94 protein-coding genes, 1 tRNA gene and 12 pseudogenes (2 of these 107 running past the window's edge) are annotated in these 115343 nt (G+C 66.9%); 49 read left to right on the forward strand and 58 right to left on the reverse strand.

What is annotated here, in order from left to right:
• Positions 1 to 1612: the 3' portion of a DEAD/DEAH box helicase gene (locus OL239_RS03235; RefSeq protein WP_268910715.1), read on the forward strand. 17 nt of this gene lie to the left of the window's left edge; 1612 of the gene's 1629 nt are visible here — the last part of the coding sequence; its start codon lies off the left edge, out of view; its stop codon occupies positions 1610 to 1612.
• Between the two features lie 99 nt (positions 1613 to 1711).
• Here OL239_RS03235 and OL239_RS03240 read toward each other — a convergent pair whose 3' ends face one another.
• From OL239_RS03240 to OL239_RS19290, 3 genes and pseudogenes are all read right to left on the reverse strand, one after another.
• Positions 1712 to 2182 (reverse strand): HutD/Ves family protein, encoded by a 471-nt coding sequence (locus OL239_RS03240; protein ID WP_268910716.1) that lies wholly within the window; start codon positions 2180 to 2182, stop codon positions 1712 to 1714.
• 127 nt (positions 2183 to 2309) lie between these two features.
• Positions 2310 to 2546, reverse strand: coding sequence for a hypothetical protein (locus tag OL239_RS19285; protein ID WP_329609429.1), 237 nt, complete (start codon positions 2544 to 2546; stop codon positions 2310 to 2312).
• Between the two features lie 49 nt (positions 2547 to 2595).
• Positions 2596 to 2796, reverse strand: a pseudogene (locus OL239_RS19290) (pyridoxamine 5'-phosphate oxidase family protein); the annotation flags it as partial.
• Positions 2797 to 2888: 92 nt separating this feature from the next.
• Between OL239_RS19290 and OL239_RS03250 the strand changes: the two are divergent.
• Complete coding sequence (locus OL239_RS03250) at positions 2889 to 3353, forward strand: YccF domain-containing protein (protein WP_268910717.1); 465 nt, start codon at positions 2889 to 2891, stop codon at positions 3351 to 3353.
• Positions 3354 to 3371: 18 nt separating this feature from the next.
• On the opposite strand, the gene OL239_RS03255 is transcribed toward OL239_RS03250, so the two are convergent.
• The 4 genes and pseudogenes from OL239_RS03255 to betT all read right to left on the reverse strand — a co-directional run bounded on the left by OL239_RS03255 (position 3372) and on the right by betT (position 10588).
• Positions 3372 to 5309, reverse strand: a complete 1938-nt coding sequence (locus OL239_RS03255; RefSeq protein WP_268910718.1) for a penicillin-binding transpeptidase domain-containing protein — start codon at positions 5307 to 5309, stop codon at positions 3372 to 3374.
• A 113-nt stretch (positions 5310 to 5422) separates the two neighbouring features.
• Positions 5423 to 6994 carry a GMC family oxidoreductase gene (locus tag OL239_RS03260; protein ID WP_268910719.1) on the reverse strand — a complete coding sequence of 524 codons (1572 nt, stop codon included), beginning with the start codon at positions 6992 to 6994 and terminating at the stop codon, positions 5423 to 5425.
• Positions 6995 to 7000: 6 nt separating this feature from the next.
• The gene (locus OL239_RS03265; RefSeq protein WP_268910720.1) at positions 7001 to 8485 is read right to left on the reverse strand and encodes an aldehyde dehydrogenase family protein; all 1485 of its coding nucleotides are present in this window, start codon (positions 8483 to 8485) and stop codon (positions 7001 to 7003) included.
• A pseudogene (gene betT, locus OL239_RS03270) lies at positions 8460 to 10588 on the reverse strand (choline BCCT transporter BetT). The gene OL239_RS03265 and the pseudogene betT overlap by 26 nt, the downstream one beginning before the upstream one ends.
• Before the next feature lie 416 nt (positions 10589 to 11004).
• Here betT and OL239_RS03275 point away from each other — a divergent pair.
• Complete coding sequence (locus tag OL239_RS03275; protein ID WP_268910721.1) at positions 11005 to 11613, forward strand: SRPBCC domain-containing protein; 609 nt, start codon at positions 11005 to 11007, stop codon at positions 11611 to 11613.
• A gap of 171 nt (positions 11614 to 11784) precedes the next feature.
• A pseudogene (gene clpB, locus OL239_RS03280) lies at positions 11785 to 14414 on the forward strand (ATP-dependent chaperone ClpB).
• Positions 14415 to 14450: 36 nt separating this feature from the next.
• Here clpB and OL239_RS03285 read toward each other — a convergent pair.
• Positions 14451 to 15941 (reverse strand): septum formation family protein, encoded by a 1491-nt coding sequence (locus OL239_RS03285; RefSeq protein ID WP_268910722.1) that lies wholly within the window; start codon positions 15939 to 15941, stop codon positions 14451 to 14453.
• 274 nt (positions 15942 to 16215) lie between these two features.
• On the opposite strand from OL239_RS03285, the gene OL239_RS03290 reads away from it, so the two are divergent.
• Entirely contained in the window at positions 16216 to 16452 is a 237-nt protein-coding gene (locus tag OL239_RS03290; protein WP_104102792.1) for a DUF3073 domain-containing protein, read from the forward strand.
• A 171-nt stretch (positions 16453 to 16623) separates the two neighbouring features.
• Here the strand turns inward: OL239_RS03290 and purM are convergent, their stop codons facing one another.
• From purM to OL239_RS03320, 6 genes are all read right to left on the reverse strand, one after another.
• Positions 16624 to 17739: a phosphoribosylformylglycinamidine cyclo-ligase gene (gene purM / locus OL239_RS03295; protein WP_268910723.1), complete on the reverse strand. Its 1116-nt coding sequence runs from the start codon at positions 17737 to 17739 to the stop codon at positions 16624 to 16626.
• Positions 17736 to 19304, reverse strand: a complete 1569-nt coding sequence (gene purF / locus OL239_RS03300) for an amidophosphoribosyltransferase (RefSeq protein WP_268910724.1) — start codon at positions 19302 to 19304, stop codon at positions 17736 to 17738. Before purF ends, purM begins: the two co-directional genes overlap by 4 nt.
• A gap of 72 nt (positions 19305 to 19376) precedes the next feature.
• The gene (locus tag OL239_RS03305; RefSeq protein ID WP_268910725.1) at positions 19377 to 19664 is read right to left on the reverse strand and encodes a hypothetical protein; all 288 of its coding nucleotides are present in this window, start codon (positions 19662 to 19664) and stop codon (positions 19377 to 19379) included.
• A gap of 25 nt (positions 19665 to 19689) precedes the next feature.
• Positions 19690 to 20070: a sterol carrier family protein gene (locus tag OL239_RS03310; RefSeq protein ID WP_268910726.1), complete on the reverse strand. Its 381-nt coding sequence runs from the start codon at positions 20068 to 20070 to the stop codon at positions 19690 to 19692.
• Positions 20071 to 20091: 21 nt separating this feature from the next.
• A complete protein-coding gene (locus OL239_RS03315) occupies positions 20092 to 21099 on the reverse strand; it encodes an asparaginase (protein ID WP_268910727.1) in 1008 nt (335 codons plus the stop codon).
• A 4-nt stretch (positions 21100 to 21103) separates the two neighbouring features.
• On the reverse strand, positions 21104 to 22738 hold the full coding sequence (locus OL239_RS03320; RefSeq protein WP_442864207.1) for a molybdopterin-dependent oxidoreductase: 1635 nt from the start codon (positions 22736 to 22738) through the stop codon (positions 21104 to 21106).
• A 98-nt stretch (positions 22739 to 22836) separates the two neighbouring features.
• Here OL239_RS03320 and purD point away from each other — a divergent pair.
• Both purD and OL239_RS03330 read left to right on the forward strand, forming a co-directional pair.
• Positions 22837 to 24116, forward strand: a pseudogene (purD, locus tag OL239_RS03325) (phosphoribosylamine--glycine ligase); the annotation flags it as partial.
• 58 nt (positions 24117 to 24174) lie between these two features.
• Entirely contained in the window at positions 24175 to 25068 is an 894-nt protein-coding gene (locus OL239_RS03330) for a phosphoribosylaminoimidazolesuccinocarboxamide synthase (protein ID WP_268910728.1), read from the forward strand.
• A gap of 69 nt (positions 25069 to 25137) precedes the next feature.
• On the opposite strand, the gene OL239_RS03335 is transcribed toward OL239_RS03330, so the two are convergent.
• The 7 genes and pseudogenes from OL239_RS03335 to OL239_RS03365 all read right to left on the reverse strand — a co-directional run.
• Positions 25138 to 25776: a dihydrofolate reductase family protein gene (locus OL239_RS03335; protein WP_268910729.1), complete on the reverse strand. Its 639-nt coding sequence runs from the start codon at positions 25774 to 25776 to the stop codon at positions 25138 to 25140.
• A gap of 60 nt (positions 25777 to 25836) precedes the next feature.
• Positions 25837 to 26343 carry a hypothetical protein gene (locus OL239_RS03340; protein WP_268910730.1) on the reverse strand — a complete coding sequence of 169 codons (507 nt, stop codon included), beginning with the start codon at positions 26341 to 26343 and terminating at the stop codon, positions 25837 to 25839.
• A gap of 130 nt (positions 26344 to 26473) precedes the next feature.
• A tRNA-Pro gene (locus OL239_RS03345) sits at positions 26474 to 26550 on the reverse strand.
• Between the two features lie 135 nt (positions 26551 to 26685).
• On the reverse strand, positions 26686 to 28587 hold the full coding sequence (locus OL239_RS03350) for an ABC transporter ATP-binding protein (RefSeq protein WP_268910731.1): 1902 nt from the start codon (positions 28585 to 28587) through the stop codon (positions 26686 to 26688).
• Positions 28584 to 30461, reverse strand: coding sequence for an ABC transporter ATP-binding protein (locus OL239_RS03355; RefSeq protein ID WP_268910732.1), 1878 nt, complete (start codon positions 30459 to 30461; stop codon positions 28584 to 28586). The genes OL239_RS03350 and OL239_RS03355 overlap by 4 nt, the downstream gene beginning before the upstream one ends.
• A gap of 323 nt (positions 30462 to 30784) precedes the next feature.
• Positions 30785 to 31720: a metallophosphoesterase gene (locus OL239_RS03360; RefSeq protein WP_442864209.1), complete on the reverse strand. Its 936-nt coding sequence runs from the start codon at positions 31718 to 31720 to the stop codon at positions 30785 to 30787.
• A 382-nt stretch (positions 31721 to 32102) separates the two neighbouring features.
• A pseudogene (locus OL239_RS03365) lies at positions 32103 to 33944 on the reverse strand (transglycosylase domain-containing protein); the annotation flags it as partial.
• A gap of 30 nt (positions 33945 to 33974) precedes the next feature.
• Here OL239_RS03365 and OL239_RS19995 point away from each other — a divergent pair.
• The 3 genes from OL239_RS19995 to OL239_RS03380 are packed head-to-tail and all read left to right on the forward strand — an operon-like array spanning position 33975 to position 35609.
• Positions 33975 to 34220 (forward strand): hypothetical protein, encoded by a 246-nt coding sequence (locus OL239_RS19995; RefSeq protein ID WP_442864210.1) that lies wholly within the window; start codon positions 33975 to 33977, stop codon positions 34218 to 34220.
• Positions 34217 to 34699: a RidA family protein gene (locus tag OL239_RS03375; RefSeq protein WP_442864211.1), complete on the forward strand. Its 483-nt coding sequence runs from the start codon at positions 34217 to 34219 to the stop codon at positions 34697 to 34699. Before OL239_RS19995 ends, OL239_RS03375 begins: the two co-directional genes overlap by 4 nt.
• Complete coding sequence (locus OL239_RS03380; RefSeq protein WP_268910733.1) at positions 34692 to 35609, forward strand: NUDIX hydrolase; 918 nt, start codon at positions 34692 to 34694, stop codon at positions 35607 to 35609. The genes OL239_RS03375 and OL239_RS03380 overlap by 8 nt, the downstream gene beginning before the upstream one ends.
• Before the next feature lie 96 nt (positions 35610 to 35705).
• Here OL239_RS03380 and OL239_RS03385 read toward each other — a convergent pair whose 3' ends face one another.
• Entirely contained in the window at positions 35706 to 36383 is a 678-nt protein-coding gene (locus OL239_RS03385) for a Crp/Fnr family transcriptional regulator (protein ID WP_104053107.1), read from the reverse strand.
• 228 nt (positions 36384 to 36611) lie between these two features.
• Here OL239_RS03385 and OL239_RS03390 point away from each other — a divergent pair, with 228 nt between their 5' ends.
• Entirely contained in the window at positions 36612 to 37796 is a 1185-nt protein-coding gene (locus OL239_RS03390) for a MarP family serine protease (protein ID WP_268910734.1), read from the forward strand.
• A gap of 22 nt (positions 37797 to 37818) precedes the next feature.
• On the opposite strand, the gene aroQ is transcribed toward OL239_RS03390, so the two are convergent.
• The 3 genes from aroQ to OL239_RS03405 form a co-directional block, all read right to left on the reverse strand.
• Positions 37819 to 38283: a type II 3-dehydroquinate dehydratase gene (gene aroQ / locus OL239_RS03395; RefSeq protein ID WP_268910735.1), complete on the reverse strand. Its 465-nt coding sequence runs from the start codon at positions 38281 to 38283 to the stop codon at positions 37819 to 37821.
• A 3-nt stretch (positions 38284 to 38286) separates the two neighbouring features.
• Positions 38287 to 39657 carry an MFS transporter gene (locus OL239_RS03400; protein WP_268910736.1) on the reverse strand — a complete coding sequence of 457 codons (1371 nt, stop codon included), beginning with the start codon at positions 39655 to 39657 and terminating at the stop codon, positions 38287 to 38289.
• 79 nt (positions 39658 to 39736) lie between these two features.
• Complete coding sequence (locus OL239_RS03405) at positions 39737 to 40294, reverse strand: TetR/AcrR family transcriptional regulator (protein ID WP_268910737.1); 558 nt, start codon at positions 40292 to 40294, stop codon at positions 39737 to 39739.
• Positions 40295 to 40393: 99 nt separating this feature from the next.
• Here OL239_RS03405 and OL239_RS03410 point away from each other — a divergent pair, with 99 nt between their 5' ends.
• The gene (locus OL239_RS03410) at positions 40394 to 40813 is read left to right on the forward strand and encodes an organic hydroperoxide resistance protein (RefSeq protein WP_268910738.1); all 420 of its coding nucleotides are present in this window, start codon (positions 40394 to 40396) and stop codon (positions 40811 to 40813) included.
• Positions 40814 to 40888: 75 nt separating this feature from the next.
• On the opposite strand, the gene acs is transcribed toward OL239_RS03410, so the two are convergent.
• On the reverse strand, positions 40889 to 42877 hold the full coding sequence (acs, locus tag OL239_RS03415) for an acetate--CoA ligase (protein WP_268910739.1): 1989 nt from the start codon (positions 42875 to 42877) through the stop codon (positions 40889 to 40891).
• 350 nt (positions 42878 to 43227) lie between these two features.
• Here acs and OL239_RS03420 point away from each other — a divergent pair, with 350 nt between their 5' ends.
• The 4 genes from OL239_RS03420 to OL239_RS03435 are packed head-to-tail and all read left to right on the forward strand — an operon-like array spanning position 43228 to position 45990.
• Positions 43228 to 44100, forward strand: coding sequence for a hypothetical protein (locus OL239_RS03420; protein ID WP_268910740.1), 873 nt, complete (start codon positions 43228 to 43230; stop codon positions 44098 to 44100).
• Between the two features lie 5 nt (positions 44101 to 44105).
• Positions 44106 to 44465: a hypothetical protein gene (locus OL239_RS03425; RefSeq protein WP_268910741.1), complete on the forward strand. Its 360-nt coding sequence runs from the start codon at positions 44106 to 44108 to the stop codon at positions 44463 to 44465.
• 47 nt (positions 44466 to 44512) lie between these two features.
• A complete protein-coding gene (gene nth, locus OL239_RS03430) occupies positions 44513 to 45310 on the forward strand; it encodes an endonuclease III (protein WP_268910742.1) in 798 nt (265 codons plus the stop codon).
• The gene (locus OL239_RS03435; RefSeq protein ID WP_268910743.1) at positions 45307 to 45990 is read left to right on the forward strand and encodes an NUDIX hydrolase; all 684 of its coding nucleotides are present in this window, start codon (positions 45307 to 45309) and stop codon (positions 45988 to 45990) included. The genes nth and OL239_RS03435 overlap by 4 nt, the downstream gene beginning before the upstream one ends.
• 36 nt (positions 45991 to 46026) lie before the next feature.
• Here OL239_RS03435 and OL239_RS03440 read toward each other — a convergent pair whose 3' ends face one another.
• From OL239_RS03440 to OL239_RS03460, 6 genes are all read right to left on the reverse strand, one after another.
• Positions 46027 to 46533 carry a hypothetical protein gene (locus OL239_RS03440; protein ID WP_268910744.1) on the reverse strand — a complete coding sequence of 169 codons (507 nt, stop codon included), beginning with the start codon at positions 46531 to 46533 and terminating at the stop codon, positions 46027 to 46029.
• 134 nt (positions 46534 to 46667) lie between these two features.
• On the reverse strand, positions 46668 to 48575 hold the full coding sequence (locus tag OL239_RS03445) for a hypothetical protein (RefSeq protein ID WP_268910745.1): 1908 nt from the start codon (positions 48573 to 48575) through the stop codon (positions 46668 to 46670).
• A 2-nt stretch (positions 48576 to 48577) separates the two neighbouring features.
• Positions 48578 to 48922, reverse strand: a complete 345-nt coding sequence (locus OL239_RS03450) for a hypothetical protein (protein ID WP_268910746.1) — start codon at positions 48920 to 48922, stop codon at positions 48578 to 48580.
• Between the two features lie 175 nt (positions 48923 to 49097).
• The gene (locus OL239_RS19295) at positions 49098 to 49280 is read right to left on the reverse strand and encodes a response regulator transcription factor (RefSeq protein WP_329609336.1); all 183 of its coding nucleotides are present in this window, start codon (positions 49278 to 49280) and stop codon (positions 49098 to 49100) included.
• Positions 49277 to 49804, reverse strand: a complete 528-nt coding sequence (locus OL239_RS03455; RefSeq protein WP_329609337.1) for a response regulator — start codon at positions 49802 to 49804, stop codon at positions 49277 to 49279. The genes OL239_RS19295 and OL239_RS03455 overlap by 4 nt, the downstream gene beginning before the upstream one ends.
• A 91-nt stretch (positions 49805 to 49895) precedes the next feature.
• Positions 49896 to 50978, reverse strand: coding sequence for a sensor histidine kinase (locus tag OL239_RS03460; protein ID WP_268910747.1), 1083 nt, complete (start codon positions 50976 to 50978; stop codon positions 49896 to 49898).
• 131 nt (positions 50979 to 51109) lie between these two features.
• On the opposite strand from OL239_RS03460, the gene OL239_RS03465 reads away from it, so the two are divergent.
• Positions 51110 to 52099, forward strand: a complete 990-nt coding sequence (locus tag OL239_RS03465) for a CPBP family intramembrane glutamic endopeptidase (RefSeq protein WP_268910748.1) — start codon at positions 51110 to 51112, stop codon at positions 52097 to 52099.
• On the opposite strand, the gene OL239_RS03470 is transcribed toward OL239_RS03465, so the two are convergent.
• Complete coding sequence (locus OL239_RS03470; RefSeq protein ID WP_268910749.1) at positions 52081 to 53787, reverse strand: bifunctional 3'-5' exonuclease/DNA polymerase; 1707 nt, start codon at positions 53785 to 53787, stop codon at positions 52081 to 52083. The genes OL239_RS03465 and OL239_RS03470 overlap by 19 nt on opposite strands.
• A gap of 486 nt (positions 53788 to 54273) precedes the next feature.
• Here OL239_RS03470 and ssd point away from each other — a divergent pair, with 486 nt between their 5' ends.
• The 7 genes from ssd (at position 54274) to OL239_RS03505 (ending at position 59808) form a co-directional block, all read left to right on the forward strand.
• Entirely contained in the window at positions 54274 to 55395 is a 1122-nt protein-coding gene (gene ssd / locus OL239_RS03475; protein WP_268910750.1) for a septum site-determining protein Ssd, read from the forward strand.
• 190 nt (positions 55396 to 55585) lie between these two features.
• Positions 55586 to 56644 carry a TadA family conjugal transfer-associated ATPase gene (locus OL239_RS03480; RefSeq protein ID WP_442864212.1) on the forward strand — a complete coding sequence of 353 codons (1059 nt, stop codon included), beginning with the start codon at positions 55586 to 55588 and terminating at the stop codon, positions 56642 to 56644.
• Positions 56641 to 57471, forward strand: coding sequence for a hypothetical protein (locus tag OL239_RS03485; protein ID WP_268910751.1), 831 nt, complete (start codon positions 56641 to 56643; stop codon positions 57469 to 57471). The genes OL239_RS03480 and OL239_RS03485 overlap by 4 nt, the downstream gene beginning before the upstream one ends.
• Positions 57432 to 58199 carry a type II secretion system F family protein gene (locus tag OL239_RS03490; protein ID WP_268910752.1) on the forward strand — a complete coding sequence of 256 codons (768 nt, stop codon included), beginning with the start codon at positions 57432 to 57434 and terminating at the stop codon, positions 58197 to 58199. The genes OL239_RS03485 and OL239_RS03490 overlap by 40 nt, the downstream gene beginning before the upstream one ends.
• Positions 58200 to 58691: 492 nt before the next feature.
• The gene (locus OL239_RS03495) at positions 58692 to 59027 is read left to right on the forward strand and encodes a DUF4244 domain-containing protein (protein ID WP_268910753.1); all 336 of its coding nucleotides are present in this window, start codon (positions 58692 to 58694) and stop codon (positions 59025 to 59027) included.
• 62 nt (positions 59028 to 59089) lie between these two features.
• Positions 59090 to 59392 carry a TadE family type IV pilus minor pilin gene (locus OL239_RS03500; RefSeq protein ID WP_268910754.1) on the forward strand — a complete coding sequence of 101 codons (303 nt, stop codon included), beginning with the start codon at positions 59090 to 59092 and terminating at the stop codon, positions 59390 to 59392.
• Positions 59393 to 59469: 77 nt separating this feature from the next.
• On the forward strand, positions 59470 to 59808 hold the full coding sequence (locus tag OL239_RS03505) for an Rv3654c family TadE-like protein (protein ID WP_268910755.1): 339 nt from the start codon (positions 59470 to 59472) through the stop codon (positions 59806 to 59808).
• A gap of 87 nt (positions 59809 to 59895) precedes the next feature.
• Here OL239_RS03505 and OL239_RS03510 read toward each other — a convergent pair whose 3' ends face one another.
• From OL239_RS03510 to OL239_RS03520, 3 genes and pseudogenes are all read right to left on the reverse strand, one after another.
• Positions 59896 to 62274, reverse strand: a complete 2379-nt coding sequence (locus OL239_RS03510; RefSeq protein WP_268910756.1) for a DEAD/DEAH box helicase — start codon at positions 62272 to 62274, stop codon at positions 59896 to 59898.
• Between the two features lie 91 nt (positions 62275 to 62365).
• A pseudogene (locus OL239_RS03515) lies at positions 62366 to 62593 on the reverse strand (GNAT family N-acetyltransferase); the annotation flags it as partial.
• Complete coding sequence (locus tag OL239_RS03520; RefSeq protein ID WP_268910758.1) at positions 62494 to 63015, reverse strand: hypothetical protein; 522 nt, start codon at positions 63013 to 63015, stop codon at positions 62494 to 62496. The gene OL239_RS03520 and the pseudogene OL239_RS03515, both read right to left, overlap by 100 nt.
• Before the next feature lie 81 nt (positions 63016 to 63096).
• On the opposite strand from OL239_RS03520, the pseudogene trhO reads away from it, so the two are divergent.
• A pseudogene (gene trhO / locus OL239_RS03525) lies at positions 63097 to 63989 on the forward strand (oxygen-dependent tRNA uridine(34) hydroxylase TrhO).
• 122 nt (positions 63990 to 64111) lie between these two features.
• Here the strand turns inward: trhO and OL239_RS19300 are convergent.
• From OL239_RS19300 to OL239_RS03580, 11 genes and pseudogenes are all read right to left on the reverse strand, one after another.
• A pseudogene (locus tag OL239_RS19300) lies at positions 64112 to 64909 on the reverse strand (MaoC/PaaZ C-terminal domain-containing protein); the annotation flags it as partial.
• Entirely contained in the window at positions 64822 to 66495 is a 1674-nt protein-coding gene (locus tag OL239_RS03535; protein WP_268910759.1) for an MFS transporter, read from the reverse strand. The pseudogene OL239_RS19300 and the gene OL239_RS03535, both read right to left, overlap by 88 nt.
• A gap of 102 nt (positions 66496 to 66597) precedes the next feature.
• Positions 66598 to 68082, reverse strand: a complete 1485-nt coding sequence (locus OL239_RS03540; protein ID WP_268910760.1) for an MFS transporter — start codon at positions 68080 to 68082, stop codon at positions 66598 to 66600.
• Between the two features lie 154 nt (positions 68083 to 68236).
• A complete protein-coding gene (locus tag OL239_RS03545) occupies positions 68237 to 69703 on the reverse strand; it encodes an aldehyde dehydrogenase family protein (protein WP_268910761.1) in 1467 nt (488 codons plus the stop codon).
• Between the two features lies 1 nt (position 69704).
• Positions 69705 to 70097 (reverse strand): Zn-ribbon domain-containing OB-fold protein, encoded by a 393-nt coding sequence (locus tag OL239_RS03550; protein ID WP_268910762.1) that lies wholly within the window; start codon positions 70095 to 70097, stop codon positions 69705 to 69707.
• Between the two features lie 49 nt (positions 70098 to 70146).
• Positions 70147 to 71352: a thiolase family protein gene (locus tag OL239_RS03555; RefSeq protein WP_268910763.1), complete on the reverse strand. Its 1206-nt coding sequence runs from the start codon at positions 71350 to 71352 to the stop codon at positions 70147 to 70149.
• 294 nt (positions 71353 to 71646) lie between these two features.
• Entirely contained in the window at positions 71647 to 72285 is a 639-nt protein-coding gene (locus tag OL239_RS03560; RefSeq protein WP_268910764.1) for a VOC family protein, read from the reverse strand.
• Positions 72286 to 72310: 25 nt separating this feature from the next.
• Positions 72311 to 72925: a TetR/AcrR family transcriptional regulator gene (locus tag OL239_RS03565; protein WP_268910765.1), complete on the reverse strand. Its 615-nt coding sequence runs from the start codon at positions 72923 to 72925 to the stop codon at positions 72311 to 72313.
• 80 nt (positions 72926 to 73005) lie between these two features.
• Positions 73006 to 75159, reverse strand: a complete 2154-nt coding sequence (locus OL239_RS03570; protein WP_268910766.1) for an acetate--CoA ligase family protein — start codon at positions 75157 to 75159, stop codon at positions 73006 to 73008.
• Between the two features lie 141 nt (positions 75160 to 75300).
• Positions 75301 to 76149, reverse strand: a complete 849-nt coding sequence (locus tag OL239_RS03575; protein ID WP_268910767.1) for an acyl-CoA dehydrogenase family protein — start codon at positions 76147 to 76149, stop codon at positions 75301 to 75303.
• Entirely contained in the window at positions 76113 to 77438 is a 1326-nt protein-coding gene (locus OL239_RS03580) for an acyl-CoA dehydrogenase family protein (RefSeq protein WP_268910768.1), read from the reverse strand. Before OL239_RS03580 ends, OL239_RS03575 begins: the two co-directional genes overlap by 37 nt.
• Positions 77439 to 77734: 296 nt before the next feature.
• Here OL239_RS03580 and OL239_RS03585 point away from each other — a divergent pair, with 296 nt between their 5' ends.
• The 6 genes from OL239_RS03585 to proC all read left to right on the forward strand — a co-directional run bounded on the left by OL239_RS03585 (position 77735) and on the right by proC (position 87136).
• Positions 77735 to 79552, forward strand: coding sequence for an FAD-binding protein (locus OL239_RS03585; RefSeq protein WP_268910769.1), 1818 nt, complete (start codon positions 77735 to 77737; stop codon positions 79550 to 79552).
• Between the two features lie 9 nt (positions 79553 to 79561).
• Positions 79562 to 81364 carry a DUF7059 domain-containing protein gene (locus OL239_RS03590; RefSeq protein ID WP_268910770.1) on the forward strand — a complete coding sequence of 601 codons (1803 nt, stop codon included), beginning with the start codon at positions 79562 to 79564 and terminating at the stop codon, positions 81362 to 81364.
• Between the two features lie 159 nt (positions 81365 to 81523).
• Positions 81524 to 84253 carry a type I DNA topoisomerase gene (topA, locus tag OL239_RS03595; protein ID WP_268910771.1) on the forward strand — a complete coding sequence of 910 codons (2730 nt, stop codon included), beginning with the start codon at positions 81524 to 81526 and terminating at the stop codon, positions 84251 to 84253.
• An 88-nt stretch (positions 84254 to 84341) separates the two neighbouring features.
• A complete protein-coding gene (locus OL239_RS03600) occupies positions 84342 to 85370 on the forward strand; it encodes a Ppx/GppA phosphatase family protein (protein ID WP_268910772.1) in 1029 nt (342 codons plus the stop codon).
• Positions 85367 to 86197, forward strand: a complete 831-nt coding sequence (locus tag OL239_RS03605; RefSeq protein WP_268910773.1) for a sugar phosphate isomerase/epimerase family protein — start codon at positions 85367 to 85369, stop codon at positions 86195 to 86197. Before OL239_RS03600 ends, OL239_RS03605 begins: the two co-directional genes overlap by 4 nt.
• Before the next feature lie 87 nt (positions 86198 to 86284).
• Complete coding sequence (gene proC, locus OL239_RS03610; RefSeq protein ID WP_268910774.1) at positions 86285 to 87136, forward strand: pyrroline-5-carboxylate reductase; 852 nt, start codon at positions 86285 to 86287, stop codon at positions 87134 to 87136.
• Between the two features lie 30 nt (positions 87137 to 87166).
• On the opposite strand, the gene OL239_RS03615 is transcribed toward proC, so the two are convergent.
• Together OL239_RS03615 and OL239_RS03620 are read right to left on the reverse strand one after the other, a co-directional pair.
• Complete coding sequence (locus OL239_RS03615; protein WP_268910775.1) at positions 87167 to 87835, reverse strand: potassium channel family protein; 669 nt, start codon at positions 87833 to 87835, stop codon at positions 87167 to 87169.
• Positions 87828 to 89235: pseudogene (locus OL239_RS03620) on the reverse strand (TrkH family potassium uptake protein). Before OL239_RS03620 ends, OL239_RS03615 begins: the two are co-directional and overlap by 8 nt.
• Positions 89236 to 89434: 199 nt before the next feature.
• Between OL239_RS03620 and OL239_RS03625 the strand changes: the two are divergent.
• The 6 genes and pseudogenes from OL239_RS03625 to OL239_RS03650 all read left to right on the forward strand — a co-directional run bounded on the left by OL239_RS03625 (position 89435) and on the right by OL239_RS03650 (position 94725).
• Positions 89435 to 90582 (forward strand): annotated as a pseudogene (locus OL239_RS03625) (acetoin utilization protein AcuC).
• Positions 90583 to 90691: 109 nt separating this feature from the next.
• Entirely contained in the window at positions 90692 to 91273 is a 582-nt protein-coding gene (locus OL239_RS03630; protein ID WP_268910776.1) for an ArsR/SmtB family transcription factor, read from the forward strand.
• An 86-nt stretch (positions 91274 to 91359) separates the two neighbouring features.
• Positions 91360 to 92700 carry an NADP-specific glutamate dehydrogenase gene (gene gdhA / locus OL239_RS03635; RefSeq protein WP_268910777.1) on the forward strand — a complete coding sequence of 447 codons (1341 nt, stop codon included), beginning with the start codon at positions 91360 to 91362 and terminating at the stop codon, positions 92698 to 92700.
• A gap of 267 nt (positions 92701 to 92967) precedes the next feature.
• Positions 92968 to 94118, forward strand: a pseudogene (locus OL239_RS03640) (3-deoxy-7-phosphoheptulonate synthase).
• Between the two features lie 148 nt (positions 94119 to 94266).
• Positions 94267 to 94479: a helix-turn-helix domain-containing protein gene (locus tag OL239_RS03645; protein ID WP_268910778.1), complete on the forward strand. Its 213-nt coding sequence runs from the start codon at positions 94267 to 94269 to the stop codon at positions 94477 to 94479.
• Between the two features lie 147 nt (positions 94480 to 94626).
• Positions 94627 to 94725, forward strand: a complete 99-nt coding sequence (locus OL239_RS03650) for a 30S ribosomal protein bS22 (RefSeq protein WP_003792170.1) — start codon at positions 94627 to 94629, stop codon at positions 94723 to 94725.
• A 69-nt stretch (positions 94726 to 94794) separates the two neighbouring features.
• Here the strand turns inward: OL239_RS03650 and OL239_RS03655 are convergent, their stop codons facing one another.
• Positions 94795 to 95607 (reverse strand): HAD family hydrolase, encoded by an 813-nt coding sequence (locus OL239_RS03655; protein ID WP_268910779.1) that lies wholly within the window; start codon positions 95605 to 95607, stop codon positions 94795 to 94797.
• 88 nt (positions 95608 to 95695) lie between these two features.
• On the opposite strand from OL239_RS03655, the gene OL239_RS03660 reads away from it, so the two are divergent.
• Together OL239_RS03660 and OL239_RS03665 are read left to right on the forward strand one after the other, a co-directional pair.
• Positions 95696 to 95950: a glutaredoxin family protein gene (locus OL239_RS03660; RefSeq protein WP_268910780.1), complete on the forward strand. Its 255-nt coding sequence runs from the start codon at positions 95696 to 95698 to the stop codon at positions 95948 to 95950.
• Positions 95951 to 96027: 77 nt separating this feature from the next.
• Positions 96028 to 96735, forward strand: a complete 708-nt coding sequence (locus tag OL239_RS03665) for a redox-sensing transcriptional repressor Rex (protein ID WP_268910781.1) — start codon at positions 96028 to 96030, stop codon at positions 96733 to 96735.
• A 37-nt stretch (positions 96736 to 96772) separates the two neighbouring features.
• On the opposite strand, the gene OL239_RS03670 is transcribed toward OL239_RS03665, so the two are convergent.
• The 4 genes from OL239_RS03670 to OL239_RS03685 form a co-directional block, all read right to left on the reverse strand.
• Positions 96773 to 97063 carry a hypothetical protein gene (locus tag OL239_RS03670; RefSeq protein ID WP_268910782.1) on the reverse strand — a complete coding sequence of 97 codons (291 nt, stop codon included), beginning with the start codon at positions 97061 to 97063 and terminating at the stop codon, positions 96773 to 96775.
• On the reverse strand, positions 97060 to 97275 hold the full coding sequence (locus tag OL239_RS03675) for a hypothetical protein (protein ID WP_268910783.1): 216 nt from the start codon (positions 97273 to 97275) through the stop codon (positions 97060 to 97062). The genes OL239_RS03670 and OL239_RS03675 overlap by 4 nt, the downstream gene beginning before the upstream one ends.
• A gap of 488 nt (positions 97276 to 97763) precedes the next feature.
• The gene (locus OL239_RS03680) at positions 97764 to 98615 is read right to left on the reverse strand and encodes a hypothetical protein (protein ID WP_268910784.1); all 852 of its coding nucleotides are present in this window, start codon (positions 98613 to 98615) and stop codon (positions 97764 to 97766) included.
• A 294-nt stretch (positions 98616 to 98909) separates the two neighbouring features.
• Positions 98910 to 99449: a YceI family protein gene (locus OL239_RS03685; protein WP_268910785.1), complete on the reverse strand. Its 540-nt coding sequence runs from the start codon at positions 99447 to 99449 to the stop codon at positions 98910 to 98912.
• A 143-nt stretch (positions 99450 to 99592) separates the two neighbouring features.
• Between OL239_RS03685 and OL239_RS03690 the strand changes: the two genes are divergently transcribed.
• The 5 genes from OL239_RS03690 (at position 99593) to ccsB (ending at position 104718) form a co-directional block, all read left to right on the forward strand.
• Complete coding sequence (locus OL239_RS03690) at positions 99593 to 100255, forward strand: histidine phosphatase family protein (RefSeq protein ID WP_268910786.1); 663 nt, start codon at positions 99593 to 99595, stop codon at positions 100253 to 100255.
• Positions 100256 to 100349: 94 nt separating this feature from the next.
• Positions 100350 to 100949 (forward strand): TlpA family protein disulfide reductase, encoded by a 600-nt coding sequence (locus OL239_RS03695; RefSeq protein WP_442864277.1) that lies wholly within the window; start codon positions 100350 to 100352, stop codon positions 100947 to 100949.
• A gap of 5 nt (positions 100950 to 100954) precedes the next feature.
• Positions 100955 to 101743 carry a cytochrome c biogenesis CcdA family protein gene (locus OL239_RS03700; protein WP_268910788.1) on the forward strand — a complete coding sequence of 263 codons (789 nt, stop codon included), beginning with the start codon at positions 100955 to 100957 and terminating at the stop codon, positions 101741 to 101743.
• 126 nt (positions 101744 to 101869) lie between these two features.
• The gene (resB, locus tag OL239_RS03705; RefSeq protein WP_268911651.1) at positions 101870 to 103627 is read left to right on the forward strand and encodes a cytochrome c biogenesis protein ResB; all 1758 of its coding nucleotides are present in this window, start codon (positions 101870 to 101872) and stop codon (positions 103625 to 103627) included.
• Positions 103627 to 104718 (forward strand): c-type cytochrome biogenesis protein CcsB, encoded by a 1092-nt coding sequence (gene ccsB, locus OL239_RS03710; RefSeq protein WP_268910789.1) that lies wholly within the window; start codon positions 103627 to 103629, stop codon positions 104716 to 104718. Before resB ends, ccsB begins: the two co-directional genes overlap by 1 nt.
• Before the next feature lie 334 nt (positions 104719 to 105052).
• Here the strand turns inward: ccsB and OL239_RS03715 are convergent, their stop codons facing one another.
• Positions 105053 to 105433, reverse strand: coding sequence for a PLD nuclease N-terminal domain-containing protein (locus OL239_RS03715; protein WP_268910790.1), 381 nt, complete (start codon positions 105431 to 105433; stop codon positions 105053 to 105055).
• A gap of 120 nt (positions 105434 to 105553) precedes the next feature.
• Between OL239_RS03715 and OL239_RS03720 the strand changes: the two genes are divergently transcribed.
• Positions 105554 to 105862 (forward strand): DUF4229 domain-containing protein, encoded by a 309-nt coding sequence (locus OL239_RS03720; RefSeq protein WP_268910791.1) that lies wholly within the window; start codon positions 105554 to 105556, stop codon positions 105860 to 105862.
• 89 nt (positions 105863 to 105951) lie between these two features.
• On the opposite strand, the gene OL239_RS03725 is transcribed toward OL239_RS03720, so the two are convergent.
• The 3 genes from OL239_RS03725 to OL239_RS03735 all read right to left on the reverse strand — a co-directional run bounded on the left by OL239_RS03725 (position 105952) and on the right by OL239_RS03735 (position 109030).
• Positions 105952 to 106836 carry a 1,4-dihydroxy-2-naphthoate polyprenyltransferase gene (locus OL239_RS03725; protein WP_268910792.1) on the reverse strand — a complete coding sequence of 295 codons (885 nt, stop codon included), beginning with the start codon at positions 106834 to 106836 and terminating at the stop codon, positions 105952 to 105954.
• Positions 106837 to 106924: 88 nt separating this feature from the next.
• Entirely contained in the window at positions 106925 to 108067 is a 1143-nt protein-coding gene (locus OL239_RS03730; RefSeq protein WP_268910793.1) for an AMP-binding protein, read from the reverse strand.
• 9 nt (positions 108068 to 108076) lie between these two features.
• Entirely contained in the window at positions 108077 to 109030 is a 954-nt protein-coding gene (locus OL239_RS03735; RefSeq protein WP_268910794.1) for a 1,4-dihydroxy-2-naphthoyl-CoA synthase, read from the reverse strand.
• A 98-nt stretch (positions 109031 to 109128) separates the two neighbouring features.
• On the opposite strand from OL239_RS03735, the gene OL239_RS03740 reads away from it, so the two are divergent.
• The 4 genes and pseudogenes from OL239_RS03740 to narI all read left to right on the forward strand — a co-directional run.
• Positions 109129 to 112848 (forward strand): nitrate reductase subunit alpha, encoded by a 3720-nt coding sequence (locus OL239_RS03740; protein WP_268910795.1) that lies wholly within the window; start codon positions 109129 to 109131, stop codon positions 112846 to 112848.
• A pseudogene (narH, locus tag OL239_RS03745) lies at positions 112848 to 114625 on the forward strand (nitrate reductase subunit beta). Before OL239_RS03740 ends, narH begins: the two are co-directional and overlap by 1 nt.
• Positions 114622 to 115320, forward strand: a complete 699-nt coding sequence (gene narJ / locus OL239_RS03750) for a nitrate reductase molybdenum cofactor assembly chaperone (RefSeq protein ID WP_268910797.1) — start codon at positions 114622 to 114624, stop codon at positions 115318 to 115320. Before narH ends, narJ begins: the two are co-directional and overlap by 4 nt.
• Positions 115317 to 115343 carry the 5' portion of a respiratory nitrate reductase subunit gamma gene (gene narI, locus OL239_RS03755; RefSeq protein WP_268910798.1) on the forward strand. 783 nt of this gene lie beyond the right edge of the window, so only the first 27 of its 810 coding nucleotides appear in the window; the start codon lies at positions 115317 to 115319; its stop codon lies off the right edge, out of view. The genes narJ and narI overlap by 4 nt, the downstream gene beginning before the upstream one ends.

Consider the following 115343-nt stretch of genomic DNA (forward strand, 5'->3'; position numbering starts at 1 on the left):
CCTTGGCGTACCCAAGGTCCTCGTTTCCTCCCTCTCCGCTTCCGGAATTGACGAAGCATTCCCGATTCAGGTTGAAACACTCCCCGATACCCTCAAGGGCCGCGATGTGCTCGGCCGTGGCCGCACCGGCTCCGGCAAGACCCTTGCTTTCTCGATTCCCCTGGTTGCCCGGCTGGCCGAGGCCGAAGCGGCTTACCGCCGCAGGCCCAACCGTCCGCTGGGCCTGGTCCTGGCACCCACCCGCGAACTGGCCACCCAGATCAACAATGTGATCGAGCCGCTCGCCAAGGAACTGGGCCTGACCACCACCGTTATTTACGGCGGCGTGTCCCAGCAGCGCCAGGAAAAGGCACTCAAGGCCGGCGTCGATATTGTCATTGCCTGCCCCGGCCGGCTTGAAGACCTCATGAAGCAGAAGGTCATCAGCCTGGAATCCATTGAAATCACTGTGCTCGATGAAGCCGACCACATGGCGGATCTTGGATTCCTGCCGGTGGTCCAGCGGCTGCTGGACCGCACCCCCGAAAAGGGACAGCGCATGCTGTTCTCGGCAACGCTGGACAACGGCGTGGACAAGCTCGTCCGCCGCTACCTGTCCAACCCGCTGACGCACTCCGTTGATGAGCCGCAGGCAGCGGTGTCCACCATGGACCACCACGTCCTGCTGGTCCAGGACCAGACGGCGAAGAAGCTGCTCGTCAAGGAACTGGCCTCCGGCTCCGGCCGCCGCATCATGTTCATGCGCACCAAGCACCACGCCCGCAAGATGGCTAAGTTCCTCACGGACAGCGGCATCCCCACCGTTGACCTGCACGGCAACCTGTCGCAGAACGCCCGCGACCGCAACCTGGCGGAGTTCTCCTCCGGTGACGTGCGCGTGCTCGTGGCCACCGACGTCGCAGCCCGCGGCGTGCACGTGGACGACGTCGAGCTGGTGGTCCACATCGACCCGCCCACGGAACACAAGGCGTACCTGCACCGCTCGGGCCGCACCGCGCGCGCCGGTTCCAGCGGAACCGTCGTCACGCTGACCCTGCCGGAGCAGAAGAGCGAAGTGTCCAAGCTGATGAAGGCCGCCGGCGTGGACGTGTCGATCGAGAAGGTTTCGCACAATTCTCCGTCCATCGCCAAGCTGATCGGCGACCGCGCCGCTGCTGTGGAGCCGCATGTGCGCGCCGCCCAGCTTGCCGCGAAGTCGCCCCAGCAGGGCGGCGGCCGCTCCACCGGCGCCAACGCCCAGCGCAAGCGCGCCGCCCGTTCCACCACCGCGCCCCGTGCCGGCGGCCGGGGCGGATCCGGTGGCCGCGGACGGGTCTCGGCTGAGCGCACGGAACGCAGCGACCGCAGTGACCGCAACGATTTCATGCCTGATGCTCCCCGTGGCCAGCGGTCGCAGGACGGGCGCCGCGGCGCAGCTGCTGCGTCCACCGCTGCGGGCCGCAACCGCCGTCCGGCCACCGGGCAGCGGGCCGGGGATGTCGCTCCCGCGGGCGGCGGCCGTCCGGCTGCCGGATCGCGTTCACAGGCGCCTTCGGGTGCCGGCCGTCCGGCACGCGGCGCCGGTCCCCGCCGGGCTACGGCTCCGGCTTCGAACGAGCGCCGTTCCCGCTAGCATTCAGCTCTGAAACGCCGGAAAGGCGCCTGCTTCCCCTGGAAGGCAGGCGCCTTTCCGGCATTTCGCTGTTGTGTTCCGGTGGTGGTATGGTCCGGGCTAGTCCAAATCGTAGAAGGACACGACGGCGGCGAAGCCGCGTCCCAGCACCGCCGGACGTTCCTCGCCGCCGGCTACGGTGTCGAGCAGGCCGAGTGCTGTCGCGGAACCGCCGGCAGCAGTGACCGTGGCGCTGCCGTGCAGCAGCACCAGGAACTGGCCGGGCCCGAGGGCCTGCGGATTCTTCTTGGACAGTTCGGCCACTATCACGGCAGCGCCGGTGGTGTTGCGGTCCGCGAACGTGTTCAGCACGGTTACCGGCCCGGTGGGCAGAGCGGCTTCGGCAGGAACATCCCCCGAATAGCGGAAGGGGCGGAACCTTTCCATGCCGTGTTCGGCGCCGTCCACCGTCAGGACCAGCAGCTCCCCTTCCACCGGAACCGTAATTCGGTCCATGCCCGGATGCCGGGTGAAAGCGCCGGGCTTGTCGATCGAAGCAATGCTGAGGCGCCATCCCGTTCCCGACGCCATCTCCTTGACCCGGCCACTGGCCTTTCCCCAGGGAACGGAGGGCAGGTCCGGGAACCGGATGATGGGGAAGCGGCATTCGCTGTGCTGGCCACGGTGTCCTTACTCTGTGAACACGATAAATGTTCTCTTACTCGACGGAAGGCTGCGGCTTGGTGCCGCGCAGGTAGTGGCGGCGTGCAGCGCCGTTGATCCGGAAACTGCGTCCGCTCGTCTCTGCCGGCTCAATCCGCATAAAGTGGTTCTTTTCGCCGCTCTGCCACGGGAAGAGGGGAAGATCCTCCGAGGCCAGGACCTCTTCGATGGAGTCGAGCCGGACAGCCGAGCCCTTCAGGACAACGCTCCAGGCCATCCTGGAGGTGGTCATCGTAGCCGTCCACTTCGAAAGCCACGGGCCCGCCGTCGACGGCTGCCCGGAGCTTGGTGCCTTCGGCGGTCCGGAAGACCACCGACCCCCGGTCCACGACAAAGTTAATCGGGAAAATCTCCGGATGCCGGCCGGCCACCACGGCCAGGCGGCCGACCGCCGCTTTGCGGATGTAGTCCCAGCATTGGTTGATCGTCAGCTCGGCGGGTTTTTCGGCAGGTGTTCCGGCATCATCATTGATAGGCGACATGCCCCCAGTCTAGTTGCAGCTGCGTCCTTCGCCGGAAATGCGCGGTGCCCCCGGTTATGGTGCCGCGGAGCGCGGTGCATCACAATGAGACGATGAACCTCATCCTGAACGTCATCTGGCTTCTGTTCGGCGGCATCTGGCTGGCACTGGGCTATGTACTGGCCGGCATCGTATGCTGCCTGCTGATCGTGACCATTCCGTTCGGCATTGCTTCCTTCCGGATCGCCGCCTACGCCTTTTGGCCGTTCGGCAGGACTGTGGTGGACCGCGGCGGAACACCGGGACTGCTGTCCACGGCGGGCAACGTGATTTGGCTGGTGGTGGCCGGCGTGTGGATTGCGGTGGGGCACATCCTGACCGCCATTCCCATGTTCATCAGCATCATCGGTATTCCGCTCGGGATCGCGAACCTGAAGATGGTGCCGATCTCCCTGATGCCGCTGGGCAAGGTCATTGTCCCGACCGGCCGTCGCGGCATCACCCCGTACGGCACCGCAGTTCCCTACGGGACCGGGCCCTACGGCTCGGCACCGGGTTACGGGCAGTACCGCGGCTAGCTGTCCCCGGCCGGCTGGCTAACCGGCGGCACCGTCCAAAAAGGCCTGCATCAGCGGTCCGCCGGACGTGGAACCGAGTTCGCCCTCGGCCACAAACACGGCCACGGCCAGGTCTCCCTGCAGCGCGACCACCCAGGCATGGGTCCGCGGCGGGGTTTCGCTGCCGAACTCGGCAGTTCCGGTTTTCGCCAGCACCGGTTCCCCCGGGACTTCCAGAAGCATGGCGGCTCCGCCGTCGGTCACGACTCCGCGCATCAGTTCGCGCAGCGACGCGGCTTCGGCTGCAGTGAGCGAGCCGGCGCCGGTGGTTTCCGCAGGTTCCGCCGCGGCGGACGACGTCGGTTCCTCCCCGGCGGCGGGATCCGCGCTGACGAGGACAGGGGTGACGCGCTCACCCTTCCCTACGGATGCGGCAGCTACGGCCATAGCCAGCGGCGAGGCCAAGACCTCGCCCTGGCCAATCAGGGAGGCGGCGTGGTTGGTGCCTTCGGCGGTTTCCGGAACGGAACCGAAGAACCCCGGAGTGCCGATGGGCTGTTCCACTGCGATGCCCAGGTCCGCGGCAGCAGCGGCCAGCGCCTCTTGGGAAACGGCGTCGCGGGTGCTGATGAAGGCCGTGTTGCAGGACTGGGCAAAGGCGTCGCGGAGCGGGATGTCTCCCACGAAGGCTGCCGGGTAGGTGCCGGCATTGTTGAACTTCCGCCCGTCGACGGTCAGCTCGGCCGGGCAGGAAAGAACGCTGTCCGGAGTGCTTCCCTGCCGCAGCAGCGCGAGCGAGGTGGCGATCTTGAAGGTGGATCCCGGCGGGTACTGGCCCAGGAGGGCGGTCTGCTGGCCCTCGCTGCCGGGCCCGTTCGCCACCGTGAGGACGTCCCCGGTGGACGGCTGGACGGCGACGATGGCCGACGCCGACGGCTCGTCTTCCAGGATCCCTTCAGCGAGGGTCTGCAGCCGGGGATCGAGGGACGTCTGAAGGGGCGTGCCGTCACTGGAGTTGGTGCTGAAGACGATGTTGCTGCCTGACGTGTTTTCGAGGGTGACTGCCACGCCGGGTGCGCCCTGCAACTGCTCATCGTATTGCTGCTGCAACCCGGAGAGCCCGGTCTGGTCCCCGGCGGAAAGCCGTCCGCCGGACCCTTCAATCAGCTCTGCGGTAGCCTCGCCCACCGTGCCGAGCAGGGCACGGGCAAAGGTCCTGGTGGGCGCCAGCACCCGCGAATCAGGAAGTGACAGTGCGCCCGGGATGCCGGCGAGGGCTTCGGGAGTTACCGGACCGTCCGCTTCCTGGCGCTGCACGATCGCTTCGACAAAGGCCTCAGGACCGGACGCCTCCACCTGGGCCGCGTACCCTGCCGGATCCAAACCTGCGAGTTCGGCCAGCGCCGTGGCGGAGGCCGCCTGCTGCTCCGCCGGAACGTCGGGCTTGTTGATCCCGATGCGCAGCACGGGCCGGGAGCTCATCAGGGGCTGGCCGTTACGGTCCAAAATCTCGCCCCGCAGCCCCGGAGATGTGGTGCGGACCAGGCGGTCGCCATCGGCAAGGGGCTCGAAGAGCACGGACGGAGCCCACTGGACCTGCCAGGCGTCATCGTCGCCGCGGCGCAGTTGGGCGGTGCTTTCGTAGGACCAGTCCGGAGCCGAGTCCATGTTCACGTCCCAGGCGTAGGACAGGCGGGCGGCGGCGGCGCCGTCGTTCTCTGCATCTTCATCGATCCCGGCCACGGTGACCGCGGGACGGACCGGGCCCATGCCTGCCAGCAGCGTCTCCAGCTCGGTGTTCACCTGGGCCGGCGTACCCGCGGTGAAGGAGGACGCCGACACATCAGCGCTGCTGAGGCCTTCCGCCAGCACTGCCGCGGCGTCGTCGGGCGAGGGCTTGTCACTGGAACAGGACATCAGCGTCAGCGTCAGCGCCGAAACAGCCAGAACGGATGTGAGTGTGCGGTTTTTCCCCATCCGGACAGGGTAACCCGTGTCGGCACGGGGTGAAGGTCACATGACACACAGGAGGGCGGCCGGATAAATCCGGCCGCCCTCCTGCTGCGGGGTGTGCGTACCGCGGGGGAGTGCTAGACCGTTCGGGCCGCCTTCACCAGCTGCGCGCAGCGTTCACCGATCATCATGGTGGTGATGTTCGGGTTGACCGTGACCAGCTCCGGCATGACCGAGGCGTCGGCCACCCGCAGCCCGGTGACGCCCTTGACCCGCAGCTGCGGATCCAGGGGTGCCATCGGATCATCGGCGGCACCCATCCGCACGGTTCCGGCCGGGTGGTAGACGGTGTTGTGCGTCTTCTTGATGTACTCGGTGATCTGCTCGTCCGTCTGCACGTCCTTGCCCGGGTAGAGTTCCTCGCCTACCCACTCCGCCATGGCAGGCTGTGAGACAATCTCCCGGGCCTTCCGGATTCCGTAGACCATGACCCGCAAGTCGTGCGGGTCGGTGAAGTAGCGCGGATCCACCATCGGCTTGTCCCGGAAGTCCCGGCTCCGCAGCCGCACGGTGCCGCGGGAACGGGCATGGGTGACGTTCGGTGTCAGGCAGAAACCGTTCTCCGTGGTGGGGTAGCCGTGGCGCAGGGTGTGCATGTCAAACGGCACCGCCCCGTAGTGGAACATCAGGTCGGGGCGGTCCAGCCCGTCTTCGGTGGGAGTGAAGATGCCGATCTCCCACCACTGGGTGGAGGTTTCGGACATCGGTTTCTTCGCCTCCCACTGGATCACGCCTTCCGGGTGGTCCTGCAGGTTCTCGCCCACGCCGGGGGAATCCACCCGAACCGCCACCCCGCGCTCTTCGAGGTGTTCCTTCGGGCCGATGCCGGAGAGCATCAGCAGCTTCGGGGAATCGATGGCTCCGGCGGAGAGAATGACCTCCCGGCGGACGCCCAGGTGCTTGGCGCGTCCAAACGGGTTGTCGACGACGTCGACGCCGGTGCAGCGGTTCGCGTCGTCAAATGTCAGTTCCCTGGCGAGGTACCCGGTGAGCAGGGTGAAGTTCTTCCGCTCCATGATCGGGTGGATATAGGAGACGGAGGAAGAGGAACGGGTTCCGTCGGCACGCCGGTTAATCTGGAAGAAGTTCGCACCGTTAATCACGGTTTCCCCGGTGTTGAACTTAACCCGCGGGATGCCGGACTGCTCGCAGGCGTCCAGCAGGGCGACGCCGCAGGGATCGTTGGCGGGGATGTTCATCAGGTGCACGGGGCCTGAATCGCCGTGATGCGGCGCATCCGGGCCGGCGTCCTCGTTGGTCTCCAGCTTGCGGTACAGCTCCCAGGCCATCGTGGCGTTCCAGCCCTCGGCGCCGAACTTGGTTTCCCACTCGTCGATGTCTTCGCGGGGAGCCCAGAAGGCAATGCAGGAGTTGTGGCTGGAGCACCCGCCCATCACCTTGGCCCGGGCCTGGCGCATAAAGGAGTTGCCGTTTTCCTGGGGTTCAATCTGGTAATCCCAGTCGTAGCCGGATTCCAGGAGCTCCATCCACCGGTCCAGCTGCAGGATCTCATCGACCCCGCGGTCATCGGGGCCGGCCTCGACCAGTGCCACCTCGACGCCGGGATCTTCGCTCAGGCGGGCCGCTGCAGCCGCTCCGGCGGACCCGCCGCCAACAACGATGTAGTCGAATTCCGTCTTCTCAGCCATAAGGTCCTAGCCCTTTCCATGGTCGGTGAACCAGCCGGTCACCTGGGGGTTGATGTTCTGGTAAATGTGCTTGGCTTCCTGGTATTCACCCAGTCCCGTCGGGCCCAGTTCACGGCCGATGCCGGACTGGCCGTAGCCGCCCCATTCGGCCTGCGGCAGGTACGGGTGGAAGTCGTTGATCCACACGGTCCCGGCGCGCATCCGGCGGGCAACGCGCTGGCTCTTGCCGGCGTCCTGCGTCCAGACGGCCCCGGCCAGCCCGTAGTCGGTGTCATTGGCCAGCTCCACGGCCTCGTCCTCGCCGCTGAACGTTTCCACGGTGACCACGGGACCGAACGCCTCGTCCATCAGCGAGGACCCGCCGCGGCGAACGTTGTCCAGCACGGTGGGGGCGTAGTAGAAGCCCTTTTCCAGCTCCCCCGTGCCCCAGGTGCCGCCGCAGCGGATGCGGGCGCCTTCCTCCACGGCCTTGTTGACGTAGGCGGTGACCTTGTCGCGGTGCGCGGCGGAGATCAGCGGCCCGGTTTCCGCTTTCTCATCGAAGGGGCCGCCCATCCGGATCATTTTCGCGCGGCGCACCAGTTCGTCCACGAACCGCTCGGCGATCGGTTCCTCGACGAGCAGCCGGGCGCCGGCGGAGCAGACCTGGCCGGAGTGGACGAAGGCGGCGTTCAGGGCGTTATCCAGCGCGGCGTCGAAGTCGGCGTCGGCGAAAATGACGTTGGGGTTCTTGCCGCCCAGCTCGAGGGCGACCTTCTTCACGGTCTTGGCCGCGGAGGCGGCAATGACCTTGCCGGTGGCCACGCCGCCGGTGAAGGAGACCAGATCCACGTCGGGGGATTCGGACAGCGGTGCACCGGCTACGGGCCCGGCACCGAGCACCAGGTTGGCGACGCCGCGGGGCAGGCCGAGTTCTTCGAGCACCTGCATCATCAGGATGGCGGTGTGCGGGGTCAGCTCGGAGGGCTTGAGGATGAAGGTGCAGCCGGCTGCCAGTGCGGGCGCGATCTTCCAGGCCGCCTGCAGCAGCGGATAGTTCCACGGGGCGATCAGCCCGCAGACACCCACCGGCTCGTATTCGATCCGGCTGACGACGTCGTTGTTGCCGGCGTCCACCATCCGGCCGGCGTTCGATGCGGCGATCTTGCCGAAGTAGCTGAAGCAGGCGGCGATGTCGTCCATGTCGATGTCGCTTTCCACCAGGCGCTTGCCGGTGTCCAGCGTCTCCGCACGGGCGAATTCATCCTTCCGCTCGCGCAGCCGGGCGGCGACCTTCAGCAGGAAGTCCCCGCGCTCCGGAGCGGGCACGGAGGACCATTCCCCACGCGCCCAGGCGGCCTTGGCCGCGGCAATGGCTTTTTCGGTGTCCTCGCGGGTTGCTTCGGAAACCGTGGCGACGAACTCTCCGTCCGCAGGGTTGCGGATCTCCCGGGTGCCGCCGTCGGACGCGGGAACCCACGCTCCGTCAATGAACAAAGTGGCCGTTGTCATGCTCGTCCTCCTCGCTGACAAAGTCAGCTTCCCAGTTGTCTTTCGGAACCTGGTCCTCCGCGATGGAGGTATTGCCCGGCACCTCCCGGTTGAGGTGCAGGAACTCCAGGTGGGTTTCATAGTGGTCCAGGACATCGGTGATGACCTGTTCCTTCGTGTAGCCCTTGAGGTCATAGCCGTGGCTGCCCTCAAGGGAGAACACCTCCATGCGGAAGTACTTGCTGTCCGCCGATGCGTTGTGAGCATAGGACGGGGTGTCGTACTGCACGGGGTAGATCTGGTATTTGAAGCCGCGCTCCTCGGCCATGCCCACCTGCAGATCCAGGTGGTGGATGCCGTGCGGTGCCACTTCGCCTTCGCAGAGCACGACGTCGGCGCCGCGCTCCTTGAGTTCGTCGTGGACTTCCTGCAGCGCGGGCCTGGCGACGGACTGTACGAAGCGCTCGGCCTGCCGTGGGCCGGGGTAGCTCATTACCCTCGAAAGCCGCTGGCGCCAGCTCCGGCCGCTGCGCATGTCCAGACTGCGGCCGGCGATAATGTTCGGCAGCGACGCGCGGTAGCTGTCGGTCAGTGAGTTTTCCACCCGCAGGGCCTTGTAGACCCCCAGCATGATGAACAGCAGCAGGATGGACAGCGGCAGGCCCATGATGATGGTCGCGTTCTGCAGGGTTGTCACGCCGCCGACCATCAGCATGGCCAGGGTGAGCAGGCCGGTGACCAGGGCCCAGAAGACGCGCAGCCACTTGGGGCCGTCGGAATCCGCATTCTTCAGGTGGGAGGTGAAGTTGGCCATCACCAGTGCACCGGAGTCAGCGGAGGTCACGTAGAACAGCAGCCCCGTGAAGGTGGCGATGGCAGCAGTGGCCGGAGCCCAGGGATATTGTTCGAGGAGCCCGTAGAAGGCACGCTCGGGCTGGTTCATGGCAACTTCCCCGAATGCCGCGTTACCGCCGATGACCAGTTCCAGGGCGGAATTCCCGAAGATGGAGATCCACAGCAGGATGAAGGCAAACGGTACAACCATGGTGCCCAGGACGAACTGGCGGATGGTGCGGCCGCGGGAAATCCGGGCCAGGAACAGGCCGACAAACGGCGCCCAGGCAATCCACCATGCCCAGAAGAACAGGGTCCAGGAGCTGAGCCATTCATCCGGGCGGTCATAGGCCATCGTGTCCATGGTCATCGACGGGAAGCGGCTGAGGACGTCGCCGATGTTCTGGACAATCCCGTCGAGCAGGAAGTTGGTTTTGCCTGCAATGAGCACAAACAGCATCAGGCAGACGGCGAGGATGACGTTAAGTTCGGACAGCCGGCGGATGCCCTTTTCGACGCCGGAGACGACGGACACGGTGGCCATCACCACGGACAGCGCAATCAGGGCAATCTGTACGGTCAGGTTTTCGGGAAGGCCAAACATGAAGCTCAGCCCGTAGTTCAGCTGGACGACACCGATGCCCAGGGACGTGGCAATGCCGAAGATGGTGCCGAGCAGGGCGGCAATATCCACGCCGTGTCCCAGCGGTCCGTCAATCTTTTTGCCGAAGATGGGGTACAGGGCGGAGCGGATGCTCAGGGGCAGGTTGTGCCGGTACGCGAAGTAGCCCAGGGCGAGACCCATCAGGGCGTAAAGGGCCCAGCCCGTGATGCCGTAGTGGAACAGGGTCAGCACCAGCGCCTGGCGTGCGGCTTCGGCGGTGGCTCCGTCTCCGCTGGGGGGAGCAAGGTACTGGGTGACAGGCTCGGAGACCGAGAAGAACATCAGGTCGATGCCGATGCCCGCGGCGAACAGCATGGCCGCCCAGGTGAACAGGCCGAACTGCGGCTTGGAATGGTCCGGTCCGAGCTTGTCCTGCCCACGCGCGTCAATGCGGTGGCCAGTACGAAAACCACGACCAGGCTGACCACGAGGAAGTAGTACCAGCCCATGTTGACCGAAACCCAGCCGACCATGGAACCGATGACCGACTCGGCATTGTCCTTGGCCAGCATGGCCCACAGGGCAATGGCGAGGATTCCGGCTGCCGAACCTATGAAGACCGTTTTGTTGACTCGGGTCCGCGGAACAGCGGACTCCGCTGCCTTCGGTTCCGCAGGTTTGCTCATGGGGTCATTCCTTCGGGTTGCTGTGGAGTTATAAGGCGCTCCGGCAGCCCGGGACGTCGATTAGAGCCCCCGGCGACGCACCGGACTGCCGCCGCTCTGCGGCAGGACTTACGGAGAGCCGTAGTGAAATACGGCTCCCGGGAGGCTTTTTCGAACATATCAAAGCGTCCGCCGCCCTCTCGATTCCTTTGAACTGCATCACATGAAGGGGGTCTGCGGCAGGGGCGAAAGCCTGCCGCGGCTCTGCCCCGGAACCCTGTCCACCGCTGGTTTTCCCTGCTACGGTTTGAAAAAGAGGCCGCGTGTGGCCTTGACCACAACTCGCTTCCACTGATCCTGCTGACGGCCAATCGGCGTCGACGGCCGCTGGAGGACCCGGAATTGGTAGCCGGTTGTTCTACAGAGGAGTGGAAACCATGTCCGAAGCGAAATCCGTGCCCGCGCAGACCGAGCGTTCCTTCGGCCGCCGCCAGATTCAGGCCGGCCACGCTCTCATGATGATGATCTCGCGGACCATCCCGCACCCCATAACTGAAGTGTGGGCGGCCATAACGGACCCCGCCCGCCTGGAACTCTACATTGGTCGGCCGGAGGGTGACTTGAGGCTCGGGGGCACGTACGAATTGCCCGACGGCACGCGCGGCGGCATCCTCCGCTGTGATCCGCCGCGGCTGCTGACCCTCTCGGTGCAGCGTCCCGGAGGGCACTCCGCCGAGTTGGAGGTGCATATGACCGCTGAAGATTTCCGCACCCGCATCGACCTGAAATACGCTTCCGTCCGCAAGGGGTTCGTGCTGATCGATGCCGTCTCCGGCGAGTGGGCGGCAGGTCCGGGGTGGGAGTTTTTCCTCGACAGCCTCACGGATTTCCTCAACGGGGAAAACCCCGGGGAGCCGGCCGGGCTCATTGGCTGGAGGTCATTCGAGGGGGAGCAGCTGGACCTGTACCAGGCCCGGAATGCCGAGTGGGTAAAGGCGAAATCCGACTGGGACCACGAGCACGAGGCGGCGCCCGGGCCGTCCTGATGCCGCCCCGGCCCTATCCGGATTAAACGAGCGCCACAAGGCCCCCGAAACCTGTGGATAACTTTACATCACAAGTTGAGCGAATTACACTCAAGTTTGTTGCGTCGGGGCGGATAAGGACGAAATGCCGCCGTTCCGGGAAGCCGGGAAGTTGTTTGGAAGGAGCCTGTAGTGGACACCAAATTCACCAACAAGAGCCAGGAGGCGCTGCAGGCCGCAGCGATGAACGCCACCACTGCGGGGAACCCGCAGATTGAACCCGCCCACCTGTTGAAGGCACTGATGGACCAGCGCCAGGGTGTGGCCGTGGCCCTCCTCAAGGCTGCGGGGGCCAACCCGGACACTGTCAGCGCCGCCGCCAGCACGGCGATCCATTCCCTGCCCTCATCGTCGGGGTCGTCCGTGGCGCAGCCGCAGTTTTCCCGTTCCATGCTCCAGGTCATCACGGCAGCCCAGCAGGAAGCGGAACAGCTTGGCGATGCCTATGTCTCCACCGAGCACCTCCTGTTGGGGCTGTCGCTCGACAGCGGCACGGCCGGCAAGTCCCTCCGGGACAACGGCGCCGGCCATGACGTCCTGCGGACAGCCCTTCCATCCGTACGAGGAGACCGAAAAGTGACGAACGCCGACCCCGAGAACACCTTCCAGGCTCTGGAGAAGTTCAGCACCGACCTCACCGAAATGGCCCGCAGCGGCAAGCTCGATCCCGTGATTGGCCGGGACTCCGAAATCCGCCGTGTCATTCAGGTACTGAGCCGGCGCACCAAGAACAACCCGGTCCTGATCGGGGAGCCGGGCGTGGGCAAGACCGCCGTCGTCGAGGGGCTCGCCCAGCGAATCGTGGCCGGGGATGTGCCGGAAAGTCTGAACGGCAAAACGCTGCTGTCCCTGGATCTGGGGTCGATGGTTGCCGGAGCCAAGTACCGCGGTGAGTTCGAAGAACGCTTCAAGGCCGTGCTGGAGGAGATTCAGAGTGCCGAGGGGCAGATTGTCACGTTCATCGACGAGCTGCACACCGTCGTCGGCGCCGGTGCGGCCGAGGGATCCATGGATGCCGGCAACATGCTCAAGCCCATGCTGGCCCGCGGCGAGCTGCGCCTGATCGGCGCCACCACGCTGGACGAATACCGCGAAAACGTGGAGAAGGACGCCGCGCTGGAGCGCCGTTTCCAGCAGGTGTATGTCGGCGAGCCCAGCGTTCCGGACACCATCGGCATTCTGCGCGGTTCAAGCGAGCGCTACGAAGCGCACCACAAGGTGGCGATCGCCGACTCCGCCCTGGTCGCTGCGGCCACCCTGTCCAACCGCTACATCACGGGCCGTCAGCTGCCGGATAAGGCCATCGACCTGGTGGATGAAGCGGCCTCCCGGCTGCGCATGGAAATCGACTCCGCGCCGGAGGAAATCGACGAGCTCCGCCGCGCCGTGGACCGGCTGACCATGGAAGAGCTGGCGCTGGCCAATGAAACAGACTCGGCTTCCCTGGAGCGGCTGGAAGTGCTGCGCGAAGACATGGCTAACAAGAAGGAGCAGCTGGCGGGGCTGAACGCACGCTGGGAAGCGGAAAAAGCCGGATTGAACCGGGTTGGCGATCTCAAGGCGCAGATTGACGAGCTGCGCTCCGAAGCGGAGAAATTCCAGCGCGACGGCGACCTTACCGAGGCCTCCCGGATCCTGTACGGGGAGATACCGGCCCTGCAGAAGGAGCTGGATGCCGCCCAGCAGGCCGAGGAAAGCAACTTCGGCGAGGAAACACGCGAACTCATGGTCTCCGAGGAAGTCACCGCCGACGACATCGCCGAGGTGGTGTCCGCCTGGACCGGAGTTCCGGCCGGACGGATGCTCCAGGGGAGTCGCAGAAGCTGCTCACCATGGAAGAGAACCTTGGCTCCCGCCTGATCGGGCAGACCAAGGCCGTAAACGCCGTCTCGGACGCGGTCCGCCGGTCCCGTGCCGGTGTCAGTGATCCGGACCGCCCCACCGGTTCCTTCCTCTTCCTGGGCCCCACCGGCGTGGGTAAGACCGAGCTGGCCAAGGCCCTGGCGGAGTTCCTCTTCGATGACGAGCGGGCCATGGTCCGCATCGACATGAGTGAGTACTCGGAAAAGCACTCGGTGTCCCGGCTCGTCGGTGCCCCTCCCGGCTATGTCGGCTATGAGGAGGGCGGCCAGCTGACCGAAGCCGTCCGCCGCCGGCCGTACTCGGTCATTCTGCTGGACGAGGTGGAGAAGGCGCATCCGGAGATCTTCGACATCCTGCTCCAGGTGCTCGACGACGGCCGCCTCACCGACGGCCAGGGACGCACCGTGGACTTCCGCAACGTCATCCTCATCCTGACCTCGAACCTGGGCTCGCAGTTCCTGGTGGATCCGGGGCTCACGGAGGACCAGAAACGGGACTCGGTCATGGGGATGGTCAACGCCAACTTCAAGCCGGAATTCCTGAACCGGCTCGACGACGTCATCCTGTTCGACCCGCTCAGCCTGGATGACCTGTCCAGGATTGTGGACATCCAGGTGCGGGCGCTAGCCGCCCGACTTCATGAGCGCAGACTCACGCTGGACGTCACCGACTCCGCACGGGAGTGGCTGGCCCTCACCGGCTATGACCCGGCCTACGGCGCCCGGCCGCTGCGCCGGCTCGTGCAGCGCGAGATCGGGGACAAGCTTGCCCGCGGAATCCTGGCCGGCAAAATCAACGACGGCGACACCGTCCTGGTGGACCGCCCGGAGGGCAGCATGGCCGTGGAGGGCGATGAGCTCGTGGCCGAACCCGTGGGCCTGTCTGTCGAAGCAGCCTAAACGCCGTGCAGTAACCCGGCCAGGAGCTGCGCCGGGTTACTGCTCAAGTAGGGATTCGGTCAGCTCCCGGCCGCCGCCGGTCACCACAAAGCAGTCAATGCGGCGGTCGCCGTCCCGCCAGGACTCCGGGGTGGGGATGACCTTGTTTTCCTGAAGATCCAAGTCGCCGCCTTCGGTCAGGGCGTCCGAGTAACGGACCTCGGAGCAAATCTCGGAGGCGCGTGCCGACAGGTCCTCCGTCCCGGGGAACTCGTCGCTCTCCGGGTAGGTGGCGGTGGCCACCAGCTGCGCGTTGTGCGGAGTTTCGCAGGTCACCACGGTGGTGGGCTCGTTGATGCCGGTGAAGTCCTGCAGGCAGGCTCCGGCTTCCAGCTCGATCGGCGAGACATCCTCTTCCAGGACACCCGGTTCCTTCTCGGACCCCAGGATGACGGTGAAGAACAGCACCACCAGCACGGCCAGGACACCCAGGATCCCCATGATGAGCAACAGCCGTTTGTTGCGTCCGTTGTCCGCCGGCGCTGCGGAGGCAGAATCAGACGCGCGCCGGGCGCGGCGAGACTCACCGGGATCAGCGGCACCCGTGGCTTCCGGCAGCTCCGGCTCCGCTGTGTCTGACGCCGGTGCGTCCGGCCTTTCTGCGCCTGAAACTGCCGCGCCCCTGTTGGCATCATCCGGCGTGTTGGAGGCGTCAGCGGCGCTGTCCGGCTCCGCGGCCGCCGCCCTGGGCTCCTCAGCGGCCTCGGAGGATGTGCCGGTCATGGGAGCAGCCGCTGCAATTCCCCCGGTGCGGTTCACTGCGGCCGGGTGGTTCGCCGCCGGATCGGTCAGGACGGCGGCATCCGCGGCCTGGGCTTCCACTTCCCGAACTTCAGCCGTTGCATCGTTGAGCGATGCGGCGTCGGCTGCCTCGGAACTAATGTCCGCTTTGCCCAGCGACGGGGTTTCCAGGGCGACGTCTTCCGGCACGGCCGGACCGTCCCCAGCTGACACTGCTGTGTCTGAAAGCGCCTCGTCTGGAACCCTTTCGCCGTTGTCCACCTCCGCAGCGGAACCGGCCGCGGGGCTGTCCGGGCCCTTTGCGGCGGCCGGGTGGTTCGCCGCCGGATCGGTCAGGACGGCGGCGTCCGCGGCCTGGGCTTCCACTTCCCGAACTTCAGCCGTTGCATCGTTGAGCGATGCGGCGTCGGCTGCCTCGGAACTAATGTCCGCTTTGCCCAGTGACGGCGTCTCCAGGGTGAGGTCATCCGGATTGGTTACCTCCGGTTCACCAGCGGTTCCGTCACCGGGTGTTTCCGCGGGCGCTGCCGCAAACACTCCGTCCCACACCTTGCTGTCATGGTCCCCGTCTCCGGAGAGCCATGCCGGAGCCTCTGTGTGGGCTTCAAGGTCCTGCAGACCGGAGGCTGCCCCGGAGTCCGCTGCGGCCGGGGCGGCAGCCTGCGGTTCTGTCTCGTCCGGGGACACCCGGGAGGCTCCCGACGGGGGATGAGAGCCGGCGCCCTGCGTGCTTTTTTTATCGCTCATGGTGAACGTGAGTCCTCACTGTAGGCGGCCCTCCGGGGCCCCAAAACTGTCTCTACCCCCGACTTTACCCAGTCTCGGCGGGGAGGTGCAGGAACAGGGGTATGCGGGGGTACTGTCAAACATGCGGCTCCGGGCGCCCCAAAGGACGGGGCGGGGCACAAGGCCGCCTGAAAGCATGTAACCTGTACTTACGACAAATTGACCAAATATTCCGGGGCCTCGCTCACTTGCTCAGAGCGACCACCTCCGGATCGACGCAAAAGGGGGTCACGCCATGGGGCGCGGCCGTCAAAAGGCAAAAGCAACCAAGCAGGCCCGGGAAATGAAGTATTTTACCCCGGCCACGGACTACTCGGCACTGCAGCGTGAGCTTGCGGGACCAACGAGCCGTCCATCGAGTCGATATCCCGAGGAACCGGCCGAGCCGGACTACTCGGCGTACGAAGATAAGTACGCGGATCAATTTGGCGACGATGACGACGATGAAGGTACTTCCCGCCGCACCGGCTAGAGCGGCACTTCAAAGCGTCGGCCGATTGCTCTCTTCAGCGGATCACCCCCAGGGTGCATCCGCTGAAGGCCGTTAAGGGTCCGGCAAAGCAACGGGCGGACAGGAAAGGGTGCGCATCTGTGACGCGCACCCTTTCCTGTGGAAGCTCCCGGGTCCCGGGCAGCCGGCAGTTTAGCCGGCGTAGTTTCCGACGAGGCGGACGGCGCCGCCGTCGACACCCTTGGCGCCCTGGACATAGTCCGGGCCGGGCAGTGCTTCACCCGCGGCTCCCACGCTGCCCATGACCCAGGCCGGAACACCGCGCTCAGCCAGCCGGTTAACGGCAGCGTCGGCTCCGGCGGCGTCCACGATGGCGACCATCCCCACGCCGAGGTTGAGGGTGCGCTCCAGATCCGGCTGCGGAACGTTCCCCAGCCCGGACACCAGCTTGAAGATGGGCGGCAGCTCCCAGGTGGAGCGGTCAACCGTGGCCTCGAGTCCCTTGGGGAGCACGCGGGCCAGGTTGGCGGCAAGGCCGCCTCCGGTGACGTGGCTGAAGCCGTGGACACCGGCGGGTTCCAACCGCGCCAGATCCAGGCAGTCGGCGGCGTACACCCGGGTGGGTTCGAGGAGTTCCTCGCCGAGGGTGCGCCCGAACTCGCTGACCTGGCGCTCGAGCTGCCAGCCGGCATGGTGGATCACCCGGCGGACCAGCGAGTAACCGTTGGAATGCAGCCCGGAGGACGCCATGCCGATGACCACGTCGCCGCTGCGGACCCGTTCCGGGCCCAGCAGGTTTCCGGCTTCCACCACGCCGGTGGCGGCGCCGGCGACGTCGTACTCATGTTCACCCAGCAGGCCGGGGTGCTCGGCGGTTTCCCCGCCCACCAGCGCCGTGCCGGCGACTTCGCAGGCCGCGGCGATGCCGCGGACAATGTCAGCGATGCGTTCGGGGACCACCTTGCCGCAGGCAATGTAGTCGGTCATGAACAGAGGCTCGGCGCCCACCACAACGATGTCGTCCACCACCATGCCCACCAGGTCGAAGCCGATGGTGTCGTGGATATCCATGGCCTGGGCAATGGCCACCTTGGTGCCTACGCCGTCGGTGGAGGTGGCGAGCAGCGGCTTCTTGTAGGCCAGCAGCCGGGACACGTCGTAGAGTCCGGCGAATCCACCCACCCCGCCCAGTACCGAAGAGTTGTGCGTCGCCTTGACGGCGGCCTTCATCAGGTCCACGGCCTTGTCGCCGGCTTCGACGTCCACTCCTGCCGAGGCATAGGTGATGGCGGTTTCGGACGAGCTCATACGGCTTCCTTCTTGTCGGCTTTGGTCAGGAGATTCTCAAACTCGGCGTCTGGCCCCGGATCGCAGCCGTTGGCTCCGCCGTCGTCCGCCGGATTGCCGGGCGCAGCCGGCTCCAGCAGGTTCTTGCCCAGCCGGTCCGCCGACGGCAGTTCGATCGGATAGACCCCGGTGAAGCATGCGGTGCACAGCCGCTCGCGGGGCTGCCGGGTGGCGCCGATCATGCCGTCCTCGGAAATGTAGGCCAGCGAGTCGGCGCCCACGGAGGCGCAGATTTCCTCGACGGCGGCACCGTTGGCGATCAGTTCCGCGCGGGAGGCAAAGTCGATGCCGTAAAAGCACGGCCACTGGACCGGCGGGGACGAAATCTTGACGTGGACTTCCTTGGCCCCCACCTCGCGCAGCATCCGCACGATGGCCCGCTGCGTGTTGCCGCGGACAATGGAATCATCCACGACCACCACGCGCTTGCCGCGGATGACGGATTCCAGGGCGTTGAGCTTGAGCTTGATGCCCAGCTGGCGCAGCGTCTGGCTCGGCTGGATGAAGGTGCGCCCCACATATGAGTTCTTGACGAATCCGTGGGCGAAGGGAATGCCCGACTCTTCGGCGTATCCGACCGCGGCGGGGGTTCCGGACTCGGGCACGGGAATGACGATGTCGGCTTCGACCGGATATTCGCGGGCCAACTGGCGGCCCATCTCTACCCGACTCTCATAGACGGACCGGCCGTTGATGACGGCATCGGGACGGGCCAGGTAAACGTATTCAAAGACGCAGCCGGCCGGCGTCGGTTCGCCGAAGCTGGTGCTGCGGATGCCGTTTTCGTCAATGGCGATAAACTCGCCGGGCTTGATCTCGCGGATGAAGCTGGCACCGACCGTGGCGAGGGCGGACCCCTCGGAAGCTACCACCCAGCCGCGGTTCAGGCGGCCCAGCACCAGCGGGCGGACCCCGTAGGTGTCCCGCGCGGCGTAGAGGGTGCCTTCGTCCATGAAGACAAAGGAGAACGCCCCGCGCAGCTTGGGCAGCAGCTCCAGGGCCGTGTCCTCCAGCGAACGTCCGTCGGAGCCGTTGAGCAGCGCCGTGACCAGCGCGGTGTCCGAGGTGTTGCCCTGGGCGATTTCACCGGAGCGCGGGCGTCCCTCGCGTTCGAGGATCATTTCGTACAGTTCGGCCGAGTTGGTCAGGTTGCCGTTGTGCGCCAGGGCCACGGTACCGCTGGCGGTGGCGCCGAGGGTGGGCTGGGCATTGGCCCACTGGGAGGCGCCGGTGGTGGAATACCGGCAGTGGCCCACCGCGATATGCCCGGTCAGGGTGTTCAGGGTGGTTTCGTCGAAGACCTGGGAAACCAGGCCCATGTCCTTGTAGACGCTGATCCTGTTGCCGTCGCTGGTGGCAATTCCCGCGGACTCCTGCCCGCGGTGCTGCAGGGCGTACAACCCGTAGTACGTAAGTTTTGCTACTTCTTCACCGGGGGCCCAGACACCGAAGACTCCACAGGCATCCTGTGGACCTTTCTCGCCGGGCAGAAGATCGTGGGAAAGTTTTCCGTCACCGCGTGCCATGGGATTAGTCTCTCACGCCGGAGTCGAAGCCGGACTTTCACGCGGAACCATTACGGGCCGCCGTTCGGGAAGTTACTCCTCGTCGCGCTCGACGACGGCGCGGCGGGCCTTGCGCACGCTGATCCAGTCCAGGAGCAGGGCAACGACGGCTCCGAGGCAGACACCGGGAATGGCGAACATGACGGTGAAGAAGCCCAGGGTTGCTTCGCGCGTGTACGTGGGATCGGCCGGCCCTGCATAGGCGACCACCAGTGCGGCAATGAACCCGGCGATCACGCCCAGAGCCAGGAACGGAATAAAACGGGGAGCGCGGCGGACGGTAATTTCGCGGCGCTCGGGGCTGTGCTGCTCGGAATCCATATCCAAATTCTACCGGCAGTAGAGATTATTGCCCTGCACGGAACAGCGGAAGCCACTCCGACAGGTCGGCCCGCTGCCCGGAAGCCGCCACCTTGCCGGCAGCGACGGCGTCCGCCCAGGGCTGTTCTCCGGTGACGAGCGCCAGCCAAGTGGCGGCGTCGGTCTCGATCACGTTCGGCGGTGTTCCCCGGGTGTGCCGGGGTCCCGCCACGCACTGGGTGACACCGAACGGCGGAACCCGGACCTCCACGCTGTTGCCGGGTGCGCGCTCAGCCAGTTCCTCGAGGGAATAGCGGACGGCGGTGGCCAGGATTTTGCGGTCAGCCGTGGAACCCTGATCCGCGGCAGCGGCGGCAGCCCGCAGCGCCGTCTCACCCTCAGGTGCCGGGATGCGTCGTCGTGCCATGGGGTAGTCCGTCCGCTGCGGTTAGGAGTCCAGCAGGGCCGTGACGGGTGCCCCGAGCCGGATGCTGCCGACAGGTTCGCCGCCGCCGAGCACCGGCCGCACAATCTTGTCCAGTACCGGGCCGATCGTGCCGGCGTCCACCGCGCCGCTGGCCGCCAGCAGGGTCAGCCCCACGAGGGACGCCGCGCGGGTGTCGCCGTCCAGCATCTTCAGGGCAACGGATACTCCGGTGTCGGTGCCCAGCACAAGCACGCCCTCGGCACCGTTCTTGGAAATGATGCCCAGGTCTTCCATTACTACGGTGTTTTCGCGGCCGCGGCCGTGGACCGCCCACGGGTAGTCGAGCATCGCGGTGGCCACGGTGGCTGCCCGGGCATCACCGTGCTTGCTCGAGGGTGCCTTGGCCAGGCGGCCGATGCCGCGGGCCAGGCCGGTGAGGGAGACGGCGGCCAGCGGCGCGCCGCAGCCGTCGGTGGCCCAGTGCCGGATGGTTTCTCCAGTGAATTCCTCAAAGACCTCGGCGATGCGCAGCTGCAGCGGATGCTGCGGATCCAGATAGGTGGCGTGGTCCCAATTGTTCTCGGTGCAGGCCCAGAGGAACGCGGCGTGCTTGCCGGAGCAGTTGAAGGCCAGCTTGTTTTTGCCCTTTCCGGCACGGACCAGCTCGTTCCGGGCGGCCTCGTCCTGGGGCCAGTCCACGGGGCACTGCAGATGGTCTTCGGTGACGCCGGCGGCAGCCAGCATCGTCTTGACCACGTCCGTGTGTTCCTTGGAACCGGTGTGGCTGGCCGCGGCCAGCGCCACCTGTGGACCGCGCAGCGGAACGCCGGATTTCATGGCAGCCACGGCTTGGAACGGCTTAAGCGTGGACCGCGGAAATATGGGCGTCGTGATGTCTCCCAGTGCCGTAACGACACTTCCGTCAGCCGCCATGACAACGGCGGAACCGATGTGGCGGGACTCGATGAAACCGCTGCGTTCCACAACGGCAAGTTCAACGGCATCGGACGCAGTAAAAGTGGCAGGCATGTTCTTATTCCACCATGAACTGCACCGACTGCCAGCCGGAGGCGCCGTCGGGCACCGTGTCGGCGCGTGCCTCGGTCTGCACGCCGTCCTGCGGATCCGTGGCCCGCGCACGCACGGTGTGGTTGCCGCTGGAAAGTTCCGGCGTGCGGAAGGAGAACTGGCGCCAGGTGTCCACCGAGGCCTCCGCGGCCAGGACCGCCGGCTGCCACTCGCCGTCGTCGATCTGCACTTCCACTCCGGTGATGCCGCGCTGCTGTGACCAGGCGGTGCCGCCAATATCCACGGGGCCGGCCGGTACCCGGGCGAACGACGCCGGCACCTCCACCCGTGCCATCGTCTTCACCGGTGCCTGCTCAGCCCAGCCGCGGTCCGTCCAGTACGCGGTTTGCGTGTCGAAGCGGGTTACTTCCATGTCGATGATCCATTTGGTGGCGGACACAAAGCCGTAGAGGCCGGGCACCACCATCCGGACTGGATAGCCATGCACCGGAGGCAGCGGCTCACCGTTCATGCCCACGGCCAGCAGAGCGTCGCGGTCATCCTGCAGCACCTCCAGGGGAGTGGAGGCGCTGAAACCGTCAACACTGGTGGAGAGCACCATGTCCGCGTCCGCCGTGGGCCGGGCCCGGGCCAGCAGCTCCCGCACCGGCAGTCCCAGCCACTTGGCAGTACCGGCCAGGTCCCCGCCGAGCGGATTGGAAACGCAGGTCAGGGTGAGATGCCGTTCAATCAGGTCCGAGTCCAGCAGCTCGGCAAAGCTGATCCGGACCTCTTCCTCCACCATGCCGTGGATCCGGAGCTCCCAGGTTTCGGCATCCACTTCCGGCACGCTGAGGGCCGTGTCGATCCGGTAGAAGTCGGCGTTCGGCGTAAGCCACGGGGTTACGCCGGATACCGGGGACTGCAGTCCGGCGGGCAGCGCGGGGGCCGGGTCGGCGCTTGCCGGAAGCCGAAGGGCGGCCCGGAAGCCGGCCGTGGTGCTGCGCGCCGCCGCGATGGCACGGCCTCCTGTGGCAGCGGCAGCCGCGATCACTGCGGTGAGCCCGGCAGCGGCGAAAAAACCGCGGCGGGTGGTCCGTGTGCCGCCGGGGGGAACTGACGGGGTGTCCGCTCCCGCATCCGCCGTCGTTCCTGCGGTGGTTTCTGCGCCGGCGGCGGGAATGCGGCGGATCAGTCCACGCAGGACAGCAATTCCGACGGCCGTCCCCAGCACCGTGGGGATGGCGTCCACCGGCGACGCTCCGGCCCGGGTCAGCACACAGGCCACAATCACTGTGCCCATGACAACGACGGCGGCCACGCCCAGCGCCCAGCGGCGCCGGGCCAGCACTCCCGCGAGGGCCGCCAATACGGCGATGGTTACGGCCATGCCGGCAAAGAGCGCGGCTTTGTCATTGGTGCCGAACGTTTCCACCGCAAAGTTCTTCAGCCACAGGGGAGTGAAGTCGATAAACGTGGAACCGAGGGCGATGAGCGGACGGGCCCGCGCGGTGAAAAACGCCCCGGCCAGCTCGGCTACGGCCAGCACCGTTGCCGCGGCGAGGATCCCCGCCAGGGCGGCGTAGGGCACCGCGGGGCGGAGCCGGAACAGCGTGCGGGTGCGGGTCCGGGCGGGAGAAGGTTTCGAGGAGGCCATCATGGTTCCTATTCGCAGCAGCACCGCGCAGGTATGGGTGTCCGCGTCACACGCGGCCGGCGCTTTCGGCTGCCGGAGCCCAGCCAGTACGCTGAACTACTGTGAAGGTTCTCGTTGTAGGCCCCGGCGGCCGCGAACATGCCCTTGTCCGATCACTGCTCGCTGATCCCTATGTCCGGGAGGTCCACGCTGCTCCCGGCAACGCAGGCATCGCGGAGATGGTTCCGGTCCATGCAGTGAATGCCAGCGACCCGGCGGAGGTGACCGCGCTGGCCCGCACCCTGGGCTCGAACCTCGTGGTTATCGGCCCCGAAGCCCCGCTCGCCGCAGGGGTTGCGGATGCCCTGCGGGAGGCAGGCATCCCCGTGTTCGGCCCGTCGCAGGCCGCAGCCCAGCTCGAGGCCTCCAAGGCGTTCGCCAAGCAGGTGATGGCCGCAGCCAGTGTTCCCACCGCCATGGCACGGGTGGCCTCCACTCCGGAAGAGGCCGCCGATGCGCTGGATACCTTCGGGGCACCGTATGTGGTCAAGGATGACGGACTGGCCGCGGGCAAAGGCGTGGTGGTCACCTCCGGCCGAGATGAGGCGCTGGCCCACGCGCAGGCCTGTTTTGACGCCGGCGGGACCGTGGTGATCGAAGAGTTCCTGGACGGCCCGGAGGTTTCACTCTTTGTCCTTTCCGACGGCCGCCATGTTGTTCCGCTGGCGCCGGCCCAGGATTTCAAGCGCATTTTCGACGGCGATGCAGGGCCCAACACCGGCGGCATGGGAGCGTATTCGCCGCTGGACTGGGTTCCGGCCGATCTCGTGGATGACGTCATCCGCCGGGTGGCCCAGCCCACGATCGATGAAATGGCAGCCCGCGGCACGCCGTTTGTCGGTGTCCTGTACTGCGGACTGGCCCTGACCTCGCGCGGAATGCGCGTCATCGAATTCAACGCCCGGTTCGGTGATCCGGAAACCCAGGCCGTGCTGGCCCGGCTGAAAACCCCGCTCGGCGGCCTGCTGCTGGCTGCGGCCAAGGGCGAACTGGACGCCATGGAACAGCTCAAGTGGGATTCCCGCACCGCGGTGGCTGTGGTGATTGCCGCCGCCGATTATCCGGACGCGCCGCGCACCGGCGACCGGATCCGCGGCCTGAAAAAGGCGGCAAAGCTCGACGGCGTCCACGTCCTGCACGCGGGCACCGCGCTCAATGGGGACGGCAAGGTGGTGTCCGCCGGCGGCCGGGTGCTCGCCGCCGTCGGCCTGGGTGCCGATCTTCAGTCAGCCCGGACCTGGCGTATGCCGGCGTGGAGATGATCCGGTTGGAAGGATCGCAGCACCGCGGTGACATTGCCTTGAAAGCGTTGAACGGGGAAGTGAGGGTTCCTGCCGGTGCCTGCACGGTGCCGGACAATGAACCGGGCTGCGCCCCGTCAGCCTGGACGGGGAACAGGCATGAGCGCCCCCGAACTGGCCGGCTGGACCCACGTTTATTCCGGAAAGGTCCGGGACCTGTACGTCCCCGCCGACTCCTCCGCACCGGGTGCAAAGGACCGGGTCCTCGTCGTGGCCAGTGACCGGATCAGCGCCTTTGACCATGTGCTGGCCTCCGAGATTCCGGACAAGGGCCGGATCCTGACCCAGCTCAGCCTGTGGTGGTTCGAGCAGCTGAAGGTGCCCAACCACGTGATCTCCGCGGATGAGGGGGTGCCGGCCGAGGTGGCGGGCCGGGCCATGATCTGCAGAAAGCTGGACATGTATCCGGTGGAGTGCATTGCCCGCGGCTACCTGACGGGCACGGGGCTGGCGGAATACCGGCAGTCGCAAACCGTGTGTGACGTGCCGCTGCCGGCCGGGCTGGTGGACGGGTCCCGGCTGGAACCGGCCATCTTCACGCCGTCGGCCAAGGCCGAGGTGGGCGAGCATGACGAGAACATCAATTACGACGCCGTGGTGAAGCTTGTCGGAGCGGAGACGGCTGGAACGCTGCGCTCGCTGACGCTGGAGATCTACGCGGCGGCCGAGGCGGTTGCCCGCGGCCGCGGCATCATCCTGGCGGACACCAAGGTGGAGTTCGGGCTGGATCCGGCCACCGGCGGGGTCACGCTGGGAGATGAGGTGCTGACCCCGGATTCCTCGCGGTTCTGGGATGCGGCGCTGTACGCCCCGGGTGCCGCGCAGCCGTCCTTCGACAAGCAGTATGTGCGGGACTGGCTGACCTCGCCTGAGTCCGGCTGGGACAAGGCCTCGGATACGCCGCCGCCGATGCTGCCGGCCGACGTCGTCGAGCGCACCCGCGCCCGCTATGTGGAGGCCTACGAGCGGCTGACCGGCAGGACGTTCGAGTAGGAGACTTCGCGCGGGGACTCCTGGCTTCCGGAAGGGGGAGTTCCCGGGCTGGCCGGAATCCGGCGCGGCTCAGCGCTGGAAGGTCAGATGCACGACGCCGCTTTCCGCCGTCTCGGCGCTGACGTTGTATCCGTCCTCGAGGCCGCGGAGGCCCTCCCACAGGTAGATGCCCCGTCCCAGCAGGATGGGCGTGATGCCCACGTGCATCCGGTCCACCAGCCCCGCTTCCAGGAACGTCTTGATGAGCGTGGGTCCGCCGCCGATCCGGACATCCTGTCCTGCCGCGGCGTCGGTGGCCAGCTCCAGTGCCTCCACGGGTGAGGCGCTGAGGAACTCGAACCTGGTTCCATTGGCCATCTCGATGGTTCGCCGCGGCGCATGAGTCAGGACAAAGACCGGAACCCGGAACGGCGGCTCATCGCCCCACCAGCCCTGCCAGTCCGGATCATCCGGGAAGAGATGCAGCCCGAACATGCCGGCTCCCATGATCTCGGAGCCGATTCCCTCGAAGTAAGCGGCAGCGTGTTTGTCATCCACGCCGGTGGTGCCTGCGCCTGGTTCATGCAGGACACGCTCTTGGAACGTCCGGGTGGCGGTGTACGGGCCCACCAGCCGGGACCAGTCCTGGCCAAACGGGTCCTCTGGAGTCTGGTCCGTGGTGGTGGCATAGCCGTCCAGGGAAATGTTCAGATCAACGCGGACAACCATCGGAAATCTCCTTGTTCCCTGATCGGCAGTACGTTGAGCCTAGCTGGGGCGGCAAGCGTGTCAAAGGGTTCCCGGGGACTGCCCGTCCGGAAGCCGGAGCACGCACTCCTTGCCGGTGGGTTCGCCGTCAAGGGTGAAAGCCAATGTGAGCAGGGAAGCACTCCGGGGCGGGGCGGGAAAGTAGAACCAGGAGGCCTCCCACTCGCTTCCGGTCCCGGAGGTATGCCCGCCGATCCATTGGTAGCTGGTTCCCAAATCGTCCGTGACGCGGGCACGTACCCGCTGCATCACCGCGACACCCGGCAGGGGCGGATAGCGGCCGGCGTTTGCGGTGCCGAGTTCTTTGCGGCGTTCCACCCAGGCGGCCTCGTCTCTGGCATGCTGCTGATTGCGCTCCCGGACTTCGCTGCCGTTGACGCCCTCGAGCATGATCTGGATGCAGCGGTCGCCGTCAGGCGACGCCATAGGTGGTTGCCGTGCCTCAACGTCAATGCCGGCAAAACGAACGCTGACGCCGTCGCTCACGCCGATAATCAGGTCACCCGGGGCCGCCACGATGGTTGTCATGCGCACCACGGTAACGGCTCGGATACAGGATAGCCATTGCGGCCCAGCCCTGAGCAAAAGCGGTCATGGGGTGGAAACAGCACTCGCCGGGCAACAAAAAGAGCCTGTCAGATGACAGACTCTCTTTGTTTGGTCGGGGTGACAGGATTTGAACCTGCGACCTCGTCGTCCCGAACGACGCGCGCTACCAAGCTGCGCCACACCCCGTAACCACTGCTCTTTTGCCGGGTTTCCCCGCCGCTGAAGCAACTTTACAAGTGTAGACGATCACCGCTGATTCCGCGAAACCGGGCTCCGCGGCCGCGGTAATGTTGCCGCGGAGCCCGTTTCGCCGCCGTCGTCCTACACCAGCGACTCCTGCCAGGCGGCCTGCAGCTTGGCGAACCGGCCGGTGCCGCCGGTGAGATCGGCCGGGGTGCCGTCCTCCACCACCTCGCCGGAGTGCATCACCAGCACCCGGTCGGCGATCTCCACCGTTGAGAGCCGGTGCGCGATGATCAGCGCCGTGCGGTTCCCCAGCAGGGTCTTCAACCCGTGCTGCACGAGCCGTTCGCTCGGAATATCCAGCGACGACGTGGCCTCGTCCAGGATCAGCACCGCGGGATCGGCCAGGAACGCGCGGGCAAAGCTGATCAGCTGGCGCTGGCCGGACGACACCCGGCCGCCGCGCTTGTTCACGTCGGTGTCGTAGCCCTCCGGCAGGGCTTCAATGAACTCATGGGCTCCCACGGCCTTCGCCGAAGCAATGATTTCTTCGCGGCTGGCGTCGGGTTTGCCCAGAGCGATGTTGTCCGCCACCGACCCGCTGAACAGGAACGCCTCCTGCGTCACCATGACGACGGCGCGGCGCAGGTCCCGCTGCGTGAGGTCGCGCAGGTCCACGCCGTCGAGCAGCACCGCACCGTCCGAGGGGTCGTAGAAGCGGGCAATCAGCTTTGCCAGCGTCGACTTGCCGGCCCCGGTCGGCCCGACCAGGGCCACGGTCTGCCCGGCGGGGATGTGCAGGTCCATGCGCGGCAGGATCACCGGACCGTCACCGTACCGGAACTCCACGCCGTCGAACCGGATGTCACCGGCGGCATGCCTGAGCTCCACCGGATGCTTGGGCGGACGAACGGTGGGCACTTCCTCCAGCAGCCCGGAGACCTTCTCCAGTGCGGCGGAGGCGGACTGGAAGGAGTTGTAGAACATGGCCATCTGGTCCACCGGCTGGAAGAAGCGCTTCGAGTACAGCAGCAGGGCCAGCAGGGCACCCACCTCGAGGCCGCCGTCGAGCACCCGGAAGCCGCCCACCAGCAGCACCACGGCCACCGTGGCGTTACCGATCAGCACCAGTCCGGGCTGGAAAACACCGTTGAGGTTGATGGAGCGGACGGTGGCCACCCGGTAGTCGTCGGCCAGGCCGTCGTACTTTTGGGCGTTCACCTGTTCGCGGCGGAAGGCCTTCACGGCGCGGATGCCGGTCATGGTCTCCACGAAGTGCACGATGAGCTTTGCGGAGGTCACCCGGGAGGCACGGTAGGCGAGCTGGGACCGCGTCTGATACCAGCGCGTCAGCAGATACATGGGCACAAAGGCCGCCAGCAGCAGCAGACCGGTGCGCCAGTCCAGGAGGAAGATGCTGACGGCAGTGAACAGCATGTACATCGCTCCCGAGGCCAGCGAGCTGATACCGGAGTCCAGCAGTTCCCGTAGGGCCTCCAGATCCGAGGTTTGCCGCGAAATGATGCGCCCCGAGGTGTACCTTTCGTGGAACTCCAGGCTCAGCCGCTGGGTGTGCCGGAAGACCCGCAGCCGCAGGTCCAGCAGCATGGCCTGGCTCAGCAGTGCGGTGGCGCGGACATAGCCGGCGGTCAGGGCCGCGGCAAGTATGGCCGCAACCAGGTAAGCCACGCCGGAGAGGACCAGCGGCAGGCTGTTGCCGGCCTGCAGGTCCGGCAGGGCATGGTCGATGCCGTAGGCAATGATGGCGGGCCCGGCCACCCGGGCGGCCTGGGAGAAGACGACCAGCAGGACGGTGCCGATAAACCGGGCCCGGTTGGGCCGGATCAGCGACCCCAGCAGGGCCAGCGACCGGCGGCGGACAGCCTGGTTTTCCTCCTTGCCCAGGTGGACGGCGTCCTCGCCTGCGGTTCCCAGCCGTGCGGCGGCGTCGTAGTTCGGGTCGGTGCCCTTGGCTCCGCGGGCACCCCTGGCGGGCCTGCCGGCCTCCGAGGCACCGCGGCGGACAGTGAAGCGGCTCATCGGATGATCTCCTCATCGTCCAGGCGCGGTGTTTCGAGGCCGCCGGCTGCGTTGTCGGCGTTGTCACTGGGAAGGAGTTCGTCTTCCAGCGGACTGTCCAGGTCTGCGGGTTCCGTGGGCAGGCTGGCGATCACGTACCGGTAGTGCTCATTGTCCGCGAGCAGCTCGGCGTGGGTGCCGACGGCGCTGATCCGGCCGTCCTCCAGCAGCGCGACGCGGTCGGCCAGGGACACCGTGGACGGGCGGTGCGCCACCACCAGCGTGGTGGTGTCGGCCAGTACCTCGCGCAGCCGGCCCTCCACCAGTTCCTCGGTGCGGACATCGAGCGCCGACAGCGGGTCGTCCATGATCAACACCTTGGGCCGGGCGGCTATGGCCCGCGCCAGGGCCACGCGCTGCCGCTGGCCGCCGGACAGGCTCAGCCCCTCCTCACCGATCAGCGTGTCGGTGCCCTCGGGCAGGGAATAGACAAAGTCGGCCTGCGCGACGTCGAGCGCCTGGGCCAGCAGCTGGTCGGCTTCGGCCGAACTTGCCGGTTCGGCTCCGAGCAGGACGTTGTCGCGGACCGAACTGGAGAACAGCGTGGTGTCTTCGAAGGCCACCGCAACGATGGTGCGGAGCTCCTCAAGGTCAAGGTCCCGCAGGTCGGTGCCGTCGATCCGGACCGCACCGCCGGTGACATCAAAGAGCCGGGGTACGAGCTGCAGCAGGGTGGTTTTTCCGCTGCCGGTTACCCCCACCAGGGCCATGGTTTCGCCCGGCCGCAGGCACAGGTCCACGCCGTTGATCACGCCGCGGGTGCCGTCCCTGGTGTCCGGGTAAGCAAAATGGACATCCTCAAACACGAGTTCCCCGCGCACATCGCGCAGGTGAACCGGATGTTCCGGACTTTCGATGGAGCGCCGGGCGTCCATCACCTCGTAGTGCCGGTCAATCGCCGTCTTGGCCGTGAGGGTCATGGACAGCAGCGGCCCGATGGCCTCCACCGGACCGGCCACGACGGCGGCAGTGGCGAAGAACGCGACCAGTGCGCCAATGCTGAGCGTGCCGTCAGCCACGGAAATGATGCCCACGACGAGGGCGGCAGCCAGCGCGGCCTCGGGCAGCAGTGTGACCACCAGCGAGAACTTGGCCAGCGAATTGGCTTTGGAAACCTCCGTCAGCCGCAGTTCCTGTGCCTGCTCCTCGAAGGAATCAAGCGCCTCGCGGCTGCGGCCGAAAGCCTTCAGGATGCGGATGCCGTGGACGGATTCCTCCACGGTGGTCGCCAGGTCTCCGGTTTGGTCCTGGCTTTGGCGGGACACCTGCCGGTAGAAGCGGTTGAAGCGGAATCCGTAAACGACAATGGGCACGGCAGCGGCGATAAAAATGAGTGCCAGGGGCCAGCTGGTGAACAGCATGACGGTGAACCCAATCGCCACGGTCAGCGCCGTGACCACGAGCATGATGGCGCCGAAGGCCATCCAGCGGCGGATCAGGTTCAGGTCGCTCATGGCGCGGGAGAGCAGCTGGCCGCTGCCCCAGCGGTCATGGAATTCGACCGAAAGATCCTGCAGATGCCGGTAGAACGATGTGCGCATCCGGGTTTCCACCGTGGTGGCGGGGGCGATGACGAACTGGCGGCGCAGCGCCACGAACGCCGCCTCCAGTACGCCCAGGCCCAGGACGACGCCGGCCGCACCCCACACGGCAGCTGTCGATCCGCCGGGGTTCAGCGACGTGTTGATCAGCACGCGGAAGACCTGCGGAATGGCCAGCGCCATGAGGCTGGCGCCCAGGGCGCAGAAGAGCCCGAGGATTAACCGGGGGAGAATGGGCCGCAAATGGGGGTACAGCCGTCCAAGGGACTGCCACAGTGATGTTTGCGCGGGCATGAAACCTCTTTGAGCGGGTGGAGGGTCCTGCATCAGGTGCAGCGTCCCTAGTGGCCTCAATCCTAAGCCTGACCGGTGACGGAATCGACGGCGGTCCGGAGTATGGTCTTTTCCGGCCGAGGAACGGCTTCGTCCGGCTTGCCGGGTGCCGGCAGCTTGCGTCTGCCGCGTCGTCGTCCACCGCCGGGGACGTGGCGTTTCACCCCGAGAGTAGGGATAATTCCGCTTTCCGGCGCTGGGAAGGGCATTGTCCCGACACTCGGCGGAGTTGAAGTGCATGAGCCCGACCGCTGCCGCCGGGGGAACGCCCGGGCCGGAGCGGGCTACGAGCGCGGAGTCAGCGTTATCAGGACCGCTTCGGGACGGCAGGCAAACCGGACCGGAGCGAAACGCGACGTTCCGATCCCCGCCGAAACGTTCATTGGCACCCGGCGGCCGTTGCGCTCCCACACGGACACACCCTTGGCCCGCGAGGTGGGCAGGTCGCAGTTGCTGACCAAAGCACCGTAGAACGGAATGCAGACCTGTCCGCCGTGGGTATGGCCGGCCAGGATCAGCTCCGCTCCGCCGTCCGTGAAGTAGTTCAGCACCCGCTGGTAGGGCGCATGGGCCACCCCGACGCGAAGGGAGGGCGCCGGGTCGGCGGCAACAGCAGCTTCCGGGAACCCCGCATAGACGTCGCGGTCCAGGTGCGGGTCATCCACGCCGGAGAAGTCCAGCCGTATCCCGCCCAGGACTTTGGAATCCCGGCGGTTCGTCAGACCGGTCCAGCCGGCGTCGTCGAAGGCACCGAAGAGCTCCCCGAACGGCAGCGCCGGCGGCTCCCTGGTGATTTTCGAGGGGCCCGTGAAGTAGGTGAAGGGACTCTTCATCATCGGGCCGTAATAGTCATTGGAACCGGGAACGTAGACGCCGGGGAACCGCAGCAGCGGCTTGAGGGCCGCCAACAGCGGAGGCACGGCGTCGGGGTGACTGAGGTTGTCGCCGGTGTTGACCACCAGATCCGGTTCCAGCTCCCCCAGCGAAGCCAGCCACCGCGTCTTGAGGTTCTGGTTCGGCACAAAGTGGATGTCCGACAGGTGCAGCACCCGCAGCGGCGCGCTGCCCGGCGGCAGGACGGCCAGCGTCTCCGCCCGAATCCCAAAAAGGTTGCGTTCGATCAATGAGGCATAGGCAAGGGCGGCAGCCCCGGCACCGGCGGTAGCTCCGGCAGCCCAGGCCGCCGGGCGCAGAACACTGCCCAGGGAAGAAGCGGCCACGATTAGTATGTCTCGCGCCCGGCAGCGAACCGGTCTTCAAAGAAGCTCGCCCCGGAGGCGTTGTTGTCCCCCTCGGAGCCGCCGCCTCCGTTGTCCCCGTCGTCGTCACTGTCGGCGGCTGGGCTGGGGGACGGCGCCGGTGCCGGCCTCGGTGCCTGCGGCGCGTTGCCCATGATGCTCGCAGGCGGGGAGTGAACGGATTGGCGCCGTACTCACCGGGAATCCGCTGGATGAAGTTCTTCCAGGACGGTCCGGCAATCAGCGAGCCGTCGATTTCCGGGTACACCCGGCCGCCGATCGGCTTGCCGATCATGGTGCCGCGCTCGTCACCCCAGACGTGGTTGCCCAGCCAGGAGGCCGTGACCATGCCCGTGGTGTAACCCATGAACCAGGTCTGGGACCGGAAGTCGTTGGTTCCGGTCTTGCCGGCGACCGGGAGCCCGATCTGCAGGTTGTAGCCCGATCCCTTGGTCATGACCTGCTGGGTGGCAGCGTTGACGCCCTGGGCAACTTCCTTCTTCATCACCTGCTGGCAGTCCTGCGCCGGAACCTCGAAGGTCCGTCCGTCGACCGCTGTCACCGAGGTCAGGGCGCGGGGTTCGCACTTGAGGCCCTCGGCCGCGAAGGTGGCAAAACCGGTGGCCATGGCCAGCGGTGAAGCGTCGCCGCCGCCGCCGAAGGACGACGGCGGGTTGACCTCCAGCGGTTCGTTCTGGCCGCTGGCGCTTTTGCCGTTGTGGATGCCGGATGCGAAAGCCATTTCCTGGAACTTGCACAGATCCAGCTGGTTAATCTCAGCCAGGGTGATGGTGTTGAGCGAGTTGGCGAGGCCGTCAATCACAGTGGTGGAGCGGTAATTGGTGTCACCGTAGTTGATGGGTGTCCAGGGCTCCGGAATGCCGTAGCGGCCCCCGGGCAGGCAGCTGGCATTCCAGCTGTGTCCTGCCGGATAGGTGCGCTTTCGCCCGTCCAGCTGGGCGTTCAGCGTCTTCCCGGCATCCAGCCAGGCAGCCACGGTGAACGGCTTGTAGGTTGAGCCGGGCTGGAAGCCGCCCATGCCGCCCAGCGGTTTGTCCGGGTTGCCGTCCTGGTACTGGTCCACGTTGAAGTTCAGCACGGAGTTTCCGGGCCCCTGCTCAGGCGTGTAACGGCTGTTCTGGGCCATGGACAGGATCTTGCCCGTGCCCGGCTCCATCGACACCATGGAGTGGCCGATTTCCGGGTCGGTGGTGTCGGGGTTCGCCGTCTCGTTGATGGCGGTTTGCGCGGCGTTCTGGATTTCCGGATCGAGCGTGGTGTTGATGCTCAGGCCGCCGCGGTACAGCAGCTTCTCGCGGTCCTCCAAAGTAGCGCCGAAACGGTCGTCATTGGTGATCAGGTGGGTGACATAGTCACAGAAATACGGTGCCTGGACCGCGCCGACGCAGTTGCTGGGGACTGGGGTGAGGTTCAGGCCCAGATCAGTGGCGACGGCGGCGTCGTGCTCTTCCTGCGTAATCCGTCCGGTGCCAAGCATGGTGCCGATCACCAGGTTCCGCCGTTTCAGCGCCACTTCCGGATTGCCGGTGGGACTGTAGAGCGTGGGGCCGTTGACCACTCCGGCCAAAAGCGCGGCCTGCGGAATGTTCAGTTCCGCGGCCGTGACGTTGAAGAAGTATTTGGCGGCCGCCTGCACGCCGAACGTGGTGCCGCTGAAGGGCACGATATTGAAGTAGCCCTCAAGGATCTCTTCCTTGCTCAGCTGCTTTTCCACTGCGATGGCCAGCTTCATTTCCCGCAGCTTGTCGCCGTACGTTTTCTGCATGCTGCCGCTGAAGACAACTTCTTCATTATTTTGAAGGTTGGAGTCGATGATGACGTTGTTCACGTACTGCTGCGTGATCGTGGAGGCGCCGCGGTTGGTACCGGACGTGATGTTGGACGCCAGGGCTCCGATGAGGCCCTGCATGTCGACGCCGCCGTGTTCGTAGAAACGGTCGTCCTCGATCGCCAGCATCGCGTCGATCATGGTGGGGGAGACTTCGGACAGCTTGATCGGCTGGCGGTTCTCCTCGTACAGCGTGGCGATGAGCGAGCCGTCATTGGCGTAAATCTTGGAGGGCTCCGCCAGGCTCCGGCCTCGAGTTCCGACGGCAGGTCGTCGAAGAACTGGAGGGAGCCGGACGCGGCGGTACCGGCAGCTGCGGCGGCGGGAACGAGGAGTCCCGCGGCCAAAACACCGCAAAGTGCACTGACGCCAAAGAACGCGACGATCTTGCCCAAAGTGGTCGCCGTGTCAAAAAGAGGTGATTTGCGAGCTGCCATGCGCATCAGTCTACAAGCACGCGTTAGTCTTTGGATTATGAGCAAATGGGAATATTTCATCACGCCGCTTCCTCTTCACACACCGGGAGCTGTCCTTAACATGCACGGCGAAGAAGGTTGGGAGCTGGTCCAGATCACCCCGGCCCCCAACGGCACCGGAGCTGTGGCCTACATGAAGCGCGAGAAGTCGCAGTGACAGAGCTGAACGAGGTGGTTTCGGCCGTGGAGCGCAGGCTCGCGGAGCTGGGCCTGGCCCTGCCTGCGGTGGCCGCGCCCGTGGCCGCGTACGTGCCGGCGGTGGTCACCGGAAACTATGTGTACACTTCGGGCCAGCTGCCGTTCGTCGACGGCGTGTTGCCGGCCGCGGGCAAGGTGGGAGCTTCGGTGTCCGCCGAGGACGCCGCCGGCTACGCCGCAACCTGCGCAGTCAACGCCCTCGCCGCCATCAAGGCGCAGATCGGCGACCTGGACCGCATCAGCCGCATCGTCAAGGTGGTGGGCTTCGTCGCCTCCGATCCGTCCTTCACCGGACAGCCGGCGGTCATTAACGGCGCCTCGGAACTGCTTGGGCAGGTTTTCGGCGAGGCGGGCGCCCATGCCCGGTCCGCCGTCGGCGTGGCCGTGCTGCCGCTGGATGCCCCTGTCGAAGTAGAAGTGATCGCCGAATTTGCCTAGTTCCTCCGTACGGCTTTTCCCGGTCCCCCCGTATCTGCGGGGGGCCGCGGAAAGCTGGATCGAACACGGTGACCGGACACCGCGCAAACCCCGCCCGGCGTCCTCCGTGGTGCTGGTCCGGGACGCACCCCGCGGCACCGAAACTTATCTGGCTTACCGGCGCGGCGAATCTCCGCTGGGCAAGGTCGCCTTTCCCGGCGGCAGCCTCGAAGAGGGCGACGCCGGAACCTCCGCCGCCTGGTACGGCCCGTCCCCGGCCGCATGGGCCAAGTCCATGGGCATGGATGACCCCGGGCAGGCGCGCCGGCACGTGGCGGCAGCCATCCGCGAACTGTTTGAGGAAACCGGCATCCTGCTGGCCGGCCCCGACGAATCCACCCTGCTGGAGGCCAACCGCGGCCCGGAATGGATGGCCGCCCGCACCGGCATAGCCTCCGGCGACCTCTCCTTCATGGACCTGCTCTCGCGGCGCGGCCTGGGCCTGCGCACGGACCTGCTGCGCCCGCTGGCGAACTGGCAGACGGCGGATTTCGCGCTGCGCCGCTTCGACACCCGCTACTTCGCCGTGGTACAGCCGCTGGGGCAGGAAGCTTCGCTGCTGGACGGCAAGGGCAGCTGGGGTGGATGGCGGTCCGCGGCCGCAGAAATCGCCGCACGCGGGACCACCTCGCTGGGCGACGAGATCGGCCTGCCGGACACCACGGGCCTGACCCTGGGGGAACTGACCGTCCCGCAGGTGGAACTGGTCCTGGAAAAGCTGGCGGTTGCCCGCGGCTGCATCGCATATCTGGCCTCCCGCCGCCCGGCACAGGTCTTCCGGCCCGAACTGGTGCGGACTGGCGACGGCGGCTACCGGCTGGCCGTGCAGCTGGGCGGCGGCGGGGAAGGTCCGGCGCAGCGGGGCCGGTAACCGGGAGCTGAGCCGGCAGGCAACAGCAAACGACGGCGCCGCCCCCGGTAGAGGGGAGCGGCGCCGTCGTTCGCTGTTAACGCGGACCGGAAAGATCTAGCGGGAGCGCTGGCGCAGCCGCTGCACATCCAGGATGACCACGGCGCGGGCTTCAAGGCGCAGCCAGCCGCGCTGCACAAACTCGGCCAGGGCCTTGTTCACCGTTTCCCGGGAAGCGCCGACCAGCTGGGCCAGTTCTTCCTGGGTTAGTTCGTGCGCCACGAGGATGCCGTCGGTGGCGGGCCGGCCAAAGCGGTCCGCCAGATCCAGCAGTGCCTTGGCCACGCGGCCGGGAACATCCGAGAACACCAGGTCCGCGAGGGACTCGTTGGTGCGGCGCAGCCGGCGGGCCAGGGCCTGCAGCAGCTGGACCGAGACCTCGGGGCGCGTTTCCAGCAGTGCCTTCAGGTTGTCGTGCCGCAGCCCGGCCAGACGCGTTTCGGACACCGCGGTGGCGGTGGCGTTGCGCGGGCTCGGATCAAACAGCGCCATCTCGCCGAAGAGCTCGCCGGGGCCGAGGATGGCCAGCAGGTTCTCGCGGCCGTCCGGTGCCGAGCGGCCCAGCTTGATCTTTCCGGACACAATGAAATACAGCTGGTCGCCCTGGTCACCTTCGCGGAAAACTGATGCCCCGCGCGAAAGGTCGACCTCGGTCAACTCGTCGGTCAGAGCTGCGAAGACGTCGTCTCCCAATGAGGCGAACAGTGGCGCACGGCGCAGTACCTCGATATCCATGAAATCTCCTGTAAATAGTTGTCCCTTCTATTATCTTCCCGCACTGCGGCACCATGTGACACCTGTAATAGCTTTGTTCGCCCTCGGATGATAAAAAGGACGCCCCGGTGCCCTGTCCGGCACGCCCCGCTGCGCACGGCGTCCCCAGCTTTGACAGCTAAACTCTGGAGGCAGGACTGTTCCCGCACGGTCCCGCGTTTGCCCCCTACACCCTCTTTGGAGCTGTTTGTGCTCGGATTCTCCCTGCTTGACATCATTCTGCTGTTGGCGCTGCTGTTCTACCTCATCGCCGGGCTGCGGAACGGTCTGGTGGTGACCCTGGGCGGTATTGTCGGTTTCGTGGCCGGGGCTGTTGCGGCGTTCTTTGCCATTCCGATGGTTACGGCGTGGGTGCCCGACGACGGGTGGCGGCTGACCGCCGTCATCGCCACGGTGGTGATCCTGGTCCTGGGCGGCCACGCCGTCGGCGCCGCGCTCGGCGGCGGCATCCGGCGCTGGATGAATTTTCCGCCGCTGCGGTTCCTGGACCGGCTGCTTGGCGGCGCCGTGAACCTGGCCGTCTCCGCGCTGGTGATGTCGATGCTCGCCTTCAGCGTCAATACCCTGGGCGTGCCGTTCCTTTCCCAGCAGATCACGTCGTCCAAGGTGCTCTCCGCCATTGACGAGGCCACCCCCGTCCAGGTGAAAACCTGGACGGCCCAGGTGCGCTCCTTCACGCTGGCCGAGGGCCTGCCGACCATTTTGGACAGCGCCGCACCGAAGACGGTGGTCGCCCCCGACGAGTCGCTGTCCTCCGCTGCGCTGCAGGCCTCCTCGGAGTCGGTGGTAAAGATCACGGGAACGGCGTACCAGTGCGGGCAGAACCAGACCGGGTCCGGTTTCGTGGCAGCCGATGACCGGGTGATTACCAACGCCCACGTGGTGGCCGGCGTGTCCGAGCCGGTGGTGCAGGTTCCCGGCGGCGGGGCGCTGCCGGGCAAGGTGGTCTACTTCGACAGCACCCGCGATCTGGCCGTGCTCGCGGTGGATAATCTGGATGCGGATCCGATTCCGCTGGGTGATGTCCTGCCCAACGGCACCACGGCGGCGTTTGCCGGGTATCCGGCGGGTGGTCCGTTCCGCCTGCAGGCGGCCAACGTGGAGCGGCTCTCCGACGTATCGGTGCGTAATATTTACGGCTCATCCCCGGAGGTGCTGGAGGTCTACACGCTGGCAGCCAATGTCCAGCAGGGTAATTCCGGCGGTCCGCTGCTGGACATCGACGGGCAGGTGGCCGGGGTCATCTTCGCCAAGACCACCGGCGAGCAGCCCATCGGTTACGCGCTGTCCCTGAGCGAAGTGGGCCCGGTGGCGCAGGCAGCCGCCGGTTACTCCGATCCGGTGTCTCCCGGGGAGTGCATTTCCGGCGAGTAGGACGTCCGCGGAACCGCCGGGCTCAGGCGCCGGCGCCGCGGTCCAGGCGGGCCGCCAGATAGTCGACAGCCATGCCGTAGCCGGCGATGCCGGCACCGCAGATGACGACGTCGGCCACCGCCGACACATACGAGTGGTGGCGGAATTCCTCGCGCCGGTGGATATTGCTGAGGTGGACCTCCACGACGGGCAGCCCGACGCCGGCCAGCGCGTCGGGAATGGCCACCGAGGTGTGGCTGTAAGCGGCCGGGTTAATAATGATGGCATCCGCCAGGCCCGGGGCGCCGTGGATCGCGTCGATCAGGTCCCCTTCATGGTTGGACTGGATGCAGTCCACGGTCCAGCCGTGCGCCTCCGCAGCACCCAGGGCGAGCGCTTCGACGTCGTCGAGCGTGTCGGTGCCGTAGATCCCCGGTTCCCGGGTGCCCAGGAGGTTCAGGTTGGGGCCGTTGAGGACCAGCAGGTTGCGGGTGCGGGAATCAGTCATGGCTTAACTATGCGCCAACCGCGCGGGCTCCGCAGCGGCGGCATTCCGGCGCGTCATCCGCGCCGCCGCCAGTGCTCCGGCGATCGTCACGGCCGACATGAGGGCCAGCACGACGCCGGGATGCCACCAGGCGCCGCCGGTCACCTCGCCGAAGGCCGACGTCATGGCCGGAGCGAATCCGGCCAGGATCCCGGCGAAACTGTAGGCCAGCGAAAGCGCCGTGAAACCGGTGCGGGCCGGGAACAGGTCGGCCATCAGCCCGCCCAGCGCCGCCCACGCCGCCGTCGGGGCGATGCCGCCGAGCAGGATGGCCAGGATGTAGGTGGTTTGGTCAGCGGTGCTGATGACCCAGTAGAGCGGAAACGAAATCAGCAGCGTGGCCGCGGCGCCGGCGGCGACCATGCGGGCGGAGCCGATCCGGGTGGCCAGCCACCCGAACGCCGGAATGGTGGCCAGCTGCAGGACCGATCCCACGAGCGCGGCGTTGAGCACGGTGGCGTCGGACAGGCCCAGCTGCGCGGTGCCGTAGGCCTGGGTGTAGGTGGTCATGAGGAAGTAGGAACCGATGCCCAGCAGTGAGGCGGCGGCGGCCACCAGGACGGGCAGCCGCTGGGTCCTGAGCACTTCCAGGACCGGCACACGGGGAACGGCCTGATGCTCGGCAACGTCCTTGAAGACCGGGGTTTCCTCGATGGCGAAGCGCAGGTACAGGGCGATTCCCATGAAGGGGAAAGCCAGCAGGAAGGGAACCCGCCAGAGGCCGGCCTCCATGGTTTCCTGGGAGGCCTGGGTCAGGAGCAGGAAGGTTGCGGTGACCATGATCGTTCCCACGGGGGACCCGATCTGCGGAATCGCGGCGTAGAGGGCCCGCTTGCGCGGCTCTGCGTGTTCGGTGGCGATCAGGATTGCTCCGCCCCATTCGCCGCCGACGGCCAGGCCCTGCAGCAGCCGCAGCGTCACCAGCAGCGCCGGAGCCCAGAGGCCGATGGTGTTGTAGTCCGGCAGCAGGCCGATCACGCCGGTTGCCGTTCCCATGAGGACGATGGTCCAGATCAGCGACTTCTTGCGTCCGATCCGGTCGCCGATGTGGCCGAAGAGTACGGCGCCCACGGGGCGGGCGACGAAGCCGATACCCAGGGACAGGAAGGAAAGCAGGACACCGATCAGCGGATCGACGTCCGGAAAGAAGATCCGGTTCAGGATCAGGGCGGCTGCGGTGCCGAAAACGTAGAAGTCATAGGACTCCAGCGCGGTTCCGACGAAGGATGCTCCGGCTACCCTGCGCGCCATTCGGCGTGAATGCGTGCGGTCCTGCGGACCGTTTGGGGCGGGGGTGGCGGAGGGTGAGGCAGTGCTGGAAGTGGACACGAGCATTGATTCTGCTACCCCGCATGCCCCGGTGCCAACTTTGTGAGTCGAAGGTCACGTCCGCGCTGACGTGCCGGCTCCCCGGCTAGGGTGCGGCAGCCGCAAGAATCGCGCGCCCGGCGCTGATCAGGGACGCCGAAACCCCGGCAGGGTCGGCGACATAGCCATGGACCATGGCCCCGTCGCGCAGCATCAGCAGCTGGTCCGCCACGTCGCCGGGACGCGCCGCCCCCAGCTGTGCGATCCTGCCGCTGACCTCGGTGTGCAGCCACTGCCTGTGGTCCCGGACGACGCCGCGGACCGGGGAACCGGCATCGGGATACTCCGCCGCCGCATTGATGAACGGGCAGCCGCGGAATCCGGGAACGCAGGCCTCGGCACCCATGGCCTCGGCCAGCTGCAGGAGCCCGGTGCAGGGATCGGCGCTCAGCTGCCCGGCCGCGGCGCGGACCCGGGCGGACTGGTCCTGCAGGTATGCAACCACGAGGTCTTCCTTGGTGCGGAAGTGCCGGTAGAACGTCACCTTGGTGGTGTGCGCGTCCGCGATGATCCGGTCGGCGCTGACGGCCCGGATGCCCTCGGAATAAAAGAGGAAAGCCGCGGTGTCCAGGATGCGGCCGCGCACCGGTGACTGAGTGGCCATGGTTTCCTCCTGGGTTGCGGAACGCTTCGAAGGCGAGTTTACTTGCCTCAGGTAGACGTACTAGTAAGTCTACCTGAACCCCCACCTAAAGGAGTTGCCATGAGCGCTTTGTACACCGCTTCAGCCACCGCATCCGGAGACGGCCGTAACGGAGAGGCCCGCACCAGCGACGGCCAGCTGAAGGTCAACCTGGCTACTCCTGCCGAGATGGGCGGCGCCGGTGACGGCACCAACCCGGAGCAGCTGTTCGCCGCCGGCTACGGCGCATGCTTCCTCTCGGCGCTGAAAATGATCGCCCGCGCTGAGAAGGCCCCGATCGCCGATGCCGCGGTCACCGCCGATGTCAGCCTGCACAAGCAGGAGGTCGGCTTCAAGCTCGGCGTCGCCCTGCACGTGGAAATGTCCGGCGTGGACCAGGCCGCCGCCGAAAAGCTCGTCGAAGCCGCCCACCAGGTCTGCCCGTACTCCAATGCGACCCGCGGCAACATCGACGTCGAACTCGACGTCACGGTCGCCTAGCAGCTCCGCCCGCTCAACGGCAGAAGGTGCACGTCCCGGAGCCGGGAGGTGCACCTTCTGCTTTACCGCGCGGGGCTATTTCCGCATCGACTCCGCAATCTGCTGCATGACCGTGTTGTCCGCCAGGGTGCTCGAATCTCCGGCCTCGCGGCCTTCGGCGACATCCTTGAGCAGCCGGCGCATGATCTTCCCGGACCGGGTCTTGGGCAGTTCCGGCACCACCAGGATGTGCCGGGGCTTGGCGATGGGGCCGATCTCCTTGCCCACGTGGTTGCGCAGCGTCGTGACGATGTCGTCGTCGTCCTTGGCGCTGCCGCGGAGGATGACGAACGCCACCACGGCTTCACCGGTGGTGTCGTCCCGCGCCCCGACGACGGCGGCCTCGGCCACCGAGGGGTGGCTGACCAGGGCGGACTCGATTTCGGTGGTGGAGAGCCGGTGCCCCGAAACGTTCATCACGTCATCGACCCGGCCCAGCAGCCAGATGTCGCCGTCTTCGTCCTTCTTGGCGCCGTCGCCGGCAAAGTACATGTTGTCGAACCGGGACCAGTAGGTCTGCTTAAAGCGCTCCGGATCCCCCCAAATGCCGCGCAGCATGGCGGGCCAGGGTTCCTTGACCACGAGGAAGCCGCCGGAGCCGTTGGGCACCGATTCGCCCATCTCGTCGACCACGTCAATGGAGATGCCGGGAACGGCCACCTGCGCGGACCCGGGCTTGGCGGCCGTGACGCCGGGCATCGGCGCGATCATGTGCGCGCCGGTTTCGGTCTGCCACCAGGTGTCCACAATGGGCGCCGGGTTCTCCTTCTTGCCGCCGTTCGCGCCAATGACCGTGCGGTACCACATCCAGGCCTCGGGGTTGATGGGTTCGCCCACCGATCCCAGGACGCGGATGGAGTCGAGGTTGAACTTCCCCGGAATATCGCGGCCCCACTTCATGCAGGTGCGGATGGCCGTGGGCGCGGTGTACAGGATCGACACCTTGTACTTTTCGACCAGCTCCCACCAGCGGCCCTGATGGGGGGTGTCCGGGGTTCCCTCATAAATCAGCTGCGTGGCCCCGTTGACCAGCGGCGCGTAGGTGACATAGGAGTGCCCGGTGACCCAGCCGATATCAGCGGTGCACCAGTACACATCGGTTTCGGGCTTTAGGTCGAAGGTGTTCAGGTGCGTAAACGCGGTCTGTGCCAGGTAGCCGCCGGTGGTGTGCAGGATGCCCTTGGGCTTGCCGGTGGTGCCGGAGGTGTAGAGGATGAACAGCGGATGTTCGGAGTCGTGCCCGACGGCTGTGTGCTCGGCGTCCGCGGTGCCGACGACGTCGTCCCACCACACGTCGCGGCCCTCGGTCCACTGCACGGGCTCGCCGTTGCGCTTCACCACAACAACGCTGCTGACCGTGTGGCCGTCCTTAACCAGCGACTCGTCCACGGCCGGCTTCAGCGCCGTCGGCTTGCCGCGCCGGTAGGAGCCGTCAGCGGTGACGACCAGCTTCGCTTCGGCGTCGTCGATCCGGCTGCGCAGCGCATCCGCGGAGAAACCGCCGAAAACCACTGAATGGACCGCGCCGATCCGGGCGCAGGCGAGCATGGTGATCACGGCCTCGGGAATCATCGGCAGGTAGACCGCCACCCGGTCGCCCTTGGCGACGCCCAGGGACTCAAAGGCATTGGCGGCCTTTTTGACCTCTTCGGTGAGCTGGGCGTAGGTGTAGGTCCGGGTGTCTCCGGGTTCGCCCTCGAAGAACAGGGCCACACGGTCGCCGCGGCCTTCCTCCACATGCCGGTCCAGCGCGTTGTAGGCGGCGTTAATCTTTCCGCCGCCGAACCACTTCGCGAACGGTGCATCGGACCAGTCCAGCGTCTCGGTGAAGTCCTTTTCCCACGTCAGCAGGCTGCGGGCCTGCCGGGCCCAGAACTCCGGACCCTCGGCTGCCGCTTCCTCATAGAGGGAGGGCTTGGCGACAGCGTTCTCCGCGAACTCCGGGCTGGGCGGAAAACTGCGGTGCTCGTGGAGCAGGTTCTCCAGTGCATCGCCATGCTGCTTGACGGGGGACTGTTCAGACATTGGAAACCCTTTCGCTAGCTGAGTGCCCACGGTCCAGCCCGGATCGAGGGGCTGCCGTAGCGTTGGATCCACCCTAGCGCCGATCAGGCCGGTGTGTGTGCCCAGTCACATGCGGGCCCGGCAAAGGGGGTGTTTCTGCGGTGAGCGGTAGATCACGGCGGGCAGGCCTGCGGCAGTTCGGCTAGTGTGCGGTCCCGGCGTTGACTAGGCTGTGGGAGGAAGCAAACGCTTTTTGACCCGTGCATACGGCCCGGTATCTGCTGCAGAGGCAGCACATGCCGGCCCCTAAGGCGGCGGTCGTGAATGGAGAACAGAATGAACCAGCCCCCGTTGAGAAGGACGCCAGAACGGTGGCGGGAACCCCGGCACCCTCCGAGATCCGTCCAGCCGGCGAGGACAGGGCCCGGACTGCTGTCTTTGGCCCTTTCGGCCTGCGTGACTGCGTTGTGGGCGGTTCCGTCTTTTTGATGCTGATCGGTTCCCTGCTGCCGTGGAGCACCTCCTTCGACTTGGAGCTCAACCTCTGGTCACCGCTGACGCCCCTGTTCTTCCTGGGTATCGGCATCGTCCTGCCGCTGCTGGTTGCCGGCCTGTTCGCGGCCCGCCGGATGGCGCCGGAGCTGAAATACCGGATCGGTTCCCTGTCCGTGGACCAGTTCGGCTCCGTGGTGGCAGTCCTGGCCACCGCCTTCTTCTTCCTGCAGCTGGTCAACGAATTCACCATCGGCACGCTGCTGACGTTCATCGGCGCCCTCGGCCTGGTGGCGTCCACCACGCTGGCTCCGCATATTCCGCCCTTCTCCCATGAATTCGCCGAGCGTCCGGAAACCCCTGCCCACGTCACGGCGCGCGACGCCGTACGCCTGCAGCGCCGCCCGGCCGCTCCTGCCGGTCCGGGCCGGCCTGCAGCTGCCGCTGACGGTGACCGTTCCGGTGACGACGCCGCAGCCGCGGACGGCAAGTCCAGCCGATCCCGGCTTGCCGGGATCGGCAAAAAGGCACCCGCCGGGCTGTTCGGCCGCAAGCCCGACGACGCCGGCACTACCCCGGCACCGAACGGCATCCCGGAAACCGGCGCAGCAGCGGCAGGAGCTTCCGCCGCACCGGGCAGTGACGGCCCCGCCCGCGCAGGAACGGCCGCCGCCGGGAACGTCCCGGAGGAACAGGCCGATGCCCGGGATTCCGCACCCCGCGGGACGACTCGATCGCTGCCACAACGGTGAATCCCGTGGTCCAGGGCCAGCAGTCCGGGCCGTCCCGGACAGCGGAAGCCGGGCAGTCCCACGCGGAACCTGCCACGCAGGCATCGCCGCTGGTGCCGGCGCCGTCGGGCTCCGAATCCATCAGCGCCACGCGCGAAGAATCCGAGAACGTGGTGGAGGCCTTCTGGTTTGCTGTCGGCACCCCGCGCCAGATTGTCGACGAGCGCACCGGCCTGCCGCTGTTCATGTTCCACCCGGGGGACTGGGAGCTGGGGCTCGAAGACCGCGGCACCGAGTTCCTGGTGCAGGACAAGCGCACCGGGCGCATCGGCGTGCTGCGGGACCTCAGCAACATTGAGCGTGTCGGCGAGGACTCCGGCGAATAGCCTGCGGCACCTGGCACCATCCGAACCGGAACGAAGGACACAAGGACGTGGTTAAGGCAACTGGGAGTGATTCCTCCCTGCTCGCTCTGAAGCGCAGGGCGCGGAAGATCAACCGGCTGCTGGGGGAGCTGTATCCCTACGCCGTGGCGGAGCTGGACTTCACCAACGCCTTCGAGCTGCTGATCGCCACGGTGTTGTCCGCGCAGACCACCGACATTCGCGTCAACGCGGTGACGCCGGCGCTGTTTGCCCGCTATCCGGATGCGAAGGCGCTGGCCGAAGCCGACGAAGCGGACCTGCAGGAGCTGATCCGGCCCACCGGGTTTTTCCGGGCCAAGGCGGCCAGTATCAAGGCGCTGTCCACCCGTCTGGTCGATGAGTATGACGGGCAGGTGCCGGACAAGCTCGAAGAGCTCGTTACCCTGCCCGGCGTCGGACGCAAGACCGCGAACGTGGTGCTCGGCAACGCCTTTGGGATTCCCGGCATCACCGTGGACACGCACTTTGGCCGGCTGTCCCGCCGCTTCGGCTGGACGACCGCCAAGGACCCGGTCAAGGTGGAGGAGGACGTCGCTGAACTTTTCGAGCCGCGCGACTGGACTCCGCTGTCCAACCGGGTGGTCTTCCACGGCCGCCGGGTCTGCCACGCCAAGACTCCGGCCTGCGGTGCGTGCGCCGTCGCGCAGCTGTGTCCCTCGTACGGCGAGGGGGAGACCGATCCCGAGAAGGCGAAGAAGCTGCTGAAGTACGAGCTTGCCCCCGGCCGCGAGGAGCTTCACGCCCGGATGATGGCTGCCGAAACCCGGGCACAGCTGCGGGCTGCCGGTTACGGGCTGGAAGCATGAGCGCCTACACGGATCTGCAGGCGCTGGGGGCTGCGGCAGCCGCCCGCACCACGTACTTCGACGCGAACCTGGAGCTGCTGCGCCGGAGTGTGGACCCGGCCACTGCCCGCCGCGCCGCCGTGTTGATTCTCTTCGGCGACCTGGACGACCAGCCGTCGGACTTCCGCTCCGCCGGAGTTCCCGACGAGCTGGATGTCCTGCTGGTCGAGAGGGCCGCCACGCTCAACGACCATCCCGGGCAGGTGGCCTTCCCCGGCGGATCGCTGGATGCCTCGGACGCCGGGCCGGAGGCAGCAGCCCTGCGCGAAGCACAGGAGGAGACGGGGCTGGACCCGGACGGCGTCGTCGTGCTCGGTACGCTGCCGCAGGTCGGACTGCCGGTCAGTAACTTCCTGGTGACACCGGTCCTGGGCTGGTGGGACCGGCCCACCCCGGTGGACGTGGTGGACTACGGCGAGTCTGCCTCCGTGTTCCGGGTGCCCGTGGCGGACCTGCTCAATCCCGCCAACCGCCGCACCGCCGTCATGCGCCACGGCGCCGGCGTCCACCGCTCGCCGGCATTCCTCGTGAACGGCGTCCTGGTGTGGGGCTTTACCGGAATTATCCTCAACGCGGTGCTCGAGGAACTCGGCTGGACCCTGCCGTGGGACGAGGAGCGGGAAATCGTTCCGGCCCTCTAGCCGTCGCCGGCCTGGGCCAGCCTCAACCAGGTCCGCTTAGTCACCGTCAGGATAGAACTGGCTCGATGTCCCATAATCGGGGTCCAGCTCGGAGCGCTGCATCCGGTGTTCCTTCGGATGGTCGACGCAGGCGGTGGTGGCGACGACTTCAACCGTGTCGGGATAGCCGCGCTCGAAAATGAGCCGCAGATTGACCGCTCCCTGCTTCAGGTAGATGATGCGGACCTGGCCGATTTCCACATCGGGCGTGTCGTGTTCCGCCGTCACCGCCCAGTCTTCGGACTGCAGTTCCAGGGCCAGCGCGTCGATGGCTGCGTAGGCTGCGCCGGCATCGGCGGGCTGGCCCCGGAGGATGCCCTGCCAGCTGGTCTGCGTGTGCGGATTATCAAGTTCGGGCGGGAGGCAGGACGATTCCCGCAGCCGGTACACCGACAGCTCCACGCTCCCTGCCGCCGTTTCTTCCAGCGACGGAAACAACAGCTCCAGCTGCTCCTGAACCGCGGCGAATCCCTCCGGTGAGAGCTTGTCGGATGTGCGGGGCATCGTTGTCTCCGTTTCGGTGGGGTCTGCGGGGTCGGCGGATGAAGGGGAAAAACAACCGGACATGAGGAGGACCAGGCTGAGGGCCCCTGCGGTGAGGACGGACGGGCGGCGCCGAAGCCGCGGATCAGCGCCCGTCACTGTTCGAGGTCCGGTACGTTGACAGTCTCCAGCCGGCCGCCGGCATAGTCTTCCGGACGGAGTTCGATGGGCGAGACGTAGAAGCCGCCGTCGGCGGTTGAATACCACACGTCCTCTACGAAGAGGCTGACCTTGCCGCCCATGATCACGCCCTTGATGTTCTCCGCCGACGTGGAGTTCATTTCGAAGTAGTCCACGTGGCCGCCCATCAGGGTGTCCGGGTCCGCCGGATCGCGGAAACCGGACTCCAGCCGGATCACGCCCATCCGGTCAACGCTGCCGCCCTCAAGGAAGGAGCCGCCGTGGAACCCGCCGCCGACACCCTGCGCTCCCATGATCAGCAGGTCGCTCCTGGTCTGGACCAGATACCGGTTCGCGCCCGGGCTGGCGGTATCCTGCGGTCCGCTCACCTCGTGTCCGGGGCCGGCCGGTGCCACGTACACAATGTTGGCCGAATCCAGGCCCTCGCGCTCGCCGGTGCCGAGCATTGATCCGCCGGCGCTGTAGCCGACATAGGTTGTGCGGGCGTCCGCCGGAATTTCGAGGTCGACGGCATAGTCGAAGGCCGCGAGCAGCGGTGCGGCCTTCTCGTTGTACGCCGATGATGCGTTGTCCAGGATTACGTTCTGCGGCAGGTCGCTGCCCTGCCAGTAAAAACCGAGCTTCCCGTCCCCCGCGGGGCCGAAGACCGCGGCGAGGCTGCTCGTGCCGGTCTCCAGCTCGGCCAGCCGTGCCCGCGTTCCCGGAACCAGTCCGCCCATGATCTCCGTGCCGGCCGACGGTGTTCCCAGCATGGTCACTATCTGTCCGTTTCCGTCCAGATTCACCATCACCACCTGGATGTTCTGGGTCACGGCGTAGTTCAGGCCGGTGAGCTTTCCTTCCAGCTCTCCGCGCAGCGCGGTCCACTCGTCATGGTCGTGCTTCCACTGCCCCCAGTCCCGGTAATCGTCCCGGCGGGGCTCGGGCAATCCAGCGGTCTTCTCCCGGAGGTTCTGTTGCAGCCCCGGGACGGTGAGGAGGTTGGCGCGGGCCCGCTCAGCCATGGGTACGCCGTTGAGGTTGCCGAAGACCGCCGGGTACAGCAGCAGGAGCCGCTCCCGGTCTGATGCCGGCAGGCCAAGCCATGCGGCGCGGATGCCGGCAATCCCGTCTGGAGTGAGGTGCGCGCCGCCTGCCATGGCCTTCTGCATAACGGCCTCCGCCCGTTGCATCCAGAAAGCACCCGTCAGCCGGCGGTTCGCCAGGAGCGCCGCGGCTTCAGGATTGGCGGCCCCCCACTCCCGCAGCTCCGCCTCGTTCAGGCCCAGCAGCGACGGCAGCAGTGCATCGGGATGGATGGCACCGAACCGTTCATCCAGTTTCCCGGTCAGCGCTGACCAGTGCGCGGCGGGCAGGACATTCCCTCCGGGTACGGCGGCCATCGGCAGGCCGGCACCGGCCCCGTAGCTGATGCCGGCCAGGACGGCGGCGGTGGTTTCCTGCAGATCGGTCCAGCTCCGCTCCAGGGCAGCGGCATCGTCCTTCAGCTGCTGCTCCGCAAGGTCCTGTTTGTCCCCGGCTTCCCCGGGGTCAGGATTCCGGCCCAGCTGCCGGAACACGTCCTGCAGCGCCAGCGCCCGGCGGGCCAGGAGCCGGCCGCCTGCCGTGAACTCGCCGATGGTCTCGGCGGCGTCCCGCAGTGACCGCTGCCAGTTCCCGGCGGGTTCCTTCAAATCGTCCAGCGCGGTGTACACCCGGTCCTGGGTGGCCGGATGGTGGTAACAGCCGCGGAACCGGGCCCAGGCCGCGGAGGCATCACCCAGATACTCCGCGGCGGTTCCCGCGCGCAGGGCCATGTCCGCGGCTTCGTCCTCCAGTACCTCCCACGGCACGTCAATGTGCGGCAGGCGCAGTGACCGCACGGCTACTGCACCGCCCGGTACTGGCCCCGGCGGTGCGGTGCATAATCTGTCGGGAGTGCGACCAGGGCTGCCGACGCTGTCGCCGACATGTCGCTGTCCGCGGCGGCAAAGGCGGAAGCGGCGGTGGAGACGGCGCCGGCCTTGCGGAAGAGCAGGGATCCCACGCGCTCTCCGACATCGTCGCGGCCGGACCAAAAACTCGAAAACGCCGCAGCAACCACCGTTGCAGTGCCGAAGCTGCCGGCGACTGTCTCGCCGCAGGCGCGGGCGGCCTGCGCCGCCCGGGTCAGCGACTCGCCGTCGGCGGCAATGTCGACCAGCGCGGCGTGGATCTCCGGGAGGTCCATGGAGTACGTGCCGTCTCCCCGGGCCCGGGCGCGGACGGCTGTAATGGCGGGTCACCCTGAAGCTTCATTCTTCTTCCCCCGGGTCGGGATGGACTGATGCTGCCCCGAGTATGGCATGCGGCGGCGTCCCCGTTGAAGGAAAAAGCCGTCTTGGGGATAACTGCCTACGGTGGGGCTATTCCTTCGCGGGTGCGGACCTTCCGCCGACTTTGATTGTTGACGGCGACGGCGATTGGAGGACGGCCACGGCCAGCTGGACACGGTTGGTTACTCCCAGCTTGGTGAAGGCGTTGGCGATGTGGGTTTTGACCGTGGCAATGCTGACATAGAGTTCGGCGCTGATTTCTGTGTTGGTCAACCCGCGGGCGACAGCGTGGGCGATGGCTCGTTCGCGCTCGCTGAGGGCGGCCAGGGGATTCGGCTGCGCCGCAGGATCCGCCGGCTCCTCCGGCGTGGAAGCCGCGGCCGCGACAATGCGTTTGAGGACTCCGGGGAGAAGCGCAGGTTGTCAGCTGCCGCGGCACGGACGGCCGAGACCATGTCTGCGGGTGCAGTGTCCTTGAGCAGGAAGCCGGAGGCTCCGGCCCGCAGCGCGGAAAGGATGAAATCATCGGTGTCGAACGAGGTCAGAACGATCACCCGGGGCGGCTGCGGCGGTGCCGTGATGCGTTCCGTGGCGGCGATGCCGCTCAGGCGAGGCATTCGGATGTCCATGAGGACGACGTCGGGCATTAGTTCCGCGGCGAGAACGACGGCGGTTTCGCCGTCGCCCGCTTCACCGATGATCGAAATATCCGGCGCCCCGTCGAGGATGAGGCGCAGTCCTGCGCGGATGAGGGGTTCATCGTCCGCGATCAGGACCTTCAACAGATCAACGCTCACCAGGGAACCTGCACTTTCGTGATGTAGACCCCGGCCTCGCTGCCTGATTCGATTGAACCGCCGGAAAGCCGGGCACGCTCGGCCAATCCAATCAGGCCGAGCCCGTTCGGTGCAGGGGTTTCGGCCCCGAAACCGGATTGCTCACCGTCACGGTGATACCCTGCCCGGGTGCACCTGCCAGGGTCAGAGCCACGGGATGGCCGGGGGCGTGTTTCTGGGCGTTGGTGATGCCCTCCTGTGCCACGCGGTACAAGTGGCGGGAGATGGCATCGTTGGGGGAGTTCTCGCCGGTGGCCAGCAGCGCCGGTTCGATGGTCAGGGTGATGGTGGTGCCGGCCGCCCGGGCTGATTCCACGAGGGCCGGAATGGAGGAGATATTCGGCTGGGGTGCCGTGTCCGCGGCCTCTTCACGCAGAACAGTCAGCACGGTGCGCAGTTCCGACGCTGCTTTCGAGGCACTCTCGCGCAGGATGCCGGCCGTGGACCGGACGGTCTCCGGGTCCAGGCCGGTGCGGTATTCCAGGGCTCCGGCGTGCATGCTGATCAGACTCAGGCGATGAGCCAGGGTATCGTGCATTTCGCGGGCGATCCGGGTGCGCTCCGCCAGCCGTGCCTGATCCGCCCGGGCATCCTGTTCCCGGCGGGCGCTGTCCGCTTCCTGCCGGAGGGAGACAATCAGCGCCTTTTTGGCGCCGCGGTTCATCCCGATCAGTATCAGGACAGCGAGCCCGCCCAAGGCGGTCAGGAGGATCCATCCGTACTCCTCGACGGATTCAGCCGGCTCAATCGCCATGCTGGCCGTCAGCGCTGCAGCAAAGACAAGCGCGGTGGCGGCCAGGAGGCGCGGCTGCCGAAAGGCCGCAATGCGGATGATGCACAGGCAACCTGCGGGAAAGGCCAGGGTGGAAAGCCCGCTGAGAGCGATGATTCCAAGTCCGGCACCCACCGGAGACCGGCGCAGGGCCAGGGGAAGCAGACTGATGGCAGCAACGCCCAGCACGAAGTCCAGGAACATCGGTCCGAGGTAGGGCGTCAGGCCGGCGTCGTCAGACGGCAGTTCCGCCGGCAGCATTGAACCGAGGACGACCAGAAAAACCAGGAACCCGACCACAGCGGCGGCGGCGGTGATCCCTGCCGTCTTCCAGGCACTGGGGCGTTGACTCGGGAGCGGCATTCTAGAAATCCTAATAAGCGCGGTGACGGACCACAATCAGCCAAAAGCATGAAGTCTTTTCCGCCGGATGGCTGGTGCCGGGAGCCGATTGGCCGAAGCGGAACGCGGGCCTAAGCGGGCAGGCTTCAGACATGACCTCTCCTGCTGATCATCCGGCTGCTCCGGATGCCCTGACCCCGGCCCGCCCCGCTCCCGTCCGTCCCCTTCCCTCCTCTCCGTTTCACCGCCTGGCCCGCTCCCTTCCCGGCTACCGCTGGTGGCACCCATTGACCACGGTGTTGGTCACGGTTGTTCTTTACCTCGTCCTGCTCCTGCTGGCGGTGGGGATAACAACGGTGGTGGGGATCTTTGTGCCGGGGCTTTCCGCACTGGGTGACCGGGCGATGTCTGCGGAATCAGACCTCGGTGACCCGGTACAGCTCGCCTTTCTGCTCGGAACCGTCTGCCTGCTCTGGCCTGCGGCGGCGCTGGGCGTGCGGTGGGGCGGCAGGCGTTCCGCCGGAACACTCTCCTCGGTCACCGGCCGGCTGCGCTGGCGCTGTTTTCCCAAACTGCTGGCCCTGGCTACCGGCCTGTTTGCGGCCGTGAATGCCCTGAGCCTGCTGGTGCCGGAGTCCTTGCGGGAAAGCGGCGGAGCGCCGGACGGCGGCGGCAGTTCCGGCAACGTGTGGTTCTTGCTGCTGGTAGTCCTGGCATTGGTGCCGGTGCAGGCAACCGCCGAGGAATATGTTTTCCGCGGGCTGCTGATGCAGGGCATCGGATCCTGGCTGCGCCATCCGGCCTTCGCCATCCTGTTGCCGGTTCCCCTGTTCGTCTTCGGTCACGGCTACGGGCTGGTGGGGCAGATTGACGTTGCCGCCTTTGCCGTCGCAGCCGGATGGATAACCTGGCGTACCGGTGGGCTGGAAGCGGCCATCGCGCTGCATGTTATCAACAACGTGGGAGTGCTCGGCCTGGGTGCGGCGGGCTTCGGCGATCTGAATGCCACGGACTATCCGTGGGCTGTCCTGCCGTTCTCGCTGGCCCTCCTGCTTGCCTACTCCCTGATTGTGGTCCGCTGGTTCCCGGCGCCGGAGGCGGTGCCGTCCCGGACGGCGGAGCGTTACTTCGCCTCGGCGTAGGAATCCACGGTCACGGTCACCACTGGGAACTCCAGCGGAATCTGACCGAACAGCAGGCCGGTGGCGGCAGCTGCGGCCTCGGTGACCAGGGCGCTGACTTCTTCGGCGCGGGAGGCGGGGACGTGCAGCATCACTTCGTCATGCAGGAAAAACACCAGTTCCCCGGCCGGTGCGGTTGCCGACGCAGTCCGGAGCCGGCGTCGTATTTCCGCCAGCCAGCACAGCGCCCATTCCGCGGCGGTGGCCTGCACCACGAAGTTGCGCGTGAAGCGGCCCTGCGAACGGGCCAGGGCGTCGGCGCGGCGCTGTTCTTCCGCGGAGGCCGTCTGCTGGGACCGCAGCCAGCGTTGGGATACCGGAGGCGAGCTGCGGCCCAAATGGCTGCTGACAGTCCGGCCGGCCTCTCCGGCACGGGCACCGCGCTCGACGACGCCGATCGCCTGCGGATAGGACCGGGTCAGGGCGGGCATCAGCCGGCCGGCCTCGCCGGACGTCGCGCCGTACATCGCTCCCAGGATCGCCATTTTGGCCTGCGCCCGGTCCCCGTGGAAGTTCTGGTCCGCGATGCCCTGGTAGAGGTCCCTGCCCCGGGCCGCCGCGGCAAGGGCGTTGTCCCGGCCCAGAGCCGCGAGAACCCGGGGTTCGAGCTGCGCGGCGTCGGCGACGATGAGTTTGTGCCCCGGATCCGGGCGGACCGCGTCGCGCACGTAGCGGGGGATCTGCAGCGCGCCGCCGCCGCGTGAGGCCCAGCGCCCGGACACGACGCCGCCCACCACGTATTCCGGGCGAAACCGTCCGTCCGCGACCCAGGCCTCCAGCCAGGTCCAGCCATTGGCGCTGAGCAGCCGGGACAGCCGCTTGTATTCCAGCAGCGGGGCAACCGCAGGATGGTCGTGCTGCTGCAGTTCCCAGGTCCGGGTCGTTTTCACTTCGATCCCGGCCCGGTGCAGGGCCCGCAGCAGTTCCTGTGGGGAATCCGGGTTGAAGCCGGGGTTTCCCAGCTTGTCCCGCAGCTCGGCGGCAAGCTGTTCCAGCCGGACGGGGCGCTGTCCCTCGGGCGGCCGCGGCCCCAGCTCCTGTTCCAGCATTGCCTCGTGGAGGTCGCGCCGCCAGGGCAGCCCCGCGTGCTCCATTTCCACGGCGATTAGCCCGCCGGCGGATTCGGCGGCGAGCAGCAGCGCCAGCCGCTGCCGCGACGGAGACGCCGCAACCGCGGCCAGCTGGGCCTGCAGCTCGGCAACCTGCTCGTCGAGCGCTGGGCCGGCGGCGGGGTCGTCAAATCCTTCCAGCCCTTCGAAAAGTGAACTTTGGTTGGGTGCGGGCGGGACCGGCAGCAGCTGGCGGGGGAGCTGCTCAGCATCGGCCTCGGGCGTTTCGGCCCGCAGCTTGTCAATGTAGGGGGAAGGCGGTGCGGCTTCCGAAAAGCGCAGGATGCCGCGCACCAGGGCCAAATCGTGGCTGCGGGCAACCCGCACGCCTGCGCGCAGCAGCTGCGGATATACCGCACGGGTGCTGTTGAAAACCCAGCGGACGTTCGGCCGGTCCTCATAGTCACCCACCACGGCAGCCAGCAGGGCCGGCACGACGACGGCGGGGGCCGCGGCGGGACGGCCGGCAGCATCGGTTTCCTGGAGCTGCAGGGAGCCGGCGGCGGGGCCGGGACCGGCCGGGGTGAGGACAACGTACATGTTTCCATTGTCCCTGCCGGCCGGTGCCCGGCTTGAACCGCCGCACAGGGGAGACCCCTGGGCGAAGTTCCGGGTGTGTCCTCCACAGCCGCAGGCCCGGCGCAGCTTGTCCCCAGCCCGGACCGAAGCGCCGCGCGCCGGCCGTCACGGGGGAAGAGTGGGCGCATGAGTGATGAACAGCTGTGGGTACCGGCGGTCCGGGCACCTGGCACCGTAATGCGGGACACTGCAGCGCCGGACGGCGGCGACCGAACCGGTGGTGCCCGGCGGAACCGGAGCGCGGCGGGATTCGCTGAACGTCTTGGCGGTGGTGATGGCGGATCCGGTGGTGGATCCGGGGCCCGGACCGGACTCAGCTCTTTAAATGACGGGAGAACGGAACCGGCTGCCGGGCCCCCGGCCCGCCGGGCTTCCCGCGCCGGACGCCGAACGGGTTCCCGGGCCCCTGCCCGCGCCGCCGCGCGCAGCGGCGAAACCCGAACCCCGGTGGTCCTGGCCAGCCGCTCCCAGCGGCTGCAGGACGAGGTCTCCCGGGTTGCGGCAGCAGCGGGGCTGGAGCTTGAAGTACTGCCGGATGTCCGTGAAGCCCTGCTCCGGAACCCCGAGGTCATGCTGCTGGGCATCGACGCGGCAGCAAACGAACAGACCGGACGCCGGCGTCCCGGTCAGGCGGGCCCGGACGGAGCCGAGACCATAGTGGTGGGCACCGGCGAGGACACCGGGCTGTGGGAGGCCGCGGCACGGTTGGACGCCGTGCGGGTGGCCGTCCTGCCGGCGGCCTCCGGTTGGCTGGCCGAGTACCTGAGCCGCCGGCGTTCTCCGGCAGCCGGCTACGTCCTGGGCGTAATGGGCGGCTGCGGCGGCGCCGGCGCCTCCAGCCTGTCGTGCTGGCTCGCCCATGAAGCGGCGGAACAGGGCGTGGCCACCCTGCTGGTGGACGGAGATCCACACGGGGGCGGCCTGGACGCCAGCCTCGCGAGCGGGGAGGTGCCGGGAGTACGCTGGCCGGACCTCGCCGATGTGCGCGGATCGCTAAACCCGGTGCAACTGCTCTCCGCCCTGCCCCAGGTGTCCGGTTTCGCCCTGCTGTCCGGCGCTGCAGGGCCAGCCACCGGGCCCGGGCCGCTTACGGAACCGTCCGCGGCACCGCTTCCGGACCTGGGCGCCGCGGAGGGGCCGGCGGAAGAAAGCGTGCGGGCGGTCATGGACGCCGCACGGGCCGCCTTCGCCCTGACCGTGGTGGACTGCAGCCGGCACCGCTCTGCCCAGCTGTGGGCCTGCGACGCGGTGCTGCTGGTGGTACCGGGCCGCCTCCGCCCTGTGCTGGCGGCCGGATCCCTGCGCCGCACCCTGGGCACGGCTGCGCAGGCGGTGGTGGTCCGCGGACCGCTGGGGGACGGAATGGATGACGCCCGCGCCGCCGAAGCCGTGGGACTTCCACTGGCCGGCTATCTGCCCGCCGTGCGCAGCCTGGAGCATGCCGAAGCGCGCGGCCAGCTGCTAGAGCGGGGCCGGCGGCCACGCATCCGGCGTGTGACGGAAAACCTGGTGCGGCAGCTGGCCGCCGAATTACCGGCCGCGGTCCCGAACCGGGGCGGACACCAATGACCCCGCAGGGCCGGCGTGCCGCCCGATCCCACCCGGTGGATCAACAGCCGCCCCGCAACGGTGACGCTCCCATGGTGCGGCAGGTCCGCCGGCAAATGCTCGACGACGGCGCACCTGTCACGCCGGCGCGGCTGGCGGCGGCTGTCCAATCCAGCGGCCGGCTGCTGGGAGCCGAGGAGCGCTGCGTGCCGTGGACCGGGTGCAGGCTGAGCTGCAGGGGTTGGGGCCGTTGCAGGAACTGGCGCTGCTGCCCGGCATCAGCGACATACTGGTCAACGGACCGGCACGCGTGTGGATCGACACCGGGCACGGTCTGGAGCTGACCGGGCTGCGGTTCGGCTCCGACGCGGAGGTCCAGGCGCTCGCAGCCCGCCTGGTTGCGGCCGGCGGCCGCCGCCTGGACGACTCCAACCCCTGTGTGGATGTGCAGCTGCGCGGGTACCGGGTCCATGCGGTGCTCCGGCCGGTCTCCACCGGTTCCACCCTGCTCTCCATCCGGATCCGGCGCACCCGGACGTTCTCGCTGGAGGAACTGCAGGCCAGCGGAACCGTGGACCCGGAAAGCGCCGGGGTGCTGCGGCGCCTGGTGGCAGCCCGGCTGAACTTCCTGATCAGCGGCGCCACCGGGACCGGAAAAACGACCCTCCTGTCCACCCTGCTGTCGCTGAGCGACCCCGGGGAACGGCTGGTGCTGGTGGAAGACGCCGCAGAACTGGATCCCCGCCACCCCCATGTGGTGGGGCTGCAGAGCCGGCATGGAAACGTGGAGGGCACCGGGCTGGTGGACCTGGCCGAACTCGTGCGGCAGGCCCTGCGGATGCGCCCGGACCGGCTGGTGGTGGGGGAGTGCCGCGGCGCGGAGGTCCGTGAACTGCTCGCGGCTATGAATACCGGGCACGACGGCGCCGGCGGCACCATCCATGCCAATTCGGCAGCCGGCGTGCCCGCCAGGCTGGCGGCGCTCGGGGCCCTGGCCGGAATGAGCAGTACGGCCGTGACGCTGCAGGCAGCCAGTGCCCTGGACGTGGTGGTGCACCTCGTCCGGCGGGCGTCCGGACGCCGGCTGGCCGAGATCGCCGTGCTCACGGCGTCATCCGACGGACGGCTGTTGGCGCTGCCGGCGCTGCTGCCGCTGCTTCCTACGGACTCCGCAAGCCGGTACGGCCCCGGTTGGGAAGTACTGCAGGAGCGGTTGACTGAACGTTCCCGTATGCCGGCCGACAACCGGACCGAAACATCCGTCCAATGACCGGCCTGTGGGTCACGGCGCTGCTGGGCATCTCAGCGCTGGTGTTGATGCCCCGGGCCGGCTTGCCGGCACAAAGCCGGGAGCCCAGCACGGGGCCGGGGCAGCAGAGCCGCGGACGGACCGGCCGGCGGCAGGTCCGGGCAGGCAGGATCCGCCTTTTCCGGGCCCGTCCGGATCCGTCACTGCACGAGGTTCCGTTGCTCGTGCACCAGCTCACGGGGCTGCTGGCCGCCGGGCGCGCTCCGTATCAGCTGTGGACGGACGCCGCCGCCCTGCAGAGGAGCACCGGCGGAACAGGATCAGACGGCTTGCTGGCCGCGCGGCTGCTGCCGGTTTTGGAGGCAGCCGGCCAGGCCGCGTCCCTGGGACTGAGTCCGGTGCCTGTATTCCGGGCCGCCGCGGAAGTCCGGACGCGGAGGGCCCGGGCCGCCGGTAGGAACCCGCCGGGGGCCGGCGCCGCACGGTCAGGCGCAGCTGTGCTGTCGATGGAGCAGGTGTGGAGCGAACTCGCCGGGTGCGTGAGCATTTCCGAGCGCAGCGGTGCACCGCTGGCGGGAGTGCTGGGCCGCTACGCCGCCCAGCTTGAGGGCAGCCTGGACCAGCAGGCGGCGCGGGAAACGGCGCTGGCAGGGCCGAAGGCCACCGTCCGGCTGCTGACCTGGCTGCCGGTGGGCGGACTGGGGCTGGGCTACCTGTTGGGTGCTGATCCGGTGGGGGTTCTCATCGGCAGTCCGCTGGGCTGGTTGGCGGCAGCCTCCGGTGCGGCGCTGTCGCTGAGCGCCGGGGTATGGTCCAGAGCACTGGTGCGCCGGGCCGCGGCCCCCTGATGGCAGGAACCCTGGTAGCCGTGTTCCTTGCCGCCGCGGCCGCCCTGCTGCTCCGGGGACCGGGCCTGTCTGCCGCGCCGGGAACCGGATCCGGTGTGCCGGGACTCGGGGCGGGATCCGGGCGGGGACTCGGAGCGGGAGTACCCGGAGCGAACGGCCCGGGAAGTGCAGGCATATCCGATCCAGCGCTTCTGCTCGATCTTGTGGCGGCCATGCTGGATGCCGGCCAGTCCCTGCTGCCGGCGCTGGGGATTCTCGCCGATGTCGCAGAGCCGGAGACCGCCCTGTGCCTGCGCCGGGTGCAGGCCGCGCTGGAACTGGGCGCGCCGTGGGCAGTGGCCTGGGAACTGGCCGTTCCCGGTGCTGCCGGCGCCAGCTCCTCCGGGCCGCCTATCGCCGGAGGACCGGGGTCCAGCCGCCAGCAGTCCAGCCGCCGGCAGTCCAGCCGCCGGCAGGGCGATCTGCCGCACCCCTATCTCCGGCTTCCCGCCGCGGCGGCCGAGCTGCGCGGGGCGCTAACCTTTACCGCCACCACCGGCGCACCGTCGGCGGCCGTACTGGTGGCTGCGGCGGCCCAGCTCCGCCGAAGACGGGCACGCGAGGCTGAACGCCGGGCTGCGGCGCTGGGCGTCAAGCTGGTGGTCCCGCTGGGGCTGTGCGCGCTGCCGGCGTTTATCGTCCTGACCGTGGTGCCGCTGCTGCTGTCACTGCTGCCGTCGTTTCCCTAGCTGTCCTGGGATTTCCGCTGGCGTCTTGAACCCGGGGCGTCCTGAACCCGCGGTGTCCTGAGACCAGGCGGCGGCAAGGATGGATGGCCCCGGTGTCCCTCCACAACCAACTTGGCCGCCTCCGTTATCCGCAGCGGCACGCCGGCACCTGTTCCGGCAGGGCTGCCGGCGGCAGGATCAGACCACCGCAATACGAAGCGGCGCAAGAGATGCCAGTCAACACCAGGAGGAAACCATGTCTGTCTTGAGCAGATCCGTAACTGCCGCACAGCGCGGCCGCAGTTTTTCCGGGGCTCCCGCCTTCGGCGGTGAAGAGGTACCCGGGCCCGGAGGAAACACCTGCCGGTGTGGTGCCCCGGCCAGCCGGCCGGCAGCTTTGGAAAGCCGCAGGCCGCCGCACCGCCGGAGCACGCCGTACCGCAGACCCAGTCCCCGCTGCCATCCGGGCGCGCGGCGGCAGAGGCTTACCGCTCGGGCAGAGGTCCGGGCACCGTGACCGTGCTGTACCCGGCGGAACCCTCCGCCGGGCCGGATAATGTCTTCCAACCGGATAGTACCCAGCCGGACAGCACCCAGTCGGAAAGTGCCCAGCCGGACAATATCCGGCCGCACATTGCGGCGCCGGGCAGCAGAACATGGGAACGGAGGAAAGCCGGCCGGCTCCGGGCCAGCTTCCAGGACCGCGAAGCAGGAATGGCAACAGCGGAATACGCCATTGCCACCCTTGCCGCCGTGGCATTCGCGGCCCTACTGGTCGCCGTGCTGGGCAGCGGGGAGGTGCGGTCCCTGCTGATGGGGCTGATCCGCAGTGCGCTGACTTTGGGTTAGTAAATGGCCCGGGAGAAGCGGCAGGATTTACCCTCCGGGGCGCGGTCACCGCCGAACTAGCGGTGGGGCTGCCCGCCGTGGCCCTGCTTCTGGCCGTAGTGCTCACGGGTGTAGCGGCCGGGGTGACCCAGCTGCGCGTCGAGGAAGCGGCACGGGCGGCGGCGCGGGAAATCATGCGCGGAGACAGCGCTGCGGCAGAGACCGCGGCCCGGCGGATCGCCGGCGCCGATGCTCAGGTGACACTCGCCGCCGACGGATTGTGGCTGCGCGTGCAGGTCGACTCGGCGGTGGCGGCTCCGCTGCTGGACCGGCTGCCGCTGGTGCTCAGCGCCTCCGCGTCGGCTCTTCCGGAATCCCTCCCATGAAGCGTGCAAAGAAGGACTCCGCGAAAGATCGAAGAAGGAGGAAAGGAAGCGGGAAAGGACGGCGGCGGGAAGGAGCTGTGGAACGCGGATCCGGGACCGTACTGGTGCTGGGGATCGGGGTGCTGCTGCTCATCCTGTTCGGCGCCGTGCTGTTGCTGCTGCAGTCAGCGGTGGCCGCCAACCGTGCTGCCACCGCAGCGGACCTGGCTGCCTTGGCCGCCGCCGACACGGTGCGGGGCCTGCGGGAAGGGGAACCATGCGCCGTGGCGGGGGAGGCCGCGGGCCGCAACGGCGCGGCATTGACCGGTTGCGCGGTCAACGCCGGAGACCTGAGTGTTCAGGTCAGCACCGAGGTGGCGGTTCGGCTGATGCCGTGGCCCGCCACCGGCCAGGCCCGGGCCGGTCCACCGCCCTAGGTGCCCGGGCCGCCCTGAGCGGCCGGGACGGGGCCATCGTCCTGAGGAAGGCGATGCGGTGGTAGCCGGCGCCCCGTCCGAAAGCTGCTAAGCCGGGTCCGGCCCGGCGGCCAGGGAGGCTCCCGCCGCGTCCGGGTCCGCCACCCGGCCGCGGGCGGAGTCCAGCAGCACCTGGAGCAGGGTCACCGCGCCGGCCTTGGACAGCGGATTGTTCTTGTTGCCGCACTTGGGGGACTGCACGCAGGACGGACAGCCGCGCTCGCAATCGCAGGCGCGGATGGCATCCCGGGTGGCCGTCAACCAGAGCTCGGCGGCCTCGTAGGCGCGTTCGGCGAAACCGGCGCCTCCGGGGTGCCCGTCGTACACAAAAATCGTGGGCTTGCCGGTGTCGGCGTGCAGCGCCGTCGACACTCCGCCAATGTCCCAGCGGTCGGAGGTGGCAATCAGCGGCAGCATCCCGATGGACGCGTGCTCGGCAGCATGCAGGGCACCGGGAAAATCCGCAGGAATCAGTCCGGCACCGGTCATCAGATGCTCATCAATGACAAACCAGACCGCCTTCGTGAACAGCTCCTTGGCCTCCAGCTCCAGCGGCTCCTCGCCCAGGATTTCGTTCGAGATCAGGGCCTTGCGCTGGAACGAGACCACCTGGGTGGTGACCTTCACAGTGCCGAAACAGACCTGGATGTTCCCCCAGTGCGAGGTCCGTTCGGTCTCCATCACCTCGATCTGGGTGATGTCGCGGGCCTGCGTGTAGAACTCCGGATTGCCGCGGGTCACCATGGCGCAGTGGTCCGCTTCGTTCAGCTCGTCCACCACGAAGGTCTGGCCCTGGTGGACATAAACCGCGCCGGTGTGCGCCTGGTACTGGCTTTGCGCGCCGTCCATGGTGCCCAGCACCATCCCGGTGTCGGTTTCCACGATGTTGATGGGCCCGGCGCCGTCGGCCCGCAGGTTCACCATGGCGGCGGCACTTTCGGCGTGGGTCCAGAACCAGCCCGCGGGCCGGCGGCGCAGATAGCCCTGGTCCACCAGCTGATCCAGCAGACCGGCGGCGGTTGGACCGAACAGCTCCCGTTCATCCGGTGTCAGCGGGATTTCGGCTGCCGCGGCACAGAGGTGCGGACCCAGGACATAGGGGTTGGACGGATCGAACACCGTGGCCTCCACCGAAATGTCGAAGATCGCCTCCGGATGGTGCACCAGGTAAGTGTCGAGGGGATCGTCGCTGGCGACGAACGCGGCCAGCGCGTCCTGCCCGGAGCGTCCGGCCCGGCCAATCTGCTGGAACAGGGAGGCCCGGGTGCCGGGCCAGCCGGCCACCAGCACGGCGTCGAGCCCCGAGACATCGATGCCCAGCTCCAGGGCGGAGGTACTGGAAATCCCCAGCAGCTCACCGCTGCGCAGCCGCCGTTCCAGTTCCCGGCGCTCCTCCGGCAGGTATCCGGAGCGGTAGGCCGCGACCCGGTCCGGGAGCGACGGGTGCACCTCGTCGAGCAGCCGGCGGGTGATGGCGGCAATCGTCTCCGCGCCGCGCCGGGATTTGATGAAGGCAATGGTGCGCACCTGGGCGGCTACCAGGTTGGCCAGCAGATCCGAGGTTTCAGCGATCACGGTCCGGCGGGAGCGGACCCCGTTTTCCCCCTTCAACTCGGTGAGCTGCGGTTCCCAGAGCGCCACGGTGGTGGCGCCGTGCGGAGAGGCGTCGCGGGTGATGGCGGTGACCTCGCCGCCGATCAGCCGGCCGAAGGACTGTGCCGGATCAGCTGAGGTGGCGGACGCGCCGATAAACACCGGGTCCGCGCCGTAGTAGCGGCAGATCCGCCGCAGCCGGCGCATCAGGTTGGCGACGTTGGAGCCGAACACGCCGCGGTAGCTGTGGGCCTCATCGATGATGACGTACTTGAGCCGGCGGAAGAACCGGGCCCACCAGGCATGGTTGGGCAACACGCCGAAGTGCAGCATGTCCGGATTGGCGAGCACAAGATTTGCGTGGTCCCGGATCCAGCGCCGGGCGCCGGGGTCCGTGTCGCCGTCGTACGTTTCGGCCCGGACGGTGGGAAGTTTCAGTGCGTTTACGGCGGAGAGCTGGTCCGCGGCCAGTGCCTTGGTGGGTGCCAGATACAGGGCCACGGACCCGGTGGGCTCCAGTGTGACCCGGTCATCCAGCGCCGTGCGGTGGATCTCGTCCAAAACCGGCAGCAGATAGGCCAGCGACTTTCCGGAGGCGGTGCCGGTGGAAATGATCGTGTGGTTCCCGGCGTGCGCGGCCTGCGCCGCTTCGATCTGGTGCCGCCACGGTTCAGAGACACCCACACGCGAGTATGCGGCGACGACATCGGGATGCGCCCAGTCCGGCCAGGGGACCGGAACAGCCTGGCGGGCCGGAATTTCGTGGACATGGACCAGCTGTTCCGGGTCGGCGCCGGAGCCGAGCAGGGGGATCAGGGAATCGTGTAGGGCCACGCTGTCATTCTCCCACCGGCCGCGCGGACGGCAGCAGTCAAACGCGCCCGCTCAGCCGCAGGCTGAACTGCCCTCCGCTGCTGCAACGCCGCTACAGCCTCGGTTCGAACATCACCACGCTGGCCAGGTTTTCCCATCCCAAATATCTGTACAGTTCCAGGCCGTCGGCCGTGGCTACGAGAAGACCGGCTTCGACGTCGTGTTCCAGTGCCACCGCCGTCAAAGCGCGCATGACGTAGGTGCCCAGCCCGCGCCGGCGGAACTGCGGTTCAGTGACGATGCGGTCGTAGACGGCCAGATCATTGACCACGGCCACGCTTCCCCGGGCGGCCGGCTCACCCCGGACGTCACGATGACCGTGCCAAGCCCCGCCCCGCGCACGGTCTCGGTCTCGAAGCCGTCCAGTGGAACCGGGTCTTCGATGTCCTGACCGGCCATGTCCAGGGACATGAACACCTCATCCGCGGAGCGGACGCTCAGCCCGTGGACCAGGGCGGCGCCGTGGATGTCGTTGGTGCGGCCGGTGACGATGGTGAACAGGCGCTCGGGACTTTTGCGGGCGGAGGAGGCAAGTGCGGCGAACTCGTCATGGGAGGGTTCCAGCGCGAAGTACTCCCAGTCTTTGGTTTTGTCGTGCAGGAACGCGGAGAGGAAGCGGCCCTCCCGGCGCGTCTGGTAGCCGCGGGCCTGCGCCCAGCCGGTGACCCAGGTCTCGAGCAAATCGTCGTTCAGCACTGTCATGAATGAACACTAACGGCGCAGGCGGGGGAAAGGTACGGGGCTGATGAAATACGGGGCACTGCCGCGGTCTACCCTTGATGAGTGGCTTTGAATCGAATTGCTTTGTACTACGCGTTTACGCCCCTTCCGGACCCGGAGGCGGTGCGTCTGTGGCAGCGCGCCCTCTGCGAAAAACTCGGGCTCCGCGGACGGATCCTCATCTCCCCCGACGGCATTAACGGAACCGTGGGCGGAACCCTCGATGCCGTGAAGGCCTACGCGAAGGCCACCCGCGAATATCCGGCCTTTAAGAAGATGGACATCAAGTATTCCGAGGGCGGGGCGGAGGACTTTCCGCGCCTGAGCATCAAGGTCCGGGAGGAAATCGTCAGCTTCGGCGCCCCCGGTGAACTCAAGGTGGACCGGGACGGAGTGGTGGGCGGCGGCACGCATCTGCGCCCCGAGCAGCTGCACGAACTGGTCGAGGAGAAAAAAGCGGGCGGCGAGGAGGTCGTGTTCTTCGACGGACGCAACGCCTTCGAGGCGCAGATCGGCCGGTTCAAGGAGCGGTGGTGCCGGACGTGGCCACCACGCACGACTTCATCGCCGAGCTGGACTCCGGAAAGTATGACGACCTGAAGGACAAGCCGGTGGTCACCTACTGCACCGGCGGCATCCGCTGCGAAGTGCTCTCCTCGCTGATGGTCAACCGCGGCTTTAAGGAGGTTTACCAGATGCAGGGCGGAATTGTCCGCTACGGAGAGACCTATGGGGACAAGGGCCTGTGGGAGGGTTCCCTCTACGTCTTTGACAAGCGCATGCACACCGAATTCACCGACGACGCCGTGACCATCGGCACCTGCGTCCGCTGCGCGGCGCCAACCAGCAAGTTCGAGAACTGCTCCAATCCGTCCTGCCGGAAGCTCACCCTGTACTGTGCCGACTGCGCTGCCGACCCCGGTACGCTGCGCTGCCCGGACGGCTGCACCGAATAGCGGTGCACCGCCGGGCAGCGGACGGGCACTAGGCGGTGGCGGTTTCTGATGCCCGGGCTTCCCCGGTGCCGCCGCCCCCGGAGGGTGTAGGTGCCGCGGTCCAGGACCACGGTGTCCCCCACGCGGGTCTGGAAAACTGCGCCGGTTTCGGTCTTCCAGATGCTCGTGGTCAGTTCGTCACCCGGAATCACCGGGGCGGCGAAGCGGACGCTAAGCGAGCCGAAGGCATCGGCGTCGGATCCGGAAATCGTTTCCAGCAGGGCTCGGCCGGCGAAGCCCATGGTGCACAGCCCGTGAAGGATCGGTTTCTCGAATCCGGCCAGGGCCGCCATTGCCGGGTCGGAGTGAAGCGGGTTGCGGTCTCCGTTCAGGCGGTACAGCAGCGCCTGGCCGGGCGAGGTTCTCTCCGCCTCAACCTGATCGGCCGGCCGGTTCGGCACCTCCCACCCGTCCGCCGGCGCCGGCTCCGACCCGAAGCCTCCCTCCCCGCGGATGATCATGCTGGTCACGGAGGTCGCCGCCGTTTCGCGGGTCTTAGCGTCGAGCAGCTCAGTGGTCAGCTCAATGACGGCGTTTTTGCCTTTGTCGTAGACGGCGCTCATGAAACTACGCGGAATCACCGTTCCGGCGGGCGCCAGCGTTCGGTTCAGAGTGATGGACTGGCCGCCGTGCAGAATCTGGGAGAGCTTGAAGTCTCCAAGCGAGTCCATCGATCCGCCGGAACCGCCCAGCAGTACCGCAAAGGTCGGCAGCACGCTTTGGCTGATGCCGCGGGAGTTTTCGGTGGTAAAGGCAAGATTCCTGGTTTGGTCCCGGGCACCGGCTCCCACGCTCAGTGCGTACAGGAGCGCATCCTTGGACTCCCAGGAAACCGGAGCCCCTTCGGAGACCTTACCGATGTTCTGAATGTGGATTGCCATGACGTTCCCTCTCGTGAGACTTTTCGGGATCGGGTCCCGGTGGGCTGGTTGCCGCCGTGTGTGGCATAGGTCACTTTGGCAATGTTATAACGCTGTTCTAGTTTTATCCGGCGGCCGGGACCGCGGCCCGGGGCCGCCGCAGTGCCGCGGCGGAGGTCCCGATTTTCGGGAGTCTCCGGTATCCACCGGGCGGGGGTGCGGCGCAGCATCAGCGCCGCGGCCACGGACAGGGCTGCGAAGACGAAGACGAAGAGAAAGGCGGCGCTGATTCCTTCCTGTGCCACTGCGGCCGTGGCCGGGTCTGTGTGTCCGGCGAGGATGTACGCGCCGATGGCGACGGCGGCGGACTGCCCGACGTTGCGGATCAAGGTGTTGGTCCCGGCGATCTCGGAGGTGTGGCTTTCCGGAACCACCTCGATGAGCAGGTTCGGCAGTGCACCGTAGGCCAGCGAAATGCCAATGCCGTTGAAGATCATGGCGGTTGCAAACAGTACGGCGCTTCCGTACGTCAGCAGGATGAGCGGCACCACCAGGGCCACCAGTGCCAGGCCGGCAATAAAGACCGTGCGGGCGCCGTACCGGAATGCGAGCTTTCCGCCCAGGGGCGAGAAGACGTAGCCCACCAGCAGGGTGCTGCTGATCAGGACGCCGGCGGAGGTGGGTGTGAAACCGAGTCCGTACCCCAGCGACGCCGGGGCCTGCATGATCATTTGCGCGGGAACGTTTCCTCCGCCCAGCGGGCCGACGGCGGCGAGCACCGTGGCGGTCATGGCCAGTGCGATCTGGCGGTTCTTGAACATCCGCAGGTTCACGATCGGTGATTCGACCCGCAGCTCCCACCAGGCCCACACCGCGGTGGCAGTGATGCCCAGGCCGATCAAGCCAAGGAACTCCAGCGACAGGAAGCCGGTTTTGGGAGCGCCGGAGAAACCGAGCAGGACGGCACTGACCGCGACGGGCAGCAGGACAGCCCCAAGATAATCGGGTTTGTCCCGGCTCGGCAGTGTCCTGTCGCGGGGAATCACGAGTTGGACACTGACGGCGGCCAGAATCGACACGGCCGCGGCGAAGACGAAGATTCCGTGCCAGGAGAAGGCATCGATCATGAAGCCGGCGATGAGCGCGCCGCCGGCGCCGGCGATCAGGGCAGAGGCGCCGATCATGGAAATGCCGACCGGAACCCGCTTTTCGTCGAGGTGCTCGCGGGCCAGTCCGAAGGCCAGCCCCAGCACGGCGCCCGTCACGCCCTGAATAGCGCGCCCGAGGATGATCATGCCCAGGGAGCCGCCGAGCAGGGAAACAACGGAGCCGACGGCGGCAATGGCCAGGGCAATGACCATAACCCTGCGCCGTCCATACAGGTCACCGAAGCGTCCGCCGAGGACACCGGCGGAGGCCGACACCAGGAGGAAGGCGGTGACAACCCAGGCAACGGTGTTGGCGTCCACCTGGAAATCCCGGATCAGGGTTGGCAGCGTCACGTACATCATGGACAGCTCAAAGGCCGAAACAATTTCGGCCAGCACCAGGACCAGGACAATGGGCGCAAAGCCCCGGCGCCTGTGTTGCCGCACGGTGGAGGACATCGGTGTCCATCCTTTCTCGGTGAGAGATAAAAAGGGCCGGCATGCACCGCGCACTGTGATGCGGTGCATGCCGGCAGCCCGCGGAAATTCCGCCGGCGTTGCCTACGCCGTGGCGGAAACCACGTCTTCCGGATCGGTGACCGTCCCGCGGCGGATGTTCCGCTCGCCAACCGTCTCCGGTACCCAGGGCTTGGGGTTGCGGCTCAGCATCAGCCCCATAATCACTGAGAGCACGGCAAAGGCCAGGACCAGGAGCAGAGCGGCGCTGATGCCCTGCTGCGAAATTGCCTGGGTTGCCGGGTCCGTGTTCCTGGCGAGGATGAAGGCACCGATGGCGATCGCGGCGGACTGGCCGACGTTGCGGATCATGGTGTTGGTTCCTGCTGTTTCCGAGGTGTGCGTTTCCGGGACCACCTCAACGAGCAGGTTCGGCAGCGCACCGTAGGTGAGGGATATGCCGACGCCGTTCAGGGTCATCGCCACTATGTACATCGCCACGTTGCCGTAGGTGAGCAGGATGAGGGGGAGGACCAGGGCCATCAAAACGAGCCCGCCGATAAACACAATGCGTGCCCCGTACCGGAAAGCAAGTTTCCCGCCCACCGGGGAGAGGGCGAAGCCGACGAGCGCGGTAAGGCAGATGATGACGCCCGACTGGGTGGGGGTGAAGCCCAGCCCGTACCCCAGTGATTCGGGGGACTGCATGATCATCTGCGAGGGAACCGACACGCCGCCCAGGGGGCCGACGGCGGCGAACACCGTGGCGGTCATGGCCAGGGCAATCTGCTTGTTTTTGAACATCCGCAGGTTCACGATCGGTGATTCGACCCGCAGCTCCCACCAGGTCCAGACGGCGGTGGCAGCGAGGCCCAAACCGATCAGGCCGAGGAACTCCACCGATGCGAAACCGGTTTTTGAGCTGTTGGAAAGTCCCAGCAGCAGTGCGCTGACCGCAATGGGCAGCAGGATGGCACCAATGTAGTCCGGCTTGTCGGCGGTGGGCGCGTTGGTGTCACGCGGGATGATCAGCTGGATGGCCACAGCCGCGATGACTGCCAGGACCGCGGCGAAGACGAAGATGCCGTGCCAGGAGAAGAGATCGATCATGAATCCGGCAATCATGGAGCCGGCGGCCCCGGCGATGAGGGCCGAGGCGCCGATCATGGAAATGCCGACCGGAACCCGCTTTTCATCGAGGTGCTCACGGGCAAGGCCGAAGGCCAGGCCCAGCACAGCCCCGGCGACACCCTGAATGGCGCGGCCGAAGATGATCATGCCGAGGGAACCGCCGAGCAGCGAAATGAGCGAACCGACGGCGGCGACGGCCAGGACAATGACCATGACCTTCCGACGGCCGTACATGTCGCCGAAGCGGCCGCCCAGCACTGCGGCGGAGGCTGAGACCAGCAGATAAGCGGTGACAACCCAGGCGACGGTGTTGGCGTCCACCTGGAAATCCCGGATCAGGGTCGGGAGCATGACGTACATCATGGACAGTTCGAAGGCCGAAATGATCTCAGCCAGGACAAGGACTATGACTACTGGCACAAAGCCGGGGCGCTTGAGCGCCCGTGTGGTGGAGGACATCGGTGTCCTGCCTTTCCTATGAGGTCAACAGATTGCAGCGGCGCCGGGCCGACAGGTATCGGGCGGCGGTGGAGCAGGTGATCTTTAGAAAGGTGGTGCAGCTGCAGGTGGAGATAGTGGTGCGGATGCAGATGGTGCGGACGGGTAACGGCTGCTAGCCGTTGCCGTAGGCGACGGATTTGGTCCAGAAGAACTCTTCGAGGCCCTCCAGCCCGCCCTCGTTGCCGTTGCCGGAATGGCCGATGCCGCCGAAGGGTCGTTCGGCCACCGCGCTCATGGCTCCGTTGACGGTTACCTCACCGGTTTCCAGGGCTTCGGTGACACGGATGGCGCGCCGGGCATCGCCCGTCCAGACGTATCCGGAGAGTCCGTACTCGGTGCCGTTGGCCAGGGCAATGGCCTCGGCCTCATCCTTGAACCGCGTGATGGCGAGCACCGGGCCGAAGACTTCCTTCTGTGCCAGCTCGCTGGAGGGGTCGACATCGGCCAGGACGGTGGGGGGATAAAAGAACCCGTCGGCAAGGTCCCCGGCCAGCCGCTGGCCGCCGGTGACCAGGCGCGCCCCCTGTTCCTGCGCCCGGGAAACCATCGACTGAATCCGGTCGATGGCGGCCTGGTTGATGACAGGTCCGCAGACCGTTCCGATGTCCTGCGGATTTCCCACGGGGAAGGAAGACGCGATCGCGCCGATGGTTTCGACAAAGGCGTCGTAAATGGAGTCCTGTACCAGCAGCCGGGTGGGAAGTGCGCAGGCTTGTCCGCTCATGATGCCGAAAGCCATGAACGTGGAGTTCATGGCTGCGGCCTCGAGATCCGCATCGTCGAAAATCAGATTGGCCGATTTGCCGCCCAGCTCGAGCAGCACCGGCTTGAAGGATTGCGCGCAGGCAGCAGTGATTTTGCGTGCCGTGTCCGGTCCGCCGGTGAAGGTCACCTTCTTAACCAGCTTGTGTTCGACCAGGGCTGCGCCGGCTTCGGGGCCGCCGGGAATGACATTGAACACACCGTCGGGGATGCCGGCCTCGGTGACGAGATCGGCAAACAGCATGGCGCTGAAGGGGGTCAGCTCGCTGGGCTTGACCACCACGGTGTTGCCCGCGGCGAGGGCCGCGGGCACTTTCATGGCCAGCGACATCAGCGGCGCGTTCCAGGTGATGATCGCGCCGATGACTCCGTACGGCTGCCGCAGCGTGTGCCCGAAGGTCCCGCCGGCACCGACGACGGAGGTGATCCGGCCCAGGGGAAGTTTATCGGCCCAGCCGGCGTAGTAGCGGATCCATTCCGTGGCTGCAGTGACCGTGGGGTACGCATTGGAGCGGGCGATGCCGTTGTCGGCGATCGCCAGCTCGATGAAGTCCTCGGTGTGCTCTTCCACCAGCTGGGCCAGCTTGAGAAGGGCCTTGGACCGCGTTCCCGCCGGCGTGGCACGCCACACGGAGAAGGCCTGGTGGGCGGCGTTGACGGCGTCGTCGACGTCCTGCACTCCGGCCAGCGGAACCTGGGCGCTGGGCTGGCCGGTGGCGGGGTTAATGTGCGTGTGGATGCCTGCCCCGGCGGTGCGGGACTCCCCGCCGATGCGCAGAGTGACGGGCGGGAGGACAAAATCAGTGGTGGTTGTCATTTCAGATCTCCGGTTCGTAGCGCAGCATGGTGATTCCTGCTTCGGGGTAATCGCAGAACACGGGTTTAACCCGCATGCCCACCTGAATTTGGTCGTGGGCAACATTGACCAGTTCGGTGGAGAACTTGGGGCCCTCGTCCCACTGCACGACGGCGAGCACCAGGGTGCCTTCGTTCGCGAAGTGCGGGGCTACGGGCCGGGTGGAGATGGTGTAGGTGTACAGGGTTCCGGCGCCGGAAATCTCCCGCCACTCGAGGTCGTCGGCCAGGGTTCCCGGGGCCAGGGGGCGCGGATAGAAGATGTACTCACCAAGTGACGGTGAGAACTGGATGCGGATCCGGTGTTCGGCCAGCGCGTCCCAGAACGGTTTGGTCAGCGGGGTGGGGACCGGCATCGGCCGTTCCAGGACCGGAGGGTGTAATTGGTGCTCATGGTGGGTACTCCTATTCGCCTTCGAGGATCAGTGCCGTTTGTTCGCTCATGATGCCGCCGTTGCCCGTGACGAAGGCCCGGTTGCAGTCCGCCACCTGGGCCTCACCTGCACGGCCCATGATCTGGCGCACGCCGTCGATGACGTGGTGCATGCCGCCGGCGATGCCGGCCTGGCCGAACGAAAGCTGCCCGCCGGCGGTGTTCATCGGGAAGTCTCCGCGGAAGGTCAGGTCGTGTTCGCTGACGAACTGCATGCCCTTGCCCTTCTCGGTGAACCCGGCGTCTTCCAGGCTCATGAGCACCGTGATGGAGTAGCAGTCGTAGATGGAGACCATGTCCACCTCGCTGCGCTCGATGCCGGCCATGGTGAAGGCCTGGTCCGCGGCGTGGATCATCGGGGAGTGCATCAGGTCCTTGGCATAGGTCGGGGTCTTATAGGGGACCCGTTCGCCGAAGCCCTTAATCCAGACGGGGCGGTTTTTGGACTTGGCGGCCAGCTCCGCGTTTCCGATGACAATGGCCGCCCCGCCCTGGCACGGCATCACAATTTCGAGCATGTGCAGCGGGTCGGCAACCATGGGCGAGGCGAGGACATCCTCGACGGTGATCGGCTTCCCATGGAAGATGGCATCCGGAGTGGCGCAGGCGTTGGTGCGCTGGTCGACGGCAATTTTGGCCATGGCCCGCTCGTCGTACCCGAATTCGTAGCCGTAGCGCTTGGCGATCTGGCCGTACGGGCCGTTCTGTCCCAGGTTGCCGTAGGGAATCTCGAATTCAGCCTGCGGGGAGCCGTACGCGTTGGAGGAGGCGCCGAAGTACATCTTGTCGTCCATCACGAAGGGGCGGCGGGCGTCCGTCGGCACGTCGTGGGTGCCGGGGAAGGTGACGAGCACGGCGTCGCACAGCCCCAGTTCCACGGCCGCGGCTGCCCGCCAGACGGCTGCGGCGGACCCTGCGCCTCCGAGGTCGACAATTTCCGCAAAGTTCGCGTTGATGCCCAGGTATTCGGTAATGGTGGAGGGCACGAACATGTCGGCCTCTCCGATCAGCGGGGTCACGATGCCGTTGACCTCGGTGGCCGCCAATCCGGCGTCGTCCAGTGCTGCCTTCGAAAGCCGGGCCCACTGCTCCAGGTTGAACGTCTTTTCGCGGGCGAGCTTGCGCTCGGGAGGCAGTTCAAAGTAGCCAAGAATTGCGGCTTCTCCACGAAGTCCCATAGGTTTTCTTCTCCTCAATTGGTGGTGCCGGGGCGGGTGTGTTTTCCCCGCAGAAAGCCCGGCGGTTTTGCCATGCTCAGGTGGTTGTCTGCTGGAGGGGATGCCGGTCAGAACGGGCGGGGTCCGGAAGATTCAGGGGAGAAATCCGGATGCCAAGCTCCGGAAGAAACGGTCCCGCCTTGAGTGCTTCCAGCAGCCCGGGGTGCTCGGGTCCCAGCGCGTGTTCGCCGTCAGCAACGAACCCCAGGGCCCGGAGGCCGGAAACTCCCGGAGACTCCTCGCTTTCCTGCAGGATCAGGTCCGCGCCCTGCGCCCACCGGAACCCTCCGGCCGCCGGCTCGCCGCGGGGAAGGGCAGGCAGGGGAATCCGGTGGCTCCGAGGACCTCCCGAAGCACCAGGCCCGCCCGATCCAGATCCGGAACCAGCCCGAAGACCACCGGCAGCCGGGCCCGGGGTGCCTCGGTTTCCGGCCAGGGACAGGGGATGTTGAATTGGTTGTTGTCCCCGGCGATCTGTTCCAGCGTCTGCGGGGTGTGCACGATCTGGACCAGGAAACCGAGTCCTGTGTCCCGCGGATGCAGGAAGGCTTCCTGCCACAGCGGGTGCTCGGTATTTACGAGGATGGGCGCGATGCCCGCTTCCCGCGCGCCGGCAATGGCGGCGGATATGTCCCGGACCTTGAACGTGATGTGGTGCGGTGCCGCGCGTCCGCCGTTGTCCGCGAGAAAACGCTTGATGAAGGACTCGGGCGAGCTGCCCGGCTCCAGCAGTTCGAGCCGCATGTCCTCCGCCAGGGCAACCTGGCACGGGTTGAAGGCCGGCAGGCTGAAACCGCTGGCGAAGCGTGCCCCGAGTTCCCGGTGCAGCAGTGCGCCGGCACTGTTCCAGGCGGGAACGGCAAACGCCACATGGTCCAGCTCATGGGCGCTCATGCGCGCGCCCGGAGAACAGCGGAAGCTAGTGCCCGCGGGTTTTGGCCTGCTCGAGCCTGAGCCCGATCATCGCCACGAACCGGTCCAAAACGCCCGCCGCTTCCGGCATCGTTTTGTTGCCCGAGAGCAGCCGCCCCACCAGATCCATCAGGACGGCCCAGACCATGGCGGTAATATCCGCGGCCTCGTCCGGCGGCAGTGTGGAAAAGTCGCTGCGAAACGGTTCCTCGAGTACCAGCACAAGCTGCTGCATAAGCTCGCGGACGTTCGGATCCGAGGAGGTGCGCAGGATCAGGATGGTTTGATAGAAGTGCGGCTTCTTCTCGAACGCCGTGAGGGCCTTCCGCAGACGCTGTGCAACCCGCCCGGTTGTTTCCAGGCCGCTCGCCCAGGACTGGTCCGCGGAGTAAAACGGCACGCTCCAGTCGTAAAGGACAGTGGCGTACAGGTGTTCCTTGGAGGAGAAGTACCGGTACACCGTGCCCAGCGCAACGTTCGCTGTCGAAGCGACGTCGCGGATCTGAATCGATTCGAAGTCGGTCGAGCGCAGCAGTGTTTTCGCTGCATCCAGAATCCGCTGCCGGCGTTCCACCTGATAGGCAGGCAACTTCGTGGTGTCGCGCGTTAGTTGCCCGGCCATGAACCGCCTCCTGCTGGGATATCCGGTGGAAACCCAAAGTTACCACCGCCTTCCTGCCCTCCCGATCCCCGCACACCGGGCTACCGGTCCTTCCAGCGGATCAGTGCATCCAGCGCTTCGATCTGGTTTCCGGCAACCCGCAGCGGGTTGATTTCGAGCTCTTCAAGCTCGTCGCCGAGGCCCGCTGCTACTTGGGAGATGGAGAAGATGACTGCAGCCAGTTCATCCAGATCGGTGGGCTCGCCGCCGCGGAACCCGGTGAGCAGGTCAATCCCCTTCAGGGACTCGAGCATGCGCCGGATTTCCGCCGGCCCCACCGGGAGCAGACGGACTGCGGAATCCTTGAGTAGTTCCACCATGACGCCGCCGAAGCCAACCGCCAGTACCAGTCCCCAGCGCGGGTCCCGGACTACGCCGACCAGCAGTTCGGTGCCTGCGGGACGCATCGGGGAAACAGCGACGCCCTGGACGCGGGCGTCCGGGGCATGCTTTGCCACCGAGTCACGGATGAACCGGTAAGCCTCAGCCACCGCATCGGCGTCCTGCAGCATGAGCCGAACACCGCCGACCTCCGTCTTGTGGGCAATGTCCTCCGAAGCGATCTTCAGCACCACCGGGTAACCCATCGACTCCGCGGCAGACACCGCCTCCTCGGCGGAAGCAGCGACGGCGGCGGGGACATAGGGCACCCCGTGGCTGCGCAGGAATTCCCCGCTCTGCACTTCCGTCCATCGTTCAGCACCGTCCGGACGGGCGATGACGGGCGCGGCCGGCGGCACACCGTCCGCGGCGAGCTCGGCGGCCCGCTGTCCCCACCAGGCGCTGCGGGCGGCAGCCGGAATGCCCCGGTCAAACGAATCCGACGCATGCGGGAAACCATGCTCAGCGGCAAAGGCCCGGCCGAATTCGGTGACTTCGGTGGGCAGGAAGCTCATCGCGATGACCGGTTTGGGTGAGGACGTGAGCTGGCGCAGCATCTCATCCTGCGTCGCCCGGCTCATGTCCGCCATCGCCTGGTTCGCAGGCCAGGACCCGTTGACCACGACGAAGTCATAGTTCGGGTCATCGATGAAGCACTGGGCGGCCTTGGTGAGGATGGTGGGATCGATCGAAACGTAGCCGGTGGTGTCCATCGGGTTGTTGACCGTGGAGAAGACGGGCAGTCCGGCGTCATGCAGCCCCTGCACCGTTTCCGCGTGCGGGGACGGCAGTTCCAGTCCGGCGGCGTCGGCCTTGTCCGCCACCAGCGCGCACATGGCACCGGAACCGGTGACCACGCCCATTCGGGGTCCGGGAAGGGCGCCGTAGGCTTCGATCAGGCCCGCCGTGGCCACGAGGTCCTCGATGTTCTCGACCCGAATGACTCCGTACTGCCGGCACGCGGCGTCGATGACGGTGTCGTCGCCCACCAGGGACCCGGTGTGGGCGGCGGCCACCCGGGCGGACGCTTCGCTGCGCCCGGCCTTGAAAATGACGATCGGCTTGCCGGCCGCGCGGGCGCGGTCTGCGACGTCGAGGAACTGTGCCGGATCCGAAATCTGTTCCAGATAGGCGGCGATGACCTTGGTATGGGGATCATCGACCAGCACGCCCATGACATCGATAGCGGAGATCATGGCCTCGTTGCCGACAGTCACCGAAGTGGAACAGCCAACGCCCCGGGACGCCATGTAGGGCAGCAGATAGATGGCCAGGGCGCCGGACTGGCTCGCTATACCCACGCCGCCGCTGATCATGGGCATCTGCGTCATATGGCTGAAGGCCGCGACCTTGGCGTGGGAATTGATGAATCCGAGGTTGTTCGGCCCCAAAATCAGCTGGTCTGCTGCCCGCGCGCGCTCGACGAGCCGGGCCTGCAGGGCTGCGCCTTCCGCGCCGGCCTCACTCAGGCCGGCGGCCAGCAGGACCAGGTTGCGGATGCCCTTGACCCGGGCCTCCTCAAGGATCTCCTCCAGGGAGTTGGTGCCGGTCAGCACGATTGCCAGGTCCGGGGCCTCGGGCAGGTCGGAGATCGACGGGAAGCTGGGCTGGCCGTGGCAGTCCTCACCGCGGCGGTTCACCAGATAGAGCTTGCCGTCGAAGCCGCCGGCAATCAGGTTGCTGTAGGTGAAATGCGACCAGGTGGACCTGGTGTTCGCCCCGACAATAACGATGGATTTGGGCTCGAGAAGTTCCTTGAGCCGGGTCGGATTGAGGGGCCTGGTGCTGTCGGTTTCGCTCGTCAACGCTGTCATGCGAAACGCTCCTTTCGAATAAGCATGGATGTGGTTTCCCCGAAACGGGGCCGGTGCCGGGGAGGTTGTGCTTAGGTGCGGGGAGACCAAGAATGCGCTCGGCGATGACGTTGAGCTGGATTTCAACCGTTCCGCCGCCAATCAGGACCTGCGGTACCGAGAGCTGGCCCGTGACGGCGTCGCCCGGAGCCGCAGCGAAGAGGGCTCCCGGCCCGGCCAGGGCGAGGACCCGGGAGGCGGCTTCGCGGGTGAGCCGGGCATGCGCCACCTTGGCCAGTGACGATCCGGCCCCAGGGTCATGCCGTTGACCTGGCGCAGGGTCTCGCGCAGGTTCAGCGCTCCGATGGCGGAGCTGAGCGCGGCGATGTGCCCCAGCGAGGCAAAGGCTTCGCTTTCGCTGCCGGTGTAGCTGCCCTGGCTGATCATGGACCGCAGCGCTTCCTCGGTCCCCACGGACACTCCCGCGGAAATCTGGGTCCGCTCGTTCTGGAGCGTGGTGGCGGTAATGCGCCAGCCCTGGCCCGGTTCGCCCAGCAGGTAGGCATCAGGCACAAAGACGGAGTCAAGGAAGACCTCGTTGAATTCCGCGTCGCCGGTGGACTGCTTCAGCGGGCGGACCTCCACTCCGGTGCTGCGCATATCCACGAGGAAGTAGCTCAGTCCCTTGTGCTTGGGAACCTCTTTGTCCGTCCGCGCGAGGCAGATGCCCCAGTCGGCCTCGTGGGCCCCGGAGGTCCACACTTTCTGCCCCTGTAATTCCCAGCCGCCCTCAACCTTGACGGCCCGGGTGGCCAGACCGGCCAGATCGGAACCGGCGCCGGGTTCGGAGAAGAGCTGGCACCAGATCAGTTCGCCGCGCAGTGTCGGCAGGGCGAACTGTTCCTTAACCTCGTCGCTGCCGTACGCCAGGATGGTGGGCATGGCCCATTCGCCGATGACCGACGACGGCTGAGTCAGCCCGCGGCGGGCGTATTCCTGGGAGATGACCACCTGTTGGGCGGGGGTGGCGCCCAGCCCGTAGGGGCGGGCCAGTGCGGGGCTGCAAGTCCCGCTTCGGCGAGAAAGGACCGCTGGGATCCGCGCGAGTACCAGCGGCCGCCGTCGTGTTCATTGACCAGCGTTTGCGCTGTGTCCAGCAGCCGGCCGATGCGGGCACGGAAGGCCGGATCCTCGTCGGGCAGTTCGATGTCGATGCGGCGGTCCAGTTCCAGGGCCGTCCTTCCGGCATCCGTCAAACGCCCGCCCAGGGGTGCCGTCTGGGCGCCAAGGGTCATGGCCCGTCGCCAGAACAGATGTGCGTCGTGCTCCCAGGTGAAGCCGATGCCGCCAAAGATGGTCACTGCTTCGGTGACAGCCTCCACGGAAGGGACAATGGCTGCGGAAATGGCCGCACCGGCAGCCAGCTTCTGCTGGTTCCGGTCCTGGTCCAGGGACACCAGGGCGGACCACGCTGCTGCGGTTGCCAGTTCGGCGCTGATGAGCAGGTTGGCGCATTTGTGCTTGACAGCCTGGAAAGATCCGATCGGAGCACCGAACTGTTCGCGCATTCTGGCGTACTCAGTGGACGCTTCAACAGCCCAGCGCATAATGCCGGCCGCTTCCGCGCCGAGCAGTGCAGCTTGGAGCGCCTCCACATGGACGGCATCCAGGTCTTCCAGGATTGCCTCGGAACCGACTGCCGCTCCGGAAAGTTCGAGGGTCCCGGCGTCGCGCGTAAGGTCTGTGCAGGCGGCGGCGGTGCGGGTGATGCCGGAGCTCCCGGCATCGAGCAGCGCAAACCGGGCGGCACCGTCGGCCGTGAATCCAATGACCAGGAGTTCCGCGGACAGCAGCGAGAGGACATGGGCGCTGCCCTGCAGCACCCATCCGCCGTCAGCCGCCGGGACGGCGTTGATGGCTGCGGAGGGAAGGACCAGAGCGCCCTGGGCTCCCTCCGCAAAACCGGCCAGGCCGCGGGCCCCGGCCTTGCAGTCACCGGCTGCAGCCACGGCGGCGCTGGCGAGGACCGTTGACAGGTACGGGCCCGGAACCAGGCGGCGGGCGAACTCTTCCACCACAATGGCGGTGTCGGCGACGGCTCCGCCCTGTCCGCCGTGCTCTTCGCTGATGTGCAGGGCGTGCAGGCCGTTTTTCACCAGCTCGTCCCAGTACGGCGCCCGTCCGCCGGCACCGTACGCCGGCAGCTGCTCACGCGTCGCCGAAATATCAGCGAAGCGGGAAGCAAAATCGGAAGCCGCGGCACACAGGTCGGTGTGCTCTTCGGTGAGGGCTAGCGCCATGTAATGACTCCAATGTCATGGACTCGCCGGTCCGGCTGGGGCACGCGGACGGCGTATGTCGGGTTCATAAACTGAATTTGGACTCTAGTTCACAAATGTGACGCAGACAACACTTTGCTTGGTTGGGGTCGCAGAAATGGCAGGGAGGGCGGGAGTCCGGGCCCCCCTGGGCACCGCACTGTCCGCCGGCGCTTCAGGCGGTGGCGGCTGCCCGTGCGGGCGGTTTGGCGCACATGTAGCATGCGGCCTACCATCCGGCATCGACGCCGGGTACGGAGCGGCCGCAGGGGGCAGATATGACGCAGGAGTACGCAGACAGCACCGAGCACATCAACCGCACGGAAAACGCCCGGGAAACCGCGGGCACTGGTGCCCTTGAGGACTGGGACCGCATTGTCGACGTCCTCGTGGTCGGCTCCGGCGCCGCCGCCCTCACAGCGGCCATAACGGCTGCGGAACAGGAGCAGGACGTCCTCGTGGCGGAAAGCACCGACCTGTGGGGCGGCACCACCTCCATCTCCGGCGGCGGGCTCTGGATGCCCAACAATCCGCTGATGGCTGCGGCCGGAGTGCCGGACAGCACCGAAAAAGCCCTGACCTACATGGAGACGGTGATTGACGACGTCGGCCCGGTCTCCTCCCGGGACCGCAAGCTCGCCTTCCTGGGAGCCATTCCCGATGTCGTCACCCTCCTGTCGTCCCTGGGCGTGCGCTGGATGCGGTCCAAGGATTATCCGGACTACTACCCGGATAAGCCCGGCGGCATGACGGGCCGGTCGCTGGAGGTTAAAGCCTTCGACACCAGGGAACTGGGCACCTGGTTTAAGTCCTCCCGCGCCGCGGCCTCGGGCATTCCGGCGCCCCTGGCCACCGACGACGTCTGGGAGCTGTCCCGCGCATGGTCCACTCCGAGCGGCTTCATCCGCGGCGCCCGCTTTGTCTTCCGCACCGTCGGCGGCCTGGTCCGCGGCAAGCGGCTGTACGGACTCGGCGGCGCCCTGTCCTCCTCGCTCATGCATATTGTCCGCCGGCAGCAGACGCCGGTCTGGCTGTCTTCGCCGCTCACCGGCCTGATCCAGGACGACGGCGGCGCGGTGGTGGGCGCCGTCGTCGCCCACCGCGGCCGCGCCGTGCGGATCCGCACCCGGAAGGGTGTTGTGCTGGGCGCCGGCGGCTTTGCCCGGAACGCCGAGTGGCGGAAAAAGTACCACGGGCTGGACCAGGAATATTCCTCCGCTCCGGAAGGGGACCGGGGGGACGTCATTGACCTGGTGGCGCAGCGCGGCGGCGCTTTGGCGCTGATGGACGACGCCTGGTGGGGTCCGTCCACGGTGGGCCCCGGCGGCGGGGTCGCCTTCTCGCTGGCGGAACGTTCCATGCCCTATTCCCTGGTGGTGGACTCCTCCGGGCAGCGCTACCTGAACGAATCGGAGTCCTACGTGGACTTCGGGCACCATATGCTCGAGCGCGACAAATCAGTGCCGGCCAATCCCTCGTGGCTGGTGATGGACGCACGGCACCGGCGCCGCTACCTGTTTTCGGCGATCATGGTCGGGCGGAAGAAGTGGGCCGCCGAAGGCCTGCTGCTGCAGGCCGGCACCGTGGCGGAGCTGGCCGAAAAAATGGGAGTTCCGGCAGCCGGCCTGGTTTCCACCGTGCAGCGCTTCAACGAATTTGCCCGCACCGGCGTGGACGCCGACTTCGGCCGCGGCAACACCGACTACGACAACTACTACGGCGACCCGGGCGTGAAGCCGAACCCGAACCTCGGCGCCCTGGAAAAGGGGCCGTTCACCGCAGTGCGGCTCTATCCCGGTGACCTGGGCACCAAGGGCGGACTGGTAACCGACGCTGATGCCCGGGTCCTGCGCGAAGACGGATCGGTCATGGAGGGCCTGTACGCTGCCGGAAACACCACGGCCTCGGTCATGGGACGGACCTATCCCGGCGCCGGGGCCACCATTGCTCCGGCCGTGGTATTCGGGTACCTCGGTGCCCTGCACGCGGCGGGCCGGACAACCGGCGCCGGAACCGGATCCGGAACGCCAGCAGGAGCGCACGCCGAAGCCGCCGCTGGAAGCACCGGTACGGAGGCGGCACCCAGTCAGCCATAAACTGGAGCGGTGACTGATTTCGCCGGTGTTCCCGATGCACCCCAGAGCTCCGACCTTCCCCTGCTCTCGGCTCTTGCCGCGGATTTGGCGGCGGCACGCTACACCGTAGACGGAGTGGCGGACTTCCTGGGGGAGTCCGCCGCAGCCGCACTGGGCCGGGACCAGCTGGTCCCGGCGTTGCTGCGCTGCCGGGACGAGGCGCGGCAGGACGCCCCGGCGCCGGTCTCCGTCCTGATCCGGTTATGGCTGGCCGGTGATGACCTCGACGCCGCGGCGCTGGACGGCGCGCTGCCCCGGACCGGCACACGGAGCCTGCTTGCGCTGGGGCTGCTCGAACCGGTGCCGGAGGCAGCGGGAGATGACCGGCGCGGCGGCCCCGCCGGACTCTACCGTGCCGCGGTTGACCTTCGCCCCTATGAGATTGCCGGTGCTGCCGACGGTGATGCGGGCAGCGCAGGTTCCGGCAGGGACGACAGCGCCGGCACCGGACTCTGGGTGGCCAGTGACCTGGGCGCACACCAGCGTCCCGGCGTGCTGCGCCATGACCACGTGCTGGGAATCGGGCAGGCCTCCCTGAGCCTGGCCCAGCTGACCGTGCGCCGCAGCGTGGACCGGGCGCTGGACCTGGGCGCCGGCTGCGGCATCCAGGCCTTCCACCTGCTCGGGCACGCCCGGCACGTCACCGCGACGGACATCTCCGAACGGGCGCTCGCCTTCACCCGCTTCAATCTGCTGCTGAACGCCGGAGCGTTGGACCTGGACCCGCAGCGGCTGCAGGACCGGGTGTCGCTGCGGCTGGGCAGCCTGCTGGAACCGGTGGCCGGAGAGCAGTTTGACCTGGTGGTTTCCAACCCGCCCTTTGTGATTACACCCCGACGCACCGGGGAGGTTTCCGAAGACCGCTTTACCTACCGCGACGGCGGCCTGGCCGGCGACGCGGTAGTCGAGACCCTGGTGCGGTCCCTGCAGGAGGTGCTGGTTCCGGGCGGCACCGCACAAATGCTGGGCAACTGGGAGATCCGGCGGGGAGGCGGGGAGGGCCAGGACGGCCGTGGGGACCGGCCGGCCGGAGGTGATGTTGCCGACACCGGGGCCCGGGGTACCGGCACCGGCACCGACATCGAGACCGGCACCCATCCCGGCACCGGCGCGCCCGGCGCTGCCGGGTGGTCCGCGCGCATCGAATCCTGGCTTGCGCCGGAAACTGACGCATGGGTGATCCAGCGCGAAGTCCTGGAGCCGGCCGAATACGCCGAGATGTGGCTGCGGGATGCCGCCGAAAACCGGGACCGTGCCGAATACTTGGCGTCCTACGCAGCATACCTCGCGGATTTCGCGTCCCGCGGCGTGACCGCCATCGGGTTCGGATCCCTGTTCCTGCGCCGGCGCACCGCCCCGGAGGCGGCACCGCTGCGCCGCTTTGAAGAAATTACCCACCCGCTGGAACAGCCCGTGGGGCCGCACCTGGGCGCCGCCGTCGGGCGCTTCGACTGGCTGGCGGCGCGTCCTTCGCTGCTGGCCGAACACCTGGAGGTGGCCGACGACGTCACGGAGGAACGCCACGCGCGTCCCGGTGCGGAGCACCCGGGGGTAATTCTGCTGCGCCAGGGCGCGGGCCTGCGCCGGACCAACCTGATGAGCACCGAATTGACCGGGTTTGTGTCCGCCAGTGACGGCGAACTGTCCGTGGGTCAAATTATCGGCGCCCTCGCGGCCCTGCTGGGGCGCCCGGACCCGGACTTTCCCCGGGACCTGGAGGCGGAGGTCCGCAACCTGGTGCTGGACGGATTCCTGGTCCCCGCGTCCCGCTAGCACCCTTCGCTGTTTTGGCAGGGAGTCAGCAACTCCCATTCAATGCAGTTACCCTAGTGCTGGGGCATCCCGCATACTGTCTGAGGATGAACCGGGCCAGGCACCAGAGCCCGGACCAGCCCCTTACCCTTTGAATCACCTTTGTTACGTAGGAGAACAGTGCCAGTTAAGGCGACGGACAAGAAGACCGGCAAGAAGTTAGTCATTGTCGAGTCTCCCGCCAAGGGCAAGACCATTGCCGGCTATTTGGGCGAGGGTTTCGAGGTGACGGCGTCCATGGGTCACATCCGTGACCTTCCGCAGCCCTCCGACCTGCCGGCCGAGCTGAAGAAGACCGCCGTCGGCAAGTTCGCTGTGGATCTCGACAACGACTTCGAGCCCTACTACGTGGTGTCCCCGGACAAGAAGAAGAAGGTGGCCGAGCTCAAGGCTGCCCTCAAGGACGCCGATGAACTCTACCTCGCAACTGACGGTGACCGTGAGGGCGAAGCGATTGCCTGGCACCTGCTCCAGGTGCTCAAGCCCAAGGTTCCGGTGCACCGCCTGACCTTCCCCGAAATCACCAAGGAAGCGATCCAGCGCGCGCTGCTGGAGATGCGCGACGTCGATGTTGCCATGGTTGATGCGCAGGAAACCCGGCGTATCCTGGACCGCCTGTACGGGTACGAGATTTCCCCGGTGCTCTGGCGCAAGGTGGCCCGCGGCCTGTCCGCCGGCCGCGTGCAGTCCGTCGCCACCCGCCTGGTCGTGGAGCGTGAACGCGAACGCATGGCCTTCCGCCCCGCCTCCTACTGGGATCTGCTGGGAACCTTCGCCACCGGCGCTGCCGAGTCCTTCAAAGCCAAGCTGGTGTCCGTGGACGGCTCCCGCGTGGCCACCGGCAAGGACTTCAGCGACCTGGGCCAGCTCAAGGCCAAATCAGTGACCCACCTGGATGAAGCAGCGGCCACCTCGCTGGCCGCGAACCTGGAATCGTCCTCGTTCACCGTCCGCTCGGTCGACACCAAGCCGTACACCCGCCGTCCGGCGGCTCCGTTCACCACTTCCACCCTGCAGCAGGAAGCGGCCCGCAAGCTGCGCTACTCCTCCAAGGTGACCATGCAGGTGGCCCAGCGGCTGTATGAAAACGGCTACATCACGTATATGCGTACCGATTCGCCGGCGTTGTCGGACCAGGCGATCAACGCCGCCCGACGGCAGGCCTCGGAGCTGTACGGTCCCGAATACGTACCCGAAGCCCGCCGGGTGTACAAGGGCAAGTCCAAGAATGCGCAGGAAGCCCACGAGGCCATCCGCCCCGCCGGTGACTCCTTCCGCACCCCGGCGCAGGTGGCGTCGTCGCTGCGGGGTGACGAATTCAAGCTCTACGAACTGATCTGGAAGCGCACCGTCGCTTCGCAGATGGCCGACGCCAAGGGCTCGACGGCGTCCGTCCGCCTGGGCGCCGTGGCCTCCGACGGCCGCAACGCCGAGTTCTCGGCCTCCGGCACCGTCATTACGTTCCGCGGCTTCATGGCCGCTTACGAAGAGGGCCGCGACGCCGCCCGCGACGACGACGAGGGCACCGACGGCGCACGCCTGCCCGTCCTCAAAGCAGACGACGTGCTCACGGCCGCCGAGCTGAACGCCGTCGGGCACGAGACGTCCCCGCCGCCGCGCTACACCGAGGCGTCTCTGGTCAAGGTGCTCGAAGAGCTCGGCATCGGCCGTCCGTCGACGTACGCGGCCACCATCTCCACCATCATGGACCGCGGCTACGTCACCAACCGTGGCCAGGCACTGGTGCCGAGCTGGATTGCGTTCTCCGTGGTTCGCCTGCTCGAAGAGCACTTCACGGACTACGTGGACTACGACTTCACCGCCGAGCTGGAAGAGGACCTGGACCGCATTTCCCGCGGCGAGGCCGGCCGCGTGGAGTGGCTGAACCAGTTCTATTACGGCGACCGCGTGGACACCGGACTGCACACGATCGTGAACGACCTCGGTGAGATCGATGCCAAGGCGATCAACTCGATTGAAATTGCGCCCGGCATCCTGCTGCGCGTGGGCAAGTTCGGTCCGTATCTGGAACGCCCGCTGCCCGCGGACGCCCCGGAAGGCACCGAGCCCGAACGGGCCAACGTTCCCGAGGACCTGGCCCCGGATGAGCTGACCGCCGAAAAGGCGGTCGAACTGATGGAAACGGCCGGGCCCGAGGAACGCGTACTGGGGGAGGACCCCGAGACCGGACGCACCATCGTGGCCCGCAACGGCCGCTACGGTCCGTATGTGATCGAGCTGATTCCGGAGCCCACCGAAGAGGAGCTGGCCAAGCAGCCGGTCGAGTACTACAAGAACGGCAAGCCCAAGCCCCCGAAGAAGCCCGTGAAGGTCAAGCCGCGCACCGGGTCGCTGTTCAAGTCCATGAGCGTGGACACCGTCACGCTCGAGGAAGCGCTGAAGCTGATGAAGCTCCCGCGCGTCCTGGGCGCCGACGCCGAGGGCACCGAAATCACCGTGCAGAACGGCCGCTTCGGTCCGTATCTGAAGAAGGGCACCGACTCGCGGTCGATCGGTTCGGAAGAGGAAATTTTCACCATCACGCTGGAGCAGGCGCTGGAAATCTACTCGCAGCCCAAGCAGCGCGGCGGCCGGCAGGCCGCGGCTCCGCTGGCCGAGTTCGGCACCGATCCGGTGTCCGAGAAGCCCATCGTGGTCAAGGACGGCCGGTTCGGTCCGTACATCACCGACGGCATCACCAACATCACGGTGCCCCGGTCCACGGCGATCGAGGAACTGACCCGCGAACAGGCCATCGACCTGTTGGCGGAGAAGCGCGAAAAGGGCCCGGCCAAAAAGCCGGCCGCCCGCAAGCCCGCAGCGCGCAAGCGTGCACCGGCGAAGAAATAGGCCGCAGCCTGGCCCCGGTTATGCCTCTGCCCGTCCGGCTCCGGCCGCCGCGTCCTGAAGCCGGGGTCCGGCGCGGGATAATGGTGTCATGCGTTTAGGCGTCCTCGACATCGGATCCAATACCGTCCACCTCCTGCTGGTGGACGCCCATCCGGGTGCCCGGCCGGTGGCGTTTGCCTCCCATAAGCGGCCGCTGTCGCTGATCGCCTATTTGGGCGACGACGGCGCCATCACCGAAGCGGGGCAGCGCGAACTCATCGAGTTCGTGGCCGAGGCCGGGGAGTTTGCACGGCGCCACCGCGCCCAGGACCTGCTGGCCTTCTGTACGTCGGCTATTCGGGAAGCGGCCAACGGCGGGGCGGTCCTGGCCCGGGTGGAAGCCGAAACGACGGTCCGGCTGCGGGAACTGAGCGGCTCCGACGAGGCGTCGCTGACGTTCCTCGCCGCCCGCCGCTGGTACGGCTGGGGAGCCGGCACACTGCTGGACCTGGATATTGGCGGCGGATCCTTCGAGCTGGCGCAGGGCGCCGACGAGCTGCCCGAAACAGCCCTGTCCCTGCCGCTGGGAGCCGGCCGGCTCACCCGCGACTGGCTCGCCGGCGACCCGCCCACGGCCAAGAGCATCAAGAAACTGCGCAAGCACATCCGGGCTTCCGTCCGGGAGGCAGCCGCGGTCTTCGAAGGCTCCGGCCGTCCGGATCTCGCCGTCGGCACGTCCAAGACGTTCCGGTCGCTGGCCCGCATCGCCGGGGCCGCGCCGTCGGCCGCCGGCCCGTACGTCCGCCGCCGGCTGCTGCGCACCGACCTGGGCCTGTGGACCAAGCGGCTGGAAACCATGAGCATCGATGACCGCAGCAACCTCGGCGGCGTGTCGCTCGTCCGCGCACCGCAGGTGCTGGCCGGAGCCATGACGGCTCATGCGGCCATGGAAGCCTTCGATCTGCACGAACTCGACATTTGTCCCTGGGCGCTGCGCGAGGGTTTGATCCTGCAGCGGTTCGACACCCTGCGCTTCGAATCCGATGGGCCGCTGCCGGACAGCCCCCTGCCGGAAATTTCGCTTGAGCCGGCGACGGCCGCCTCGCCCGGCACCTTCTACGGAAAGTCAGTTGAATGACCATTTCATCCCGAATTTCCCGCACCGAGAACAACAGCACGCCGTTTATTCCGGTGGCCCTGTCCAGTGCCTCCGTTTACCCGCTGAGCGTTCACGACACTTTCGCCGTAGCCCACGACCTCGGGTACGACGGCGTCGAGGTCATGGTCACGGGCAATAACGACAGCCAGAGCCCGCAGACCCTGAATGCGCTCAGCGAGCGGTATTCGCAGCCGATCATGGCGATCCACGCACCCACCCTGCTGCTGACCCAGCAGGTGTGGGGCAAGGCCTGGACCAAGATCGAACTCTCCGCGGCCATGGCTGCCGAGGTGGGCGCCAAGACGGTGGTGGCCCATCCGCCGTTCCGCTGGCAGTCCGGATACGCCGAGAACTTCGCCGAGGGCGTGCGGCGCATCTCCGAGCAGTACGGGGTGACCATTGCCGTGGAAAACATGTACCCGTGGCGGGTGCGCGGACGCGAAGCCAAGGCCTACCTGCCACACTGGAACCCGGTTACTGAGCCCTACGAGCATGTGACGTGGGACTTCTCGCACGCCGCCATCGCCGGCATGGACTCCTACGAGGAGCTGCAGAAGCTGGGCAGCCGCCTGCACCATGTGCACCTGACCGACGGCACTCCCAACGGGCGCGACGAGCACATGCTGCCCGGGGAAGGGACCCAGCGCTGCGCCGAGGCGCTGCAGTACCTGGCCGAAACGGGGTATGCGGGCGTGGTCGCCATCGAAGTGAGCACCCGCAAGGTCAAGGGCGCCGGAGAGCGGGAGGACCAGTTGAAGCAGACCCTGGACTTCACCCGCATGAATTTGGGCCAAATCTCCGAATAGCGGCGCCGCGGGCCGGCAGGTCCAGTCCCTGACCGGTTCCGGGCCTCCGATACGGGAGCGCAGTGCGTGCCGTGACAGAATCGGGGCATGGATACCGGAACTATGCATCTGACCTTTTTGGGCTGCGGCTCAATGAATGAAGCCATTCTCGGCGGCATCCTCGCCGGCGGAATGCCGGCGGACCGGGTGAGCGCCACGGTGCGGCGGCCTGAGCGGGCCGAAGAGCTGCGGGAGCGCTACGCCGGCCTCACCGTGCTGGCCGGAAACGAGGATCCCGAAGCCAACCGCACTGCGGCAGCCGCTGCCGACGTCGTCGTCGTCGGGGTTAAGCCCGTGGGCGTTGCCGCCCTGCTGGCGGAGATCGCTCCCGTACTGCATCCGGGGACCGTGGTCGTCAGCGTCGCTGCCGCCGTCTCACTTGAGCTGCTGGAAGGCGGGCTCCCCGACGGGCAGCCGGTCATCCGTTCCATGCCCAACACGCCGTCCCGGGTGGGCCGCGGCGTCGTTTCACTGTCCGCGGGAACCCATGCCACGGATGCAACCATGGCGCTGGCCGCCGAACTGTTGTCCGCGACCGGCCGGGTGGTCCAGGTTCCGGAAGAACAGGTCGACGCCGTGTCCGCAGTGAGCGGCTCCGGTCCGGCCTATGCCTTCTACCTGGCCGAGGCCATGGCCCGCGCCGGCGAAGAGCTGGGCCTGGATCCTGACCTTGCGGCCGTGCTCGCCCGCGACACCGTCGCCGGGGCCGGCTACATGCTGGCGGAACCCGGCGCCGACGCCGGAGCGCTGCGCCGTGCGGTCACCAGCCCCAACGGCACCACCGAAGCCGCCATCCGCAGCTTCGACGAGCAGGACCTGCCCGGCGTCGTCGCCCGCGGAGCGCGTGCCGCAGCCGAGCGTGCCGCGGCGATCACCGCGGAGCTTTCGGGTCCGAAGTAGCACCTTCCGGCGGGGCTGCGGCCGGCGGGGCTACGGCCGGGCGGCGAAGCGCTCGAGCAGGTCCACGTGTCCGGAAACAATGAGCATGTCGCGGGACGAGACCCTGGTGTCCGCACGGGCATAGGTGAAGTCCTCGCCCGGGGACTTTACCCCCACCACCGTCACGCCGTATTTGGAGCGCACATTGGATTCGCCCAGTGTGAAACCCTGTGTTTCACGCGGCGGATACATCTTCACGATGGCGAAGTCGTCGTCGAACTCGATGAAGTCGAGCATGCGGCCGCCGACCAGGTGGGCTGCGCGCCGCCCGGCGTCGGCTTCCGGATAGATCACGTGGTTCGCACCGATCCGGGTCAGGATCTTGCCGTGCGCTGAGGTGATTGCCTTGACCCAGAGGTGCTCGATCCCCAGGTCCACCAGGTTCACGGTGATCAGGACACTGGATTCGATCGACGTGCCCACGCCGACGACGGCGGCGGAGAAGTCCTGCGCGCCCAGCTGTTTGAGGGCATCGATGTTGGTGGCATCGGCCTGCACCACATGGGTAAGGAGGGTGGACGCTTTCTGGACCAGGTTCGGATCCCGCTCGATGGCCAGCACCTCGCGGCCCTGTTTAACCAGCTGTTCGGCGGTGGCGGAGCCAAAGCGTCCCAGCCCGATCACCAGGACGGGGGCATTGTGGGCTGGTCTGTCAGCCAATGATGGGCCTCTCTTCGGGGAAGTGGTACAGCGTGTTGCGCTGGCGGGTGGCCAGGGCCGCAGCCAGGGTGATGGTACCCACCCGGCCGGCGAACATCAGGGCCGAGAGCACGTACTTGCCTGCCGGCGGCAGTTCTTCACTCAGTCCTATACTCAGCCCCACGGTGGCAAAGGCGGAAATCACCTCGAAAAGCACCGGTTCCAGCGTTTCTTCCGTGATGGCCAGCAGAGCCACCGTGGACACGGCGACCAGGGTGGCGCCCAGGACGACCACCGAAATGGCCACCCGCATCGCCCCGAAGGCTATGGTCCGGCCAAACGCCCGGACATCCGAGTCTCCCCGGGCTTCCGCCACGATGGCCAGGAAAATCACGGCAAGGGTGGTGACCTTTATGCCGCCGGCCGTGGACGCCGAACCGCCGCCGGCAAACATGAGCATGTCAGTGATGACCAGCGTGCTGGAGTCCAGATCGGACATGTCCACGAGGTTGAAGCCGCCGGAACGGGTCATGACGGACGCGAATACTGAGTGCAGGATCCGGTCGCCCACGCTCATTTCGCCGATGGTTTTCGTGTTGAACCATTCGAAGGCGCCCAGAGGATGCTGCCGCCGACCAGCAGGATGGTCGTCACCAGCAGGGTGAGCTTGGTGTGCAGGTTCCACCTGCGGACGCGGAGCCGGCTCTGCAGCAGGACCATGATGACCGGGAAGCCGAGACTGCCGACGAAGACCCCCACCATCAGGGGCACCAGGATCCACAGGTCCTCGTCATAGGGAACCAGGCCGTCGGAGTGCGGGGTGAAGCCGGCGTTGTTGAACGCGGAGACGGCGTAAAACACCGCATGCCAGAGGGCCTGTCCGGGGGACTCGCCCAGAATGATGAACCGCGGGGCCATGACCAGTGCCAAAATGAGTTCGATGACGACCGTGGTGGTAACCACGATGCGCAGCAGGGAACCAACTTCTCCCAGCCGGCCCGTGTTCATGCCTTCCTGGGCGATCAGCTTGCCGCGCACGCCAAGCCGCCGGTTCACGGCCAGCGCCAGCAGCGATGCCATGGTGAGGATGCCCAGGCCGCCCACCTGGATGGCGATCAGGATCAGGACCTGGCCGAAGCCGGACCAGTGGGTGGCCGTGGAAACAACTGTCAGTCCGGTGACGCAAACGGCGGAAACCGCGGTGAAAAAGGCGTCGTAGAGGGAGTGGCCTGGCCGCTGCTGGCCGAAGCCGGCAGCGAAAGCAGGGCCGTGAACAGTAGGATGACCAACGCGAACACAATGAGTGCCAGCCGTGCGGGTGAGCTCGCGGCCAGGGAATCCACGAAGTCGCGCAGCGCGGAGAATACGGATGAGGGGCGAAGCTGCCGCAGCTGCAGCCGGGGCTGCGGGTTGGTTGCCATATTCGTGCTTGTTCCTTGGTTCCAAGTGGGCGCGGTGCTCTGCACAGTAGTAAATCATCGATGCGGTTCGCCGCGGCGCTCCGACAGGGTGCCGCACCTCAATCTCCCAGTATTGCGCACATCGCGTAGCCTGTTCAGCATGATCAACCGCGGACTCAGTCTTCCGGTCATGCCAACCCGGATTATCTGGCACGAGTCCATGCTGGAATACAACTTTGGCATTGGCCACCCCATGAGTCCGCTGCGCCTGGATCTGACCGCCAGGCTGGCCCGGGAGCTCGGGATCTTTGACCTGCCCGGAGTCTCCCTGGGAGAGCCGTACGTGGCCACCGACCGGGAACTCGGGACTGTCCACAGCAGCGGGTACATCGCAGGAGTCCGCAGCGTCAGTGAAAACCCGCGGACTGTGCATGAGGAATTCGGTCTGGGCACCGAAGATAATCCGGCATTCGCGGGGATGCATGAGGCCAGTGCCCGGCTGGTCGGCGGTTCGCTGGCTGCTGCTGATGCCGTCCTCTCCGGCGAGGTGCTCCACGCGGTGAACTTTGGCGGCGGAATGCACCACGCTGCCGCTGAACGTGCCTCGGGGTTCTGCATCTACAACGACGCCGCGGCCGCCGTCGCCCGGCTGCTGGCCGGGGGAGCCGGCAAAGTCCTGTACATCGATGTCGATGCCCACCACGGTGACGGAACCCAGAGCATCTTCTGGAACGATCCGCGCGTCATGACCATTTCTCTGCATGAAACCGGCCTGACGCTTTTCCCGGCACCGGCTTCGCCAATGAAACCGGCGGTCCCGGCGCCGAAGGCACCGCCGTCAACGTCGCGCTGCCGCCCAAGACGTCCGACGCCGGCTGGCTGCGGGCATTCCACGCTGTGGTTCCGCAGCTCGCCGAGGCCTTCGCCCCGGATGTGATCGTGAGCCAGCACGGCTGCGACAGCCATGTTGACGATCCGCTGACCAACCTCCGGCTCAGCGTGGAAACACAGCGGCAGGCGGCCCTGTCGATCGCCGACCTGGCGGCCAACCTTTGCGGCGGCCGGTGGATCGCAACCGGCGGTGGCGGCTACAACGTGGTGTCGGTGGTACCGCGCTCCTGGAGCCTGCTGATGTCAGTGGCGGCAAACGGCCGGATCCGGTGCAGCACGCCGGTCCCCGTGTCCTGGCGCGAGTACGTGAAGGAACGCTACGGGGAGGATACCCAGCCGCTGATGGGCGACGGCGTGGAGCTGTGGTGGAGGTCCTGGGAAGTCGGCTATGACCCCAATGACGAGATCGACCGCACCGTGATGGCCACCCGGAAGGAAATCTTTCCGCTCCACGGGCTGGATCCCTGGTTCGACTAGGGAGCGCCCGCCGCTTCCGGGGTAGCGCCCGCCGCTGCCGGGGAGCGCCTGTGCCGCCGGGCCGGCAGCGGAACCGGCACTTGGCCGGGAAACAGATAAAGTGGGTGTCATGGTCATCGATGATGTTTTTGCCGTCATTGCGGAAGGCACCCGCCGTGAACTGCTGGGGGCACTGCGCAGCGGCGATAAATCCGTAGGCGCGCTTGTGGCAGAGCTGGAAGTCAGCCAGCCCACCGTGTCGAAGCACCTGAAGGTCCTCCGCGAAGCCGGGCTGGTCAGCATGCGCGCAGAGGGCCAGAAACGCTACTATTCCCTGCAGTCCGCTCCGCTGGAGGAGATTGTCCTGTGGCTCAGGGCGTTCGACCTCCCCTCGCTGCAGGAACCCAAAACGCAGGAGACGCGGCTCGCACCGGTCAACGCAGCCGGTTCCGCCGTCGGCGCCGGTGCTTCGGGCACCGTCCCGGCAGTCCGAACGGGACGGCAGCTGTTTGCCGGCCGTCCGGCGTCACCGGATCCCCGCTCAGCTGCGGCAGCCGCATCAGCCGGGTTGGAACCCGGGAGCATTGAAGCGCAGCCCGCCGGCGCCGATCCGGCCGCAGCCGCGCAGCTGGGACGCACCGTTGGACGGGCCGCTGAGCGCGCCGCCGACCTGCTGGGCCAGTTCCCGAAGTTCCGGCGCCGCCGTTCCTAGGGTGTCTTCCCCCGTCACACATCGCAGGCACGGCACGCGGACGCTAGCGTAGTACGTGGGGAATAGTCGAAGGAGCAATCACAACCATGGACCCAACACTGATCAGCGTGCGCGACGACGTCTTCCGCCGCAACCCGGGCGAGACCGAATTTCATCAAGCCGTTGTCGAAGTCTTCGACACCTTGGAGCCCGTGCTCCGCAAGCATCCCGAGTTCGGTGAGGCCGCCATCCTGCAGCGGATCTGTGAACCGGAACGGCAGATCATTTTCCGGGTGCCATGGGTGGATGACCGCGGACAGGTGCAGATTAACCGCGGCTTCCGGGTCGAGTTCAACTCGGCGCTCGGGCCCTACAAGGGCGGGCTGCGGTTTCACCCCTCGGTGTATCTGGGCATCGTGAAGTTCCTTGGATTCGAGCAGATCTTCAAGAACGCGCTGACCGGCATGCCGATCGGCGGCGGCAAGGGAGGTTCGGATTTTGACCCGCGCGGCAAATCCGACGCCGAAGTCATGCGGTTCTGCCAGTCCTTCATGACCGAGCTGTACCGCCACATCGGCGAATACACCGACGTCCCCGCCGGCGATATTGGCGTGGGCGGACGGGAGATCGGCTACCTCTTCGGCCAGTACAAGCGAATTACCAACCGCTACGAGTCCGGCGTGCTGACCGGTAAGGGCATCAGCTGGGGCGGATCCCTGGTCCGGCCTGAAGCCACCGGCTACGGCGTGGTGCTTTTCGTGGAAGAAATGCTCAGAACCCGGAACCTGAGCCTGGACGGTCAGCGCGTTATTGTCTCCGGCTCGGGGAACGTCGCCATCAACGCGATCGCGAAGGCCCAGTCGCTCGGCGCCAACGTCGTCGCATGCTCCGATTCGCAGGGCTACGTCGTGGATGAGACCGGCATCGATGTGTCACTGCTCCGCGAAATCAAGGAAGTGGAGCGCGGCCGGATGACCGACTACGCCAAGCGCCGCGGCAGCTCCGCCACCTATGTGCCCGGCGGTTCGATCTGGGACGCCGGTGCGGCGGTAGCGCTTCCGTGTGCCACGCAGAACGAGCTCGACGACGCCGATGCCGCCGCCCTTATCAAATCGGGTGTCATTGCCGTGGCGGAAGGGGCCAACATGCCCTGCACGCCCAAAGCGATCGAAGCGTTCCAGGAAGCCGGCGTGCTCTTCGGCCCGGGCAAGGCCGCGAACGCGGGCGGGGTGGCCACCTCGGCCCTGGAAATGCAGCAGAACGCCAGCCGCGATTCATGGTCCTTTGAACACACCGAGCGCCGGCTCACTGAAATCATGGTGAATATCCATGACAGCTGCGCACGGACCGCCGAGGAATACGGTTCGCCGGGCAACTACGTGGTGGGCGCCAACATTAACGGTTTCGTCCGGGTGGCCGACGCGATGCTGGCCCAGGGCGTCATCTAGCGCCGGCTGGCTACACTTTCCGGTGTCACATTGCGTCAGCAACGGCAGCCGGATTTGCGGGGTGGTGCGTGCCGGGTCTACGGTCGGAGGCATGACAAAGCGTTGGTATGCGTATTTTCCGTTGGCTCTGGAGGAGCCCGCGCGGTAATACGCTGACGCTTTCCTTCAGAGCCACCGGGGCAGGGATCATTCCCTGCCCTTCGCCATATCCGGCGGGGCTTTGATGAGTCTTCCCGCCGGTCCGCAACCTGCCGAACGGGAAAGACCATGACTGTAACCTCCGGACCCCTGGCCGAACCGGCTGCCGCCCCCGGCGCAGCCGCCCCCGGCGCCGCCGGACGCGGCCCGCGCCCCGCCAGCCAGCGGATCAGCGGGTTCCGCCCGCTCCCGGCTCCCCGGCAGCTGCTGGCGGATTTGCCTCCCGCCCCCGCGCTGATCCGCAGTATCGAGCGGTCTCGGACGGAAATACAGGCTGTCCTGAATGGCGTGGATGACCGGCTGCTGGTGATTGCCGGGCCCTGTTCCATCCACGACCCGGCAGCGGGGCTGGACTACGCCCGGCGCTTGGCGGTGGCCGCCGGGGAACATCAGCAGGACCTCCTCATTGTGCTGCGCGCCTACTTTGAAAAGCCCCGCACCACCATTGGCTGGAAGGGCCTGATCAACGACCCCCGCCTGGACGGATCCCACGACATGGCTGAAGGCCTTCAAACAGCCCGCCGATTCCTGCTCGAAGCCGGGAACCTGGGACTGCCGGTTGCCACCGAGTTCCTGGAACCCGTCACCGCGCCGTACCTGGCCGATTTGGTGAGCTGGGGTGCGGTGGGAGCGCGGACCACCGAGAGCCAGGTTCACCGTCAGCTGGTGTCGGGGCTGCCTCTGCCGGTGGGGTTCAAGAACGGAACGGACGGGTCCCTGGATGCAGCCATGGATGCCTGCCAGGCAGCGGCGGCGCCGCAGAGTTTCCCCGGGATCGACGAGACCGGCCGGGCAGCGGCGGTCCGCACCACGGGCAACCCGGACACACACGTGATTTTGCGCGGCGGTGCTGCCGGGCCCAACTTTTCAGCAGCGGACGTGGCGGCTGCGGCTGAGGCCCTGGCGGCCAGGGACCTCAACCCCCGGCTCATCATTGACGCCAGCCACGCGAACAGCGGCAAGAGCCACGTGCGTCAGGCGGAGGTGGCGGTGGAACTGGCCGGCAGGCTTGCTGAGGGGGAAAGACGTCGTCCGTCCTGGCGGGAGTGATGCTGGAAAGCTTCCTGGTTGCCGGTGCCCAGAAGATGGACCCGGCCCGCCGCAGCCCCCTGGTCTACGGCCAGAGCGTGACCGACGCCTGCATGGGCTGGGAAACCACCGGGCAGGTGCTGTTCTCGCTTGCCGAAGCGGCCCGCAGACGGCGCGAAGATGGCCGGTGAACTTCCGCTAACGTGACTGCAGACACTAGAGTGGAAGACCGGACGGTTAAACAACGGCCGTCCACAGCAGTCCCAGCGACAGTCACCGCGTCTTCACTCCGAAGCTGCACTGCAGCCGGTTGTTGCGCATCATTAAAGGACTTCAGGAATGGCAGACGAGGGAAATTTCTCGGACGTGAAGTTTCTGACCGTGTCAGAGGTCGCGGATGTCATGCGGGTGTCCAAAATGACGGTGTACCGGCTGGTGCACTCGGGCGAGCTCCCCGCCGTCCGTTTCGGACGGTCGTACCGGGTGCCGGAGTCAGCGGTCCAGCAGGTGCTGAAAAACGCCGTCATTGGCCGGCGTTCCGACACCGCGTAGCGCTGTCACTGGATACCGCAGTGAGGCGGTACCCTGTTAAAGAACGTTTTACATCGTGGCAACTATCTGCCGGTGTCAATGCGCGGGTGCCAACGGCGCCGAAGCGTTGGAGCCGGCGTCTGACTATTTCAAGTTTGTGAGGACTCTGTGGGTTCAGTTATCAAGAAGCGCCGCAAGCGGATGGCAAAGAAGAAGCATCGTAAGCTGCTTCGCAAGACCCGCCACCAGCGCCGCAACAAGAAGTAACCAGGTTCTTTCCTGACGCAGCCCGCCGTGCCCTTCGGGGACCGGCGGGCTTGTGGTCTAAGGCCGGGCCTAGCGGGACCGGACCCAGGAAAAGCCCCGCCACAGGCCATAGGCGCCACCTGCGACCGTGGCGCCCTTTAAACCCAGGGTGGCGGCGCGGCGTCCGGACCGGAAATCATAGATGGGCCAGTTACGGTCCCTGGCGTGACGGCGCAGCCGCGCATCCGGGTTGATCGCCACCGGGTGCCCCACCAGGCTGAGCAGCGGGACGTCATTGTAGGAGTCGCTGTAGGCCCAGCAGCGGTCAAGGTCGAGGCCTTCCTTCTTGGCCAGGACCTTAACGCCTTCGGCCTTCGCGGGGCCGTGCAGGAATTCTCCCACCAGGCGGCCGGTGTAGAGTCCGTCGTCAATTTCGCTCACCGTTCCCAGTGCGCCTGTCAGATGCAGCCGGTCCGCAATTACCGACGCCACTTCCACGGGTGTTCCGGTGACCAGCCAAACGGGGCGGCCCGATTTCATATGCTGTTCGGTGAGGGCGCGGGTTCCCGGCCAGATCTTGGATTCGATCATTTCGTCATAAACTTCTTCACCAAGGACCCGGATATCCGCGGCCGCCAGGCCGGTGGCCAGCGTCAGGGCAGCGTCGCGCACCGAATGCACATCCTTGAGGTTTTCGCCCTGCAGCATGAACCGTGCCTGCTTGCGGGCGAAACCGAACGCCTGACGCAGCGTAAAGACCTTGCGCTGGTACATTTTGCGGCCCACATGGAACAGGCTTGCGCCGCGCATCAACGTATTGTCCACATCGAAGAACGCAGCCTCGCCGGGCCGGACCGCCGCTGCCATGGGCTCGGCGGCTCGTACTGCGGTGGTTCTGGGCATACCACTGAGTCTACGCAAAAAGTTGGCCGGGGCACGGCCGCCCTGCCCGGGTGCCGGGGGAACACGGCCGGGCGGCTATTTTAGAGGTATGACCTCCCCCGCTGCGCACCCTGATCTTCTCCTGCTCACCCGGCCGGGCTGCCACCTCTGTGAACGGGCCCGTGCGGTCCTCGAGCGGATCCGGTCCGACCTGGGCACCCCATGGCGCGAACAGTCCATCGAAGGGGACGCGGACCTGACGTCCCGTTTCGGAGAGGAGATACCGGTGCTCCTTATTGACGGGATCCAGCGTGACTTTTGGCAGCTTGATGAAGCAAGAATCCGCCGGCTCCTGCGAGCCTAGTCCGGGGAGGCTTTGTCCCGCCCGGCTGCGGGCTTAGAGTGGAAAACCCCGGCAGCACCAACAAGCGATAGGGACACGTGAGCACCTCTGAGGAATCCGACCGGCCGGCCGGTGCAGCCGCCCGGCACATTCCGCCTGCATCGCTGGCCCGCCTCACCATCTATCTCCGGGCCCTGAGCAGCATGCTGGGCGAGGGCAACGAACGTGTGTCCTCGGATGAACTCGCTGAAGCGGCAGGAGTAAATTCTCCCAAGCTCCGTAAGGACCTCTCCTATCTGGGGTCCTACGGCACCCGCGGCGTCGGCTACGACGTGTCCTACCTCAGTGAGCAAATCGCGTCGGCGCTGGGGCTGACCCGCAGTTGGCGGGTGGCCATTGTTGGGGCCGGAAACCTTGGCAGGGCCTTGGCCGGCTATCCGGGTTTCGGAACCCGCGGCTTCGAAGTGGTGGCCCTGCTCGACGCTGACCAGCTGATGATTGGCCAGGAAGTCGGCTGGCTTCGCGTCAGCTCAGTCGAGGTCATGGAAAGCGTACTGGAACGGACCCGAACCAACATGGCCGTCCTCGCCGTCCCGGCCGAGGTGGCCCAGGACCTGTGCGACCGCCTTGTCGCGTTTGGGGTCACCAGCATTTTGAGCTTCGCGCCGGTGCTGCTGCAGGTTCCCGGCCATGTCCAGGTGCGCAAGGTTGACCTTGCCACTGAGCTGCAGATCCTGGCCTACCATGCCCAGCGCGCCCAGGTCTCGAACATTGCGTCCGAGGCCCGGGCCCGCCTGGCGAACTAGCCCGCCGCAGCCGCCCTGGTGCATGGCCGGGAACTTGTCAGGGCATGCCCAGATACTGGCTGCGCCTGGGGCGGAAGTACCTGTTGCAGTCGCGTCGATAGAGCAGCGCGAGACCTGCGGCAGCGACCAGCAGGGCCGCGGCCTGCGGAGCCGCGCCGGCCGCGGCTGCTTCCGCCAGTCCGGCTGTGGCCAGAACCGAGCCGCCGATGCGTGCCCAGTTTCTGCCTTCCCGAATGAGCACGGCGACCAGCAGGTAGATCCCGAACACTACGACCGCCGAGGCGAGGGCAGCCACCTGCAGGGCCGCAGCGTACTCTCCGGCGTTCACGCCGACTTTCTCGAGCTGGACCGCATTCGGCGGCAGCTCTTCACCGGGCTGCGGCTGGTCTGGATCCCCGCGGTGAGGCTGATGATGCCGGCCGCCACGATCATGGCGAACGCCAGTCCCACCGCCTTCGGCCGGGGGCCCTTCCACTCGCTGTAGGGGATCCGGGCCGGAACGGCAGGCTGCGGAACCCCAGCGGGCGGATCGGGGATCATTACGCCGCCGGTGCCGCGCGGTCCCGGAGCGTCTGACCACCTCCTGTCTGTTTCATGCCTCCCACGCTTCCGGCTCACCGGAGCGGGACGGGCGGGTCCGGGAGCATGTCCGGCGGGCGGGCCGTCTCCTGCGGGCAGCGCCGGTGCCGCCGGTTCGGCCTTGGCCGCCGTGCGCCGGAAAGCGGGAAGACGGGCGCCCCGGGCCTTTTGGGGATGGCCGAACACACGGGGTTTCTGGGGGTTGGGCGAAGCAGGAAGTGAACTCATCTTCGGAGGCCGCCTTCGTCAAAAGGGATACGCTCCCCGGCGGGCGTCACTGCCGGCCCGGCGGGTCATCAAACGCTACAGCGCTTCTCCGGCGGTGTGACCAGCAGCAGTCGTTTGCGGAAGCTCCGGGGCATGAAAAAGGCCGGCCCGGATGCCGGGCCGGCCTTGCGGTAACTGCCGGCAGGGCCTGGTGCTAGCAGTTCCCAGCCGTTGGCAGCGGCTTAGTAGTAGGGGCCGAAGCGGGGCTGCGGCCGGAAGTACGGCTGTGCCTGCGGGCGGTAGAGCATGACGATGCCGGCAATCCCGGCGAGCGAAGCAACCAGCGAGAGCAGCTCCATGGGGGAGGAGAACGCTAGGCCGGTGAGCAGGGACAGCAGCACGCCCACTGCGGACAGGGCCGCGAAAACCGTTCCAACGATTCGCGCCCAGTTCTTTCCCCTGCGGACCAGGTATGCGATCAGGACGTAGACCAGCAGGACGATCACTGACATGACAATGCCCGTGGTCACGGCAAAACTCTGCACCATGTCTTCGGTCATGCCGGCCTCGTCAAACACCTGCCGGTCCTCCGCGGAGAGGGCGCCGAAAATGTCCTGGTCCGAGATCGAAAGGGACGAAGCGATCATGTAGATCAGGGTCAGGGCTCCGGCCGCGAGGATCAGCCAGAATCCGGTCATGACCTCGCGGGAGGCTCCCTTTGCCGCCGGGCAGCTGCCCTGATCCCGGGTATGCGTATCCGGACGGCTGGGCGGACTGGTAACCGTAGGGGCTCTGCGGCTGCTGCCCGTACTGCTGCTGGTTATAGGGCTGCTGGCCGTAGGGAGGTGGCTGCTGTCCGTAGGGCTGCTGGCCGTAGGGGGAGGCTGCTGCCCGTACTGCTGCTGGCCGGGGGACTGCTGCCCCGGCTGACCGTAGGGGGTGTAGGGCTGGTCCGCCGCTCCCGGCTGCTGCTGGCCATACTGCGGCGTCTGGGGCAGGCGCTGGCCGTACCTGGGCTCGTCGTCGGCGGCGGAGCCGGGATCTCGGGGCTGGTTCGGGTCTCGGGGGTCCGGAGAATTCGGAGGTGTGCTCATTGCCGCCTACTTGCTGGTTGGTGCAGAAGCTGCTCGGGCAGACGCCGGGTCTTTTCGATGCAGCCGTTTTCTGCGGATGCTGTCGGATGCTGTGCAGTGCCCTCGGGCACACCGGGCGAACCACGGCTGGCCGGGCCCACCGGCGCCGGGAGGGAACGCAATCGGATTCTCCAAGCCTATCGCGGCCCCCGCCGTCCGTCGCTGCCCCCGGACGGGAAGCAAGGGGACACTCCGGCCGGCTGCCGGAGTGTCCCCTTTGTGGTGGCCCGTCGGGCCCGCTGTGTGCGGCAGGCGTTAGCTTGCCACGAACTCTGCGTCCACGGCGATCGTTACCTTATCGCCCACGAGCACGCCACCGGTTTCCAGGGCGGCGTTCCAGGTCAGGCCGAAGTCCTTGCGGCTGATAACCGTGGAACCGGAGAATCCGGCGCGGGTGGCGCCGAAGGGATCCACTGCCACGCCGTTGAATTCAGTGTCCAGGACCACCGGACGGGTGGTTCCCTTGATCGTCAGGTCACCGGCCACCTTATAGGTCTCCCCGGAGCCTTCAACGCCCGTGACGGCGAACGTCAGTTCGGGAAACTGCTCAACGTCGAAAAAGTCCGCACCCTTGACGTGTCCGTCACGGTTGGCGTCGTTCGAGTTGAACGATGCGGACCTGATCACTGCGCTGATGGTCGACCCTCCGAGGGACGGTCCGACCTCCATGACCGCGGTGACGTCGTCGAAGTTGCCGCGCACCTTGCTGATTCCGGCGTGGCGGACTGTGAAGCTCACCTCACTGTGCGTGCCGTCGAGGGTCCAGGTTCCGGTGGAAAGTCCGCTGGGGATCATGCTGTTCTCCTGTTGCTGGTGGGTGTCGGGGCGTACCCCAATGCGTTTCGATGCATTTGCATCTACCTTTGCACATATTTGTTCAAGCTTCAAGTATTTCTTCAGATTTAGTTCAGGACACTTCCTCTGCGAAACTTGTTGACATGTCCCGTGCCTCGATCCACCTCGTCCGCCATGGAGAAGTCTTCAACCCAGACGGAGTCCTTTACGGGCGCCTGCCGGAGTTCCACCTGTCCGATCTGGGACAGGAAATGGCCCGCCGGGTTGCCGGATACTTCGACGACCGAAGGGGTGACGGCGCGAAGCTGGTGCACCTGGTGGCGTCGCCGCTGACCCGGGCGCAGGAGACTGCTGCACCGATTGCCGCCGCACTGGGCCTGGACATCGCGACCGACGAACGCATCCTGGAAGCGACCAACCGCTTTGAAGGCCTTTCCGGTGTTACCAGCCGGCTGCGCAATCCGCGGTACTGGCCACTGATGTACAACCCTTTCAAGCCGTCCTGGGGTGAGCCCTACGCCGCCCAGGCCGAACGCGTCATGGCGGCCGTCCAGGACGCCCGGGTGCGGGCCCTCGAGCTGGGCGGCGACAAGGCCGAAGCCGTGCTGGTCAGCCACCAGCTGCCCATTTGGGTGACGCGGCTGGCGGCCGAGGGCCGCAGGCTCTGGCACGATCCCCGGAACCGCCAGTGCACGCTGACCTCTGTCACTACGCTGGATTTCGACGGCGACACGCTGGTGGACGTCCGCTATGCCGAGCCGTCCGCGGACCTGCTGCCCGGGGCTGCGAATATTCCGGGAGCATAATAGAATTACTACGCGTTGTAGAAGTGGCAGCCCCCGCCGCGATGAAAGCTGGAAATAGTTGAAAAATCCCCAGAGCATTCCCCAGTCGGATGCCATGCGCCGCCGCGCCTTTCTTAAGCTCGGAGCCGGTCTGGCCGTCGGCGTACCCCTGGTGACGGCTGCGGCCGGATGCGCCGTCGAGGATCCCCTGGCCGCCCAGGCTAAAGCGGGGGACAACAAGAATTACATCGCCGGTGACGGGTCAGTCACTGAATATGCCGCTGGCCAGCGCGGGGAGCCCGTGGAATTCTCGGGCACCCTCTTTGACGGCACCACCGTCCCCTCCTCGGAGTTCGCCGGCAACGTGGTCGTTTTGAACTTCTGGTACGCCGCCTGCGCGCCGTGCCGTAAGGAAGCCCCGGACCTGGTGGAACTGCACGGAATGTTCGAGCCCGAAGGCGCACGCTTCTACGGTGTCAATATCCGGGACGAGCGCAGCACCGCTGAAGCTTTTGAGCGCTCTTTCGGCATCAACTACCCCAGTTTCCAGGACAAGGACGGCGGGATCCTGCTTGCCATGACGCAGTTCGTGCCGCCGTCGGCTGTTCCCACCACCCTGGTGCTCGACCGCGAAGGCCGCGTTGCCGCCCGGATCCTCGGCCTGGCGGAGAAGAGCACCTTGAAAGCCCTGATATCTGACACGCTGGCAGCTTAGCCGGCATGTTCTCTTCCGTTCCCGCAGCAGCGCTGCCAGCAGCGAATGTTTTCGCCGAGACCATCCTCAACGGGTCCATGCTGCTGGCCATTCCCGTGGCGGCCCTCGCCGGGCTGGTGTCCTTCCTGTCACCCTGCGTGCTGCCGCTCGTTCCGGGCTACCTGGGTTACGTCACCGGTCTCACCGGCGTCGACCTGCAGAAGCAGCGCCGCGGACGCATGCTGGTGGGCATCGGCCTGTTCGTGCTTGGATTCTCGACAGTCTTCGTCATTATCGGCGCCGGGATCGGGCAGCTGGGCGGGTGGCTGCGCGGCGCCGACCAGGCCTGGATTTCACAGGTCCTGGGCGCCGCCATCATTGTCCTGGGCATTGTCTTCATGGGCGGCCTGAGCTGGTTCCAGCGGGACCGCAAGATTGCCGCGCGTCCGCCGGCCGGGCTGTGGGGTGCGCCGCTTCTGGGCATTACCTTCGGCCTGGGCTGGGCTCCGTGCCTCGGCCCGACCCTGTCCGCCGTGCAGCTGCTCTCCTTCTCCGGAAACGATGCCACCGCCGCCAAAGGCGCATTCCTGACCTTTATCTACTGTCTCGGCCTGGGGTTGCCTTTCCTGCTGATAGCGCTGGGCTTCCGGCGGGGGATGGGCGCCCTCGGCGTCTTCCGCCGGCACCGGCTCGCGCTCCAGCGGTTCGGAGGCGGCATGCTGATTGTCCTGGGCGTCCTGATGATCACCGGCGTCTGGAACCTCTGGATCAACGAACTCCAAGGTTGGTTGGATAGTGTGACCCTGCCGATCTGATGAGCCGGCACCGAAGCGCCGCAGCTCCTGCCCAGCACGAACCCTTCAAAGAACTATGAGAATCAGTTGAACCGTGAACCGGATGTTTTGACCGAAGCCGAGAAAAACGGCGCCAGTACCGCCGGTGTGCCCAAAAAGGGTGGCAGGGGCGGCAAAAACGGCGGCCGCGGCAGCGACGTCCAGCTGCCCTCGCTGGGACCGCTGGGCCTGCTGCGCTGGGCGTGGACCCAACTGACCAGCATGCGCACCGCACTGTTCCTGCTCCTGCTGCTGGCAGTGGCGGCAGTGCCCGGCTCGCTGTTTCCCCAGCGGCCGGCTAACCCCGCCGTTGTCACCCAGTACCTGGAGGACAACCCGGACACCGGACCGTGGCTGGACCGGTTCCAGCTCTTTGACGTGTATTCCTCCGTCTGGTTCTCGGCCATTTACCTGCTGCTCTTCGTCTCCCTAATCGGCTGTGTCATTCCGCGTGCCAAGGCCCACTACCGGGCCATGCGGTCCAAACCGCCGCGCACCCCCAAGCGCCTGTCCCGGCTGCCGGAGTACGGCACGCTGGCCATTCCGGCGTCGTCGGGCCTCACCGCCGGGTCCGCCGCCGAGCAGGCGGCCCAGCTGCTCCGCAAGCGCGGCTACCGCGTGGACGTTCGCGACCTCGACACCGACCGTCCGTCGGTGGGAGCCGAGCGCGGCTTCGCCAAGGAAGTGGGGAACCTGGTGTTCCACACGTCCCTGATCGGGGTGCTGATCGCCATCGCCGTCGGCGGGCTGTTCGGGTACAGCGGCCAGAAGATCGTGGTGGAAGGGGAATCGTTCGTCAACACCCTGGTCGGGTACGACTCCTTCACCCCGGGCACCAGCTTCACCGAGGAACAACTGGCGCCCTATTCGCTGACGCTGGACAAGTTCAACGTCCAGTTCGACCGTGAATCCCAGACCCACTACGGCCAGCCGCTGGACTTCGAAGCCATCCTGACGGTGAAGGACAGCCCTGACGCCGAAGAGCACACGGAATCCCTGAGGGTCAACGCGCCGCTGACCATCGGTGGCAGCCGTATTTACCTGGTGGGCAACGGATACGCCCCGGTGGTCACGGTGCGCGACGGCGAGGGCAACATTGCACTGCAGGGTCCCGTCATCGCCGTGCCCAGCGACGGCATGTACACCTCCCTGATGGTCATCAAGGCTCCGGATGCCAAACCGGACCAGCTTGGCTTTGTCGGCTTCTTCCTGCCCACGGCCATGCTCGATGACCAGGATGTGTCCTACTCCGGAGATCCCGATCCGTTCAACCCGCAGCTGAACCTCAACGCCTACTACGGCGACCTGGGTCTGGATGAGGGCGTGCCGAGCAACGTGTACGTGCTCGACACGGAGAACCTGACCGAAATCAACAGCCGCAACCTTGATGAGGGCGGCATCGTCCTGGGCGCCAACCAGAGCTACGAGCTGCCCGACGGCAAGGGCTCCATCAGCTTCGACGGCATCAAGCGGTACGCGGCACTCGACATCCACTACGACCCGGCCAAGCTCTGGGTCCTCGGCTTCGCCACCCTGTCGATGGCAGGGCTGGGTGCTTCGCTGTTCCTGGCACGGCGCCGAGTCTGGGTCCGCACCGGCACCCACGGGGACGGACGCGTGATGGTCGAGTACGGGCTCCTGGCCCGCGGTGAAGACCACCGGCTTTCCAGCGAGGCCGCCGCCGTCCGGCAGCTGCTGGAAAAGGAGTGGTTGGCGGGCAGCGCCGCAGTGGAGGACAATGGCGCGGGGGATACATCCGCTCCGGACTCCGCAGAGCGCAGCACAAACCGGGACGAAACAACACCCGTAGCATCAGCGGTCGACAGCAGCACCGCTCAGGAGAAGAAAACAGGTAAGGACTCGTAATGCCCTCGATTGACTACGCCCTCGCTGAATACAGCGAGCTGTTCATGCTATTGGCGGCGTTCGCCTATACGGTGGCGTTCCTGGCCTTCACCTGGGACCTTGCGCAAAGCAGCAGGACCATCAAGGCCGTGGAGGGCAAGCTGGCACAGCCGGACTCTGCGGCGCCGGCGAAGTCTGAAGCCCTCGCGGGAGCACGCATGTCCGGCTCCGGCGGTGCCCCGGCTTCGGGTGGTGACAGTTACCTGGCGGACGGCAATGTCCGTGGCTGGAACAACGCCGACGGCCAGCCCGTGGCGCAGACCGCTGACGCCTCCATGGGGTACATGGGAGCACGCCGGAACAGTGCCCGCGTCGCCGTCGCACTGACCGTCCTGGGTGCCCTGATCCACACCGCCGCCGTTGTTACCCGCGGCCTCGCCGCACACCGCGTGCCCTGGGGCAACATGTACGAGTTCTGCACCACCGGCGCGCTCGTGGTGGCCGTGGTCTTCCTGCTCGTCCTGCTCAAGCGCGACCTTCGGTTCCTCGGCACCCTGGTGCTGGCCCTGATCCTGGTCATGATGATGGTGGCCACGATCGGCTTCCCCACGCCGGTGGCCCACCTGATTCCGGCGCTGCAGAGCTACTGGCTCATCATCCACGTTTCCGTGGCCGTTCTCGCTTCCGCGCTGTTTACCCTCACCTTCGCCATGTCCGTCCTGCAGCTCCTGCAGGCCGACCGCGAGACCAAGATCCGCGCCGGCGGAACGTCCAAGCTCGGGTTCCTGCGGATCGTCCCCTCAGCGCAGAGCCTGGAGAATTTCTCCTACCGGATCAACGCCGTCGCCTTCGTGCTGTGGACCTTCACTCTGATCGCCGGTTCGATCTGGGCCGAGCAGGCCTGGGGCCGGTACTGGGGCTGGGACACCAAGGAAGTCTGGACCTTCGTCATCTGGGTGGTCTACGCCGGCTACCTGCACGCCCGGGCCACACGCGGCTGGACCGGCACCCGTGCCGCCTGGCTGTCGATCGTGGGTTACCTGTGCGTCATCTTCAACTTCACCATCGTGAACATCTACTTCTCCGGCCTGCACAGCTACTCCGGCGTCTGATTCGACTGCCGGCTGCTGCCGCTAGGAACCCGCCTTCCGGTTCGCCGGAAGGCGGGTTTTTGTTTGTCCCGGAAAGCCCGGCGGAGCAGGGCAGCCGGCGGCCAGCGGTGCCGGCTGGTCCAGTGTTGGGGTCGTGTGGCTTCGGCGCTTCGAACCGTCCAGTGTCGGGGTCGTGTGACTTCAGCTCGGGGATTCCGGCATTGTCTCTACACTCGGCGGGGGTGAGCGGTATTGTCTCTACACTCGGCGCATTGGACCGTCCCCGCCCGCACGACAAAAAACCCGCCCCGGGGAACGGGAGCGGGTTCCTGGAAAGTTAGGCGAAAAGGGGCTGCTAGGCGCTGGGCTTCTCATCATCGTTCTTTTTATGCCCGGCCTGCTTCTCCTGGTCGCGCAGCTCGGCCTCGCGGCGCTTGAGCTCAGCCTCCTTTGCCTGCTGGCGGCGCCGGATTTCCAGGTTGCGCAGGAAGTCCGGATCGTCATCGGGAGCGGTGGGATGGCGGGGTTTGCGGTTCTTCGGCTCCGGTCCGCTCTTGGGCCGGCCGAACAGGAACCACAGGAGTGCGCCAAGCACGGGCAGCAGCACAATGGTGAAGAGCCACGCGGTCTTGGAAATACTGCGCACCTCCTGTGCCCGCGACATGACGCAGTCGATGATGGCGTAAATGATGACGGCGGCGACTATGATGACACCGAAAAGCACGAGGCGAGGCATGTATCAATTGTAGTGGAGCGGGACACAGCTGTGTCCTCCCGGGTTGTGCCGGGCGGGTCGCCTACACTCCGCCGACCGGCCGAAGACGTCGAAAGCCGGCAGAGCAACTAGAATGGGCGTGTGGCTTTCTGGAAATTTACCGCTCTCCGCCTTGGTTTGGTGGCCGTCTTCTTTGCTGCATGCTATTGGCTGGGCCTCGGCCTGATTCTGTCGGCCATTGCCGGCGCGGTGCTTGGCTGGTGCGTGACGTACCTGTTCTTCCGCGATATGCGCGACGCCGCCGCCCGCAGCGTGCAGCAGCGTTTCCACGGCAACGCGCCGCCCACCCGCAACCGTGCGGAACTGGACGACGCCGGCGCGGAAGACAGCCTGCTCGACGCACACCCGGACGTGCAGATCGACAACGACCGCAAGCCCCGCCGGAACTAGGCTCCGGCAGCAGGGCCCGGTTCCGCCGCCCCGAGGTTTTCCGCCCGCCCCTGCTTGAGCAGCCGGCCCCCTACGCAAGCAGCCGGCCCCTACGCAAGCAGCCGGGTCAGGACCAGTCCGAGGCTGTACAGCAGGGAGAAGCCCAGGTTGATCAGCCCGGTCTGCTGCAGGACCGGGATTAGGCTCCGGCGCTTCTTGCCCTTGAGCATGAGCCAGCTCGGCATCAGGCAGGCCGGGATGAGCAGCAGCACCAGCAGCACCCAGGGATAATCCGCGGCGATGAACAGCGGCAGCAGGATGGCCAGCGCCAGCATCATGACGTAGCTGATGCGTGCGGCCTCGTCGCCCAGGCGCACGGCCAGGGTCCGTTTGCCGGCTTCGCGGTCCGTGGGAATGTCCCGCACGTTGTTCGCCATCAGCAGGGCCATGGCGATCAGCCCGGTCCCCACCGCGCCGATTACTGACGGCAGGCTGACCTGACCGGCCTGGGTGTAGGTGGTTCCCAGCGTGGCCACGAGGCCGAAGAATACGAAGACGAACAGATCGCCCAGGCCCATGTAACCGTACGGGTTCCGGCCGCCCGTGTACCCCCAGGCGGCCGCAACGCAGCCCAGGCCCACCAGGATCAGGAACCAAGAGGAGGACAGGACGATCAGGGCCAGTCCGGCCAGCATCGCCACGCCGAAGCAGGTGAAGGCCGCGTACTTGACCTGTTTGGCCGGCGCGGCCCCGGACCCGGTCAGCCGCAGCGGGCCGACCCGGTTGTCGTCGGTTCCGCGGATACCGTCGGAGTAGTCGTTCGCGTAGTTCACGCCCACCTGCAGCAGCACGGCCACCAGCGCGGCCAGCACGGCGTGCAGGGGTTTGAAGGAACCCAGATCGTACGCCGCCGCCGTTCCGATAATGACCGGCGCCACCGCCATCGGCAGGGTGCGGGGGCGGGCTCCTTCTAACCACTGCGCGGCTGTAGCCACAATCAACGTCCTTTTTTACTTGAGTGATGTTCCACGTTCTATTCTTCCGCAGCCGTGGAGCGCGGAAGTTCCTCAGCCGGCGGCCGGCTCAGGGGTGGGTGTGCCCCGCGGCGTCCAGCAGCCGGCGAAGGCCCACCCGGTCCGTCTTGCCGTTGGGCAGCAGGGGCAGCGCCTCCAGCAGCAGCACCACCTTGGGTACAGCCGCCTTACCGAGGGAGGAGCGGACAGCGTCCTTCACTTTTTCGGGGTCCACGGAGCCCACGACGGCGGCGCCCACCAGAGTTCCCCACTCCGGGCTGTCCAGGCCCAGGACCACTGCTTCGGAGACCTCCGGCAGCTGCTCGATCGCAGCGGCGACGGCAGCTGCGGAGATTTTGATGCCGCCGGTGACGAGGACGTCATCCAACCGGCCGGAAATTGTCACCCGCCCGCTCTCCACCGTGCCGGCGTCATCGGTGCGGTACCAGCGTTTGCCCGAATTGAAGCGGAACCGGTCGGCGGTCAGTTCCGGCCGGCCCAGATAGCCTTCGGCCAGCACGTCACCGGCGATCCACAGGGACCCGGATTCCACCGCGACGTCGACGCCGGGCAGCGGAACGCCGTCGTACACGCAGCCCCCGCACGTTTCGCTCATCCCATACGTGGTGACGACGTTCAAGCCCAGGGCCGCGGCGTCAGCCAGCAGTCCCGGGCCGGCGGGTGCCCCGCCAAGGAGGATGGCGTTGAACCGGCGCAGCACGCGCAGGGTCTCGGGCTCGGGGTTGGTCAGCAGCCGGTGCAGCTGGGTGGGAACCAGCGACGTGAAGCGGTTCCGGTCCGTCATGTCGGCGGCCGCTGAAGTGAAACGGGCGGCGCTGAAGGACCCGGACGTGTCCATAAAGACCGGCTGGGTGCCGGCGTAGAGGGAGCGCACCAGGACCTGGACCCCGGCGATGTAGTGGGCCGGCAGTGCCATCAGCCACTGGCCGTCGGCCTGCAGTGCCATGGCCGTGGCCATCGACGAGGCAGCAAGGGCGTCCGTGGTGAGCATGGCCTGTTTGGGGGTTCCGGTGGATCCGGAGGTGCTGATGACCAGAGCGATGTCGTCGTTGGGCAGCTCACCGGAGAAGGTCTGGTCCGGGTTCGCGTGCGGTGCGACGGCGGGGCCCTCGCCGGCGAGGGCTGCGGCCAGCGGGGCCATCAGCGTTTCGGCATTGAAGCCGGCGGGAGTGTGGACGGTCAGCAGTTCCATGGCGGCGGCCTAGAAGTAGTAGGGGAAGGAGGACCAGTCGGGCTCCCGTTTTTCGAGGAAGGCTTCCTTGCCTTCCACCGCTTCGTCGGTCATATAGGCCAGCCGGGTGGCTTCCCCGGCGAACACCTGCTGCCCGGCCAGGCCGTCATCGGCCAGGTTGAAGGCGAACTTCAGCATGCGGATGGCCTGCGGGGACTGCCGGGCAATGTCTGCCGCGTACTCCAGGGCCACTTTTTCCAGGTTTTCGTGGTCCACTGCCTCGTTGACCGCGCCCATGGCCACCATGTCCTCCGCGGAGTATTCACGGGCCAGGAAGAAGATTTCGCGGGCCTTCTTCTGTCCGATTTGCCGGGCCAGCAGCGCCGAGCCGTAGCCGGCGTCGAAACTGCCCACGGTGGCGTCGGTCTGCTTGAACTTGCCGTGCTGCCGGGAGGCAATGGTCAGGTCCGAGACCACGTGCAGGCTGTGCCCGCCGCCGGCGGCCCACCCGTTGACGACGGCGATGACCACCTTGGGCATGGTGCGCATCAGCCGCTGGACTTCCAGGATGTGCAGCCGCCCGGCACGGGCCGGATCGATGGTCTCCTTCGTTTCACCTTCTGCATACTTGTAGCCGTCGCGGCCGCGGATCCGCTGGTCGCCGCCGGAGCAGAAGGAATGGCCGCCGTCCCTGGGCGAGGGCCCGTTGCCGGTGAGCAGTACGGTGGCGACGTCGGGGGTCATCCGGGCGTGGTCCATGGCCCGGTACAGCTCATCCACGGTGCCGGGCCGGAAGGCGTTGCGGACTTCCGGGCGGTTGAACGCGATGCGCACCGTCGGCAGGTCGCGCACGATGCCGCCGTCGGCCGTGCGCTCCACTTGGCGGTGGTACGTCATGTCCTGCAGGTCCTCAAAACCTGCGACGAGACGCCACTGCTGCGGGTCGAAAATATCGGACACCTGTGCTGGAAGTTCTGTGCTCACATTTCCGAGTTTATCGTTCCGTCCCAAACCGGCCGTGAGGCGGCCATTTTCGCCTTCGACACTGTCAGCTGACGGCGGCCCTGGAATACGTTGACCTCATGGCTGGCTCCGCACCGGGGATCGATGGCCCCGCAACAGACGCAATGCTCAAGCTCGGCAGGTTCTTCACCCGCTGGGATGAAACCGCCGACGGCAGGGCGGTGTTCCGTGAGGGCGGGCGGAAGGGGGACTCCTTTTACCGCAACCGGTGGAGCCATGACAAAGTGGTCCGTTCCACCCACGGCGTGAACTGCACCGGCTCCTGCTCCTGGAAGGTCTACGTCAAGGACGGGATCATCACCTGGGAGGCACAGGAAACGGACTACCCGACGGTGGGTCCGGACCGGCCGGAATACGAGCCCCGCGGCTGCCCGCGCGGCGCCGCCTTCTCCTGGTACACCTATTCACCCACCCGGGTCCGCTATCCCTATGTCCGCGGCGTGCTGCTGGAGATGTACCGTGCGGCCAAACGCGAGACCGGCGACCCGGTGCTGGCCTGGGAACAGATCATCAATGATCCGCAGCGCCGCCGCACCTACCAGCAGGCCCGCGGCAAGGGCGGGCTGGTGCGCTCGAGCTGGGCCGAGGCCCTGGAGATGACCGCCGCGGCGCACGTCTTTACGATCAGGAACTACGGGCCGGACCGCTGCACCGGGTTCTCGCCGATCCCGGCCATGTCCATGGTCTCTCATGCGGCCGGCGCGCGGTTCATCAACCTGATTGGCGGGGTGATGAACAGCTTCTACGACTGGTACGCGGACCTGCCGGTGGCCAGTCCGCAGGTTTTCGGCGACCAGACGGACGTGCCGGAATCGGGGGACTGGTGGGACGCGACCTACCTGATGATGTGGGGCTCCAACATTCCGGTGACCCGCACTCCCGATGCGCACTGGATGGTGGAAGGGCGCTACCGCGGCACCAAGGTGGTGGCGGTGAGCCCGGACTATGCCGACAACATCAAGTTCGCCGACGAGTGGCTGCCGGCCCAGGCCGGCTCCGACGGCGCCCTGGCCATGGCGATGGGGCATGTCATCCTGAAGGAAAACTTCGTGGACCGGCGGGTGCCGTTCTTCGAGGACTATGTCCGCCGGTTCACGGACCTGCCGTTCCTGGTCACCCTGGAAACCCGCAGTGACGGCAGCGTGGTGCCGGGTAAGTTCCTTACCGCCGCCGACCTTGGCCGCGGAGAGGCGAAGGCTGCCGACGCGGCCTTTAAGACGGTGCTGCTGGACCGCGACGCCGGCACCCCGGTGGTTCCCAACGGGTCGGTGGGTTTCCGGTACAACGACGCCGACGCCGGCAAATGGAACCTGGACCTGGAGGGTGTGGTGCCGGCGCTGTCGATCGCCGACGCGCCGTCGTGGGGGCGGGCAACATCCCGGGTGGATCTGCCCGCCTTCACGGACCCGACCGGCGTCGGCTCCGTGCTGCACCGCGGCGTGCCGGTGGCCTCCGTGGCGGGCCGGACCGTTACCACCGTCTTTGACCTGATGCTGGCACAGTACGGTGTGGGGCGGGAGGGGCTGCCGGGGCAGTGGGCGGCCGGTTACGACGACGCCGGCACCCCCTACACCCCGGCCTGGCAGGAGGAGATCACCAATGTCCGCCCGGACGCGGTGCTCCGCACCGCCCGGGAGTTCGCCGCGAACTCCGAGAAGTCCAAAGGCCGGTCGATGATCATCCTCGGCGCGGGGATCTGCCAGTGGTACCACGGCGACGTGACCTACCGGGCCATCCTGGCCATGTTGATGCTGACCGGCTGCGAGGGACGCAACGGCGGCGGCTGGGCGCACTACGTGGGCCAGGAGAAGTGCCGCCCGATCACCGGCTGGGCCGCGATGGCGTCGGCCGGTGACTGGAACCGGCCGCCCCGGTTCATGATCGGCACCGCGTTTTGGTACATGCACACCGACCAGTTCCGTTCCGACGGCTATTCCTCCGACTCGCTGCAGTCGCCGCTGGCCTCCGGGCACCTGCGCGGCATGCACACCGCCGACGTGATCGCGAAGTCCACGCGGATGGGCTGGATGCCGTTCTTTCCGCAGTTCGACGCCAGGAATTCCCTGGACATCGCGGATGAGGCAGTGGCCGCAGTGGCCCGCGGCGAGGCGGGTGATGAGGCGTCCTGGGTGGCGAAGCGGCTCAAGGACGGGCGGCTGCGGTTCGCCGTCGAAGACGTGGACGCCCCGGCCAACTGGCCCCGGACCCTCATTCTGTGGCGTTCAAACCTGCTGGGGTCCTCGGCCAAGGGCGAGGAGTATTTCCAGAAGCACCTGCTCGGAACCCTGAACAATGTCATGGGCGCGGACCACGGCGAATCGCGGCCCGCCGACGTCGTCTGGCACGAAAAGGCGCCGCAGGGAAAACTGGATTTGCTGGTCTCGGCGGACTTCCGCATGACCAGCTCCACCCTGCTCTCCGACGTCGTGTTCCCGGCCGCCACCTGGTACGAAAAGTACGATCTGTCCTCCACCGACATGCATCCGTACGTACATGCCTTTACCCCGGCCATCGCCCCGCCGTGGGAAGCCAAGACCGACTATGACCTGTTCCGGCTGCTCGCCGAGGAGTTCTCCCGGCAGGCCGCCGCCCATCTGGGGGTGCGGAAGGACCTGGTGGCCACCGCGCTGACCCATGACACGCCGGGGGAGCTTGCCCAGCCCGGCGGCCACGCCCCCGATTGGAAGGGAACGGACATCCCTGCCATTCCCGGGAAAAACCTGCCCGAGCTCAAAATCGTGGAGCGGGATTACACGGCGGTCGGGGAGAAGTTCGTTGCCATCGGGCCGCTCGCGGACAAGCTCGGCCTCACCACCAAGTTTGTGAAATACGACGTGAGCAAGCCGCTGGAAGAGCTGGCCCGCAAGCACGGGGTCTTTGACCGCGGCGCCGCAGTGGGCCGCCCGGCCGTTGACACCGACGCCCGGATGGCCGAGGCCATCCTGCGGCTCTCCGGAACCACCAACGGCGAACTGGCGGTGCAGGGCTTCCGGACCCTGGAGAAACGGACCGGCAGGCCGCTGGCGGACCTGGCTGAAGGGGCCGAGGATAAAAAGATCACCTTCCGCGACACCCAGGACCGGCCGACGCCGGTGATCACGTCGCCGGAGTGGTCCGGCTCGGAGACCGGCGGACGGCGGTACGCCCCGTTCACCATCAACATCGAACGGCTCAAACCCTTCCACACCCTGACCGGACGCATGCACTTCTTCCTGGACCACGACTGGATCCAGGACATGGGGGAGGCCCTGCCCATCTACCGGCCGCCGCTGGACATGCACCGCCTGTTCGGGGAGCCGCAGCTGGGCACCCGCGGCGATCTCTCGGTGGCCGTGCGGTACCTGACCCCGCACAACAAGTGGTCCATCCATTCCGAGTACCAGGACAACCTGCTGATGCTCTCGCTGTCCCGCGGCGGAACCGCCGTCTGGATGAGCACTCAGGACGCGGCGCTGATCGAGGTGGCGGACAACGACTGGGTGGAGTGCATCTCCAACAACGGGGTCCTGGTGGGCCGGGCCATCGTGTCCAGCCGGATGCCCGCCGGGGTCATTTACGTCCACCACGCCCAGGAACGCATCATCGACACTCCGAAGTCCGAAGCGACCGGCCGCCGCGGCGGCATCCACAACTCGGTGACCCGGATCCTGGTCAAGCCCACCCACATGATCGGCGGGTACGCGCAGCTGTCCTGGGCCTTCAACTACCTCGGCCCCACCGGCAACCAGCGCGACATTGTTTCCGTTGTCCGCAAACGCTCCCAGGAGGTGGCGTACTGATGCGCATCATGGCTCAGACAGCAATGGTGATGGCACTGGACAAGTGCATCGGCTGCCATACCTGCTCCGTGACCTGCAAGCAGGCGTGGACCAACCGGGCGGGCACCGAGTACGTCTGGTTCAACAACGTGGAAACCCGGCCCGGCCAGGGCTACCCGCGCCGGTATGAAGACCAGGAGAAGTGGAAGGGCGGCTGGGACCTGAACAGCCGCGGCAAGCTGAAGCTGAAGGCCGGCGGCCGGCTCGCCAAGCTCTTTGGCCTCTTCGCCAGCCCCGTCCAGCCCGAACTGGACGACTACTACGAGCCGTGGACCTACGACTACGAGAACCTCATCAACGCCCCCGCCGGCAACGACTTTCCGGTGGCGAAGCCCAAGTCCCTGATCACCGGTGAGGACATGAAAATCGAGTGGTCCGCCAACTGGGACGACAGCCTGGGCGGATCGCCGCGCACCTCCCTCACCGATCCGGTGCTGGAGAAGATGCGCCGCGACGCGGAGGAGAAGGTGAAGCTGGAATTCGACTCCACCTTCATGTTCTACCTGCCGCGGATCTGCGAGCACTGCCTGAATCCCTCCTGCATGGCATCCTGCCCGTCCGGGGCCATCTACAAGCGCGAGGAGGACGGCATTGTGCTCGTGGACCAGGACCGCTGCCGCGGCTGGCGGCAGTGCGTCACCGGCTGCCCGTACAAGAAGATGTACTTCAACCACCGCTCCGGCAAGGCGGAAAAGTGCACCTTCTGCTATCCGCGCATCGAGGTGGGCCTGCCGACGGTCTGCGCTGAAACCTGTGTGGGCCGGCTGCGCTACATCGGGATTTTCCTGTACGACGCCGACCGGGTCACCGAGGCCGCCTCCACGCCCAACGTGCAGGACCTGTACGAGGCCCAGCTGGATTTAATGATGGACCCCAATGATCCGGACGTGATTGCCGGTGCCCGGGCGGAAGGCATTCCCGAGGACTGGCTGGACGCGGCCCGGCGCTCGCCGGTGTACGCGCTCGCCAAGACCTTCCGCGTGGCCCTGCCGCTGCATCCGGAGTACCGGACCATGCCCATGGTCTGGTATGTTCCGCCGCTGTCCCCGATTGTGGACGTGCTGAACGAACAGGGGCACGACGGCGAGAGCGCGGACAATCTCTTCGGCGCCATCGAGGCGCTGCGGATTCCGGTGGAGTATCTGGCCGAACTGTTTACCGCCGGGGACACCGGCCTGGTCACCGGCGTGCTGCGGAAGCTCGCTGCCATGCGCGCCTACATGCGCGACATCACCCTCGGTGACGCGCCGGACGAGCAGATCGCCGCCGGCGTCGGAATGACGGGCGAGCAGGTTGTGGCCATGTACCGGCTGATGGCCATCGCCAAGTACGAAGAGCGGTACGTCATCCCCAGCGCCCATCTGGAGGACGCCCACAACCTGGAGGAGATTGGCTGCTCCCTGGATTCCGACGGCGGTCCCGGCATGGGCCAGACCGGCGTCTTCGGTGAGGCCTCGGGGAAGCCGGTGCCGGTGGCGGTGGAGAACTTTGCAGCGCTGCAGGCACGCCAGCGCGGGGAGGACCCCACCGGCAACGGGGAGCTGGGCGGACGGGTGAACCTGCTGAACTGGGACGGGCGCGGGTCGCCCCGGGCTTGTTCCCGGCCGACAATAACCGCGGCGAGCCCGGAACCACGGGCGGCTCACCGCCCCGGGACGACGCGGACGGCACCCTGGGGGCGGCCTACGACCAGGCCGGCGGCGACGGTCCGGACCCGCAGGGAGGTGCCCGGAGATGAGCCTGCTGGAGAAGCTGCTGGGCAAACCCGGCAGGGGGACCGTTGCGCCCGAACCGTACCGTGATGCCCACCCCCGGCGCAGCGCCGTCGTACGGCAGGCAGCGGGCCTGCTGCTGGAGTATCCGGACCAGGAACTGGTGGACCTGGTGCCGTCCCTGCGGGCGGCGCTCGCGGAGGTGGACGCCGACACCGGGCCGGTGGAGGACCTGTTGACCTGGCTGACGGCCGGGCCGCTGCCGGAGGTGCAGGCGGAATACGTGCAGGAGTTCGACCTTTCCAAGCGGCACAGCCTGCACCTGACCTACTGGACCGACGGCGATACCCGGCGCCGCGGCGAGGCGCTCGCCGCCTTCAAAGAGGTCTACCGGGCGCACGGGGCGCTGCCGGAAGGTTCGGAACTGCCGGACTACCTGCCCCTGGTGCTGGAGTTCGCCGCGAAGGTGTCCCCGGCGGACGGCTACGAACTGCTGCAGCGCTACCGGCCGTCGCTGGAACTGCTGCGGCTGGCGCTGCGCGACGACGGCCTGGCCTACTCCGGTGCCCTGGCCCTGGTCTGCGCCACACTGCCCGGGGTGTCTCCCGAGGACCGGCAGACGGTCATGCAGACCGCCGGCTACGGTCCGCCCACGGAAACCGTGGGCCTGGAACCCTACAGTTCGCGGCTGCTGCCGGTGCATGAGAGGAACGCCCCATGAGACCCGCAGATGTGCCGCCGCCG

Origin of the sequence: Arthrobacter sp. ATA002, from assembly GCF_026898095.1 — a bacterium.
Classification (GTDB): Bacteria; Actinomycetota; Actinomycetes; order Actinomycetales; family Micrococcaceae; genus Arthrobacter_B.

What these genes read in the sequence shown, in the direction of transcription:
- OL239_RS03240 (WP_268910716.1), bottom strand. Translation starts at nt 2,182, where the DNA reads ATGGCGTCGGGAACGGGATGGCGCCTCAGCATTGCTTCGATCGACAAG.
- OL239_RS19285 (WP_329609429.1), bottom strand. Translation starts at nt 2,546, where the DNA reads ATGACCACCTCCAGGATGGCCTGGAGCGTTGTCCTGAAGGGCTCGGCT.
- OL239_RS03250 (WP_268910717.1), top strand. Translation starts at nt 2,889, where the DNA reads ATGAACCTCATCCTGAACGTCATCTGGCTTCTGTTCGGCGGCATCTGG.
- OL239_RS03255 (WP_268910718.1), bottom strand. Translation starts at nt 5,309, where the DNA reads ATGGGGAAAAACCGCACACTCACATCCGTTCTGGCTGTTTCGGCGCTG.
- OL239_RS03260 (WP_268910719.1), bottom strand. Translation starts at nt 6,994, where the DNA reads ATGGCTGAGAAGACGGAATTCGACTACATCGTTGTTGGCGGCGGGTCC.
- OL239_RS03265 (WP_268910720.1), bottom strand. Translation starts at nt 8,485, where the DNA reads ATGACAACGGCCACTTTGTTCATTGACGGAGCGTGGGTTCCCGCGTCC.
- OL239_RS03275 (WP_268910721.1), top strand. Translation starts at nt 11,005, where the DNA reads ATGTCCGAAGCGAAATCCGTGCCCGCGCAGACCGAGCGTTCCTTCGGC.
- OL239_RS03285 (WP_268910722.1), bottom strand. Translation starts at nt 15,941, where the DNA reads ATGAGCGATAAAAAAAGCACGCAGGGCGCCGGCTCTCATCCCCCGTCG.
- OL239_RS03290 (WP_104102792.1), top strand. Translation starts at nt 16,216, where the DNA reads ATGGGGCGCGGCCGTCAAAAGGCAAAAGCAACCAAGCAGGCCCGGGAA.
- purM (WP_268910723.1), bottom strand. Translation starts at nt 17,739, where the DNA reads ATGAGCTCGTCCGAAACCGCCATCACCTATGCCTCGGCAGGAGTGGAC.
- purF (WP_268910724.1), bottom strand. Translation starts at nt 19,304, where the DNA reads ATGGCACGCGGTGACGGAAAACTTTCCCACGATCTTCTGCCCGGCGAG.
- OL239_RS03305 (WP_268910725.1), bottom strand. Translation starts at nt 19,664, where the DNA reads ATGGATTCCGAGCAGCACAGCCCCGAGCGCCGCGAAATTACCGTCCGC.
- OL239_RS03310 (WP_268910726.1), bottom strand. Translation starts at nt 20,070, where the DNA reads ATGGCACGACGACGCATCCCGGCACCTGAGGGTGAGACGGCGCTGCGG.
- OL239_RS03315 (WP_268910727.1), bottom strand. Translation starts at nt 21,099, where the DNA reads ATGCCTGCCACTTTTACTGCGTCCGATGCCGTTGAACTTGCCGTTGTG.
- OL239_RS03320 (WP_442864207.1), bottom strand. Translation starts at nt 22,738, where the DNA reads ATGATGGCCTCCTCGAAACCTTCTCCCGCCCGGACCCGCACCCGCACG.
- OL239_RS03330 (WP_268910728.1), top strand. Translation starts at nt 24,175, where the DNA reads ATGAGCGCCCCCGAACTGGCCGGCTGGACCCACGTTTATTCCGGAAAG.
- OL239_RS03335 (WP_268910729.1), bottom strand. Translation starts at nt 25,776, where the DNA reads ATGGTTGTCCGCGTTGATCTGAACATTTCCCTGGACGGCTATGCCACC.
- OL239_RS03340 (WP_268910730.1), bottom strand. Translation starts at nt 26,343, where the DNA reads ATGACAACCATCGTGGCGGCCCCGGGTGACCTGATTATCGGCGTGAGC.
- OL239_RS03350 (WP_268910731.1), bottom strand. Translation starts at nt 28,587, where the DNA reads ATGAGCCGCTTCACTGTCCGCCGCGGTGCCTCGGAGGCCGGCAGGCCC.
- OL239_RS03355 (WP_268910732.1), bottom strand. Translation starts at nt 30,461, where the DNA reads ATGCCCGCGCAAACATCACTGTGGCAGTCCCTTGGACGGCTGTACCCC.
- OL239_RS03385 (WP_104053107.1), bottom strand. Translation starts at nt 36,383, where the DNA reads ATGGATATCGAGGTACTGCGCCGTGCGCCACTGTTCGCCTCATTGGGA.
- aroQ (WP_268910735.1), bottom strand. Translation starts at nt 38,283, where the DNA reads ATGACTGATTCCCGCACCCGCAACCTGCTGGTCCTCAACGGCCCCAAC.
- OL239_RS03400 (WP_268910736.1), bottom strand. Translation starts at nt 39,657, where the DNA reads ATGCTCGTGTCCACTTCCAGCACTGCCTCACCCTCCGCCACCCCCGCC.
- OL239_RS03405 (WP_268910737.1), bottom strand. Translation starts at nt 40,294, where the DNA reads ATGGCCACTCAGTCACCGGTGCGCGGCCGCATCCTGGACACCGCGGCT.
- OL239_RS03410 (WP_268910738.1), top strand. Translation starts at nt 40,394, where the DNA reads ATGAGCGCTTTGTACACCGCTTCAGCCACCGCATCCGGAGACGGCCGT.
- acs (WP_268910739.1), bottom strand. Translation starts at nt 42,877, where the DNA reads ATGTCTGAACAGTCCCCCGTCAAGCAGCATGGCGATGCACTGGAGAAC.
- OL239_RS03435 (WP_268910743.1), top strand. Translation starts at nt 45,307, where the DNA reads ATGAGCGCCTACACGGATCTGCAGGCGCTGGGGGCTGCGGCAGCCGCC.
- OL239_RS03440 (WP_268910744.1), bottom strand. Translation starts at nt 46,533, where the DNA reads ATGCCCCGCACATCCGACAAGCTCTCACCGGAGGGATTCGCCGCGGTT.
- OL239_RS03450 (WP_268910746.1), bottom strand. Translation starts at nt 48,922, where the DNA reads ATGGACCTCCCGGAGATCCACGCCGCGCTGGTCGACATTGCCGCCGAC.
- OL239_RS03460 (WP_268910747.1), bottom strand. Translation starts at nt 50,978, where the DNA reads ATGCCGCTCCCGAGTCAACGCCCCAGTGCCTGGAAGACGGCAGGGATC.
- OL239_RS03465 (WP_268910748.1), top strand. Translation starts at nt 51,110, where the DNA reads ATGACCTCTCCTGCTGATCATCCGGCTGCTCCGGATGCCCTGACCCCG.
- OL239_RS03470 (WP_268910749.1), bottom strand. Translation starts at nt 53,787, where the DNA reads ATGTACGTTGTCCTCACCCCGGCCGGTCCCGGCCCCGCCGCCGGCTCC.
- OL239_RS03485 (WP_268910751.1), top strand. Translation starts at nt 56,641, where the DNA reads ATGACCGGCCTGTGGGTCACGGCGCTGCTGGGCATCTCAGCGCTGGTG.
- OL239_RS03490 (WP_268910752.1), top strand. Translation starts at nt 57,432, where the DNA reads ATGGTCCAGAGCACTGGTGCGCCGGGCCGCGGCCCCCTGATGGCAGGA.
- OL239_RS03520 (WP_268910758.1), bottom strand. Translation starts at nt 63,015, where the DNA reads ATGACAGTGCTGAACGACGATTTGCTCGAGACCTGGGTCACCGGCTGG.
- OL239_RS03535 (WP_268910759.1), bottom strand. Translation starts at nt 66,495, where the DNA reads ATGTCCTCCACCGTGCGGCAACACAGGCGCCGGGGCTTTGCGCCCATT.
- OL239_RS03540 (WP_268910760.1), bottom strand. Translation starts at nt 68,082, where the DNA reads ATGTCCTCCACCACACGGGCGCTCAAGCGCCCCGGCTTTGTGCCAGTA.
- OL239_RS03545 (WP_268910761.1), bottom strand. Translation starts at nt 69,703, where the DNA reads ATGACAACCACCACTGATTTTGTCCTCCCGCCCGTCACTCTGCGCATC.
- OL239_RS03550 (WP_268910762.1), bottom strand. Translation starts at nt 70,097, where the DNA reads ATGCCGGTCCCCACCCCGCTGACCAAACCGTTCTGGGACGCGCTGGCC.
- OL239_RS03555 (WP_268910763.1), bottom strand. Translation starts at nt 71,352, where the DNA reads ATGGGACTTCGTGGAGAAGCCGCAATTCTTGGCTACTTTGAACTGCCT.
- OL239_RS03560 (WP_268910764.1), bottom strand. Translation starts at nt 72,285, where the DNA reads ATGAGCGCCCATGAGCTGGACCATGTGGCGTTTGCCGTTCCCGCCTGG.
- OL239_RS03565 (WP_268910765.1), bottom strand. Translation starts at nt 72,925, where the DNA reads ATGGCCGGGCAACTAACGCGCGACACCACGAAGTTGCCTGCCTATCAG.
- OL239_RS03570 (WP_268910766.1), bottom strand. Translation starts at nt 75,159, where the DNA reads ATGACAGCGTTGACGAGCGAAACCGACAGCACCAGGCCCCTCAATCCG.
- OL239_RS03580 (WP_268910768.1), bottom strand. Translation starts at nt 77,438, where the DNA reads ATGGCGCTAGCCCTCACCGAAGAGCACACCGACCTGTGTGCCGCGGCT.
- OL239_RS03585 (WP_268910769.1), top strand. Translation starts at nt 77,735, where the DNA reads ATGACGCAGGAGTACGCAGACAGCACCGAGCACATCAACCGCACGGAA.
- OL239_RS03600 (WP_268910772.1), top strand. Translation starts at nt 84,342, where the DNA reads ATGCGTTTAGGCGTCCTCGACATCGGATCCAATACCGTCCACCTCCTG.
- OL239_RS03605 (WP_268910773.1), top strand. Translation starts at nt 85,367, where the DNA reads ATGACCATTTCATCCCGAATTTCCCGCACCGAGAACAACAGCACGCCG.
- proC (WP_268910774.1), top strand. Translation starts at nt 86,285, where the DNA reads ATGGATACCGGAACTATGCATCTGACCTTTTTGGGCTGCGGCTCAATG.
- OL239_RS03630 (WP_268910776.1), top strand. Translation starts at nt 90,692, where the DNA reads ATGGTCATCGATGATGTTTTTGCCGTCATTGCGGAAGGCACCCGCCGT.
- gdhA (WP_268910777.1), top strand. Translation starts at nt 91,360, where the DNA reads ATGGACCCAACACTGATCAGCGTGCGCGACGACGTCTTCCGCCGCAAC.
- OL239_RS03645 (WP_268910778.1), top strand. Translation starts at nt 94,267, where the DNA reads ATGGCAGACGAGGGAAATTTCTCGGACGTGAAGTTTCTGACCGTGTCA.
- OL239_RS03655 (WP_268910779.1), bottom strand. Translation starts at nt 95,607, where the DNA reads ATGCCCAGAACCACCGCAGTACGAGCCGCCGAGCCCATGGCAGCGGCG.
- OL239_RS03660 (WP_268910780.1), top strand. Translation starts at nt 95,696, where the DNA reads ATGACCTCCCCCGCTGCGCACCCTGATCTTCTCCTGCTCACCCGGCCG.
- OL239_RS03675 (WP_268910783.1), bottom strand. Translation starts at nt 97,275, where the DNA reads ATGATCCCCGATCCGCCCGCTGGGGTTCCGCAGCCTGCCGTTCCGGCC.
- OL239_RS03680 (WP_268910784.1), bottom strand. Translation starts at nt 98,615, where the DNA reads ATGAGCACACCTCCGAATTCTCCGGACCCCCGAGACCCGAACCAGCCC.
- OL239_RS03685 (WP_268910785.1), bottom strand. Translation starts at nt 99,449, where the DNA reads ATGATCCCCAGCGGACTTTCCACCGGAACCTGGACCCTCGACGGCACG.
- OL239_RS03690 (WP_268910786.1), top strand. Translation starts at nt 99,593, where the DNA reads ATGTCCCGTGCCTCGATCCACCTCGTCCGCCATGGAGAAGTCTTCAAC.
- OL239_RS03695 (WP_442864277.1), top strand. Translation starts at nt 100,350, where the DNA reads ATGCGCCGCCGCGCCTTTCTTAAGCTCGGAGCCGGTCTGGCCGTCGGC.
- OL239_RS03700 (WP_268910788.1), top strand. Translation starts at nt 100,955, where the DNA reads ATGTTCTCTTCCGTTCCCGCAGCAGCGCTGCCAGCAGCGAATGTTTTC.
- ccsB (WP_268910789.1), top strand. Translation starts at nt 103,627, where the DNA reads ATGCCCTCGATTGACTACGCCCTCGCTGAATACAGCGAGCTGTTCATG.
- OL239_RS03715 (WP_268910790.1), bottom strand. Translation starts at nt 105,433, where the DNA reads ATGCCTCGCCTCGTGCTTTTCGGTGTCATCATAGTCGCCGCCGTCATC.
- OL239_RS03730 (WP_268910793.1), bottom strand. Translation starts at nt 108,067, where the DNA reads ATGGAACTGCTGACCGTCCACACTCCCGCCGGCTTCAATGCCGAAACG.
- OL239_RS03740 (WP_268910795.1), top strand. Translation starts at nt 109,129, where the DNA reads ATGGCTGGCTCCGCACCGGGGATCGATGGCCCCGCAACAGACGCAATG.
- narJ (WP_268910797.1), top strand. Translation starts at nt 114,622, where the DNA reads ATGAGCCTGCTGGAGAAGCTGCTGGGCAAACCCGGCAGGGGGACCGTT.